This is a genomic window from Morganella sp. GD04133 (assembly GCF_029835375.1).
GTDB lineage: Bacteria > Pseudomonadota > Gammaproteobacteria > Enterobacterales > Enterobacteriaceae > Morganella > Morganella morganii_B.
The window spans coordinates 57672-157782 of the sequence record NZ_JAODZS010000004.1; the positions used below are offsets into that span (position 1 = coordinate 57672).

At 52.0% G+C, this 100111-nt stretch carries 86 protein-coding genes and 1 other RNA gene (1 of these 87 running past the window's edge); 32 read left to right on the forward strand and 55 right to left on the reverse strand.

Annotated elements, in window-relative coordinates:
- Window positions 1-539, forward strand: partial view of a tRNA-modifying protein YgfZ gene (gene ygfZ, locus N7387_RS02705; protein WP_279796650.1) — the 3' portion only. It extends 445 nt beyond the left edge of the window; only the last 539 of its 984 coding nucleotides appear in the window; its start codon lies beyond the left edge, outside the window; the stop codon is at window positions 537-539.
- Between the two features lie 78 nt (window positions 540-617).
- Window positions 618-1223 carry an HD domain-containing protein gene (locus N7387_RS02710; RefSeq protein ID WP_279796652.1) on the forward strand — a complete coding sequence of 202 codons (606 nt, stop codon included), beginning with the start codon at window positions 618-620 and terminating at the stop codon, window positions 1221-1223.
- Between the two features lie 53 nt (window positions 1224-1276).
- On the opposite strand, the gene gcvP is transcribed toward N7387_RS02710, so the two are convergent.
- The 7 genes from gcvP to N7387_RS02745 all read right to left on the reverse strand — a co-directional run bounded on the left by gcvP (window position 1277) and on the right by N7387_RS02745 (window position 10521).
- Complete coding sequence (gene gcvP, locus N7387_RS02715) at window positions 1277-4153, reverse strand: aminomethyl-transferring glycine dehydrogenase (RefSeq protein WP_279796654.1); 2877 nt, start codon at window positions 4151-4153, stop codon at window positions 1277-1279.
- A gap of 84 nt (window positions 4154-4237) precedes the next feature.
- Window positions 4238-4633 (reverse strand): glycine cleavage system protein GcvH, encoded by a 396-nt coding sequence (gene gcvH / locus N7387_RS02720; RefSeq protein WP_025152813.1) that lies wholly within the window; start codon window positions 4631-4633, stop codon window positions 4238-4240.
- 55 nt (window positions 4634-4688) lie between these two features.
- The gene (gcvT, locus tag N7387_RS02725) at window positions 4689-5783 is read right to left on the reverse strand and encodes a glycine cleavage system aminomethyltransferase GcvT (protein WP_262883359.1); all 1095 of its coding nucleotides are present in this window, start codon (window positions 5781-5783) and stop codon (window positions 4689-4691) included.
- 305 nt (window positions 5784-6088) lie between these two features.
- A complete protein-coding gene (gene ubiI / locus N7387_RS02730) occupies window positions 6089-7324 on the reverse strand; it encodes an FAD-dependent 2-octaprenylphenol hydroxylase (RefSeq protein WP_279796659.1) in 1236 nt (411 codons plus the stop codon).
- Window positions 7325-7327: 3 nt separating this feature from the next.
- Window positions 7328-8530 carry a 2-octaprenyl-6-methoxyphenyl hydroxylase gene (ubiH, locus tag N7387_RS02735; RefSeq protein WP_279796661.1) on the reverse strand — a complete coding sequence of 401 codons (1203 nt, stop codon included), beginning with the start codon at window positions 8528-8530 and terminating at the stop codon, window positions 7328-7330.
- Between the two features lie 3 nt (window positions 8531-8533).
- On the reverse strand, window positions 8534-9853 hold the full coding sequence (gene pepP, locus N7387_RS02740) for a Xaa-Pro aminopeptidase (protein ID WP_279796664.1): 1320 nt from the start codon (window positions 9851-9853) through the stop codon (window positions 8534-8536).
- A gap of 86 nt (window positions 9854-9939) precedes the next feature.
- A complete protein-coding gene (locus N7387_RS02745) occupies window positions 9940-10521 on the reverse strand; it encodes a YecA family protein (protein WP_025152808.1) in 582 nt (193 codons plus the stop codon).
- Window positions 10522-10670: 149 nt separating this feature from the next.
- Here N7387_RS02745 and zapA point away from each other — a divergent pair, with 149 nt between their 5' ends.
- The 3 genes from zapA to N7387_RS02760 all read left to right on the forward strand — a co-directional run bounded on the left by zapA (window position 10671) and on the right by N7387_RS02760 (window position 11933).
- On the forward strand, window positions 10671-11000 hold the full coding sequence (gene zapA, locus N7387_RS02750) for a cell division protein ZapA (protein WP_262860717.1): 330 nt from the start codon (window positions 10671-10673) through the stop codon (window positions 10998-11000).
- Between the two features lie 107 nt (window positions 11001-11107).
- Window positions 11108-11290, forward strand: a non-coding RNA gene (gene ssrS, locus N7387_RS02755) — 6S RNA.
- A gap of 37 nt (window positions 11291-11327) precedes the next feature.
- Window positions 11328-11933: a 5-formyltetrahydrofolate cyclo-ligase gene (locus N7387_RS02760; RefSeq protein ID WP_279796668.1), complete on the forward strand. Its 606-nt coding sequence runs from the start codon at window positions 11328-11330 to the stop codon at window positions 11931-11933.
- 174 nt (window positions 11934-12107) lie between these two features.
- Here the strand turns inward: N7387_RS02760 and serA are convergent, their stop codons facing one another.
- Together serA and rpiA are read right to left on the reverse strand one after the other, a co-directional pair.
- The gene (gene serA, locus N7387_RS02765; protein WP_025152806.1) at window positions 12108-13358 is read right to left on the reverse strand and encodes a phosphoglycerate dehydrogenase; all 1251 of its coding nucleotides are present in this window, start codon (window positions 13356-13358) and stop codon (window positions 12108-12110) included.
- Window positions 13359-13644: 286 nt separating this feature from the next.
- Window positions 13645-14301, reverse strand: a complete 657-nt coding sequence (gene rpiA / locus N7387_RS02770; protein WP_004238350.1) for a ribose-5-phosphate isomerase RpiA — start codon at window positions 14299-14301, stop codon at window positions 13645-13647.
- A gap of 128 nt (window positions 14302-14429) precedes the next feature.
- On the opposite strand from rpiA, the gene N7387_RS02775 reads away from it, so the two are divergent.
- Window positions 14430-15338 (forward strand): LysR family transcriptional regulator ArgP, encoded by a 909-nt coding sequence (locus N7387_RS02775; protein ID WP_072870594.1) that lies wholly within the window; start codon window positions 14430-14432, stop codon window positions 15336-15338.
- Here N7387_RS02775 and N7387_RS02780 read toward each other — a convergent pair.
- The 6 genes from N7387_RS02780 to N7387_RS02805 form a co-directional block, all read right to left on the reverse strand.
- Window positions 15335-16060: an oxidative stress defense protein gene (locus N7387_RS02780; RefSeq protein WP_279796674.1), complete on the reverse strand. Its 726-nt coding sequence runs from the start codon at window positions 16058-16060 to the stop codon at window positions 15335-15337. The genes N7387_RS02775 and N7387_RS02780 overlap by 4 nt on opposite strands.
- A 91-nt stretch (window positions 16061-16151) precedes the next feature.
- Complete coding sequence (argO, locus tag N7387_RS02785; protein ID WP_279796675.1) at window positions 16152-16775, reverse strand: arginine exporter ArgO; 624 nt, start codon at window positions 16773-16775, stop codon at window positions 16152-16154.
- A 126-nt stretch (window positions 16776-16901) separates the two neighbouring features.
- Window positions 16902-17387, reverse strand: coding sequence for a hypothetical protein (locus N7387_RS02790; protein ID WP_262860723.1), 486 nt, complete (start codon window positions 17385-17387; stop codon window positions 16902-16904).
- 64 nt (window positions 17388-17451) lie between these two features.
- Window positions 17452-18312, reverse strand: a complete 861-nt coding sequence (mscS, locus tag N7387_RS02795; RefSeq protein WP_279796678.1) for a small-conductance mechanosensitive channel MscS — start codon at window positions 18310-18312, stop codon at window positions 17452-17454.
- A 129-nt stretch (window positions 18313-18441) separates the two neighbouring features.
- Window positions 18442-18813: a YacL family protein gene (locus tag N7387_RS02800; RefSeq protein WP_262860725.1), complete on the reverse strand. Its 372-nt coding sequence runs from the start codon at window positions 18811-18813 to the stop codon at window positions 18442-18444.
- A 248-nt stretch (window positions 18814-19061) separates the two neighbouring features.
- Window positions 19062-19838, reverse strand: a complete 777-nt coding sequence (locus N7387_RS02805) for a putative adhesin (RefSeq protein ID WP_279796681.1) — start codon at window positions 19836-19838, stop codon at window positions 19062-19064.
- A gap of 97 nt (window positions 19839-19935) precedes the next feature.
- Between N7387_RS02805 and N7387_RS02810 the strand changes: the two genes are divergently transcribed.
- Window positions 19936-20226, forward strand: a complete 291-nt coding sequence (locus N7387_RS02810; protein WP_279796683.1) for a hypothetical protein — start codon at window positions 19936-19938, stop codon at window positions 20224-20226.
- Window positions 20227-20331: 105 nt separating this feature from the next.
- On the opposite strand, the gene acnB is transcribed toward N7387_RS02810, so the two are convergent.
- The 6 genes from acnB to ampD form a co-directional block, all read right to left on the reverse strand.
- Window positions 20332-22929: a bifunctional aconitate hydratase 2/2-methylisocitrate dehydratase gene (gene acnB, locus N7387_RS02815; protein ID WP_279796685.1), complete on the reverse strand. Its 2598-nt coding sequence runs from the start codon at window positions 22927-22929 to the stop codon at window positions 20332-20334.
- Window positions 22930-23342: 413 nt separating this feature from the next.
- Window positions 23343-24770: a dihydrolipoyl dehydrogenase gene (gene lpdA / locus N7387_RS02820; protein ID WP_279796687.1), complete on the reverse strand. Its 1428-nt coding sequence runs from the start codon at window positions 24768-24770 to the stop codon at window positions 23343-23345.
- Window positions 24771-24964: 194 nt separating this feature from the next.
- A complete protein-coding gene (gene aceF, locus N7387_RS02825) occupies window positions 24965-26851 on the reverse strand; it encodes a pyruvate dehydrogenase complex dihydrolipoyllysine-residue acetyltransferase (protein ID WP_004238361.1) in 1887 nt (628 codons plus the stop codon).
- Between the two features lie 13 nt (window positions 26852-26864).
- Window positions 26865-29528: a pyruvate dehydrogenase (acetyl-transferring), homodimeric type gene (gene aceE / locus N7387_RS02830; protein WP_025152796.1), complete on the reverse strand. Its 2664-nt coding sequence runs from the start codon at window positions 29526-29528 to the stop codon at window positions 26865-26867.
- 177 nt (window positions 29529-29705) lie between these two features.
- The gene (pdhR, locus tag N7387_RS02835) at window positions 29706-30470 is read right to left on the reverse strand and encodes a pyruvate dehydrogenase complex transcriptional repressor PdhR (RefSeq protein WP_279796693.1); all 765 of its coding nucleotides are present in this window, start codon (window positions 30468-30470) and stop codon (window positions 29706-29708) included.
- Window positions 30471-30957: 487 nt separating this feature from the next.
- Complete coding sequence (gene ampD, locus N7387_RS02840) at window positions 30958-31518, reverse strand: 1,6-anhydro-N-acetylmuramyl-L-alanine amidase AmpD (protein WP_262862259.1); 561 nt, start codon at window positions 31516-31518, stop codon at window positions 30958-30960.
- Between the two features lie 280 nt (window positions 31519-31798).
- Here ampD and ppdD point away from each other — a divergent pair, with 280 nt between their 5' ends.
- The 6 genes from ppdD to yacG all read left to right on the forward strand — a co-directional run bounded on the left by ppdD (window position 31799) and on the right by yacG (window position 36717).
- A complete protein-coding gene (gene ppdD / locus N7387_RS02845) occupies window positions 31799-32218 on the forward strand; it encodes a prepilin peptidase-dependent pilin (protein WP_274370591.1) in 420 nt (139 codons plus the stop codon).
- 25 nt (window positions 32219-32243) lie between these two features.
- The gene (locus tag N7387_RS02850) at window positions 32244-33764 is read left to right on the forward strand and encodes an ATPase, T2SS/T4P/T4SS family (protein ID WP_279796696.1); all 1521 of its coding nucleotides are present in this window, start codon (window positions 32244-32246) and stop codon (window positions 33762-33764) included.
- A 26-nt stretch (window positions 33765-33790) separates the two neighbouring features.
- Window positions 33791-34990: a type II secretion system F family protein gene (locus tag N7387_RS02855; protein WP_279796698.1), complete on the forward strand. Its 1200-nt coding sequence runs from the start codon at window positions 33791-33793 to the stop codon at window positions 34988-34990.
- 139 nt (window positions 34991-35129) lie between these two features.
- Window positions 35130-35747: a dephospho-CoA kinase gene (coaE, locus tag N7387_RS02860; protein WP_279796700.1), complete on the forward strand. Its 618-nt coding sequence runs from the start codon at window positions 35130-35132 to the stop codon at window positions 35745-35747.
- Window positions 35744-36496 (forward strand): cell division protein ZapD, encoded by a 753-nt coding sequence (gene zapD, locus N7387_RS02865; protein WP_279796703.1) that lies wholly within the window; start codon window positions 35744-35746, stop codon window positions 36494-36496. Before coaE ends, zapD begins: the two co-directional genes overlap by 4 nt.
- Before the next feature lie 14 nt (window positions 36497-36510).
- Window positions 36511-36717 (forward strand): DNA gyrase inhibitor YacG, encoded by a 207-nt coding sequence (gene yacG, locus N7387_RS02870; protein ID WP_025152788.1) that lies wholly within the window; start codon window positions 36511-36513, stop codon window positions 36715-36717.
- A 50-nt stretch (window positions 36718-36767) separates the two neighbouring features.
- Here the strand turns inward: yacG and mutT are convergent, their stop codons facing one another.
- The 3 genes from mutT to secM all read right to left on the reverse strand — a co-directional run bounded on the left by mutT (window position 36768) and on the right by secM (window position 40580).
- Window positions 36768-37160: an 8-oxo-dGTP diphosphatase MutT gene (mutT, locus tag N7387_RS02875; protein WP_046894615.1), complete on the reverse strand. Its 393-nt coding sequence runs from the start codon at window positions 37158-37160 to the stop codon at window positions 36768-36770.
- A gap of 76 nt (window positions 37161-37236) precedes the next feature.
- Window positions 37237-39948, reverse strand: coding sequence for a preprotein translocase subunit SecA (gene secA, locus N7387_RS02880; protein ID WP_279796706.1), 2712 nt, complete (start codon window positions 39946-39948; stop codon window positions 37237-37239).
- Between the two features lie 71 nt (window positions 39949-40019).
- On the reverse strand, window positions 40020-40580 hold the full coding sequence (gene secM / locus N7387_RS02885; protein WP_347815225.1) for a secA translation cis-regulator SecM: 561 nt from the start codon (window positions 40578-40580) through the stop codon (window positions 40020-40022).
- On the opposite strand from secM, the gene N7387_RS02890 reads away from it, so the two are divergent.
- On the forward strand, window positions 40566-41090 hold the full coding sequence (locus tag N7387_RS02890; RefSeq protein WP_279796708.1) for a DciA family protein: 525 nt from the start codon (window positions 40566-40568) through the stop codon (window positions 41088-41090). The genes secM and N7387_RS02890 overlap by 15 nt on opposite strands.
- Window positions 41091-41168: 78 nt before the next feature.
- On the opposite strand, the gene lpxC is transcribed toward N7387_RS02890, so the two are convergent.
- The 21 genes from lpxC to leuO all read right to left on the reverse strand — a co-directional run bounded on the left by lpxC (window position 41169) and on the right by leuO (window position 66161).
- Entirely contained in the window at window positions 41169-42086 is a 918-nt protein-coding gene (lpxC, locus tag N7387_RS02895; protein ID WP_025152783.1) for a UDP-3-O-acyl-N-acetylglucosamine deacetylase, read from the reverse strand.
- Window positions 42087-42184: 98 nt separating this feature from the next.
- Window positions 42185-43342 carry a cell division protein FtsZ gene (gene ftsZ, locus N7387_RS02900; RefSeq protein ID WP_025152782.1) on the reverse strand — a complete coding sequence of 386 codons (1158 nt, stop codon included), beginning with the start codon at window positions 43340-43342 and terminating at the stop codon, window positions 42185-42187.
- A 67-nt stretch (window positions 43343-43409) separates the two neighbouring features.
- Window positions 43410-44666 carry a cell division protein FtsA gene (ftsA, locus tag N7387_RS02905; protein WP_025152781.1) on the reverse strand — a complete coding sequence of 419 codons (1257 nt, stop codon included), beginning with the start codon at window positions 44664-44666 and terminating at the stop codon, window positions 43410-43412.
- A 34-nt stretch (window positions 44667-44700) separates the two neighbouring features.
- A complete protein-coding gene (ftsQ, locus tag N7387_RS02910) occupies window positions 44701-45504 on the reverse strand; it encodes a cell division protein FtsQ (RefSeq protein WP_262882190.1) in 804 nt (267 codons plus the stop codon).
- A 1-nt stretch (window position 45505) separates the two neighbouring features.
- Window positions 45506-46423, reverse strand: coding sequence for a D-alanine--D-alanine ligase (locus N7387_RS02915; RefSeq protein WP_279796713.1), 918 nt, complete (start codon window positions 46421-46423; stop codon window positions 45506-45508).
- 2 nt (window positions 46424-46425) lie between these two features.
- Window positions 46426-47892 carry a UDP-N-acetylmuramate--L-alanine ligase gene (murC, locus tag N7387_RS02920; RefSeq protein WP_262863995.1) on the reverse strand — a complete coding sequence of 489 codons (1467 nt, stop codon included), beginning with the start codon at window positions 47890-47892 and terminating at the stop codon, window positions 46426-46428.
- A gap of 25 nt (window positions 47893-47917) precedes the next feature.
- Window positions 47918-48991, reverse strand: coding sequence for an undecaprenyldiphospho-muramoylpentapeptide beta-N-acetylglucosaminyltransferase (gene murG / locus N7387_RS02925; RefSeq protein ID WP_279796716.1), 1074 nt, complete (start codon window positions 48989-48991; stop codon window positions 47918-47920).
- A complete protein-coding gene (gene ftsW, locus N7387_RS02930) occupies window positions 48988-50181 on the reverse strand; it encodes a cell division protein FtsW (protein WP_262861438.1) in 1194 nt (397 codons plus the stop codon). Before ftsW ends, murG begins: the two co-directional genes overlap by 4 nt.
- Window positions 50178-51494 (reverse strand): UDP-N-acetylmuramoyl-L-alanine--D-glutamate ligase, encoded by a 1317-nt coding sequence (murD, locus tag N7387_RS02935; RefSeq protein ID WP_279796719.1) that lies wholly within the window; start codon window positions 51492-51494, stop codon window positions 50178-50180. Before murD ends, ftsW begins: the two co-directional genes overlap by 4 nt.
- A gap of 2 nt (window positions 51495-51496) precedes the next feature.
- On the reverse strand, window positions 51497-52579 hold the full coding sequence (mraY, locus tag N7387_RS02940; protein WP_262861440.1) for a phospho-N-acetylmuramoyl-pentapeptide-transferase: 1083 nt from the start codon (window positions 52577-52579) through the stop codon (window positions 51497-51499).
- Entirely contained in the window at window positions 52573-53946 is a 1374-nt protein-coding gene (murF, locus tag N7387_RS02945) for a UDP-N-acetylmuramoyl-tripeptide--D-alanyl-D-alanine ligase (protein ID WP_279796722.1), read from the reverse strand. Before murF ends, mraY begins: the two co-directional genes overlap by 7 nt.
- Window positions 53943-55430: a UDP-N-acetylmuramoyl-L-alanyl-D-glutamate--2,6-diaminopimelate ligase gene (murE, locus tag N7387_RS02950; RefSeq protein WP_279796724.1), complete on the reverse strand. Its 1488-nt coding sequence runs from the start codon at window positions 55428-55430 to the stop codon at window positions 53943-53945. Before murE ends, murF begins: the two co-directional genes overlap by 4 nt.
- Window positions 55417-57210: a peptidoglycan glycosyltransferase FtsI gene (gene ftsI, locus N7387_RS02955; protein ID WP_262859484.1), complete on the reverse strand. Its 1794-nt coding sequence runs from the start codon at window positions 57208-57210 to the stop codon at window positions 55417-55419. The genes murE and ftsI overlap by 14 nt, the downstream gene beginning before the upstream one ends.
- A 7-nt stretch (window positions 57211-57217) precedes the next feature.
- Window positions 57218-57535 (reverse strand): cell division protein FtsL, encoded by a 318-nt coding sequence (gene ftsL, locus N7387_RS02960; protein WP_004238454.1) that lies wholly within the window; start codon window positions 57533-57535, stop codon window positions 57218-57220.
- Window positions 57532-58473 carry a 16S rRNA (cytosine(1402)-N(4))-methyltransferase RsmH gene (gene rsmH / locus N7387_RS02965; protein ID WP_279796729.1) on the reverse strand — a complete coding sequence of 314 codons (942 nt, stop codon included), beginning with the start codon at window positions 58471-58473 and terminating at the stop codon, window positions 57532-57534. Before rsmH ends, ftsL begins: the two co-directional genes overlap by 4 nt.
- Complete coding sequence (gene mraZ, locus N7387_RS02970; RefSeq protein ID WP_004238452.1) at window positions 58474-58932, reverse strand: division/cell wall cluster transcriptional repressor MraZ; 459 nt, start codon at window positions 58930-58932, stop codon at window positions 58474-58476.
- 671 nt (window positions 58933-59603) lie between these two features.
- Window positions 59604-60608: a catabolite repressor/activator gene (gene cra, locus N7387_RS02975; protein WP_262859486.1), complete on the reverse strand. Its 1005-nt coding sequence runs from the start codon at window positions 60606-60608 to the stop codon at window positions 59604-59606.
- A gap of 83 nt (window positions 60609-60691) precedes the next feature.
- Window positions 60692-61183 (reverse strand): acetolactate synthase small subunit, encoded by a 492-nt coding sequence (ilvN, locus tag N7387_RS02980; protein ID WP_262859487.1) that lies wholly within the window; start codon window positions 61181-61183, stop codon window positions 60692-60694.
- 2 nt (window positions 61184-61185) lie between these two features.
- On the reverse strand, window positions 61186-62907 hold the full coding sequence (gene ilvI, locus N7387_RS02985) for an acetolactate synthase 3 large subunit (protein WP_279796733.1): 1722 nt from the start codon (window positions 62905-62907) through the stop codon (window positions 61186-61188).
- Window positions 62908-63193: 286 nt separating this feature from the next.
- On the reverse strand, window positions 63194-65002 hold the full coding sequence (locus N7387_RS02990; protein ID WP_279796736.1) for a long-chain fatty acid--CoA ligase: 1809 nt from the start codon (window positions 65000-65002) through the stop codon (window positions 63194-63196).
- A 211-nt stretch (window positions 65003-65213) separates the two neighbouring features.
- On the reverse strand, window positions 65214-66161 hold the full coding sequence (gene leuO, locus N7387_RS02995) for a transcriptional regulator LeuO (protein WP_279796738.1): 948 nt from the start codon (window positions 66159-66161) through the stop codon (window positions 65214-65216).
- 864 nt (window positions 66162-67025) lie between these two features.
- On the opposite strand from leuO, the gene leuA reads away from it, so the two are divergent.
- The 8 genes from leuA to N7387_RS03035 all read left to right on the forward strand — a co-directional run bounded on the left by leuA (window position 67026) and on the right by N7387_RS03035 (window position 77426).
- Window positions 67026-68639: a 2-isopropylmalate synthase gene (gene leuA / locus N7387_RS03000; RefSeq protein WP_182105174.1), complete on the forward strand. Its 1614-nt coding sequence runs from the start codon at window positions 67026-67028 to the stop codon at window positions 68637-68639.
- Window positions 68640-68641: 2 nt separating this feature from the next.
- On the forward strand, window positions 68642-69733 hold the full coding sequence (leuB, locus tag N7387_RS03005; protein ID WP_262859491.1) for a 3-isopropylmalate dehydrogenase: 1092 nt from the start codon (window positions 68642-68644) through the stop codon (window positions 69731-69733).
- 1 nt (window position 69734) lies between these two features.
- The gene (gene leuC, locus N7387_RS03010) at window positions 69735-71147 is read left to right on the forward strand and encodes a 3-isopropylmalate dehydratase large subunit (protein ID WP_262859492.1); all 1413 of its coding nucleotides are present in this window, start codon (window positions 69735-69737) and stop codon (window positions 71145-71147) included.
- An 11-nt stretch (window positions 71148-71158) separates the two neighbouring features.
- Window positions 71159-71761: a 3-isopropylmalate dehydratase small subunit gene (leuD, locus tag N7387_RS03015; RefSeq protein WP_279796742.1), complete on the forward strand. Its 603-nt coding sequence runs from the start codon at window positions 71159-71161 to the stop codon at window positions 71759-71761.
- Window positions 71762-72025: 264 nt separating this feature from the next.
- Window positions 72026-73690, forward strand: coding sequence for an HTH-type transcriptional regulator SgrR (gene sgrR, locus N7387_RS03020; protein ID WP_279796744.1), 1665 nt, complete (start codon window positions 72026-72028; stop codon window positions 73688-73690).
- 560 nt (window positions 73691-74250) lie between these two features.
- The gene (mutH, locus tag N7387_RS03025; protein ID WP_279796746.1) at window positions 74251-74937 is read left to right on the forward strand and encodes a DNA mismatch repair endonuclease MutH; all 687 of its coding nucleotides are present in this window, start codon (window positions 74251-74253) and stop codon (window positions 74935-74937) included.
- 89 nt (window positions 74938-75026) lie between these two features.
- Window positions 75027-76277: a bifunctional glucose-1-phosphatase/inositol phosphatase gene (gene agp, locus N7387_RS03030; RefSeq protein WP_279796748.1), complete on the forward strand. Its 1251-nt coding sequence runs from the start codon at window positions 75027-75029 to the stop codon at window positions 76275-76277.
- A gap of 222 nt (window positions 76278-76499) precedes the next feature.
- Complete coding sequence (locus tag N7387_RS03035; RefSeq protein ID WP_279796750.1) at window positions 76500-77426, forward strand: hypothetical protein; 927 nt, start codon at window positions 76500-76502, stop codon at window positions 77424-77426.
- On the opposite strand, the gene N7387_RS03040 is transcribed toward N7387_RS03035, so the two are convergent.
- Window positions 77374-77832 (reverse strand): DUF6122 family protein, encoded by a 459-nt coding sequence (locus N7387_RS03040; RefSeq protein ID WP_274370573.1) that lies wholly within the window; start codon window positions 77830-77832, stop codon window positions 77374-77376. The two genes, N7387_RS03035 and N7387_RS03040, sit on opposite strands and share 53 nt — an antisense overlap.
- A gap of 234 nt (window positions 77833-78066) precedes the next feature.
- Here N7387_RS03040 and fabV point away from each other — a divergent pair, with 234 nt between their 5' ends.
- Complete coding sequence (gene fabV, locus N7387_RS03045; protein ID WP_279796752.1) at window positions 78067-79266, forward strand: enoyl-ACP reductase FabV; 1200 nt, start codon at window positions 78067-78069, stop codon at window positions 79264-79266.
- A 70-nt stretch (window positions 79267-79336) separates the two neighbouring features.
- Here fabV and N7387_RS03050 read toward each other — a convergent pair whose 3' ends face one another.
- Both N7387_RS03050 and N7387_RS03055 read right to left on the reverse strand, forming a co-directional pair.
- Window positions 79337-79885: a GNAT family N-acetyltransferase gene (locus N7387_RS03050; RefSeq protein WP_262882207.1), complete on the reverse strand. Its 549-nt coding sequence runs from the start codon at window positions 79883-79885 to the stop codon at window positions 79337-79339.
- 21 nt (window positions 79886-79906) lie between these two features.
- Window positions 79907-80401, reverse strand: a complete 495-nt coding sequence (locus tag N7387_RS03055; RefSeq protein WP_279796779.1) for a YbaK/EbsC family protein — start codon at window positions 80399-80401, stop codon at window positions 79907-79909.
- Between the two features lie 99 nt (window positions 80402-80500).
- Between N7387_RS03055 and N7387_RS03060 the strand changes: the two genes are divergently transcribed.
- From N7387_RS03060 to N7387_RS03070, 3 genes are all read left to right on the forward strand, one after another.
- Window positions 80501-81919, forward strand: coding sequence for a PLP-dependent aminotransferase family protein (locus N7387_RS03060; protein WP_279796781.1), 1419 nt, complete (start codon window positions 80501-80503; stop codon window positions 81917-81919).
- Between the two features lie 284 nt (window positions 81920-82203).
- Window positions 82204-82884, forward strand: coding sequence for a hypothetical protein (locus tag N7387_RS03065; protein ID WP_279796783.1), 681 nt, complete (start codon window positions 82204-82206; stop codon window positions 82882-82884).
- A 44-nt stretch (window positions 82885-82928) separates the two neighbouring features.
- Complete coding sequence (locus tag N7387_RS03070; protein WP_279796784.1) at window positions 82929-84860, forward strand: M66 family metalloprotease; 1932 nt, start codon at window positions 82929-82931, stop codon at window positions 84858-84860.
- A 17-nt stretch (window positions 84861-84877) separates the two neighbouring features.
- Here N7387_RS03070 and N7387_RS03075 read toward each other — a convergent pair whose 3' ends face one another.
- The 3 genes from N7387_RS03075 to N7387_RS03085 all read right to left on the reverse strand — a co-directional run bounded on the left by N7387_RS03075 (window position 84878) and on the right by N7387_RS03085 (window position 86940).
- A complete protein-coding gene (locus N7387_RS03075; RefSeq protein WP_274370656.1) occupies window positions 84878-85021 on the reverse strand; it encodes a hypothetical protein in 144 nt (47 codons plus the stop codon).
- A gap of 122 nt (window positions 85022-85143) precedes the next feature.
- Entirely contained in the window at window positions 85144-86346 is a 1203-nt protein-coding gene (locus N7387_RS03080; protein ID WP_279796786.1) for a lactate oxidase, read from the reverse strand.
- A 27-nt stretch (window positions 86347-86373) separates the two neighbouring features.
- Entirely contained in the window at window positions 86374-86940 is a 567-nt protein-coding gene (locus N7387_RS03085) for a YceI family protein (protein WP_262882211.1), read from the reverse strand.
- 247 nt (window positions 86941-87187) lie between these two features.
- Between N7387_RS03085 and N7387_RS03090 the strand changes: the two genes are divergently transcribed.
- Window positions 87188-88060 carry a pirin family protein gene (locus N7387_RS03090; RefSeq protein ID WP_262882212.1) on the forward strand — a complete coding sequence of 291 codons (873 nt, stop codon included), beginning with the start codon at window positions 87188-87190 and terminating at the stop codon, window positions 88058-88060.
- A 133-nt stretch (window positions 88061-88193) separates the two neighbouring features.
- Here the strand turns inward: N7387_RS03090 and N7387_RS03095 are convergent, their stop codons facing one another.
- A complete protein-coding gene (locus N7387_RS03095) occupies window positions 88194-89132 on the reverse strand; it encodes a LysR substrate-binding domain-containing protein (protein WP_279796790.1) in 939 nt (312 codons plus the stop codon).
- 97 nt (window positions 89133-89229) lie between these two features.
- Complete coding sequence (locus tag N7387_RS03100) at window positions 89230-90009, reverse strand: acetoin reductase (RefSeq protein WP_262859505.1); 780 nt, start codon at window positions 90007-90009, stop codon at window positions 89230-89232.
- Between the two features lie 431 nt (window positions 90010-90440).
- On the opposite strand from N7387_RS03100, the gene galS reads away from it, so the two are divergent.
- The 4 genes from galS (at window position 90441) to mglC (ending at window position 95315) form a co-directional block, all read left to right on the forward strand.
- Complete coding sequence (galS, locus tag N7387_RS03105; protein WP_279796793.1) at window positions 90441-91454, forward strand: HTH-type transcriptional regulator GalS; 1014 nt, start codon at window positions 90441-90443, stop codon at window positions 91452-91454.
- Between the two features lie 258 nt (window positions 91455-91712).
- Window positions 91713-92708 carry a galactose/glucose ABC transporter substrate-binding protein MglB gene (mglB, locus tag N7387_RS03110; protein ID WP_279796795.1) on the forward strand — a complete coding sequence of 332 codons (996 nt, stop codon included), beginning with the start codon at window positions 91713-91715 and terminating at the stop codon, window positions 92706-92708.
- Between the two features lie 73 nt (window positions 92709-92781).
- On the forward strand, window positions 92782-94290 hold the full coding sequence (mglA, locus tag N7387_RS03115) for a galactose/methyl galactoside ABC transporter ATP-binding protein MglA (protein WP_279796797.1): 1509 nt from the start codon (window positions 92782-92784) through the stop codon (window positions 94288-94290).
- Window positions 94291-94301: 11 nt separating this feature from the next.
- Window positions 94302-95315 carry a galactose/methyl galactoside ABC transporter permease MglC gene (mglC, locus tag N7387_RS03120; protein ID WP_004237773.1) on the forward strand — a complete coding sequence of 338 codons (1014 nt, stop codon included), beginning with the start codon at window positions 94302-94304 and terminating at the stop codon, window positions 95313-95315.
- A gap of 63 nt (window positions 95316-95378) precedes the next feature.
- Here the strand turns inward: mglC and speB are convergent, their stop codons facing one another.
- Entirely contained in the window at window positions 95379-96302 is a 924-nt protein-coding gene (speB, locus tag N7387_RS03125; RefSeq protein WP_274370983.1) for an agmatinase, read from the reverse strand.
- 59 nt (window positions 96303-96361) lie between these two features.
- Window positions 96362-98266, reverse strand: a complete 1905-nt coding sequence (speA, locus tag N7387_RS03130; protein WP_025152746.1) for a biosynthetic arginine decarboxylase — start codon at window positions 98264-98266, stop codon at window positions 96362-96364.
- A gap of 669 nt (window positions 98267-98935) precedes the next feature.
- Here speA and metK point away from each other — a divergent pair.
- Entirely contained in the window at window positions 98936-100090 is a 1155-nt protein-coding gene (gene metK, locus N7387_RS03135; protein ID WP_262882221.1) for a methionine adenosyltransferase, read from the forward strand.
- Window positions 100091-100111: the final 21 nt, after the last annotated feature.

Below are 100111 nucleotides of genomic sequence, written 5' to 3' on the forward strand. Positions count from 1 at the left end.
CGCTGCTGTATCTGCCGCTGCCGCAGGGGCGCTTTATTCTGATCCAAACCGCTGAGCAGGCCGGTGCGTTATCTGATGCCCTGTCTCTGCCGGATGCGTGTGACACCCAGTGGACGGCGCTGGATATTGAAGCCGGTTACGCCGTGATTGATGCGGCAACCGTCAGTGAATTTCTGCCGCAGGCAACAAACCTGCAATCCCTTCCCCGCGGTATCTGCTTTAAGAAAGGCTGTTATACCGGGCAGGAAATGGTGGCCCGCGCCAAATTTCGCGGTGCCAACAAACGCGCTATGTTCACACTTATCGGCCACAGCCGCCATGTGCCGGTCGCTGGTGATGCCGCTGAGCGTCAGTTGGGTGAAAACTGGCGCCGCACCGGGACTATCCTCGCGGCAGTCCGCCTGAGTGATGATCGCGTGCTGGTGCAGATTGTGATGAATAATGATACGGAAGAAGAGGCTGTCTTCCGTATCCGTGAAGATGAAGAAAGCCGCCTGAGTCTTTTCCCGCTGCCGTACTCCTTTACTGAAGAAGCCTGATTTCCCGTCATACCCGGACGCAGAGATACCTTGTCTCTGCGCCTGGGGTATTCTGTATAAATCCGTATTGAGGTTGTTATGTCATCAGCTGTTCCCGCACAGGAAGTCATTCCTTTTTCTCAGTTAATCACCTTTGTGATGGAGCTGGATAAGCTCAAAAGCGTTTACCGCAGAACCCGCCTGCTGAACAATGAACGTCAGGAAAACTCCGCTGAACACAGCTGGCATTTTGCTATGACGGCAATGGCGTTTGCGCCGTATGTTGAAGATGCGGACATGCTGCGCATCCTGAAAATGGCACTGCTGCATGATGTGGTGGAAATTGATGCCGGAGACGTGCTGGTCTTTGATCTGGCTGCCCGCGAAGCGATTGCGGAAAAAGAAGTGGCTGCCGCAAAACGGATTTTCGGTCTGCTGCCGCAGCCGCAGGCGGATGAGTTTCAGGCGCTGTGGAATGAGTATGACGCCGCAGAAACCCGCGAGGCCCGTATTGCCAATATGATCGACCGCGTGATGCCGGTGCTGATGAATCTGCACAACAAGGGTCAGAGCTGGGTGGAAAACAATATTTCACTGGAACAGGTGATTGACCGCACAAAATTTATCGCCGATGTGCATCCGGCATTCTGGGCGTGGTTACGCGCCGAACTGGATACCGCGAAGCAAAAAGGCTGGCTGCACTGATAAAAAAGGCCGGTTGTGTTACCACAACCGGCCTTTTCTTTATCGTTTACCGGTCACTCGTAATCACTCATCGGTGCGCAGGAGCACTGAAGGTGACGGTCACCGTAAACATCATCCAGCCGTTTAACCGTCGGCCAGTATTTGTTATCACGCGTTGCCTGTGTCGGGAATACCGCCACTTCACGGCTGTACGGGTGTGACCACTCCGCTGCCAGTTCAGTCTGGATATGCGGGGCATTCACCAGCGGGTTATCTTCCGCTGTCCACTCGCCGCTGCCGACCCGCTCCATCTCCGCACGAATGCCCAGCATGGCATCAATAAAGCGATCCAGCTCCGTCTGACTTTCGGATTCTGTCGGCTCAACCATCAGTGTGCCGGCGACCGGGAACGACATGGTCGGTGCATGGAAACCGTAATCAATCAGACGCTTGGCAATATCCATCTCCGTAATACCAAACTTCGCTTTCAGCGGACGGATATCCAGAATACATTCATGCGCCACATAGCCGTTACGACCGGTATAAAGTACATCGTAAGCCGATTTCAGCCGTGCTGCGATATAGTTGGCATTCAGGATCGCCACCTGACTGGCCTGACGCAGCCCCTGAGCCCCCATCATGCGGATATACATCCAGCTGATCGGCAAAATGGAGGCACTGCCGAACGGAGCGGCAGAGACCGCGCCCTGAGAGGTCAGCAGCTCAGAAGTGACAATGGTGTGTCCCGGCACAAACGGTGCCAGGTGTTTTTTCACACCAATCGGCCCCATGCCCGGTCCGCCGCCGCCGTGCGGAATACTGAAGGTTTTGTGCAGGTTAAGGTGAGAAACATCCGCGCCGATAAAGCCCGGTGTGGTCACGCCGACCTGTGCGTTCATGTTCGCGCCGTCCAGATAGACCTGGCCGCCGAATTCATGAATAATATCACAGACTTCCCGCACACCTTCTTCATACACCCCGTGGGTGGACGGATAGGTGATCATCACACAGGACAGGTTTTCGCTGTGCTGTTCTGCTTTCGCCCGTAAATCCGCCAGGTCAATATTACCGTCTTCATCACAGGCCACCACCACGACTTCCATCCCCGCCATATTGGCCGAGGCCGGGTTAGTACCGTGCGCGGACTGCGGGATCAGACAAATAGTGCGGTGTCCTTCACCTTTACTTTCCTGATAGCGGCGGATAGTCACCAGCCCGGCATATTCCCCCTGTGCGCCGGAGTTCGGCTGCATACACATGGCGTCATAACCGGTCAGCAGCACCAGCCAGCGGGAAAGCTGTTCTATCATCACATGATAGCCCTGCGCCTGCTCCGGCGGGCAGAACGGGTGCATATTACCGAATTCCGGCCAGGTGATCGGGATCATCTCCGCAGCCGCATTCAGTTTCATGGTGCAGGAGCCGAGCGGGATCATCGCCTGATCCAGCGCCAGGTCTTTGCGGGCCAGGCTGTGCAGGTAGCGCATCATATCCGTTTCGCTGTGATAGCTGCGGAAGTTCGGATGCTTCAGAATTTCCCCTTCGCGGCGCAGCGCGGCAGGAATAGATTCAGAAGATGCGGCAACCTGTACATCCAGCGCATCGATATCCCACTGTGCTTCCTGTCCGGTCAGTACCGTGTACAGATTTTCCAGACACTCACGCTGTGTGGTTTCGCTCAGGGTGACCGCAACGGCACCCGGCAGATCGGTACGCAGGTTGATGCGCGCGGCTTTGGCACGGGCCAGAACGGCTGCTTTGTCCTGCACTTCAATCGTCAGGGTATCAAACCAGGTGGTATTACGCAGACGCAAACCCGCATCTGTCAGCGCTTTCGCCAGTATATCGGTCAGGCGGTGAATACGACCGGCAATCCGTTTCAGACCTTCCGGCCCGTGGTAGACCGCATACATCCCGGCGATATTCGCCAGCAGAACCTGAGAGGTACAGATATTGGAGTTCGCTTTTTCACGGCGGATATGCTGTTCGCGGGTTTGCAGTGCCAGGCGCAGTGCGCGGTTACCGGCGGCATCAATGGATACCCCGATAAGACGGCCCGGCATCGCACGTTTGTAAGCATCACGACAGGCAAAGAAGGCAGCATGCGGGCCGCCGTAACCCATCGGCACACCAAAACGCTGGGCAGAGCCGAAGACAATATCCGCGCCCTGTTTACCCGGTGCTTCCAGCAGGACCAGCGCCATAATATCGGCTGCCACACTGGTGATCACCTGACGCTGATGTAACTGTGCCAGTAAGTCACGGTAATCATGGATCTGCCCGCCGGTGCCGGTCTGCTGCAACAACACACCAAACACATCATCGTAATCAAGGGCTTTTTCCGCGCTATCGATGGTCAGTTCAAAACCGAAGTATTCAGCGCGGGTGCGGATCACATCCAGGGTTTGCGGATGTACATCATCTGCAATAAAAAAGCGGTTGGCATTTTTTTTCTTGCTGACGCGCTTCGCCATCGCCATCGCTTCCGCTGCTGCGGTCGCTTCATCCAGCAGTGAGGCGGATGCCAGCTCCAGACCGGTCAGGTCGATAGTCACCTGCTGGAAATTCAGCAGTGCTTCCAGGCGGCCCTGGGAGATTTCCGGCTGATACGGTGTATACGCGGTATACCAGCCCGGATTTTCCAGCAGATTACGTAAAATTACCGGCGGCAGAATGGTCGGTGTATAGCCCTGGCCGATGTAAGACGTAAACTGCTGATTCAGCCCGGCAATGGTTTTCAGTTCTGCCAGCGCATCCTGTTCGGTTGCCCCTTCACCCACGGCAGGCGGGATATCCAGCTGAATATCATCCGGGACAATATGGCGGGTAAGATCTTCAAGTGACGCCGCACCGACTGTTTTCAGCATATGCAGCTGCTGTTCAGGGGATGCGCCGATATGACGGCGGATAAATTCGCCGCGATTTTCAAGCTGAGTTAACGTTTGAGTCATCGTTCTCCGGTTCCTGACATTGTCTGATTCAATAAAAACCCGAAAAAAAACCCTGTTTGCTCACAAACAGGGTTCCGCAATCCGTCAGTCTTGTTCTTCAGCCTGCAGTTCTGCGTATTTGGCTGCGTCCATCAGACCGGCAAACTCATCCGGATCCGCGATTTTAATGCGGATCATCCAGCCGCCTTCATACGGCTCGCTGTTGACCAGTTCCGGGCTGTCTTCCAGTGCTTCGTTCACGGCGATAACGGTACCGGTCACCGGCGCATACAGATCTGATGCCGCTTTTACCGACTCAACAGTACCGAATGCTTCACCAAATGTGATTTCATCACCGACTTCCGGTAATTCAACAAACACCACATCGCCCAGCAGTTCCTGCGCGTAATCGGTGATCCCTGCCACATACTCATCACCACTCTCATGGCGAACCCACTCGTGATCTTCTGTGTATTTCAGATTCTCAGGTATATTACTCATCGCCAACGGCTCCTGTTATCGGGTTTCTCAAAATTTAACAATAAAAAATAGTTATTCAGACCAGGGCTTTGCCGTTACGGACAAACCCCGGTTTCACGACCTCAACAGGCACTTCACGGTTGCGTACCTGCACAATAGCGGTATTGCCGATCCCCTGCGGGACACGGGCCAGCGCGATACTGAACCCCAGTGACGGCGAGAAGGTTCCGCTGGTGATAACGCCGGTCTGTAATTTGCCGAGCTCATCAGTAAAGCGGACTTCCATACCGGCACGCAGCACACCTTTTTCGCGCATCACCAGTCCGACCTGTTTTTCAGTGCCGTCACGGCGGAATTTTTCCAGTGCCTCACGGCCGATAAATTTCCGGTCTTCCGGCTGCCAGGCAATCGTCCAGCCCATATTCGCCGCCAGCGGATTGATGGTTTCATCCATCTCCTGGCTGTAAAGATTCATACCTGCTTCAAGACGTAAGGTATCCCGCGCCCCTAACCCTGCCGGTTTCACTCCGGCTGCCAGCAGTTTTTTCCACAGGTCAGCGGCCTGCTCTGCGGGCAGCGCGATTTCATAACCTTCCTCGCCGGTGTACCCGGTGGTGGCAATGAAATAATCCCCGCTCTGCACGCCGTAAAACGGTTTCATCCCCGCGACGGCGGCTTTTTGTTCCGCAGTCAGCAGTGTCGCGACTTTTTCTTTGGCATGCGGCCCCTGAACAGCAATCATCGCCAAATCATCACGGACTGTCATCTCAGCCGCAAAGTTTTTGCGATGTTCGTCAATCCACGCCAGATCTTTTTCACGGGTGGCGGAGTTCACCACCAGCCGGTAAAAGTCATCCGCAAAGTAATAGACGATAAGATCGTCGATCACACCGCCGGACGCATTGAGCATCCCGGTGTACAGTGCTTTGCCTTTTTCGGTGAGTTTTGCCACATCATTGGCGAGAAGATAACGGAGGAACTGCTGACATTGCGGACCATGAAAGTCCACGATTGTCATATGGGAAACATCGAACATACCGGCGTCATTGCGGACATTGTGGTGCTCTTCGATCTGGGAGCCGTAGTGCAGCGGCATCATCCAGCCGTGGAAATCCACCATTTTTGCCCCGCAGGCAACGTGCTCACCGGACAGTGGTGTGTGTTGTGCCATTCTATCCCCTTTCAGTCAGACATAGTGCGCAGCGTGTACCGCGCAAACGATACCCTTTTCCTGACGTTATCACCGAATCACAAACGTAACCATAAGAAAAAATTGTGACCGTGTACGCGGACGGAAAAATACGAGCCGTCAGTATGCAGATTTTTCATCTGTCATTCTGAGCCCTGAGGCGCAAAAAAGGATTAACAGGTGATAGTTTTGAATTAAGCGGCGGGAATGCACTAAAACACCGGTCTGATCGACCGGTTAATTTTTAGTGCATTATGAATAAAACTAATGTGAAAAAAGCCCTTAAATTAGATTTTTTCAGCTGATGCCGGTTTCGGTTCACGCAGCCAGTCCGGTATATCACTCAGTCCGCGGGCATGGCGCAGCAGAGCCGGTTTTACGCCCGGCAGTGTGTCCGCCAGCACCAGACCGACATCACGGACCAGCTTTTTCACCGGATTGTTGCCGTCGAACAGCTCACGGAAACCCTGCATCCCGGCCAGCATCATTGCGGCACTCTGCTTGCGGCGGCGCTCAAAACGGCGCAGCCAGAAATAGTTGCCGATATCTTTGCCTTCCGCGGTCAGACGGCGGATTTCGCCAATCAGTTCCGCCACATCCATAAAACCGAGGTTAACCCCCTGTCCGGCCAGCGGATGAATGGTATGAGCGGCATCGCCCAGCAGCGCCAGACGCGGTGCGGCAAACTGACGGGCATAGCGCCCGGTCAGCGGGATCGCCCGCCGCTCACTGACCACTTCACACAGCCCGAGACGCAGATCAAACGCCGCTGCCAGTTTATGGTTAAACGCAGCCTCATCCAGATCCAGACAGTGTTGTGCTGTCAGTCCGGGCAGAGACCAGACAATTGAGCAGTGATGTGCATCCGGCAGCGGCAGAAATGCCAGAATGCCGTCGCCGTGGAAAACCTGACGCGCCACATTCTCATGCGGCAACGCTGTGCGGATGGTGGCGACCAGCGCGTGATGCTCATAATCCCAAAACGAAACCGGGATATCCGCATGCTGGCGCAGCCAGGAATTTGCCCCGTCTGCCCCCGCCACTAAGCGGGTAGTGAGCATGTCGTCATTTTCCAGGGTGATAAAGGCATCGTTTTCACCCCACACCACCTGACGGATTTGTGTTCCGGTGAGCAGCATCACATCAGACAGTGTCTGCACCCGCTCCCAGAGCGCATTGCGGATCACATCGTTCTCAATGATATGACCGAGGTGTTCACAATGGGCTTCCGCCGCGCTGAACGCGATACGACCAAAGCTGTCGTTATCCCACACTTCCATGCCCTGATACGGTGCTGCGCGTTTTGCCAGAATATCCTGCCAGACACCCAACCGCCCCAGTAAGCGCTCACTGGCACTGTTGATGGCGGAGACCCGGACAGCAAACGGTGCCTGCGGATCAAAACGGGTATCCGGTGCCTGCTTTTCAATCACGGCAATGCGCAGCCCGCAGCCGTGCAGACCACAGGCCAGTGCCAGCCCGACCATGCCGCCACCGGCAATTACCACATCATATGACTGCATTGTTTATCCTCTTTCCGTGGCGGTATTACGCGGCTGCGCGACCCAGCCGAGTGTCTGTTTTGCCAGCCGGTTGCGCAGAAACGGCAGCATTTCCATTGCCATCAGACCGGCATTCCGTCCGGCGGCCAGCGGGAAGCAGCGATTGGAGAAAAGGCGCACCAGGCTGTCGGTCAGGGTCATTGTCGCCTGCCGGTCAGCCTCGCGGGCGGCCTGATAGTGCATCAGCACACGGTACTGACCAATATCTTCCTGTGATAAAAACGCCTGACTGATAACCTCCGCCAGTGCCATCACATCACGCATGCCCAGGTTAAACCCCTGGCCGGCGATTGGATGGAGTGTCTGCGAAGCGTTACCCACCAGCGCCAGGCGGTGGGAAATCTGAGCGTGCGCGGCACTCAGGGTCAGCGGATAACAGTGACGGGCACCGGCAGTGACGATTTTACCCAGCTGCCAGCCAAAGGCTTTCTGCAATTCGCGGCAGAAGGTCTCATCATCCCATTCATGCACGGCTTCCGCATGCTCTGCACGGTGACACCAGACCAGCGAACTGCGCCCTTCTGTCATCGGCAGCATAGCCAGCGGCCCCTGTGGCGTAAAACGCTCAAACGCCCGCCCCTGCGGATCCAATTCCGTCATCACATTGGCGATCACCGCCACCTGCTCATACGGGGTATCCGTCCACTGCATACCGCATTGTTGTGCAACCGCAGAGTGACTGCCATCCGCCGCGATAAGAATCTGCCCGTTCAGTGTTTTGCCGCTGTCCAAATGAACACTGACCGAGTCCATCGTGCGGGTAATATTTTTTACGCTGTCAGGACAATACAATGTGACATTTTCTGCTTTTGCCAGTTCGGCAAACAAGGTTTGCCCGGCATCATACAGCTCAATCACCTGTCCGAGCGCATCAATATCATAATCACCGGCGGTAATATTCACACAGCCGGTATGCCCCTGATCAGACACATGCACCCGGGTAATCGGCGCCGCATGCGCTTTCAGTGCGGACCACAGCCCGATTTTTTCCAGCCGCTGACAGGTACCGTACGCCAGGGCAATCGCCCGCGCATCAAACCCCGGATGATGGTCATCCGGTAATCTGGCTTCCGCCAGTGCAACGGGAAGCCTGCCGTGACTGAGGCGGGAAAGCGCCAGCGCCAGTGTTGCGCCGGTCATTCCGCCCCCGGTGATTATCACACTCATTAATTATTCAGCCTGTTTTGCCTGCGCCATCAGCGCTTCAATATCATCTGCGGTTTTGACCACTGATGCGGTCAGGTTTTCGTTTCCGTCCGCCGTGATGACAATATCATCCTCAATACGGACACCAATGCCGCGATATGCCTCCGGCACATCCGCATCCGGCGCGATATACAGCCCCGGTTCGATGGTCAGCACCATGCCCGGCTCCAGGATACGGTCGCGGTCTGTACCGTAATGACCGACATCATGCACATCCAATCCTAACCAGTGGCTGAGACTATGCATGAAAAAGGCGCGGTATGCTTTGGTCTCGATCAAATGCGGGACATCCCCGGTCAGTAAGCCGAGTTTTACCAGCCCTTCCGTCATGATTTCCACCACGCGATCTGTCACCTCTGCAATGGAAGTACCGGGGCGGTAGAGTTCAAGAGAGACATTCAGGGTTTCCAGCACCAGATCATAGATTTCACGCTGTTCTTTGCTGAATTTACCGTTCACCGGGAAGGTGCGGGTGATATCCCCGGCATAGCCTTCAATTTCACATCCCGCGTCGATCAGCACCAAATCGCCGTCTTTCATCCGGCATTCGTTTTCGGTGTAATGCAGAATGCAGCCGTTCTCGCCGCTGCCGACAATGGTGTTATAGGACGGGAAGCGCGCGCCGTTACTGACAAACTCGTGTTCAATTTCGCCCTGTAACTGGTATTCGTACATACCCGGACGGCATTTTTCCATCGCGCGGGTGTGTGCCAGTGCGCTGACTTTCCCGGCCCGGCGCATGATGTCCAGCTCCGCCGGGGATTTAAACAGACGCATTTCATGGACAATCGGCCGCCAGTCAATAATGGTGCCCGGCGCAGAAAGGTTACGGCGGCTGCCGCGGCGCAGTGTGTCAAGGGCATTAAAGACGATAGTATCGGCATACGCCATTTCGCCCTGCGCAAAATAGAGGGTATCGAGGCCGTTCAGCAGCTGACAGAGCTGTTCATTAATCTCATCAAACGGCAGAGCGCGATCCACACCCAGTTTTTCCGGTGCCGCGTCCTGGCCGAGACGGCGTCCGAACCAGATTTCTGCGGTCAGATCACGCACACGGTTAAACAATACACTGTGGTTATGGGTTTCATCACTTTTAATCAGTACCAGTACCGCCTCCGGCTCACTGAAGCCGGTCAGGTAGAGAAAATCACTGTGCTGACGGTAGGGATACTCACTGTCCGCATTACGCTGTGCCGGGGGTGCCGCAAAGAAAACCGCCGCACTGGCAGGTGCCATTTTTTCCAGCAATGCCTGACGGCGTGAGATAAATTCGTGTTTATTCATACCCTCTTTCCTTGTACGTGTGATGATTCAGAAATCTGATAGTTCAGTGTGCCGCAGATTGTCCGCTGCGGACAGATTCAGATATATCAGTGTAATGTCGGTTTCTGTTCCGGCGCATCAGCCTTTTGTGCGCTGCGCGGTTTCGCCAGCGAGATATAGCACAGTTGTACCGCAACGCGGACATACTCGATCACTTCTTCCAGCGCGTCATCCAGCTCTTCGGCATCTTCTGCCTCATCATAGCCCAGCATGCCGATTTCCCGCAGATCAGTCACAATTTCTTTGACTTCCTTGCGATCACTGAATTTCGGATCCGCCACACCCAGACCTAATAAGAAGTGATTGACCCAGCCTGCCAGCTCATCGGCCCGGGCAAACACACCCGCCTCATCATCAGGCAGCAGTAAATTAAACTGACATTCGGTATCATCAAGCAATTCAAATGTGGTATTAAAGAGAGCGCGCAGCGGCTGTGCCAGAACCTGTGAAAACGCCATGCCTTCGTTGGTCAGGTCATGAATCAGCGCCATCCAGCTCTCATCTGTGTTACCGCCGCAGAGCAGACCCGTGATCAGGCCGTGCATCTCTGACGCGCTCATGGCGACGGCCTGCTGACGCAAAAGTTCATCAAGTGTTTTAAAATCGGGCAGTGTTTTATCCGGAGTCATTATTTTGCTCACCAGTCGGGTTTCAGTTCATGATATGCTACCATCAAGAGGCGCCGCTGTACCAGATAAGGGCTGCGGCCTGCTGCTATAACGTACACAATTCACGTCACACAGGATAATATCCTGTTGCAGAACCAAAGGAAGATTTCATGTCTGCACAACCCGTTGATATCCAGATATTCGGGCGTTCCATGCGCGTTAATTGTCCACCGGAACAAAGAGAAGCTCTGCTCGCTTCTGCTGCGGAGCTTGAACAACGGTTACAGGACCTGAAAGAACGCAGCCGGGTGTCCAACACAGAACAGCTCGTTTTTATCGTCGCGCTAAACATCTGTCACGAACTGACACAAGAAAAATTGAAAACGCGCGATTATGCCTATAACATGGAACAAAAGATAAAACTGTTACAGCAGACTATCGAGCAGGCGCTGCATGACCAAACCCGTATCACGGAGCGCCAGGTAACACCTATTGAATAAAATTGTTTAGAAATCAGTCACTAGACAAAAAAATTTCGAAATTAGGTTGCAATCTCCGCCTGATTTCATACAATGAGTTTAAGAACAGCGTTACACAACGTTCACAAAATTCTCTGAGATGTTTGTCTGCGGGTCAGTCCCCTGAGCCGATATTGATACAGACAGAATGTGGTGATTTGTCACCGGTGAGCATACCTGATTCGTTCAGGCAGCCTAATGGAAGCAACACCGCGTTCACCTTGAACCAAGGGTTCAAGGGTTACAGCCTGCGACGGCATCTTGGAGACCTCCCTCTTCTTTATCGCCTGATATTTCGCTGATTTCACTATGACTCATGACCCGTTGTTACAAGCGCGGCATCATCTGCGTCAGTTAATCCGCAACAAACGCCGTGCGCTGACACTTCAGCAGCAAAGCACTGCAGCGCAAAACCTTGTTCAGCAAATCATTCATCACCCCGATATACACCGCGCCAATAATATTGCCCTGTTTCTCTCTTTTGATGGTGAGATTGATACCGGTCCGCTGACAGAGTGGCTGTGGTCACAGGGAAAACAGGTATTTTTGCCTGTTCTTCACCCGTTCAGCCGCCATCATCTGTTATTCCTCGCTTATCGCCCTGATACCCCGCTGATTAAAAACAAGTTTTCAATTTCAGAACCGGCATTGGATGTCACACAGGTATTGCCGCCGCAGGAACTGGATATGATGTTTATTCCGCTGGTTGCGTTTGATGAAAAAGGAGAGCGTCTCGGGATGGGCGGCGGTTTTTATGACCGAACCCTGGCGGGCTGGCAGAAGAAAGGATTTTACCCGGTGGGGCTGGCGCATGATTGTCAGCTGGTTGATGAACTTCCCGCCGCACAGTGGGATGTCCCGCTGCCGGAAGTGATCACACCATCACGCCGCTGGTTGTGGCCGGAACATAAATAAATCAGTATAAACAATCAGATAAATAAATAATTCATCTGAAGCTGACAGCGATAGCGGTTAACGGGCAAAAACGAAAAGTCGCGGTAAACACATCCGTGTGCGCTCAGGCGCGTCATCCATGACGCGCATGCTTTTCGTTTCATTTGCCCGTTAACCGCAGAGCAATCACCGCTCTCAGAACAACAGACGCGCTCTGATAGTTCCCGGCAGCGCTTTCAGCTGCAGCAGAACATCATCCGCTTCGTCTTTGTTATTCGCCACAATATCGATCACCACATAGCCCAGATCACCCGCCGTCCGCAGATACTGCGCCGCGATATTAATACCGCGATCAGTAAAGACCTGGTTGATGCTGGTCAGCAGTCCCGGGCGGTTTTCGTGGATGTGCAGCAGACGGTTGGCATTCTGGCCGTGCACCGGCAGAGATACTTCCGGGAAGTTGACCGCCGAGAGCGTCGAGCCGTTATCAGAGTATTTCGCCAGCTTACCGCCGACCTCAAACCCGATATTTTCCTGTGCTTCCTGGGTGGAGCCGCCGATATGCGGGGTAAGAATGACATTATCAAACCCAATCAGCTCAGAAATAAACGGATCCGCCGGGTCATTGTTCGCTGCCGGTTCAGACGGGAACACATCCACCGCCGCACCGGACAGATGTTTTGATGCCAGCGCCTGACTCAGTGCCGGGATATCGACCACCGTACCGCGTGAGGCGTTGATAAAAATCGCCCCCGGTTTCATCAGTTCAAACTCCTGTTTACCAATCATATTTTTGGTGGATTCCGTTTCCGGCACATGCAGCGTGACCACGTCACTCATATTCAGCAGTTCAGACAGATGACGTACCTGAGTGGCATTACCAAGCGGCAGTTTGTTTTCGATATCGTAAAAATAGACATCCATCCCGATGGATTCCGCCAGGATCCCCAGCTGTGTCCCGATATGACCGTAACCGATAATCCCCAGTTTTTTTCCGCGCGCCTCGTAGCAGCCTTTCGCCTGTTTGTCCCAGATACCACGATGGGCTTTGGCATTGGCTTCCGGAATACGGCGCAGCAGCAGTAATAACTGGCCCAGCACCATCTCAGCCACGGAACGGGTGTTTGAGAATGGCGCGTTAAAGACCGGGATACCGCGTTTTGCCGCAGCATCGAGATCAACCTGGTTCGTTCCGATACAGAAACAACCGACAGCGACCAGTTTTTCCGCGCAGGCAAAAATCTCTTCCGTCAGTTGGGTACGGGATCGGATACCGATAAAGCGTGCATCACGGATCGCTTCTTTTAATTCTTCCGTGGATAATGCACCTTTATGATATTCAATATTTGAATAACCCGCTGCTTTCAGACTGTCTACCGCACTCTGGTGTACGCCTTCCAATAGCAGAAATTTAATTTTATCTTTTTCCAGTGATACTTTTACCATGACCCTGCCTTTTGTTAAGTTCCCGAAATGTCCTGTCCTCACATCAAAATAACAAAAAATAACGTCTCCGCAATACACGCTCCTGTATAAGTCACAGAACAAGTCACAGGGAAAAAGCCGGTTTACAGAAGAAAATGAAAAAATGCCGCTGAGCGCTGATATTTTGGCCATATCAAAGACAAAATTGTGATATATATCACCGAAATTTATGATTTAAAAAAAATAAAAAAAGGAACCGTTTCCGGTTCCTTATTCAGCATCTGAATATGACAGATATCGTACTGATTTATTTAATGGTTTTTACGCCATCCTGAGTTCCCATCAGCACCACGTCGGCACCACGGTTAGCAAATAAACCGACAGTCACCACACCGGCGATCCCGTTGATTTTATTTTCCAGCTCAACCGGGTTCAGGATTTCCAGATTGTAGACATCCAGAATCACGTTGCCGTTATCCGTCACCACATTCTGACGGTATTCCGGCTGACCGCCGAGTTTGACCAGTTCACGTGCCACATAAGAACGCGCCATCGGGATCACTTCCACCGGCAGCGGGAATTTACCCAGAATATCAACACGCTTGCTTTCATCCACGATACAAATGAATTTCTTCGCGATAGCCGCCACAATTTTCTCGCGGGTCAGTGCCGCACCGCCGCCTTTGATCATATTCATGTGGTGGTCGATTTCATCCGCACCATCGACATACACATCCAGGCTGTCCACATCATTGCAGTCCAGCACCGGAATGCCGTAGCTTTTCAGTTTTTCGGTTGAGACCACTGAGCTGGATACCGCGCCGTCAATCTGGCCTTTCATGGTTGCCAGTGCATCAATAAAGTGAGATGCGGTGGACCCGGTGCCCACACCGACAATGGTGCCCGGCTTCACGAATTCTAATGCCGCCCAGCCAACCGCTTTTTTTAATTCATCCTGAGTCATGTTATTGCCTTTTCATCGTCATCCTATGCCACCGGCATAGCCCGTGATAATTATAGCAATTATTTCTCCCCCGGAATGCGAATTATGGCATATTGTGAATGACTTATAAAAAAGAGGAGAAAACCGCCATGAGACGACCGGATTATCGTGCCCTGCAGGCGCTGGACGCTGTTATCCGTGAGCGTGGTTTTGAGCGGGCTGCGCAGAAACTTTGTATTACCCAGTCTGCCGTTTCGCAGCGTATCAAACAGCTGGAAAATCTGTTCGGGCAGCCGCTGCTGGTGCGTACCGTGCCGCCGCGTCCGACCGAAGAAGGCCAGAAGCTGCTCGGCCTGCTGCATCAGGTGGAATTACTGGAAGCGGAATGGCTGGGGGATGATGCGGGGAATATTGAGCCGCCGCTGATCTCTCTGGCGGTCAACGCCGACAGCCTCGCGACCTGGCTGCTCCCGGCACTGCGCCATGTTCTGGCGGATCTGTCTATCCGGCTGAATATTCAGGTGGAAGATGAATCGCGGACACATGAACGCCTGCGGCGCGGGGAAGTGGTCGGTGCGGTCAGTATTCAGCCGCGTCCGCTGCCCGGCTGTCTGGCGGATCAGCTTGGTGCGCTGGATTACCTCTTTGTCGCCTCACCGGAATTTGCCGCCCGTTATTTTCCTGACGGTGTCAGCCGCAGTGCCCTGCTGAAAGCACCGGCTGTGGCGTTTGATTATCTCGATGATATGCACATGGCCTTTTTGCAGACCAATTTTGACCTCGCTCCCGGCAGTGTGCCGAGCCACGTGCTCAATTCCTCGGAAGCGTTTGTACAGCTGGCAAAACAGAGTTCGGCCTGTTGTATGATCCCGCATTTGCAGATTGCGGATGAGCTGGAACGGGGAGAGTTGCTGGATCTGACACCGGGGCTGTTTCAGCGCCGGATGCTGTACTGGCACCGGTTTGCGCCGGAAAGTGCCACCATGCGCCGGGTGACTGACGCCCTGCTGAAACACGGGCGTCAGACCTTACGGCAGGAACCGCCTGAAACGGATTAACGTTTCAGTTCAAACACAACATCCACCTGATCGCGGAAATCAATAGTCTGCTGTTCATAGGTTTCATCCGCTGATACTGCTGCCGGTGCATTGGCAGCCAGCATCATTTTACCACGCGCCATCACCGGAACCGGCTGTGGTGCGTTATAACCGATGCTGTAAACGGCACCCAGCTCAGTACCAAAGCCTTTTGCCACGGATTTAGCCTGTGAAATCGCATCTGAAATCGCTTTCTGGCGTGCTTCTTCGCGGTATTTCTCCGGATTATTCACCCCGAACTCCACGGCACTGATATCATTCAGGCCGCTTTTCAGCGCACCGTCGAGCAATGTATTCAGCTTGTTCAGGTCATGCACTTTTACCGTGACAGAGCGGGAGGCGTTATAGCCACGGATAACGGACTCTTCTTTCTCTTTGTCATAGACATAATCCGGACTGGTACTGATATTAGCCGCATTAATGTCTTTCTTTTCAATTCCCTGCGCTTTCAGGAAATCAAAATACTGCGCCACACGTTTATCTGCCTGTGCTTTGGCGGCTGACGCCTCTTTTTCCTTTACGGTCACATTGATAGTCAATGTCGCCATATCAGGCTCAGCCTGGATCACCGCGCTGCCGGAGGTTGAAATATGCGGGCCTGCCGGGGTTTCCGCTGCCTGAACCACAGCCGTGTAACTTCCCAGGGCAACCATCGCGGCAAGAGCAAGAGATTTCAGTTTCATATTTCCTCCTTCTGTTTTAAACCGGTCACATAACAGGATGTTATGCCGGAATTCATAACACTATCACACTCCGGCAAAACAATATTTCGGATTAATAAGAAATATTCAATCCTTTTAAGGCTAATTGTATCGCGATATACCACATCACCGAACCGACAAACAGATTGATAATCCGCTGTGATACCGGCTTTTGCAGCACCGGAGAGAACCAGGCCGCCAACAGCGCCAGGCCGAAGAACCACAATACGGAGGCACAGACCGCCCCGGCAGTGAACCAGATCCGCATATCGGAACCGAGCTGCCCGCCGATGCTGCCCAGCACCACAAAGGTGTCCAGATAAACATGCGGATTCAGCCAGGTAACATCCACCAGCGTCATAATCACCCGCCAGCGGCTGCGGACCACCTGCTCCTGCATGGTCAGCGCGGTATCAGCGGTAAAGACTGCCCGCAGGGCGCCCCAGCCGTACCACAGCAAAAACGCCACGCCGCCCCAGGTGACCAGTGCCATCAGCCACACTGACCGGCTCAGCAGCGCACTGCCGCCGAAGACCCCGGCCGTGATCAGTAAAACATCACTCAGCGTGCATAAAAATGCACTCATCAGATGATACTGTTTGCGACTCCCCTGCTGTAATACAAATACGTTTTGCGGTCCGAGCGGCAATATCATTGCCGCACCGAGTAATAACCCCTGAAAATATGTCGATAACATGCAAAAAATCCCGATAATTATTCAATCCACGCCGGATGGAATGAATATTACCGGGATTTCAGTATTAGTGAAATTAATACCATTAATGGACCATTACTGCGGCTAATAACATACAGAGCAATGTGGTCAGATCCACTCCCAGACCAGACGCACCGGTGTGCCGAGACATTCACTCACACGACGGATAATTTCGTCACGCCCGTTATCCATGCAGACAATAAAACTGTTGTTATAACGGACGGTCAGCCCGTAACACGCGAAACCGCCGGTTTCATCGTAATCCATATCCGGAATAACAACCGGCGCACCGCAGCAGGGCGTATTGCGTGGTGTCAGCGCCGCAGAAATACGCGCCTGTCCGGTGACCGCAAAAATGGCATTCATTTGTGCGCCCCACCAGACGCCGGAAACCTGTTTACGGCAGACCGGACACAGCGGATAACGGAAATTTTCACTGCCGGACCAGAACATCACGTCCGGATCCGCCTGATGCATAATATCGTCAGCCGCCATCCATTCACTCAGATACTGCTCCGCAGCCTGTTGCTGCTCAGCATCCGGGATATAACTCAGTGTCTCAGGAATAAAATGAAGTAAATGCTCGCTCATCATAATCTCTCACAGTACGGCAAAAAAAAGCGGCACCCGAAGAGGCACCGCTGATAATATACACCTGTTACGCCTGTGTTTGCTGACTATTCTGATGCATATGCACATCAAGCTGCGGGAACGGAATGCCGATATTATGTTTATCCAGCGCGCGCTTGAAGTTTTCCAGCAGATCCCAGTTTACATCCATGAAATCACCGTTCTTCGTCCAGTAACGGACGATAAAATTCAGAGAAGACGGTGCCATTTCATTGAGGCGCACCACGATACCTTTCTCTTTCTGCACACGCGGATCAGCCGCGACGATCTCTGTCAGAATCTCTTTGACCTGATCAATATCCGCGTTGTACGCCACACCGACAATAATGTCACGGCGGCGATTCGGTTCACGGGTCACGTTAATAATATCGCCGGCAATGACTTTACCGTTCGGAATGACAATGATTTTATCATCGGCACTGCGCAGTGTGGTGGAGAAAATCTGTACATTCTGAACCGTTCCTTCTGACGCCCCGATAACCACATATTCCCCGGCACGGATAGGGCGGAAAATGACCAGCAGTACCCCTGCCGCGAGATTAGAAAGTGAACCCTGCAATGCCAGACCAACGGCCAGACCTGCCGCACCGAGTACCGCGATAACGGATGCTGTCTGTACGCCGAGACGCCCCAGTACCGCAATCAGTGTAAAGGCAATAACCGCATAGCGAACCATGGCGGACAGAAAATCAGAGACGGTGACATCCACACCGCGCATCGACAGCAGGCGGGAAACCGCTTTAGCGGCCATTTTCGCCACAAACAGACCGACAATCAGGGTCAGCACAGCAGCCACAATATTTACCGCATATTCCAGCAGTAATGCCTGATTGTTTGCCAGCCAGCCGGTCGCCTGATTCAGGCCGTCCGTCAGAATTTGTTCATTCATTCATCCACCTCATAAGTTATCGGAAATAAAGAAAACAATATTGTTGCAATAACCGACCGATTATCGCCTCAGGTAAAGAACTACTGGTTTATATTACCGTAACAAATAAAAATTTCAGAATAAAAATTCTCAGCCCTGCCCGCCGGTCACAATAAATTTACGATAATTTTCCAGTAAAATCATAAAGTCAGCTGTTCCGCAGAACGCAATACTTTCATTATCGTAATAACTCATGCCTTCATCCGGTTCATCCGTTTCAAAGGTAATCTGATTCGCGTTAATCATGATTTCCTCATCATCCATCAGCAAAGTGTATTCATGGCCCACCCGCTGCCATTGCTGTTCCCGCCCTTTAATACTGTCAAATGCCACGGTTACCTCATCAATTACCGAGAGATCCCCTTTCACTTCTTCATTCAGCCAGTGACCGATCGCTTCGTGATCCATTGACAGCTTAACTATCACGTTCCCGTCGATCCCGAGGGAAAATTCATAATCCATCGCTGTATACCTCTTGTTAATGCTTTACCGCTGTCACGTATGCAACACCTGCTCTTATTTTAGCGGGTTATCCGTGATTGAGATATATCCCGTCGCCCGGTACGGGTTACCCGGCGGAAAATATCAGTCAACCGTCAGGAATACAGTACCGGATCAGTCTGAAAACATCTCTGCCCGTTATATCGTAATGATAAAAAAACGAACGCTCCCGGGAACGTCCGCTCTGATATCAATCAGTCATGCTACGGTTATATACGGGTACGGCACATATAGAGATTCAGATTGATTTGTTTACCATAAAAAATATCTGAAACTGATTTCATCACATGACTCATTGAGTCCGACTCCCCCTTGTTCATGCTAATCAGTGTATTGCCGCTTTCTTTTGCCAGCCCGGCGTAATCGGTATTCTCTTCATTACCCTGAGTGATGACGTATCCCTCGATACGTTCACCATGATGATGACGCTCTGTGACAGGAAACTGCCCTTTTGCCAGCAGGAGGATATCATCCATATGCCCATTCAGTGCCTTTCCTTTATCAGTATAGAAACCAAGCGATATACCGTCAGGAATGGTATTTTTTTCGAATAACGCCTGTTCACCATGCGCGGCCAGATAAACCTCTGCTGACGCATTTTCAGGCACAAAGAGGTTAAAATGCCTGAACGCTATTTTTGTAACCTGATTATTCAGCTCTGTGATATCTGTAATGTCTGTTCTGATCAATTGATTTGTTGCCGTATCGAAGCGTAAATAAATACTGTTTTTACCGTCCGGCAACGTTTGTTTATAAAGATTTACTGAATGAATGAACGACAGTGATGTATTACTGATACCCTTTCCGGCAGGCATTAATGTTCCATCATCCGGATTAAAAAGGCAGGTAATACGGTTTTCGGCAGAGGTGCCGATATGAATAATGCGCCGTTCGGTACCGGTAAAAATGACCGGATGATATTGATTATTCTCTTTATAATAAAGATTAAAATCATAGTCAGAATAAATATTTTTCTGCCCGTTCACCTGAAATATTTCAGACTCACTCTTTGGTTCCGGTGTTAAGCGGCTTAAATCGACGTACCCCATTTTCTGTTCCGGAGCTGACCCGGTCTGTTGTTTCATGCTGCTGAGCGCATCACTCTTTCCCCAGATAAGTGATGTGATCTTTTCAAACAGCATAGTCATGTTTTCCAACAGAGTACTGCGCCATGATTTAAATGATGACAACACTTCAGATGTATTTTTCACGCTGTCAATTTTTGATGCAAAATCATGCATGCTACCGATAGCATCAGCTGCCGGCACAGTATTAACGTGTATTGTTTTTGTTGCGGCGGATATTACGGATACTGTCATCGTGCATTTCTCCCTCAAAAATAAAGGAGCTATTAATACACATCATTATCATTAACCACTACAATAAAACAAACATCAACTATTTGAATGGCAAAGAAATTCGGATGTAAAAAAAACGGATGCACATCTGAATGTGCACCCGTTTTATAAGGTCAGCAAATCACACCTGAGTCTGGAAAATCACACCATCCGCAACTTTGGTGTACTGATTCAGCTGGTCAAAGTTGAGGTAACGGTAGGTATCTTCTGCCGTCTCATCCACTTTATCCATAAAGGTCTGATACTCCGCCGGTGTCGGTAAACGCCCCAGCAGGGAAGCCACCGCCGCCAGTTCCGCAGAGGCCAGGTACACATCGGCACCGGTACCCAGACGGTTCGGGAAGTTACGGGTGGAGGTGGACACAACGGTTGAGTTATCCGCCACACGCGCCTGGTTACCCATGCACAGTGAACAGCCCGGGATCTCAACACGGGCACCGCTCTTACCGAAGATGCTGTAATAGCCCTCTTCTGTCAGCTGAGCAGCATCCATCTTGGTCGGCGGAGCCACCCACAGACGGGTCGGCAGCTGGCCTTTATGACTGTCGAGCAGTTTACCCGCCGCGCGGAAGTGCCCGATGTTAGTCATGCAGGAGCCGATAAAGACTTCATCAATTTTACTGCCTGCCACGTCAGACAGGAGGCGTGCATCATCCGGGTCATTCGGCGCACAGAGAATCGGCTCTTTGATCTCATTGAGGTCGATTTCGATCACCGCCGCATAGTCTGCATCCGCATCACCTTCCAGCAATTGCGGATCCGCCAGCCATTTTTCCATGCTCTGAATACGGCGCTCAATGGTACGGCGATCACCGTAGCCTTCCGCAATCATCCACTTCAGCAGAACGATGTTGGAATTGAGGTATTCTGTGATCGGTTCTTTATCCAGTTTGATGGTACAACCCGCCGCAGAGCGTTCGGCAGAGGCATCCGCCAGCTCAAACGCCTGTTCCACCTTCAGTGTCGGCAGCCCTTCAATTTCCAGGATGCGACCGGAGAAAATGTTTTTCTTCCCTTTTTTCTCCACTGTCAGCAGGCCCTGCTGAATAGCGTAATACGGAATCGCATGCACCAGGTCACGCAGTGTGATCCCCGGCTGCATTTTCCCTTTAAAGCGTACCAGTACCGATTCCGGCATATCCAGCGGCATCACGCCGGTCGCTGCCGCAAAGGCAACCAGACCGGAACCGGCCGGGAAGGAAATCCCGATAGGGAAACGGGTGTGAGAGTCACCACCGGTACCGACAGTATCCGGCAGCAGCATGCGGTTCAGCCAGGAGTGGATGATACCGTCTCCCGGACGCAGCGACACACCACCACGGTTCATAATGAAATCAGGCAGGGTGTGATGCGTGTTTACATCCACCGGCTTCGGATAAGCGGCTGTGTGGCAGAAGGACTGCATCACCAGATCCGCAGAGAAACCAAGACAGGCCAGATCTTTCAGTTCATCACGGGTCATCGGCCCGGTGGTATCCTGAGAGCCGACAGAGGTCATCTTCGGCTCGCAGTATTCGCCCGGACGGATACCCGCCACGCCGCAGGCACGACCGACCATCTTCTGAGCCAGCGAGAAACCGCGGCTGCTTTTCTCAACCGGTTTCGCCTGGCGGAAAATATCCGTATGCGGCAGACCAAGAGACTCGCGAGCTTTTGCAGTCAGGCCGCGACCGATAATCAGCGGGATACGGCCACCGGCGCGGACTTCATCCAGCAGCACATCGGTTTTCAGTTCAAATGTTGCCAGCAGTTCATTGGTGTCATGGTTGCGGATCTCACCTTTATACGGGTAAACATCAATCACATCCCCCATATTCAGATTACTGACATCCACTTCCACCGGCAGCGCACCCGCGTCTTCCATCGTGTTGAAAAAAATCGGGGCAATTTTGCCGCCCAGCACGATACCGCCGCCGCGCTTGTTCGGCACATACGGGATATCGTCCCCCATAAACCACAGCACAGAGTTGGTCGCGGATTTACGGGAAGAGCCGGTACCGACCACATCACCGACGTAGGCCAGCGGGAACCCTTTTTTGCTGAGCAGATCAATCTGATTAACCGGACCGATATTGCCCGGCTCATCCGGATCAATACCGTCACGCGGGTTTTTCAGCATCGCGAGAGCATGCAGCGGAATGTCAGGACGCGACCAGGCATCCGGTGCCGGTGACAGATCATCGGTATTCGTTTCACCGGAGACTTTAAAGACGGTGACGGTCAGTTTTTCCGCCAGTTGCGGGCGTTCCAGGAACCAGTCTGCATCAGCCCAGGACTGAATAATTTTCTGTGCATAGACATTACCGGCTTTCGCCTTTTCTTCCACATCATAGAAATTATCAAACATCAGTAAGGTATGAGAGAGGGCTTTGGCGGCGACCGGAGCCAGTTTTTCGTTATCGAGGGATTCAATCAGGGCATGAATATTATAACCACCCTGCATGGTGCCGAGTAATTCAACGGCTTTTTCAGCGGTGATCAGCGGTGAATGCGCTTCACCTTTTGCCAGCGCGGCCAGAAAACCGGCTTTCACATACGCGGCTTCATCAACACCCGGCGGTACACGGTTGGTAATCAGATCAACAAGAAACGCTTCTTCGCCTGCCGGCGGAGATTTCAGTAATTCGACTAACTCAGCAACCTGAGCGGCTTCCAATGGCTTAGGGGCGATCCCTTGTGCTGCACGTTCGGCAACGTGCCTGCGGTAATTTTCCAGCACGACGTACTCCTTGCTTTGTGTTTTTTATGAGTGCCCGGCAACGGGGTTTCAGCATATCAAAATTTAAACACATTGTTAATTCATTCACATTAAAGCAACATAAACAATTTGTGAGCTGAATAACATTAGTGAATTAAACTTGCTGCTTACCCGTTTCACCAGTGTTATGCCGTTTTAAACAGGAATCTGCACGATTATTGATTACGCCGGACATGCAAAAAACGGTCGTTTACATCGTTCAGCTGTACCGGGAACGGCGGTCAGCACGCTGAAATTATTAATATCTGAATAATACCGGTTTGTCTATGAATACACAGACGGGTACTGATGGCAGGGAATAAAAAAATCCGGCGCCAGAGGCAGCCGGATTTTTATTTTCAGCCGGGTAACAGCGCGGTTACCGGGTCAGCTGATTACTTTTTCTTTTTCGCTTTCGGATTCGGAAGGTCAGTGATGCTGCCTTCGTAAATCTCAGCCGCCATACCGATTGATTCGTACAGCGTCGGGTGAGCGTGAATGGTCAGAGCCAGATCTTCCGCATCACAACCCATTTCGATAGCCAGACCGATTTCACCTAACAGCTCGCCGCCGTTAGTACCGACAATCGCACCACCGATAACACGGTGAGATTCTTTGTCGAAAATCAGTTTAGTCATACCTTCGGCGCAGTCAGACGCGATTGCACGACCGGAAGCCGCCCACGGGAAGGTAGCTGTTTCGTAGCTGATACCCTTCTCTTTCGCTTCTTTCTCGGTCAGACCAACCCATGCCACTTCCGGTTCGGTGTAGGCAATAGATGGGATCACTTTCGGATCGAAGTAGTGTTTCAGACCGGAGATAACTTCAGCTGCCACGTGACCTTCGTGAACACCTTTGTGCGCCAGCATCGGCTGACCGACGATATCGCCGATAGCAAAGATGTGCGGCACGTTGGTGCGCATTTGTTTGTCAACGTGGATGAAACCGCGATCATCAACTTCAACACCGGCTTTATCAGCCGCCAGCAGTTTACCGTTAGGCGTACGACCGATAGCCACCAGAACCGCGTCATAACGCTGTGGTTCTGCAGGGCCTTTCTTGCCTTCCATTGTGACATAGATACCGTCTTCTTTGGCTTCAACGGCGGCCACTTTGGTTTCCAGCATCAGGTTAAACTTAGTGCTGATACGTTTGGTGAACAGTTTAACGATGTCTTTGTCTGCCGCAGGAATGACCTGGTCAAACATTTCAACAACATCAATCTCTGAACCCAGCGCATGGTATACGGTACCCATTTCCAGACCGATAATACCACCACCCATGACCAGCAGACGGCCCGGGACGGTTTTCAGCTGCAGTGCATCGGTTGAATCCCAGACTCGCGGATCTTCGTGCGGAATAAACGGCAGCTGGATCGGGCGTGAGCCCGCAGCAATAATCGCGTTGTCAAACGTGATGGTGGTTTTACCCTTCTCACCGTTGACTTCGATAGTATTCGCGCCGGTGAACTGACCGAGGCCATTCACAACAGTCACTTTACGGCCTTTCGCCATACCGGCCAGACCGCCGGTTAACTGAGAAATGACTTTCTCTTTCCACAGACGGACTTTATCGATATCAGTCTGCGGTTCGCCGAACACGATGCCGTGAGAAGCCAGCGCTTTCGCTTCTTCGATCACTTTAGCAACATGCAGTAATGCTTTTGACGGGATACAACCCACGTTCAGGCAGACACCGCCTAAGGTTGAATAGCGTTCAATCAGGACAGTTTCCAGACCTAAGTCAGCACAGCGGAAAGCCGCTGAATACCCTGCCGGGCCCGCACCAAGTACAACGACCTGGGCTTTAATTTCAGTACTCATCGTGACCTCTTAATTGTTTGTCCGGCGGGTCAGACGACATATATTCCACCGGGACGTACACACTGAGAGCAGTTTACAAAATTGTTAACAACCTGGAAAGGCGCAGTTCTGTGACCTGACTCCCGTTATCCGGGATGAGCACGTTTCAGCCTGCGCCGCTGAGACCGGCTTTATACCGGTCTCAGTGTAATTGCTTACATCGCCAGGCGGCGTAAATCGCTCATGTACTGATTAATCAGCGTGATGAAGCGGGCGCCGTCAGCACCATCGATCACACGGTGGTCGAAGGAGAGTGACATTGGCAGAATGAGACGCGGAACAAACTGTTTGCCGTCCCATACCGGTTTCATGGATGAACGTGACAGACCCATGATAGCCACTTCCGGTGCGTTAACAATCGGTGCGAAACCGGTTGTCCCGATACCGCCGAGGCTGGAGATGGTGAAACATCCGCCCTGCATATCAGAAGACGTCAGCTTACCGTTACGGGCTTTCTTGGAGATTTCAGCCAGTTCGTAAGACAGTTCCAGAATACCTTTTTTGTTCACATCTTTAATGACAGGAACAACCAGGCCGTTCGGGGTGTCTACCGCGATACCGATATTGACATATTTTTTCAGAATCAGACGCTGTGCATCTTCAGTGATAGAGCTGTTGAAACGCGGCATTTCGACCAGCGCTTTGGCAGCGGCTTTCATCACGAAGACCAGCGGAGTGATTTTCACGCCCAGCTGTTTCTTCTCAGCTTCTTTGTTCTGCTGTTTACGGAATTCTTCAACATCAGTGATATCCGCTTCATCCATCAGCGTAACGTGCGGGATCATCACCCAGTTACGGCTCAGGTTAGCACCGGACAGCTTCTGAATACGGCTCAGTTCAACTTCTTCCACTTCACCGAACTTGCTGAAGTCCACTTTCGGCCATGGCAGCATGCCAGGTAAACCACCGCCTGCTGCAGCCGGCGCCGCTTCAGCGCGTTTCACCGCATCTTTCACATAAGCCTGAACGTCTTCGCGCAGGATACGGCCTTTACGGCCTGTACCTTTGACTTTCGCCAGGTTCACACCGAATTCACGGGCCAGACGGCGGATAACCGGACTTGCGTGAACGTAGGCATCGTTCTCAACGAAGTCATTACCCGCAGCCGGTGCTGCTGCCGGAGCGGCTTTCGCTGCCGGTGCAGACGCCGGAGCTGCTGCCGCTGGTGCGGCGGCGGCTGGCTGTGCTGCCGGAGCAGGTGCTGCGCCCGCCACTTCGAATACCATGATCAGAGAGCCGGTTTTGACTTTATCGCCAACGGCTACTTTGATTTCTTTAACTTTACCGGCCATCGGAGACGGCACTTCCATTGAGGCTTTATCGCCTTCAACGGTGATCAGAGACTGTTCTTCAGTCACGGTATCGCCGACGCTGACCATGATTTCAGTCACGTCAACTTCATCACCGCCGATATCCGGTACATGGATTTCTTTGTCTGCTGCCACGGCAGGTGCCGCTGCTGCAGGAGCCGGAGCGGCTGCGGCAGGCTGTGCCGCCGGTGCTGCGCCCGCAACTTCAAAGACCATGATCAGGGAACCGGTGCTGACTTTATCGCCGACAGCCACTTTGATCTCTTTAACCACGCCCGCCATCGGAGACGGAACTTCCATTGACGCTTTGTCGCCTTCAACGGTGATCAGAGACTGTTCTTCAGTCACGGTATCGCCGACGCTGACCATAATTTCAGTCACGTCAACTTCGTCACCGCCGATATCCGGTACATGAACTTCTTTCAGTGCGGATGCGGCAGCCGCCGCCGGAGCAGCAGGTGCGGCAGCCTGAGCTGCCGGAGCAGGAGCCGCTGCTGCGGCCTCTGCTTCAAATACCATGATGAAAGAGCCGGTGCTGACTTTGTCGCCCACAGCCACTTTAATTTCTTTAACAACCCCTGCCTGCGGAGACGGAACTTCCATCGACGCCTTGTCACCTTCAACGGTGATGAGTGATTGTTCTGCTTCTACTTTATCGCCGACACTGACCAGGATTTCAGTTACATCAACTTCATCTGAACCGATATCGGGCACATGGATTTCAATAGACATTAATTTTTACCTCTTATGCCACACGCGGGTTAACTTTTTCAGGGTTGATGCTGAATTTCTTAATGGCTTCTTCAACCACTTTCACGTCAACCTCACCACGTTTAGCCAGCTCACCCAGAGCAGCAACAACAACATAACCGGCATCGATTTCGAAATGATGACGCAGGTTATCACGGCTGTCTGAACGGCCGTAACCGTCGGTACCCAGTACGCGGTACTGGTCAGCAGGAACATAACCGCGAACCTGTTCTGCGAACAGTTTCATCCAGTCAGTGGACGCCACAGCAGGTGCATCGTTCATCACCTGAGTGATGTAAGGCACACGCGGGGTTTCTGACGGATGCAGCATGTTCCAGCGGTCACAATCCTGACCTTCACGGGCCAGTTCGGTGAACGAGGTTACGCTGTAGATATCAGAGCTGATACCGTACTCAGAAGACAGAATCTGACCCGCTTCACGCACGTGACGCAGAATCGCACCTGAACCCAGTAACTGTACCTTGCCTTTATCACCGGTCAGGGTTTCGAGCTTGTAGATACCTTTACGGATACCTTCCTCAACACCTTCCGGCATTGCAGGCATGTGGTAGTTTTCGTTCAGTGTGGTGATGTAGTAGTAAATGTTTTCCTGTGCTTCACCATACATACGCTCCAGACCATCCTGCATGATGACCGCAACTTCGTACGCGAATGACGGGTCATAAGACAGGCAGTTAGGGATAGTCAGAGACTGAATGTGGCTGTGGCCGTCTTCGTGCTGCAGACCTTCACCGTTCAGGGTGGTACGGCCGGAAGTACCGCCGATCAGGAAGCCGCGTGCCTGCTGGTCGCCTGCCATCCACATCAGGTCACCGATACGCTGGAAACCGAACATAGAGTAGTAGATGTAGAACGGAATCATCGGAACGTTGTTGGTGCTGTAAGAGGTCGCAGCAGCCAGCCAGGATGCGCCGGCACCCAGTTCGTTGATACCTTCCTGCAGGATCTGACCTTTCACATCTTCACGGTAGTAAGCAACCTGCTCACGGTCCTGCGGCGTATACTGCTGACCTTTGGAGTTGTAGATACCGATCTGACGGAACAGACCTTCCATACCGAACGTACGCGCTTCATCCGCAATGATTGGCACGATGCGTTCTTTGATGGATTTGTTTTTCAGCATCACGTTCAGGGCACGCACAAACGCGATAGTGGTGGAAATTTCTTTGTTCTGCTCTTCCAGTAACTGGCTGAAATCGCTCAGAGCAGGAATATCGAGTTTCTCATCGAAATGAGAACGGCGTGAAGGAACCGGACCATGCAGTGCCGCACGGCGTTCCATCATGTATTTCTGCTCTTCTGAATTTTCGTCAAACTTGATGTACGGCAGTTTTTCCAGCTGATCATCAGGCACATCGATGTTGAAACGATCACGGAGATGGCGCACGCCTTCCATGTTCATTTTCTTAACCTGGTGAGCGATGTTTTTACCTTCAGCGGTATCACCCATACCATAACCTTTAACGGTCTGGGCCAGGATCAGTGTTGGTTTGCCTTTGGTGTCATGCGCTTTTTTCAGTGCAGCGAACATTTTCTTCGGATCGTGACCACCGCGGTTCAGTGCGAAGATCTGCTCATCAGTCCAGTCTTTGACTAATGCAGCGGTTTCCGGATAGCGGTTGAAGAAGTGTTCACGGACGTAAGCACCGTCTTTGGATTTGAATGTCTGATAGTCGCCGTCAACGGTTTCGTTCATCAGCTGGATCAGTTTACCGCTGGTATCTTTCTTCAGCAGTTCATCCCAGCGGCCGCCCCACATGACTTTGATTACCTGCCAGCCCGCACCGGCGAACATACCTTCCATTTCGTTAACGATTTTACCGTTACCGTTGACAGGGCCGTCAAGGCGCTGCAGGTTACAGTTGATAACGAAGATCAGGTTGTCCAGGCTTTCGCGGACAGCGATATTGATTGCACCTTTAGATTCCGGCTCATCCATCTCGCCATCACCCAGGAAGGCATAAACGGTTTGCTCAGAAGTGTCTTTCAGACCACGGTGTTCCAGATATTTCAGGAATTTAGCCTGATAGATAGCCGCCAGCGGCCCCAGACCCATCGAAACGGTCGGGAACTGCCAGAAGTTTGGCATCAGTTTAGGGTGCGGATAAGAAGGCAGACCTTTGCCGCCGATTTCCTGACGGAAATTGTTCAGCTGCTCTTCAGTCAGACGACCTTCCATAAATGCGCGTGCGTAGTAGCCCGGGCTTAAGTGGCCCTGGAAATAAATAACGTCGCCGCCGTCTTTTTCGTTCTGCGCACGGAAGAAGTGGTTGAAGCACACTTCATACATGGTAGCCGCAGACTGGTAAGACGCCATGTGACCGCCCAGATCCAGATCTTTCTTGGATGCGCGCAGAACCATCATGACGGCGTTCCAGCGGATAGCAGAACGGATACGACGTTCCAGCTCCAGGTTGCCCGGGTAGGCCGGTTCATCCTCAACAGGAATGGTGTTGATGTAGTTACGGGCCGCAGCACCTGCTGCAACATTCACACCACCCTGACGGGCAGTATTCAGAACCTGATCAATCAGGAACTGTGCACGCTCAACACCTTCTTCACGGATGACCGATTCGATCGCCTGTAGCCAGTCGCGGGTTTCGATCGGATCCACGTCATTGTTCAAAATGTCTGACATGGTGTATTCCTTATAGTTTATCTGTTTCTAATGATATTCGGAGCCTATCTTCACGTATCCCGCCTTAACGGTGGCGGGCGACGTGAAGATAGGCCCGGCTATATATTGCCGCTGATGCATAGGTCAGCTTACAGACGCAGCATTCAGGGATCTGTAAGCCCCAAAACCATTACTGATTTATTCGGTATACTGCTGGAGACGGCGCAGTGAACGTTCCCGGCGGGTGTGTTCACGGCTCATATCCAGCAATACGTCTTCCAGGAATGCCAGGTGGCGGTGGGATGCTTCCCTCGCCACCTCCGGCGACCGGCTCATAATGGCCCGGAATACCTGTTCCCGGTGCTCGCTGACCATCGCCAGCATCTCTTTCCGGGTATATAAGAATTCAAAGTTCTGCCGGATATTTTTTTCCAGCATCGGCACCATACAGCGCAGCAAATGCAACAGCACCACATTATGTGCGGCTTCTGTGACAATCAGCTGATATTGCAGCACAGCCTGAGATTCGGCTTCCACATCCCCGGCGTCGCGGGCATCGGCAATGGCCTGATGGCTGTTGGTGATACGGACAAAATCCGCTTCGGTTCCCCGCAGTGCGGCATAATAGGCAGCGATACCCTCAAGGGCATGACGGGTTTCCAGCAGATCAAACTGAGATTCGGGGTGCCCTTCCAGCAGCTGGGCAAGCGGGTCACTGAAGCTTTGCCAGAGATTGCTCTGTACAAATGTGCCGCCACCTTGTCTGCGCAGCAGAAAGCCTTTCGCTTCAAGTTTTTGAATTGCTTCGCGCAGTGAGGGACGTGAGACGTCGAACTGTTTGGCCAGCTCGCGTTCAGGCGGCAGCTTCTCCCCCGGGCCCAGAGTGCCGTCGAGGATTAAGTGCTCCAGCCGCTGCTCGATCACGTCGGCTAATTTTGGTTGGCGGATTTTGCTGTAAGCCATATTTGTATCAGAACCATCAACATGGATAAATATTGCTTCATGGGTTTTGTAGTCAATTGGTAATACCAATTTCTTTTACAGGGTCTTAAAGTAACAAAGTATTCACCAACTGTCTATAAAGACCTTGAGCTAAATCATAAAAACCCGCAAGTTTTAACAATTTTTTTTAAATTTTAGCATAAATTGATAACTGATACGTTTAAATGCTGCATCGTGAATGTTACAGAATTTAACGTTTAAAATTCAGATAAATACGCAAACTGAACCGTTACAGTGACCAATTTGCTGAATATAAAGTCTTATTTTGTGCATTTTTACCGCGCATACATGCCGGTTTTTTAGGTTATGACGGCAAACAAGACCGTCTCTGCTATGACTATTGTTATCAAACTTATTCAATTCGCAACAATTACCGGAATACTGATTCTAGCAGGGAACGGTTAAACAGGAAAATTTCATCTCAGTCATATCTGCGTAATTTTGCCGGTTATCCAGCCGGAACGTCTGCCGGATTCAGTGAATCCCTGTATCGCTTCCAGTCGAAACAGGGGCCGGGATCCGTTTTACGTCCCGGCGCAATATCGCTGTGCCCGGTGATATGCCCGTTCATGTGCGGATAATGCGCCAAAAGCACCTGTGTCACCGCCGCCAGGGCCCGGTACTGTTCATCGGTGAAAGGTTGGGTATCGGTGCCTTCCAGCTCAATACCGACAGAAAAATCATTGCACTTTTCCGTGCCCTGATAGCAGGAAACCCCCGCATGCCAGGCCCGCGCATCAAAAGGCACATACTGCACAATTTCCCCGGTCCGGCGGATCAGACAATGTGCGGAAACCCGCAGCGCCTGTATTTCTGCAAAAAACGGATGCGCATCCGGGTTCAGCGTACCCTGAAAAAGCTGATCGATATACGGGCCGCCGAACTGTCCCGGCGGCAGACTGATATTGTGGATCACCAGTAAACGGGGAGTCACCTGTTCCGGCCGGGTATCGTGATGCGGTGAGATAACCCGGCGCGCTGTGGTCAGCCAGCCATCCTGAATATCCATTCGTTCTCCTGAGCAAAAAACCGTTATTGAATCACATAACAAATATCATGGTGTGCCGCACAGTATACGTGTCTTCCCCCCTCTCCGGGGAGTGCTGATTTTTTACGGCTGATTTCTGCGTGTCAGACCGAAAAAAAATCTGCCGTTTTCAGTTGTTACACCGTAGTTTTCCATCTGTGCCGAGAAATCCGGAGACCTCTCTTTTTTGCCGATCCGTCATTGAATAGAGTGCATCACGCTAAATAAGTACCCCGTTTACTGACACAAAAGGAGCATCAGTATGAACCAGCACGGTTTCACATTAATCGAGGTGATGGTGGTGGTTGCCATTGTGGCGATCCTCAGTGCCATTGCGGTTCCCGGCTATCAGAACTATATCCGGAAGGCGGCACTGATTGATGTGCTGCGCACGGTGACCGCCTTTAAAACCGGTGTGGAGCTGTGCAGTTTTGACAGCCCCGCTTTTGCCGGATGCAGCAGCGGACAAGGCACTATCCCGGCTGATTCGCCGGGCCGCTATATCAAATCCGCCAAAGCGGAAAACGGTGTTGTGACTGTGCTCGGGAACAGCTCACTGGCTGCGCTGACTGTCAGCACAACACCGGCAAAAAATCCGCATAACGGTATCACTGTCTGGACTACCGTCTGTGAGACCAAAGAAGAGGCACTGAAAAAAATCTGTCTTGACGTCATCAAGTAACTACTGACATGAAAAGGAATTCATTATGCAAACAGGCACACTGTCTCCTGTTACCCGCTCCGGCGGGGAAGAACAACTTCTGCTGGCTGAAGTTCATGCACTGTGTGAACGCAATGAACTGATGCTGATTGACTATAATCCGGATGCCGTCAGAGTTGCTGCCGCACAACAGCCGCGCAGGGATGTTGTGTCCGCTATCCGGTTTCTGGCCGGTAAACGGGTTGATATTGAATTGTGGCACCGCGAAAAACTGGCCTACTGCCGCCGCAATACCGCGCTGCCCGAGCCGGTACTGTTCCCCGGTATCACTGCCGGAGCACAGACACCGGTCTCTGCCGGGGCCGGTAACAGCGTCGCAGCCGCAGATTCACCATTGCCGCCTGCCCCGCCTCCGGTACAGGATTCCCGGCAACCGCCGGACACGGATACCTGGCCGGCAGAACAGCAATCAGCGGCAGTCCGGTTTGTTAACCAGCTGATTGCCGGGGCTATCATTAAACGGGCATCCGACCTTCACATCGAACCGGCACAGCAGGGCTACCGGATCCGTGCCAGAATCGACGGACAACTGCATACGCTGAACTCCCCGCCGCCGGAAATCAGCGGGGAGATCATTATCCGTATCAAAATTATTGCCGGTCTCGATATTGCCGAAAAACGGTTACCCCAGGATGGGCAGTTTGAATGGCTGGAAAATAACACCCGCTATGCTGTCCGCGTTGCCACATTGCCGACCATTTACGGTGAAAAAGTGGTACTGCGCCTGCTGAGCACCACACAGAACCTGGCGCTGGAAAAATCAGGACTGACAACCCCGCAACTGGAAACACTGCATACCGGGCTCAGCAGTGCCACCGGTATCATTTTACTGACCGGCCCCACCGGCAGCGGCAAAACCGCCACACTCTACGGTTGCCTGCAGTATCTGAATCAGAATAACCAGAATATCTGCAGTGTTGAGGACCCGGTCGAAATTCCGCTGCGGGGGATCACTCAGACTCAGATAAACCCGAAGATTGAACTGGGCTTTGCCGCCATCCTCCGTGCCCTGCTTCGCCAGGATCCGGATGTCATTATGGTGGGAGAGATCCGGGATAAAGCCACGGCGGAAATGGCTGTCAAAGCGGCGCATACCGGGCATCTGGTGCTGTCCACCCTGCATACCAATTCTGCGGAAGATACGTTCTCACGGCTGCGGCAGCTGGGTATTGATGAGTATTTCATGAAAACCTGTATCAAACTGATTATTGCACAACGTCTGGTCCGCATGCTGTGCCCGCATTGTAAAACACAAAAACAGGAAACGGAGACCGTCATACTGAGCGGCGGAAAAACACATCACTTCACCCCGTGGCAGGCAAACGGCTGTGATCACTGTTTTTCCGGCTATTACGGCCGTACAGCCTGTTTTGCATTTCTGACACCGCAGCATGCGCCGTCATCCGCTGCCGGTGAGTTACCCGGCTCACTGTTTGACGCCGGCGTCAGACTGGCAGAAACCGGCGTAACCACCCTCAGTGAGATTTACCATATGCAGGATATTTAATATCCGCCGACAACAGGAGTGATGCCATGCAATTTTACCGGCTGTATGACTGGTCCGGCCTGACATCTGCCGGCAGCGTGGTGACCGGAACGGTTATTTCGTCATCAGAGAATAATGCTGTCAATCAGCTGATTTCGCAGAGCATCACACCTGTTTCCCTCTGCTGCCGCAAACGGCTGACCTGTTCGCGGAAAGAAAAGCAGTATCTGCTGCATTTTACCCGGCAACTGACAACCTTACTGACATCAGGATTACCGTTACTGAAAGCCCTCTCGCTGCTGGCCGGCGAATGCCGTCATCTGCTCTGGGAAGAAGTGATCCGCGCGCTTATCAGGCAACTGCAACAAGGGAAAACCCTCACACAGGGAATAACGGCGTATCCCGGCTTATTTGATTCCTTTTACTGTCAGATGATTACCGTCGGGGAGGAAACCGGTAAATTACCGGAGTGTCTGCACACTATTTCACAGCATATCCAGAGCAACCGTGATCACCGGGCCACATTAATCAAATCCGTGCGTTATCCCGCCGCACTATTCATTGTCAGCTCACTGATGGTCACATTAATGTTTCTGTTTGTAATTCCTGAATTCGCAAAAATATATGCATCATTTGATGCAGAACTCCCGGTACTGACCCGGCAATTGATCCGAATTTCCGGCATTATTGCCGGTGACACAATGCCGGCATTGAGTCTGATGACAATAATTATATTTATTTATCATATATTTCGCCGGAAATACCCCAATGTTAAAAAAACAGAATCAGCCTGTATTCTGCGTATTCCGTTTATCGGTAATATTATTATCTGTCATCATGTCTCTCATATTTTTCAGATGCTGGCAATGACACAGCAATCGGGTATTACACTCATTTCAGGTATTAATACACTTATTATGACAACCACGCATCCATTATATAAAGCATCACTCATCGCAATACGTGAAGAGTTGCTTAACGGAAAATCATTCAGTCAGTCAATTAAAAAATCCGGGATATTCCCTGCGCTTTGCCATGAACTGGTTGCCACCGGTGAAGCCAGCGGACAATTCGGGTATATTTTTCCTTATATTGCAGAATGGTTTAAATCTCTCGCCTTAAACCAAATTCAGGCATTTTTTAAAATACTGCAACCACTGCTGTTTATTCTTCCGGCAATTCTCATTGCTGTTTTATTAATTGCAATGTATTTACCTTTATTCCGGCTCGGTGAAGTTTTAGTCTGATAAACTATTCATAATTTAAAAAACAGGATTAAAAAATTCAAACCTGTGAAATATCTCTGTATTAATCGCTTATTTGTCATAGGCGAAATTAATTTCATCAGGTACAATTTACCCGTTGTTTCAATCAGGACAAGATACAATGGCTTATATTGTTGCGTTAACCGGCGGGATCGGCAGCGGAAAAAGCACTGTTGCGGATATGTTTGCCCGTCTCGGGGTTCCTGTGACAGATGCGGATATTATTGCCCGTCAGGTGGTGGAACCGGGAACACCGGCGTTGCAGACTATTACTGATCATTTTGGCCAGCAGATTCTGTCTGCAGACGGCACCCTGAACAGAGCAGCACTGCGCCGGAAAATCTTTGCAGACCCGGCAGAAAAAACATGGCTCAATCAGTTACTGCATCCGCTTATCCATCAGGAAACCCAACGTCAGCTGAATAATGTCACCGCCCCTTATGCCCTCTGGGTGGTTCCTCTGCTGGTTGAAAATAACCTTGCTTCCCTTGCGGATCGCGTGCTGGTTGTGGATATCCATCCGCATGAGCAGATAGCCCGGACCATGCGCCGTGACGGTGTTTCCGCAGAGCATGCCGAAAATATTCTGCGGGCGCAGGCATCCCGTGAACAACGCATGGCCGTTGCCGATGATATCCTGACAAATCATGATAACGATGAGCCGCTGATGCCCCGCGTCCTTGCACTGCACGAACTTTATACAGCACTGGCCCGTCAGCCAGAACAGGAACACCCATGAGCGAAATCCGTCAGTCAGTTATTTTTGAACACCCTTTAAACGAACGAACCCGTTCATGGCTGCGTATTGAAACATCACTTCAGCAAATGAGCACGCTGTCACCACTGGATTCTCTGCCGTCAAGCCTGGCGTTTTTCCGGGCTGTCGCAGAGTTTATTGAAGTGACTGATCGCGGTGAAGTCCGTTCGGAAATTTTAAAAGAGCTGGAAAAACAGCAAAAGAAACTGGCCATGTGGGCAGAAGCGCCTAATGCTGACCAGGCGCTGATCCGTGGTTTTTCTGACGAACTGAAACAAAAATCGGCGGCACTGAGCAAAGCCCCCCGTATCGCCCAGCACCTGAAAGAAGATAAAATTATCAGCATTGTCCGCCAGCGGCTGAGTATTCCGGGCGGCTGCTGCGGCTTTGACCTGCCCTACCTTCATCTGTGGCTGAACCTGCCGCAAAGTGTCCGTGATACCACGCAGGCTGCCTGGATTGACGGTTTACAACCACTGCATAATGCGCTGAGCAGCCTGCTGACGCTGCTGCGTCAGTCCGCACCGTTTGTTGCCGCTGAAAGCCACAACGGTTTTTATCAGGATAACGCAGAAGGTGCCGACTTACTGCGTCTGCGCCTGCCGGTTAATTTTCAGATTTACCCGCAGGTCTCCGGTCATAAAACACGTTTTGCCATACGCTTCCTGCATACTGACAGCGAACACGGTATAATACCGGCTACTTTACCGTTTGAAATTGCCTGTTGCTGACAGGGGAGGATGTTATGTCAGAAGCTATTATCGTTAACTGTCCGAATTGCAAAAAAGAGGTTATCTGGGGACCGGAAAGCCCGTACCGCCCGTTTTGCAGCAAACGTTGTCAGTTGATTGATCTCGGGGAATGGGCGGCGGAAGAAAAACGGATTGCCAGCCAGAGTGACCTTTCTGACAGTGAAGCCTGGAGTGAACCGGAAGACAGTTCACCGTACTGATTAACCCGGCGGCGGCTGAACAAAACAGCCGCCGTCCGTATATCTGAACCTTATTCCGTCAGCAGTGCCACAATCCCCCGGTTGACCGGCGGGAACTCCTCAGCAATCAGGGCGGTTTGTTTTACCCAGCGGGATGGCTGACCTTCGCGGCCATACGGCGCATTCTGCCACTCTTCCACCAGGAAGAAATAGATGGTGATCAGGCGATCCGGAAATTCATGTTCTGCCGTCTGCAACAGTTCGCCGGGAACCGCCACAATACCCAGTTCTTCTTCCAGCTCCCGTACCAGCGCCTGTTCCGGTGACTCTCCGGCTTCCAGCTTTCCGCCGGGAAACTCCCAGTAACCACCCATATGGGATTCAGCCGGACGCTGAGCAATAAAAATATCGCCTTCTGCATTACGGATAACGCCGGCGGCAATACGTAAGTGTTTTTTTTCCATCATCTTGTGTCCGTTTTATTTACAGAAGAAAGGCGGGTTTCCCCGCCTTTTTATGCTAATCGTCTGTCAGGACTGATTATTTCAGTGCACCGTGGCACTGCTTGTATTTCTTACCGGAACCGCAAGGGCACGGATCGTTACGGCCGACTTTGCGGACACCGGATGCCATTTCAGCTTCTGTTTTGGTCATCAGCGCGGTATTGTCATTTTCATGGCTGAGCTGCTGGCGCTGCGCCAGACGTTCAGCTTCCTCACGACGGCGCTGTTCCAGCGCTTCCACTTCTTCCGGCATGCGAACCTGAACTTTGGAAATGGTGCTGACCACTTCATATTTCAGACCTTCCAGCATGTTAGCAAACATGGAGAAAGATTCACGCTTGTATTCCTGCTTCGGATCTTTCTGTGCATAACCGCGCAGATGGATCCCCTGGCGCAGGTAATCCATTGCCGCCAGATGCTCTTTCCACAGCGTATCAAGCGTCTGCAGCATCACGCCTTTCTCGAAGTGACGCATCATTTCAGCGCCGACAACCTCTTCTTTGGCTTTGTACACCTCGACCGCTTTCTCCAGGATGCGCTCACGCAGGGTTTCTTCGTGCAGCTCAGGCTCTTTATCCAGCCACTCTTTGATTGGCAGATGTAAGTCGAAATCCTGTTCCAGACGTTTTTCCAGCCCCGGGATATCCCACATTTCTTCCAGAGACTGCGGCGGAATGTATGCATCGATAACCGTTGTGAAGACATCACCACGGATACTGTCGATGGTTTCGCTGATATCGCCGTTATCCAGCAGATCATTACGCTGGGTATAGATAGCACGGCGCTGGTCGTTTGCCACATCATCATATTCCAGCAGCTGTTTACGGATATCAAAGTTGCGGCTTTCCACTTTGCGCTGTGCGTTGGCAATCGCTTTGGTTACCCACGGATGCTCAATCGCCTCACCTTCTTTCATACCCAGTTTACGCATCATGCCGGTAACACGGTCAGAGGCAAAAATACGCATCAGCGCATCTTCCATAGACAGGTAGAAGCGGGAAGAACCGGCATCCCCCTGACGGCCTGAACGACCACGTAACTGGTTATCGATACGGCGGGATTCATGACGCTCAGTACCGATGATATGCAGGCCGCCTGCTGCCAGAACGGCATCGTGACGCTCCTGCCATGCCGCTTTCGCTGCGGCGATATTCTCTTCTGTCGGCTCATCCAGCGCAGCCAGATCAGCCTGTAAGCTGCCGCCCAGCACGATATCCGTACCACGACCTGCCATGTTGGTAGCGATAGTCACATGACCGGAACGACCCGCCTGTTCAACGATATCCGCTTCCATGGCGTGGAATTTGGCGTTCAGTACGCTGTGTTCAATTTTGGCTTTTTTCAGTGCGTTGGAGATAAGCTCTGATTTCTCAATAGAAATAGTCCCCACCAGCACCGGTTGCCCGGCAGCAGTACGCTCACGGATATCTTCAATGATGGCATTGAATTTATCCGCTTCGGTCATATAAACCAGATCCGGTAAATCTTTACGGATCATCGGGCGGTTAGTCGGGATAACAATAGTATCGAGTTTATAAATTGAACTGAATTCAAACGCTTCCGTATCCGCTGTACCGGTCATCCCGGCCAGTTTGGTGTATAAACGGAAGTAGTTCTGGAAGGTGATAGAAGCCAGTGTCTGGTTTTCATTCTGGATTTCCACACCTTCTTTAGCTTCCACCGCCTGATGCAGACCATCAGACCAGCGGCGGCCCTGCATGGTACGACCGGTGTGTTCATCGACGATGATAACCTCACCTTCGCTGACGATATAATCCACATCACGGACAAACAGGGAGTGAGCACGCAGACCCGCCATAACGTGGTGCATCAGCATGATATTGGATGGTGAGTACAGGGATTCACCCTCATTCATCAGACCCGCTTCAGACAGCAGCTCTTCCACCAGCACCAGGCCGCGCTCAGTCAGTGTGACCTGACGGGTTTTCTCATCCACCGAGAAGTGACCTTCGCCTTTGAAGGTGTCGGAATCTTCTTTTTCCTGACGAACCAGGCGCGGGATCAGTTTATCCACTTTCATGTACAGCTCAGAGCTGTCTTCTGCCGGACCGGAGATAATCAGCGGGGTACGGGCTTCATCGATTAAGATGGAGTCAACCTCATCCACCAGCGCGTAGTGCAGTTTACGCTGAACACGCTCTTCCGGGCTGAACGCCATGTTGTCACGCAGATAGTCAAAACCGTATTCGTTGTTAGTACCGTAAGTGATATCCGCGGCATACGCTTCGCGTTTGGCCGGTGCAGGCATACCCGGCAGGTTGATACCGACGGTCAGTCCGAGGAATTCAAACAGCGGGCGGTTGTTTTCGGCGTCACGCTGGGCGAGGTAGTCGTTCACTGTTACCACGTGAACCCCTTTACCGGACAAGGCGTTGAGGTAAGCAGGCAGTGTCGCGGTCAGCGTTTTACCTTCACCGGTACGCATTTCAGCGATGCAGCGTTCGTTCAGCACCATGCCGCCGATCAGCTGGACATCAAAGTGACGCATACCAAATACACGCTTACTCGCCTCACGTACCGTGGCAAATGCTTCCGGCAGGATATCCTGCTCGGATTCACCTTTGGCCAGGCGATCACGGAATTCCTGTGTTTTGGCTTTTAATTCATCATCACTGAGTTTTTCGAACTCAGGTTCCATCCGGTTGATAGCTTCCACGGATTTGCGCAGGCGGCGTAAAGTACGGTCATTCCGGCTGCCGAAGATTTTGGTCAGTAATTTTACCAGCATAATAGACGTCTCTGTTCAGGCACAATCAGGCCTTGTTAATAATCGAATGTGTTAATAATGTCGTTGAGGGACTACGCTGATTGTACGGGACCGGCACGGATGCCGCCGGTGCGGGCAATCCACTGAACCGAAAAAGACGGGGACGGGTTATCTGCGGCAATGCGCTGCGGCATGACAGCCGGATGATAAACAGGCAGTGCCGGGGAGTCGGTCAGAATGGCATACAGTGCCGCCAGCATATTTTGCGCGGCGCCATCATGCCGGTCTTCTGCCGGGGTATTATCTTTTGAGGCATCTTCCGGACAGGAAAACGCAAAGGAAATCTGGCGGATAACATTACGGACAGCGTGCTGCTGCCAGTAATTGATGCTCTGTGAGGTTCTCGCCGGCTGGCTGCTTTGCAGGAACAGGCTGTCAAAGGCGGATAATGCCTGACTCTGGCGGTTTTGTGTTGTCCCGGCACCGGCTGTGGTAACATCACCATTACTCAGGACTGCAGGCAGGCCAAAACCGGTCGCCACAATCCCGATAAAGAGATGGCACCAGAAATAACGCCTGCCAAATTGCCGCCAAAGATTTAAAATAGTGTTTCCCTCACGAGATCCGGAGTATATGTGATGCGCGACAGTCAGCCAGTTTCCCTTGAAAGCCTGCTGGAAAGCGGGACTAAGGATAATAATACCCTTAAAAGTATTCAGCAGCGTGCTGTCGTGTTACTTAAACTCAACCGCGCCGTTCTGGCGCTGCTGCCCGCGATGCTCAAACCACATTGCCGCGTGGCTAATTATCGCAAACAACTGTTAATTCTGGAAGTCTCTAACGCCGCGCAGATGACCCGGCTGCGTTACGAACTTCCAGCGCTGCGTTCTGCACTGCGCCGGGAGATTTTACCATCATTATCGGCTATCGACATCAAAATCAATCCGTCATTGATGAAATCATCGTCAACCGGGTTACCGGGTGATGATAAAAGCAGCAATTCAGTGTTCAAAGGGCAAAAGACAACGGGGCTGGGACGGAAACTGAGTGCGGAAAGTGCCGGTTCACTGAGGGCGCTGGCGCAGAGAAGCCCGGAGAAACTGAGGAAGAAACTGGAGAAATTGGCTGCACTGGCCGGAGAGAGTACCAGTGCAGCAGATTAAGCAGACGGTTATTTGGCAAATAACGTCAGTGACAGGAGTGTCAGGGTCAGGGCAACAAGCTGTGGTGCCATGACCTGATTACGCCAGTACGGTTGACGGTGCACGGAATGCAACCGGCATCTGTGCTTCGTTCTCGAATGTCACGAGTTCCCAGGCGCTCTCTTTAGCCAGAACAGCCTGAAGTAACTTGTTATTCAGTGCATGACCGGATTTAAATGCGGTAAAGGCACCAATGATGTTGTGCCCGCACATAAACAGGTCACCGATAGCATCCAGCATTTTGTGACGGACAAATTCGTCTTCAAAACGCAGGCCGTCTTCATTCAGCACGCGGTAATCATCCACCACGATGGCGCAGTCAAAACTTCCGCCTAAACATAAACCTTTGGACTGGAGATATTCAATATCACGCATGAACCCGAAGGTACGTGCGCGGCTGATATCCCGGACAAAGTTTTCCGCAGAGAAGTTCATCGCGTAGCGCTGAGTGCTGGAATCGATCGCCGGATGGTTGAAATCGATAGTGAAATCCAGGCTGAAACCGTTAAACGGAGAGAGTTCAGCCCACTTATCACCATCTTCAACACGGACGGTCTCTTTCAGACGCAGGAATTTCTTCGCGCTGTTCAGTTCTTCAATACCGGCATCCAGTAACAGGAAGACGAACGGGCTTGCGCTGCCATCCATAATCGGAATTTCAGCGGCATCGACTTCGATAACCAGGTTATCAATGCCGAGTCCGGCCAGTGCGGCGTTTAAATGCTCAACCGTGGAAATACGTACGTTGTCTTCATTTACCAGACAAGTACATAACATCGTATCACGCACGGATTTCGCATCTGCCGGAAAATCGACAGGCGGATTAAGATCAGTACGGCGATAGATGATCCCGGTATTGGCCGGTGCCGGACGCATTGTCAGCGTAACTTTTTTACCGGTGTGTAAACCTACACCCGTAGCCTGAACAATACGCTTTAATGTTCTTTGTTTGATCATCGTGTCTGTCTCGTTTGATTAACTGTCTCCCTGCCATTATAAACTAATGACAAGGGAGATAGTTTAGCACAAAAAGCGGAGATGCAAATCTTTTCGGTTTAGTCAGCCTGTTTGCGTAAGAAAGCCGGGATATCTAAATAGTCCGGTTCTTTATTGCTCTGCGCTGACGAATCGTTGACAACCTGTGCCACTGATTTGCTGTCATCCATACTGGTCATGCTGTTTTGCATTTGTGCATAACGATGTTCCATGTTGTTGGTCTGCACCGCTTTATTGGTTACCAGCGTGATTTCAGGACGTTTGTCCATGCCGATACCGGTCGCGACCACAGTCACACGCAGTTCATCGTTCATTTCAGGGTCTAAAGACGTACCGATAACCACGGTCGCATTATCCGATGCAAATGCACGGATAGTGTTACCCACGGTTTCGAACTCATCCAGACGCAGGTCAAAGCCCGCCGTGATGTTAACCAGCACACCACGGGCACCGGACAGGTCGATATCTTCCAGCAGCGGGCTGGAAATCGCCATTTCGGCGGCTTCTTCCGCACGGTCTTCGCCGCGTGCGGCGCCGGAACCCATCATGGCGTAACCCATTTCTGACATCACGGTACGGACGTCCGCGAAGTCAACGTTCATCAGGCCCGGACGGGTGATCAGTTCTGCGATACCCTGAACCGCGCCGCGTAACACATCGTTAGCCGCACCGAAGGCATCCAGCAGTGAGATCCCGCGGCCTAATACTTTCAGCAGCTTGTCATTCGGGATGGTGATCAGTGAGTCAACATGCTTGGATAACTCCGTAATCCCCTGCTCGGCGAATGCCATGCGTTTTTTGCCTTCAAAGTTGAACGGCTTGGTCACCACAGCAACGGTCAGAATGCCCAGCTCTTTGGCAACTTCAGCAACAACAGGTGCCGCACCGGTCCCGGTACCGCCGCCCATACCGGCTGCGATAAAGACCATGTCCGCACCGTCGAGTGCATTGCGCAGCGCTTCGCGATCTTCTTCCGCCGCGTTACGGCCCACTTCCGGGTTTGCACCCGCACCCAGGCCTTTGGTGATCCCGTTACCAATCTGAATAGTCTGGCCGACGGCGGTTTTACGAAGCGCCTGAGCGTCCGTATTCACAGCGAAGAATTCAACGCCTTCGATGCGTTCACGGACCATATGCTCAACAGCGTTACCGCCGCCCCCGCCGACGCCGATGACTTTAATCACCGCGTCGTTGGTCAATTCCATCGGTTCAAACATAATCTCTCTCCGTTTTGTGCCTTTCTTATTATGGCCCGGCGCTTATTATCGCCAGCCTTAGTACAAATTAAAATTCTTTTCTGAGCCAGCCAGTTAATTTTTTAAACCAACTGCTCACCGAGGCACGTTTTTCTGTCTCGGTATCGCCGACCAGGTGAGATTCTTTTCCGTAATGCAGCAACCCTACCGCTGTAGAGTAATACGGTTCCTGCGCATAGTCCGTTAAGCCGGTTATATTAAGCGGTTGTCCGATACGAACCTGTGTATGGAAAACACGCTGGGCGCACTCAACCAGTCCGTTAATCTGAGCCGCACCACCTGTCAGCACGATACCAGCGGCCAAATGGTGTTTGACACCCTGCTGACGTAATTGTTCCTGTACTTTCAAAATTTCGTCATTAACCAGATTGAGTAATTCGGTGTAACGCGGCTCAATCACTTCGGCTAATGTCTGGCGCTGTAAGCTGCGCGGCGGACGCCCTCCGACACTCGGCACTTCCAGGGTTTCGTCTTTGCTGACCAGAGACCCCAGCGCACAACCGTGACGGACTTTAATCGCTTCCGCATCATTCGGCGGTGTACCGAAAGCATATGCGATATCGCCGGTCACCACATTCCCGGCATACGGGATAACACGGGTGTGACGCAGTGCGCCGCCGGTGTAAATCGCCATATCCATTGTGCCGCCGCCGATATCCACCACACAGACACCCAGCTCACGCTCATCTTCTGTCAGAACCGCGAAGCTTGATGCCAGACCGGCGAAAATCAGCTGATCCACTTTCAGCCCGCAACGCTCAACGGCTTTGACAATATTCTTGGCCATGTCGTTATGACAGGTGATCAGATGCACTTTTGCCTGCATCCGCACACCGGATAATCCCACCGGGTTTTTAATGCCTTCCTGGTAATCAATGGCATATTCCTGCGGGATCACATGCAGAACACGGTGCTCGTCGCGGACACGGACAGATTTCGCCGTGTGAACCACATTCTCCACATCTTCCTGGGTCACTTCCTCTTCTGAAATCGGTACCATACCGATCTCATTCTGGCAGCTGATGTGTTTACCGGATAACGCCAGATAGACTGATGAAATCTGGCAGTCCGCCATCAGTTCCGCCTGGTCGATAGCACGCTGAACGCATTTCACCACCGACTCCAGATCATTGACGCCGCCTTTGTCCATTCCGCGTGACGGGCAGTTGCCCGCACCGATAATGTTCACCACACCGTCCGGCAGAATTTCACCAACAAGCGCAGATACTTTGGCGGTGCCTATTTCGAGGCCGACGACTAATTTTCTATCCGTTGCTTTGATCATTGTTATTCTGCCCGCCTTCTTTACCTGTTATGTCTTAATGTCCGTTTGCGAAAGGATCGATCTGCAATGGCGCCCAGCCGACCGCAGCACCACTGTCATAGCGGAGATCGACATAATCAACCCGTTTGTTCTGTTCCTGTGCCAGGGTCGGATACAGTTCGGTAAAACGCTGTAACCGCCCCCGGGTATCCAGCCGTCCGAGTTCAACCCGGATGTCATTATCCAGCACCAGCTGCCAGGCATGACGCGGTGACATGGAAGCTGATTTGATTTTCAGTCCCGCCCCGCTGAGTTGCTGCGCCATTTCACGATACCCGCTCAGAACATCCTGTTCACTGCCCTGCGCCCCGTAGAGCATCGGGAAAGAATCTTTTTCTGTCAGCTCCGCCGGCAGGCTGAAGACCCGCCCGGCGTCATCTATCATCTGTGAGTCATTCCAGCGTGCATACGGCACATACTCGACCAGATGAATTTTTAATTCGTCCGGCCACTGTTTGCGCACAGTGACCTGACGTAACCACGGGATCCGTTCCAGCTGCTGCTGCACGTCATTGACATCCAGTGTCATAAACGTGCCGGGTGTCCCGAGGGATAATACCGCTTTGCGCACATCGTCATTGGTCGTGTAATGGCGCTCACCGGTTAATACCAGTTTTGACATCGGCAGACGGTCTGCATCTTTCATCCAGTTCAGCACCATCAGACCACCCCAGACCAGCGTTCCCAGCACCATCAGGAAAAACAGCAGCCCGGCAAGGTATGTGCCGTTACTGGGACGTGAACCCTCATACTCCGGATCCGGTTCCGGTTCACGCATATTCAGTGCAGCCTGTGACATATCAGTCCGCCAGTGCCAGAACGTTCGCCACAAAAGCGGAGAAGCTCATACCAGCCTGGCGTGCCGCCTGCGGCACCAGACTGTGGTTGGTCATCCCCGGGGAGGTGTTCACTTCCAGCAGGTAGAACTGCCCGTCACTGTCAAGCATCACATCCACACGGCCCCAGCCTTCACAGCCCACGGCTTTGTAAGCGGCTTTTGCCAGCTCACGGATTTCTGTTTCGCGTGCCCCTTCGAGGCCCGGGCAGAAATATTGTGTGTCATCAGAAATATATTTGGCTTCGTAGTCGTAGAACACTGCCGCCGGCTGAATGCGGATAGACGGCAGCATCTGCTCTCCGAGGAAACCCACGGTGAATTCCGGGCCGCTCAGCCATTTTTCCACCAGCACGTCTTTGTCGTGTCTGAACGCTTCTTCCAGCGCCGGACGCAGCGCCTGCGCATTATCCACTTTGGACATCCCGACACTCGAGCCTTCCAGGCTTGGTTTGACAATCAGCGGATAACCCAGCGGTGCCACCCCCTGCTGTAATTCTTCATCACTGATGTGCGCGAAACGGGCCGCACTGATGGCAAAATACGGGGCAATCGGCAGTCCTGCGCCTGCCCACAGCTGTTTGGTACGCAGCTTATCCATAGAGAGGGCGCAGGCCATCACACCACTTCCGGTGTACGGCAGCCCCATCTGCTCCAGGCAGCCCTGCAATGTACCGTCTTCTCCGCCGCGGCCGTGCAGCGCGATAAAGACTTTGGTAAAACCGTCTTCCTTCAGACGGGTCACCGGATATTCTTTGGTATCCACCCCGAATGCATTAATACCGGCTTCTTTTAAACCGGCAAGCACCGCCGCACCTGAAGCCAGAGAGACTTCACGTTCTGCGGATGTTCCGCCCATCAGTACCGCGACTTTTTCAGTCATTCTTAATTATCCTCACTCAAAACCGGCCGTAATTTTGTGTCAGCCAATGTACGCGCTATTTTACCGATATTTCCGGCACCTTGAACCAGTATTAAATCATTATCTTCAAGAACCTGTGCCAGTACCGCTGCAATTTTGCCCGGTTCGGTGACCAGAATCGGATCCAGTTTGCCGCGCTGGCGGATTGTGCGGCACAGTGAACGGCTGTCCGCCCCCGGAATAGCCGGTTCACCGGCGGCATACACATCCAGCATCAGCAGGATATCGACCTGATCCAGCGTGTTGGCAAAATCCTCATACAGGTCGCGGGTACGGGTATAACGGTGCGGCTGAAAAACCATCACAATCCGCTTATCCGGCCAGCCTGCTCTTGCCGCCTTGATGGTCGCATCCACTTCGGTCGGATGATGGCCGTAATCGTCCACCAGCATCACACTGCCTTCTTTCTGGTTGACGTGCTCCAGCGGGAAGTTACCGAGGAAGTCAAAACGGCGTCCGGTCCCCTGGAATTCACGCAGAGAGGCCAGAATGTCTTCATCCGGAATTCCCTCTTCTGTCGCGACCGCAATCGCTGCCGTGGCATTCAGCACGTTGTGACGGCCCGGGGCATTCAGTTCCACCGTCAGATCAGGCAGATTCTCACGCTGAACCGTGAAGAAGCACTGCGAACCACGCTGTTCAAAATCTGTGATGCGGACATCCGCATCCTCATGAAAACCATACGTAATCACATAACGACCGATGCGCGGCACGATGTCACGGATCACCGCATCATCCATACATACCACCGCCAGGCCATAGAACGGCAGGTTATGCAGGAAGTTCACAAAGGTGTCTTTCAGGGTTTCAAAATCACCGTGATAAGTATCCATGTGATCCGGCTCGATATTCGTGACCACGGCGACCATCGGCTGCAGGTGCAGGAAAGAGGCATCACTTTCATCCGCTTCCGCAATCAGATAACGGCTTGAGCCGAGACGTGCATGCACACCGGCGGCTTTGACCAGCCCGCCGTTGACGAAGGTCGGATCCAGGCCGCCGCGACCGTAAATACCGGAAATCATCGCCGTGGTGGTGGTTTTGCCGTGCGTGCCGGCAATCGCCACACCGTGACGGAAGCGCATCAGTTCCGCGAGCATTTCCGCGCGGCGGATCACCGGAATACGGGCTTCACGTGCCGCCACGATTTCCGGGTTATCCGCTGAAATGGCGGTGGATACCACCACCACACTGGCGTCTGCCACGTTTTCCGGACGGTGATTGAAATAAATCGTCGCGCCCAGATTAGTCAGCTGTTTTGTTACCGCATTCGGCGCCAGATCAGACCCGCTGATCTCATAACCTTCGTTCGCCAGCACTTCCGCTATGCCGCCCATACCGGCACCGCCGATGCCGACAAAGTGGATGTGCCGGACACGTTTCATTTCCGGAATGAAGGATCGTAATTTCGCCAATTGCTGTGTATTCACTTTATTTCTTCGCTATATCAATTCGTTAGTGTTTTTTTGCTGCCGCAATAATTGCATCCGCCACCCGTTTGGTGGCATCGGTAATCGCGACACTCCGTGCTTTTTCCGCCATGGTCAGCAGGCGTGGTCTGTCCCACTCACGCAGCTGCTCTGCCACCGCCTGTGCGTTAAAGGACGGCTGTTCCATGATAACCGCCGCGCCCGCCTGTTCCAGCGGCAGCGCATTCCAGTATTGCTGGCGGTCTTTATGCTGAAACGGCACAAAAATCGCGCCCAGCCCGACCACCGCGATCTCACTGACGGTCAGCGCCCCGGAGCGGCAGATAACCACATCCGCCCAGGTATAAGCTTCAACCATGTCATCAATAAATTCTGTGACAGTCACACTGTCTGACGCATTCTGCGTGTTATACAACGCCTGTGTGCTTTCCGCACTGCCTTTTCCGGCCTGATGACGGATACAGACAGCATCCCCCATAATCCCGGCCACTTCCGGCAGGGTTTGGTTCAGGATACGCGCGCCCTGACTGCCGCCGATCACCAGAATGCGGATCGGCCCTTCACGCCCGGCAAACCGTTCTGCCGGCGACGGCAGAGTGAGGATATCCTCACGCACCGGGTTACCGACCACCGGAGCCTGCGGGAACGCGCCCGGGAATCCCTGTAATACCGTGGTGGCGATTTTCGACAGCCAGCCGTTGGTCAGCCCGGCAACACCGTTCTGCTCATGCAGGATCACCGGAATACCACAACGCCACGCCGCCACGCCGCCGGGGCCGGAGACAAATCCGCCCATACCGAGTACCGCATCCGGCTGGTAATCACGCATGATTTTTTTCGCCTGTTTTATCGCTTTCGCGATACGGAACGGCGCGGTGAGCAACGCTTTTACGCCTTTGCCGCGCAGACCGGTAATCTCAATAAAATCGATATCAATGCCGTGTTTCGGCACGAGCTGAGCTTCCATCCGGTCGCGGGTACCCAGCCAGCGGATTTCCCAGCCCTGACTCTGTAAATAGTGCGCAACCGCAAGCCCCGGAAAGACATGTCCGCCACTACCACCGGCCATCACCATCAGACGGGGGGCTTTATTACTCATCGCGCTCTCCTTGAGAATGCCTGGGCTTTCGCCAGGCGTGTTTCAAAATCAATCCGCAGCAGCAAGGCAATGGCTACGGTCATAATCACTAAACTCGAACCGCCGTAACTGATCAGCGGCAGTGTCAGCCCTTTGGTCGGCAGCATACCGGAGGCGGCACCGACGTTAACCAGGGCCTGGAAGCTGAACCAGATGCCGATGGCACAGGCCAGAAAACCGGCAAAACGCTGGTCGATCATCAGCGCACGGCGACCGATAACCATGGCACGGAAGGCGACAAAAAAGACCATCAGCAGCACCAGGATCACGCCGAAATACCCCAGTTCCTCACCGAGGATGGCAAAAATAAAGTCAGTGTGGGCTTCCGGCAGGTATTCCATTTTCTGGATGGAATTGCCCAGCCCCTGACCGAAATAATCACCGCGCCCGAAGGCCATCAGTGATTGTGTTAACTGGTAACCGCTGCCGAACGGATCTTCCCACGGATCAAGGAACGAGGTCACACGGCGCATACGGTAAGGTTCGGCGATAATCAGCAGTACCACGGCCGCGACACCGCCGCCGATAATCGCGATAAACTGCCACATTTTGGCACCGGCGAGAAAAAGCAGTGCCAGTGTGGTGACAAACAGCACCACCACGGTACCGAGGTCCGGCTGTAACAGCAGTAACACCGCCAGCACAAACATTACACCCATCGGCTTGCAGAATCCCCAGAAGTTATTTCTGACTTCATCCACCTTGCGCACCAGATAACTCGCGAGATAAACAAACAGTGCCAGTTTCGAGACTTCCGCAGGCTGAATACGCATCGGCCCGATCGCTATCCAGCGTGATGCCCCGTTGACGGAACTGCCCACGCCGAGTACCACAATCAGCCCGCCGATCGTACCAATCAGCAGTAATGTGCTGTAGCGCTGCCACATTTCCAGCGGGAAACGCATAATCACCGCAGCGATAATAAAAGCAAAAATTAAGAAGCCGCCGTCACGCTTGGCAAAATAGAATGGATCATCCGCCAGACGCTGCCCCACCGGCATGGAGGCGGAAGTCACCATCACAAAGCCAATCGCGGCCAGTCCCAGTGCAAACCACAGCAGTGTCCGGTCATACATCACGACCGTACTGAACTCGCCGTTACGCTCGCCGATCATCCAGTTTTTAAAACGCTGTGATCCGGGGAATTTCATGCCGCTAACTCCCGTGCCAGACGGGCAAACTCACGCCCGCGCTCTTCAAAATTACGGAACTGATCCAGGCTCGCACAGGCCGGTGATAACAGCACCATATCCCCCGCAGCCAGTGACGGTGCCAGCGCCCGCATGGCCTGCTCCATGGTGTCTGTCAGCAGAGAGACATCCGGACGCAGCTGCGCCAGCTGTGCGCCGTCACGCCCGAAGCAGTAAAGACGGATTTTTTCACCGCTCAGGTACGGCAGCAGCGGTGAGAAATCCGCTGATTTACCGTCACCGCCGAGCAGCAGATGCAGAAAGCCGTCCACCTGCAGGCCGTTCAGCGCCGCTTCGGTACTGCCGACGTTGGTTGCTTTGGAATCATCAATCCAGCGGATCCCGGCTGATTCGTGCACCAGCTGAAAACGGTGCGGCAGGCCGCTGTATGTGCGCAGTGCTTTCAGAGCACCTTCACGCGGGATATTGACCGCATCTGCCAGTGCCAGGGCTGCCAGGGCATTACAGTAGTTGTGCTGACCGTGCAGGATCATCTCATTGCAGCTGATAATTTTCCCGCCGCAGAAACAGAGTGACTGCTCATCGGTATCCAGCCAGTAATCCCCGGTTTCGACGCCGAAGCTGACATATTCAGACCGGTCACAATCACAGCCCGGCTGAGTCAGTGCATCTTCCGCGTTATACACACAAACGGCTGCGTCGTGATAAACACGCAGTTTTGCCGCACGGTACTGTTCCAGACCCTGCGGATAGCGATCCATATGATCTTCCGTGACATTCAGAACCGTGGCGGCTGCCGCTTTCAGGCTGAACGTGGTTTCCAGCTGAAAACTGGATAACTCAAGCACACAGAGATCGTAATCGTCTTTCAGCAGTTCCAGTGCCGGCAGGCCGATATTACCGCCGACACCGGTACGCAGACCGGCACAGCGTCCCATTTCCCCCACCAGGGAGGTTACGGTGCTTTTGCCGTTTGAGCCGGTGATCGCCACCACAGGCACTGTCACTTCGCGGGCAAATAATTCGATATCGCCGATAATTTCCGCACCGGCCTGTGCCGCTGCCTGCAGTTGCGGGGTACTGACCGCCACTCCCGGACTGGCGATAATCAGGTCGGCATCCAGCAGCCACTGCGCTTCAAAACCACCGCAATGATACTGAACGCTGTCCGGCAGCTTATCGATGCCGGGCGGGGAGGTGCGGGTATCCATCACTTTCGGCGTGACGCCGCGCGACAGAAAAAAGTCCACACAGGAAAGCCCGGTTAAACCGAGCCCGACAATCACAATGTCTTTCCCCTGATAATTCGTCATGATTAACGTACCTTGAGTGTCGCCAGACCGATCAGCACTAACATCAGGGAGATAATCCAGAAGCGGACAATAACCCTTGGTTCAGGCCAGCCTTTTAATTCATAATGGTGATGAATAGGTGCCATCCGGAAAATACGCTGACCGCGTAATTTGAAGGAGCCGACCTGTAAAATCACCGACAGCGTTTCCACCACGAACACACCGCCCATGATCAGCAACAGGAATTCCTGGCGCAGCAGAACAGCAATGGTACCCAGCGCACCGCCGAGTGCCAGTGAACCGACATCCCCCATAAAGACCTGGGCCGGATAGGTGTTAAACCACAGGAAGCCCAGCCCTGCCCCGACAATCGCGGTGCAGACAATGACCAGTTCCCCGGCATGCGGCAGATACGGGATATGCAGATAATGGGCGAAATTCACGTTACCGGTCGCCCACGCCACCAGCGCAAAACCGGCAGCCACAAAGACGGTCGGCATAATCGCGAGGCCATCGAGACCGTCCGTCAGGTTGACCGCATTACTGGTGCCGACAATCACAAAATACGCCAGCAGGATATACAGCACACCCAGCTGCGGCATCACATCTTTAAAGAACGGTACCACCAGCTCGGTCGCCGGCGTGTCTTTGCCGATGGCATACATGCTGAATGCCACGATCAGTGCCAGCACGGACTGCCAGAAATATTTCCAGCGGGCAATCAGCCCTTTGGTGTCTTTGCGCACTACTTTACGGTAGTCATCGATAAACCCGACAATCCCGTAACCAATCAGCACCAGCAGCACACACCAGACATACGGGTTGTCCAGACGCGCCCACAGCAGAACAGAAATGGCAATGGAGAACAGGATCATCACGCCGCCCATGGTCGGGGTACCGCGCTTGCTGAAGTGTGATTCCGGTCCTTCGCTGCGGACAACCTGACCAATCTGCATTTTCTGGAGATAGGCAATCACATGCGGCCCCATCCATAATGCGATAATCAGCGAGGTCAGCAGGCCGACGATGGCGCGGAACGTCAGGTAAGAGAAGACGTTAAACGCAGTGTGAAACTGCACCAGATACTCAGCCAGCCAAATCAGCATGGGACATTCTCCTGCAAGGCGTGCACAACTTCTTCCATTGCGGAGCTGCGTGAACCTTTAACTAATATTGAAATTGATGAATGCTGTGCCACCAGCGGTGCCAGCGCAGCAATGAGGGTTGTTTTGTCAGCGAAATGGCGTCCCTGGCACTCATCACTGATAAAATGACTGAACTGACCTGCGGTGAACACCGCATCCAGCCCGGCATCACGGGCAGCCTGCCCGACTCTGCGGTGACTCTCTTCGGCGTAACCGCCCTGTTCGCCGATATCCCCGGCAACCAGCACACGATAACCCGGCAGTTGTGCCAGCACACGGATTGCGGCAATCATTGAGCCGTCATTGGCATTGTAGGTGTCGTCAATCACCAATTTACCCGGTGCCAGCTCAACCGGGTATAACCGCCCCGGAACAGCACGGGTCTGCGCCAGGCCACTGCGGATATCCGCCAGTGTCGCCCCGGCAGAGAGTGCCAGTGCCGCTGCCGCGAGAGCATTAGCAATATTATGACGGCCCGGCAGCGGCAGTGTGACAGCAGTGCTGCCTGCCGGTGTGTGCAGGGTAAAATCGGTGGTCAGCGGATTTATCACCACATCAGCCGCGTAAAAATCGGCCTGCGGATGCGGATCAACGGAGAAACACCAGCGGGTCTGACGCGGCGTCAGGTGGGCCTGCCAGTGAGTGACATCATTGCTTTCCAGATTGATGATCGCGGTGCCTTCATCAGTCAGGCCGGTGAAGATTTCCCCTTTTGCCTGCGCGATGGCGTCTGCGGAACCGAACTCGCCGATATGGGCGGCAAACAGGTTATTCACCAGCGCGGTCTGCGGGTGCGTCATGGCGGCAGTATAGGCGATTTCACCGGTGTGGTTGGCACCCAGCTCAATCACCGCAAACTGATGTTTTTCTGTCAGGCGCAGCAATGTCAGCGGCACGCCGATATCATTATTAAAATTACCGGCGGTAAACAGGGTTTCACCTGCCTGCTGTAAAATCGCAGCGGTCATCTCTTTAACAGACGTTTTGCCGGAAGACCCGGTCAGTGCGACCACTTTTGCCTGACTGCGGTCACGGTTGCCTTTCGCCACCGCGCCCAGCGCAAGACGGGTATCGTTAACAATAATCTGCGGACAGTTCACGTCCATACGGCGGTTCACCAGGACAGCGGCGGCACCTTTCGCTGCCACATCCGCAATAAAATCATGCGCATCAAAACGTTCACCGGCCAGAGCGATAAACAGCGCACGTTCACCGACAGTGCGGCTGTCCGTGGTGATACTCTCAATCCGTTCTGATGCCGCGTGACCGCTGAGGATAAGCTCCCCGGCGGTCAGTTGTGCGATATCAGCGAGGGAGAACGGGATCATGCGATGACTCCCAGCAGGCGGGCGACGGTCAGGCGGTCGGAGTAGTCCAGACGGCGGTTGCCGACCAGCTGATAATCCTCATGCCCTTTTCCGGCCACCAGCACCACATCATCCGGTTTTGCCTGCATCACCGCAAAGGTGACCGCTTCCGCACGGCCCGGGATCGGCAGAGCACGGGAGGTATCAACCAGCCCGGCCATAATGTCATTGATAATCGCCTGCGGCTCTTCGCTGCGCGGGTTATCATCGGTGATCACCACCACATCGGATTCCTGCTCGGCAATGGCCCCCATCAGCGGGCGTTTACCTTTGTCGCGATCACCGCCGCAGCCGAAGACACACCACAGTTTGCCTTTGGTATGCAGACGCGCCGCACTCAGTGCTTTTTCCAGCGCATCCGGGGTGTGAGCATAATCGACAACAACCGTTGGCCGGTTATCCGCCGTGAAAACTTCCATCCGGCCGCAGACTGGCGTTAACGCCGCTGCGCTGCTCAGAAGCGCGTTCAGGTCATAACCCAGTGCCAGCAGTGTTGCTGCTGCCACCAGCAGGTTGCTGACGTTAAAGGCGCCCATCAGCGGACTATCCAGTTCACCGTCACCCCAGCTTGAGGTAAAGGTGATGTGCGCCCCGCTGTCATGGTAATCCACCGAAACGGCTTTCAGGAAACGCCCCTGCCAGTCAGCCGGCAGATTGTCATCCATTGTGACGGCGACCGCTTCCGGCAGTTTTGCCAGCCATTTCAGCCCTGTCTCATCATCCGCATTTATAATTTTTTGTTCGCTGTGATGGGTTGAGAACAGCAGCCATTTGGCAGCTTCATAATTCGCCATATCACCGTGGTAATCGAGATGATCACGGCTTAAGTTAGTAAAGACAGCCGCCCGGAACGGCAGTGCAGCCACACGGCTCTGAACCAGCCCGTGAGAGGAGACTTCCATTGCCGCCACCGTGGCACCTTTCTTCGCCAGTTTGTCCAGTTCGAGCTGGATATCGACGGCTGAGCCGGTGGTGTTTTCCGTCGGGATCACATGACCAAGCAACCCGTTCCCGACCGTCCCCATCACGGCACTGGTTTCGCCCATCGCCTGAGTCCACTGCGCCAGCAGCTGGGTGGTGGTGGTTTTACCGTTAGTCCCGGTGACGCCGATCAGTTTCAGACGCTCCGCCGGATGGTGATAGAACTCACCGGCCAGACGGGATAATTTTTCATTCAGGTGGCTGAGATAAACCACCGGTACGCCATGCAGAACCTGCACACTGCCGTCTTCTGCTGCGCCATCCGCTTCCGCGACCACGGCAGCCACACCCTGGGCAATGGCCTGAGGAATGTAGTGACGTCCGTCAGACTGGTGGCCTTTAACCGCCAGGAACAGATCACCGGCAGCCGCTTTGCGGCTGTCCAGGGTCATATCACGTAACGCCTTAGCCGGTGCATCAACACCGAGCGGCGCGAGTAAATCGCGCAAATTACGATCTGCCACTTGTACCCTCTTTTGGTTTAGTAATAACCACTTCATTAGATTGTTCTTCCGGTGTCAGCGCATCGGGTTCCACATTCATTGTCCGCAGAACACCGCCCATGATGGCACCGAATACCGGTGCGGAGATCGCACCCCCGTAATACTTGCCGCCCTGCGGGTCGTTGATAATCACAACCAGTGCAAAACGCGGACGGCTTGCCGGTGCAACCCCGGCGGTGTAAGCGATATAACGGTTCACGTATTTGCCGTCATCGCCCACTTTTTTTGCGGTCCCGGTTTTAATCGCCACGCGGTACCCTTTGATCGCAGCGCGCGTTCCGCCGCCGCCCGGTAACGCAACACTTTCCATCATCTGAACCACGGTTTTCATCACCGGCTCAGGGAAGACACGGGTGCCCGGCACCGGCGGATCCACTTTTGTGATGGACAGCGGGCGGTAAATCCCGAAACTGCCGATTGTTGCATAGGCACGCGCTAACTGTAACGGTGTTACCATCAGCCCGTAACCGAAAGAAAAGGTGGCCCTTTCAAGCTCAGACCACCGTGTTTTTTTACTTGGATATATGCCACTGCTTTCTCCGACCAGCCCCAGATTGGTCGGTTTTCCCAGCCCGAAACGCGAATAGACGTCCACGAGTTCCTGAGCGGGCATCGCTAACGCAAGTCTTGAGACACCTACGTTACTCGACTTCTGTAAAATACCGGTGATGGTCAGTTCGGCATAACGCGCCACGTCTTTGATTTCATGACCACTGATCCGGTACGGATAGGTATTCACCACGCTGTTCGGTTTGATGATGTTGTTGTGCAGTGCGGTCATCACCACCAACGGTTTTACCGTCGAGCCCGGTTCAAAAATATCGGTGATAGCGCGGTTACGCATGGCATCTTTCGGCGTGCCCTGGAGGTTGTTCGGGTTATAGGACGGGCTGTTCGCCATCGCCAGAATCTCCCCGGTATTCACATCCACCAGAATCGCCGTGCCGGATTCCGCTTTGTTCAGTGCCACTGCACTGCTGATTTCGCGGTATACCAGCGCCTGTAAACGCTCATCAATACTGAGTGTCAGATTATGTCCGGCCTGACTTTCACGGGCGATGGTGTCTTCGATAACACGGCCGCCGCGATCTTTGCGGACTGTCCGCTGTCCCGGAACCCCGGTCAGCCAGCGGTCAAAGCTTTTCTCAACCCCTTCAATCCCTTCATCATCAATATTGGTGACACCAATGATGTGAGCAGTGACGGAGCCGGACGGGTAATACCGTTTTGATTCTGCCTGTAAATAAATTCCCGGCAGATTCAGTTTTTTCACATAATCGCCGATAGTCGGGTTCACCTGACGCGCCAGATAGACAAAACGGCCTTTCGGGTTCGCCGTGACTTTGCTTTTCACCTGGTCGAGCGGAATATTCAGCGCTTCGGACAGTGCGCGCCAGCGGGTGTCATCCCCTACCCCGCCTTTGTCGGCTAACTCTTTCGGATCAGCCCAGACCGCATTCACCGGTACACTGACCGCCAGCGGACGCCCCATACGGTCGCTGATCATGCCGCGTGCGGTCGGGATCTCCTGGACGCGCAGCGAGCGCATGTCGCCCTCTTTGACCAGCATGTCCGGGTTGATAATCTGTAAATACGCGACCCGGATCAGCAGTGCGGCCAGGGCAAGCCCGATACCGCCGCATAACAACGCAAAACGCCAGCTGATAAAACTGGCTTTTTCTTCCGGACGTTTGATACGGGCACCGCCCTGCGTTTTGGCTGCTGCTTTTCTGCTTTTCATGCCTTCGTCATTTTGTTACGACAATTTTTTCGTTTGCCGGATCCACATGCTGCATACTGAGACGCTCAACGGACAGGCGCTCGACACGGCTGTGATCCCCCAGGGCGTTCTCTTCCAGAATCAGGTTACGCCATTCGATATCCAGCGAGTTACGCTCCAGCACAAGATGTTCCCGCTCTGCGGTCAGCAGACGTGTTTTATGTGCCGTGATGACCACAAAAATCGCGCTGACGATCACTGCAATAAATAAAATCGCAGGGATAAATCCGTGGCGCAGCAGGTCACGACAAATAACACGGGCTAAATTGTGCCGTTCTGTGGTCATGCTTTCTCCGCAAAGCGCAGCACTGAACTGCGGGCACGCGGGTTAACACTGATTTCCTGCTCTGACGGTTTCATTTTCCCGGCCAGTTTCAGCGCCGGTGTACCGTGTGCTTTCAGTTGTTCTTCCGTCAGCGGTAATCCGTGCGGCACCTGTGGTCCGCGGCTTTCGTTGCGCATAAACTGTTTCACAATCCGGTCTTCCAGCGAGTGGAAGCTGATGACCGATAAACGACCGCCCTGAGCCAGAATACTCAGTGCGCCGGTCAGCGCCTGGCGGATTTCATCCAGCTCGCTGTTGACATAGATGCGGATCGCCTGGAAGCTGCGGGTCGCCGGATGCTTATGTTTTTCTTTCACCGGCGACACGGCGGCGATCAGTTCCGCCAGCTGTTTTGTCCGCGTCAGCGGCTCTTCGGTCTTGTTCCGTTCAACAATCGCGCGGGCAATCCGTTTTGAAAAACGCTCTTCGCCGAAATTCTTCAGCACCCACGCAATATCGTCTTCTTTGGCTTCAGTCAGCCACTGTGCGGCGGAAATCCCCCGCGTCGGGTCCATGCGCATATCCAGCGGCCCGTCACGCATAAAGGAGAACCCGCGCTCCGCATCGTCCAGCTGCGGGGAAGACACCCCGAGATCGAGCAGAACGCCGTTAATCTGTCCGCCCAGTTCCAGCTCATTCACATAACCGGCGATACCGGAAAACGGGCCGTGAATAATGGAAAAACGCGGGTCGTCAATCTGTGCCGCCGCGGCAATCGCCTGCGGATCCCGGTCAATGGCGATCAGACGCCCCTGCGGACCGAGTTTTGATAAAATCAGGCGGGAGTGCCCGCCCCGGCCGAATGTGCCGTCGATATAAATGCCGTCTTCACGGATCTGTAATCCGTTAACGGCTTCATCCAGTAAAACACTGGTATGCTGAAACTGACTCTCTGCCATTTAAAGTGATAAATCCTGTAACCGGGCGGATAAAGGTCCGGATGCCGTCTGCCCGGCAGCAATATCATCCTGTACCTGCTGATACCACGTCTGCTCATCCCACAGCTCAAACTTATTGAACTGCCCGACCAGCATGACTTCTTTGGTTAACCGCGCATGTGTGCGCAGTGTACCGGCTAACAAAAGACGTCCCGCACTGTCCATCTGGCATTCCGTGGCATGGCCCAGTAACAGGCGCTGAACACGGCGCTCTGTGGGATCCATGGTGGACAATTGAGCCAGCTTCAGTTCGATCAGTTCCCATTCCGGTAAAGTGTAAAGCAGCAGGCACGGCTGGTGGAGATCGATAGTGCAGACCATCTGACCTTCCGACTTTTCAGCAAGCAGCGACCGGTACCGTGCCGGTACGGTTATGCGCCCTTTGCTGTCAAGATTAACCAGTGTTGCCCCGCGAAACATTCGTTTCTCCGCTCAGTTTTGCCCTGAATTACCACTTTCACCCACAATTTCCCACCAACAGAGTTTACGAATGGTACGAAAAGCTTGTCAAGCCAGCGCTGACAAGGTTTCGTTTCCGTTCTCGGGGAATAAAGGGGTGAGAAAATATGGGATTTTTTACTTCAGGGAACAGAAGTGAGATAACACACTGATTCAAATCAGAAAAAAATTCACATAATACACACTCGGCTAACCGGGGCAAATTATACCGAATCTGACGAAAGAAAGATGCATTTTTGCGAGGTATCGCTCACTTTCAGGATAAAAAATCACCACCATCCACCGCATTTCCGTCTTTTTGTGCCGGTCATCTGTGCTGTTACTTTCTGTTACAGCTCGTGATTATTTACTATTTGAAAATTTAATATTCAGTTTATCAATAGCATAACGGTCACAAAACTGAACGGAGGATATTCTGTGGTGTAAATCCTTAATCAAAATAAGTGTATTTACGGAGGAAAAACAGGCGTTCTGTGAAAATTGTCAATTTCTGTCAATCGGCAGAATTGAAAAAAAAATCTTAGGATTCCTCTCAAAAAGAGTTTTTCATCTGTTTTCGTACAAACTAAACAAAAATACCTATACGTTTCCGTACAGGTATCAGGAAAAATAATTATTTTATGGTCTGAATCTTACCGGCGGCTCAGACTGCCGCGGCGGCACAGATCACGGCGGATCCGGGTGATACCCGCTGCCGGTTTCTGTTTTTCATCCAGGCTCGCCAGCACCAGCTCCAGCACGCGCTCAGCAATATCACGATGACGCTGCGCCACAGACAGTACCGGACACTCAAGGAAATCCAGCAGTTCATGATCACCGAAGGTTGCGATCACCAGTTGCCCCGGCAGACGGCCGCTGCGGGCCAGCGTGGCATCCATCACACCCTGTAACAGAGCAAATGACGTGGTAAACAGCGCATCCGGCATCGGGTTGCTTTCCAGCCAGCTATCGAACGCTTTGGCGGCAGCATCACGCTCATAACTGTCGGCATACAGGAAATTCACCTTGCGGGCATCGCCTTCCCAGGCTTCACGGAACCCCTGCTCACGCAGGAAACTGACGGAAAGTTCCGGTAACGCGCCGAGATAAACTACCGATTCTGCCGGGAACTGACGCAGTTCAGCGGCCAGCATTTTGGCATCCTCAAAGTCATCCCCGACCACACTGATAAAGTGCTCATTTTCCAGTGCGCGGTCAAGCGCGACAATCGGCAGCGAGCGGTTTGCCCAGCGCTGATAGAACGGATGTTCCGGCGGCAGTGCGGTGGAAACGATAATCGCATCCACCTGACGCTGTAACAGGTGTTCCACACAACGGATTTCATTGTCAGGCTGGTCTTCGGAGCAGGCAATCAGCAGCTGATAACCCCGGCTGCGCGCCTGGCGCTCCAGATAATTTGCGATGCGGGTGTAGCTGGTGTTCTCCAAATCCGGGATCACCAGTCCGATTGAGCGGGTACGGCCTGCACGCAGACCGGCAGCCACCGCATTCGGATGGTAATTATGTTCACGAACCACCGCCATCACTTTTTCGACAGTTTTGTCACTCACACGATATTGTTTTGCTTTTCCGTTGATGACATAACTGGCCGTCGTGCGCGACACACCGGCAAGGCGGGCGATTTCATCCAGTTTCACGTTAACCCCTTACAAATCAGGAAACGGCCCGAACAACGGGCCAATAAGAAGAGCAATCAGTTTACCCTTTCACCACGAATATTTCACCGCATTATTTTGTCACCGCGCGACATCCCGACGATACCAGAACGGGCAATCTCCACAATTTCGGCAAAGCCGCGCACCGCATCCAGGAAGGCATCCAGCTTTTCACTGGTGCCGGTCAGCTGCACGGTATAGAGCGTCGCAGTCACATCCACAATCTGTCCGCGGAAGATATCGGTACTGCGTTTGACCTCATCCCGCCCGTAGCCGCTGGCCTGCAGTTTCACCAGCATCACCTCACGTTCAATGTGAGAGGCAGAAGTCAGTTCTGTGACACGGAACACATCCACCAGCTTATTGAGCTGTTTTTCAATCTGCTCCAGCACCCGCGCATCCCCTTTGGTCTGGATGGTCAGGCGGAACAGTGACGGGTCATCCGTCGGGGCTGCGGTGATACTTTCGATATTATACCCGCGCTGGGAAAAAAGCCCTGCCACACGGGATAATGCCCCTGTTTCGTTTTCTAATAAGATTGACAGAATCCGGCGCATGATCAGGTCCTCTCCGTTTTGCTTAACCACATTTCATCCATCCCGCCGTTGCGGATCTGCATCGGATAAACATGCTCTTTCTCATCCACCATCACATCGGCGAACACCAGCCGCTTCTCTTCGCGGACAATGCGCAGTGCCTCCGCGAGCTGTTCGCGCAGCGTGGTTTTATCACTGATACTGATACCGACATGCCCGTACGCCTCTGCCAGACGGACAAAATCAGGCAGTGAGTCCATATAAGAGTGCGAATGACGGCCGTGATAAACCATATCCTGCCACTGCTTCACCATACCGAGGAACCGGTTGTTCAGATTAAGCACCAGCACCGGCAGCCCGAACTGTAATGCCGTGGAAAGCTCCTGAATATTCATCTGAATGCTGCCGTCCCCGGTGACACACACCACCATATCATCCGGTTTCGCCAGCCGGACACCCAGTGCCGCCGGTAACCCGAAGCCCATCGTGCCCAGCCCGCCGGAGTTGATCCAGCGGCGCGGTTCATCAAACGGATAATAGAGCGCGGCAAACATCTGGTGCTGACCGACATCCGAGGTGATATAGGCCTTCCCGCCGGTCAGTTCCCACAGGGTGCGGATCACGGTCTGTGGCTTGATTTTCTCCCCGCTCTCATCAATGGTCAGACACTGTTTCGCTTTCCACTGATCAATACGCCGCCACCAGTCGCACAACGCATCCGGATCCTGCTCATCGGTCAGCGATTCCAGCTGTAACAGCATCTGCGCGAGACACAGTTTTGCATCACCGACAATCGGAATATCTGCTGCCACGGTTTTGGAGATAGACGCCGGATCGACATCGATATGAATGACCGTTGCCTGCGGGCAGTATTTCGCCAGGTTATTGGTGGTCCGGTCATCGAAACGGACACCGACGGCAAAAATCACATCACTGTGATGCATGGTATTGTTTGCTTCATATGTCCCGTGCATACCCAGCATACCGACACACTGCGGATGAGTGCCCGGAAACGCGCCCAGCCCCATCAGGGAAAGCGCCACCGGCAGACGCAGTTTATCCGCAAGGGTGAAAATCTCCGGGCTGCATCCGGCACTGATGGCTCCGCCGCCGATATACATGACCGGGCGTTTTGCCTGCATCAGTGTGATCAGGGCGCGTTTGATCTGCCCTTTGTGACCGGCGCCGGTCGGGTTATACGAGCGCAGACTGATCCGTGACGGGTAGCTGTATTCATGCTGCTGCTGGACAATATCTTTCGGAAAATCAATCACCACCGGCCCGGGACGTCCGGTTTGTGCCAGATAAAACGCTTTTTTGATGGTGGCGGGAATATCCGCGACATCGTGTACCAGGTAACTGTGCTTCACGACCGGGCGGGAGATCCCCACCATATCCACTTCCTGGAAGGCGTCGTTGCCGATCAGGGCACTCGCCACCTGACCGGACAACACCACCAGCGGCACCGAATCCATATACGCGGTGGCAATACCGGTAATGGCATTAGTCGCCCCCGGGCCGGAAGTGACCAGCACCACGCCGGTTTTGCCGGTCGCACGGGCATAGCCGTCCGCCATATGCACAGCGGCCTGCTCGTGGCGCACCAGAATATGCCCGACACCGCCCACGGTATGCAGTGCATCGTAAATATCCAGAACAGCACCGCCCGGATAGCCGAATACGTGTGATACGCCCTCATCAATTAAGGAGCGCACGATCATTTCTGCCCCTGTCAACCTCTCCATAAATGCTCTCCTGCCCGTGATTGCGGGTTGTAACTGCAAGTGATGTGTTTGTCTGTTTTTAGTTATCTGAGGATTAACATAACGATAAAATGACAGTGCTGGCAAATGCGTTTTTCGGGAAGCAAAAAGCGGAAAACCACAGGAATAAAGGAAATGTCATGATCCGCAGATGATCATACCTGCAGCAGCAGATCACAAAGCAGAGTTCACTGAGAGTGAGGGAAAAACCGGCGGGATATAAAAACGGCACTGCACAGGAAACCGGCAGTGCCGTCAGGGACATCAATCAGTCCGTATACATGGACTCAATTTCGCGCTGATAGCGCTGAGCGATCACTTTACGGCGCAGTTTCAGGGTCGGTGTCAGCTCACCGAGCTCCATGGAGAAATTCTGCGGCAGCAGTGTGAAACGTTTGACCTGATGAAAGGCAGCGATATTTTTCTGCAACTCTTTCAGACGGCTTTCAAACAGCGCCACAATCTGACTGTTTTTCAGCAGTTCCATCCGGTCATAGTATTTCAGATTCAGCGCCCGGGCATGCTCTTCCAGAGTGTCAAAGCACGGCACAATCAGTGCAGAGACAAACTTACGCGCATCGGCGACCACGGCGATATGCTCAATAAAGCGATCCTGTCCCAGTGTGCCTTCCAGCATCTGCGGCGCAATATATTTGCCGTTGGAGGTTTTCATCAGATCTTTCAGACGTTCGGTGATAAACAGATTGCCCTGCTCATCCAGCGCACCGGCATCACCGGTCCGCAGCCAGCCGTCATCAGTAAAGGCCTGACGGGTCTCTTCCGGCTTATTGTAATAGCCGCGCATCACGACCGGCCCGCGCACCTGAATCTCGTTTTCCTCACCGATACGCACTTCCACGTCCGGCAGCGGCACACCGATAGAGCCGAGCTGATAACCGCTGTTTTCCCAGCAGGATACCGTGGCACAGGTTTCCGTCATGCCGTAGCCGTATTTGATGTTAATACCGACAGCGAGGAAAAAGCGGATAATCTCATCATCCAGCCGCGCACCCGCTGCCGGTAAGAAACGGACGTTGCCGCCGAGCACATCACGCAGTTTGCCGAGCACTTTTTTCTGTGCGAACTGATCACACCGCGCGGCCAGCCATGACGGTTTATCACCACGCTGCTGTGCATCAAGGGTCTTTTTACCGGTGCGCACCGCCCAGTGGAATAACGCCCGTTTATACCACGGCGCCTGTGCCACTTTTTCGTAAATACCACTGAACACTTTCTCATAGAAACGCGGCACCGCACACATCACGGTCGGTTTCACCGACACCATGGCTTTGCGCACCAGATTGGTATCACTGAGATAGACATTCAGTGCGCCGGTGTGCATCACATAGAAACTCCAGGCGCGCTCAAAAACATGCGTCAGCGGCAGGAAGCAGAGTGAAATATCATTTTCAGTCAGCGTCAGCCGTTCATCATGCAGATAAAGCTGAGCCGCCATATTGCGGTAATCCAGCATCACGCCTTTCGGCTCACCGGTGGTTCCGGAGGTATAAATCAGGGTAAAAAGATCATCAAGAGAGCAATCCGCAATGCGCTGACGCAGCGCTGAGGCATAACTGCCGTTATGCCCGTTCATAAACTGACGCAGTGTGCAGACTGCCGGATGCGACGGGATCGCCGTATTTTCCGGGTTCATAATGATGATTTTCTGCAGGGACGGGCAGAGGGCGAGCAGCGACAGTGCAATTTCCGCCTGTTTCTGACCGTCCACGAACAGGATGCGCACCTGCGCATCATTGAGAATATAGGCCGCCTGGTCATCACTGCTGGTGGCATAGAGCGGCACCACAATGGCGCGGCACTGGAGAATCGCCAGGTCGGTTAATGTCCACAGGGCGCTGTTGTGCGAGAAAATGGCGACATTTTCCTGAACCTCAACCCCTTCAGCCAGCAGGGCTTCCGCCAGATTTTCACTGAACGTCCCGGCCTGCTGCCAGGTAAAATCGATATGCTGACCCTGTTCACACCACTGTCGCAGTGCGATTTGGTCACCCCGGCGCTGTTTCTGCTGTTGCAGCCGCGTCACTAAATGATAGTGATGCAAATTTGTTGTTGTCACACGCGTTTCCTTTACTGAGCCGTCAGACTGCACGGTTTCATGTTATGGAATAATTTTCAGCTTACAGGTGTAAGCTTAATTTTTTTCGCAAGTGTAGCCTGTTGTCCCTGGGAACAAAAGAAAATTTAGTTATCTTTGCATATGCCGGATCACAAAAAAGCACCGGCAGGCGAATCTGCCTGCCGGTACGGGAAATCAAATAAATGATCGATTACATATGATGCGTGAACTGGGTAAGCAGTGCCTTCATCCACTGGTGTCCTTTATCGCGGGTGCAGGCCTCATGCCAGATCAGAAACGCCGGACGGCTGACTTTATCCCACGGCAGCTGTACTTCCTGAATCGGCAGTACATGAGAATAGAGCTGAATCAGCCATTTCGGTGCAATCGCCACTAATTCTGTTTTCGAGACGATATTCAGCACACTGACTAAATTTGTTCCCTGATAAACAATAGCCCGCAGTAATTCATTATTCTCGTAATACGGTGAACTGAATGAATCAATTAAATCAAGCGATACCACTGCATGCTGCTCAGTAAAAATCTGTTTCTCCGTGACTGCATATTGTATACGCGGATGATTACGGGCAGCGACCAGTGATAATTGATCATTAAATAATAAGTGATGACTGTAATCCGGTTTATCGAAACGGTTATAACTGATAGCAAAATCCGTTTCCTGATATTTCAGGTTATGTTCAATATGCGAATTCATATAAGACTGAATATTGACATCGATATTTTCACTGTGAAGTTTAACCTGTTCAATTATTTTGTCTGTCAGACGGATATCCAGCGGACTGGAAACCGCCAGATTAAATACCCGTTCACTGCTGCCCGGCTCAAAACCTGCACCCGGCAGTTCATTGTGCACCAGCTGCAATGCCTGCCTGACCGGACCAAACAACTGTTTTGCACGGGCAGTCGGCTGAATCCCCCGGCCGAAACGGACGAATAATTCATCATTAAACATAACCTTAAGTCTTGACACCGCATTACTGACAGCCGGTTGTGACATACCTAAAAGTTCAGCGGCCCGGGTGACATTCTGCATCTGCATAACTGCATCAAAAACCGTCAGCAGATTAAGATCCACATTGCGCAGCTGTGTTTCACCGGATTCTTTTTTCACTTCTGCCACTGAGGTGTATTCAGTCATCTTAAACTCCAATAAATGATTATAATGACTTCAATAAGCCACCTGCCGCCACGATGAAACGGCAGATCAATACAAAATTGAAATCTATTATCTCAATTGATTATCTAATTAATAATTGAGTCTCTTCCTTGTATGGTTCTGAATACGCAGATGCGTATCATCATCACAATGCATACTATTTGAATATTTAAAGCAAGCAACTTATTCATGAAATCAATACATCTGTATTGCTTTATTCATTTAGTTTCCATGCAATGAGATAATAAAACAAAGATTGTGTTTATTCATAATAAAATTGTCATCTGTCAGCATAAAAAATCTGATTTTTTTTACTGACATAACAGAATAAATAAACGGTTCAATGAATATCTCACCGGTTACCGGTGGCAACCTGACCGCCGGTAACCGTATTCCCTGCCGACTCAACCGGTTCGGATTCTCTGCAAAAAAAATTCTGTAAAAATATTAGTCCAATCATTGAGCTGACTTATAGATGAAAACGCTGATTAATTTTTATAAATTAGTCAATTTATCTGCTTTCTGCCCTTTTTTTCGCCTTCGCCCGGTATCTCCGGTGAGAAGGCATGGTTGACAGACCATTTTATATTCAGTATCAATAATACATCGCCACGGATACGCTCTGCGTTTCGTGCCACTGAATTGACTGAGAAGGTTATCACTATGTCTTTCACTTTCCGCCTAAACAGCCTGCTAATTATCGCCTTAACTGCGCGTGGCGGGTTCGTGGCCGGAAGTTCCTCATAACTTTCTCCCTGAGACCTGAAAAACCCGCGCAATGTCGCGGGTTTTTTTTATACCTGCAAACCGGAAAACAGAACAAGAAATAACCGAGAGGATCACAACATGAGCGATAACGTCATCATTTTTGATACCACACTGCGTGACGGGGAGCAGGCATTACAGGCCAGTCTCAGTGTCAAAGAGAAGTTACAGATTGCTTTCCAGCTCGAACGCATGGGGGTCGATATTATTGAGGCCGGTTTCCCTGTCTCCTCGCCCGGTGATTTTCAGTCGGTGCAGACCATCGCCCGCGAAATCAAAAACAGCCGTATCGCAGCCTTGTCCCGTTGTGTGATCGGTGACATTGACGCGGCGGCGGAATCCCTGAAAGTCGCGGAAGCCTTCCGGTTACATATGGTGCTCGCCACCTCCGGTATTCACGTCAAAACCAAGTTGCGCAAGACCTTTGCTGACATCATCGATATGGCGGTCGGCTCGATTAAACATGCCCGCCGCTTTACCGATGACGTCGAGTTCTCCTGCGAAGACGCCGGGCGCACCGATATCGATGATTTATGCCGTATTGTGGAAGCGGCAATTAACGCCGGTGCCACCACGGTCAACATTCCGGACACCGTTGGCTATACCACGCCGTACCAGTTCGGCGGCATTATCAGTGAATTATTCAACCGTGTACCGAACATCGACAAAACCATCATTTCTGTCCACTGTCATGACGACCTGGGGATGTCCGTTGCCAACTCGATCACCGCCGTGCAGGCCGGTGCCCGCCAGATTGAAGGTACGATCAACGGATTAGGCGAACGCGCCGGGAACTGCGCCCTGGAAGAAGTGATTATGGCGATTAAAGTGCGGGAAAAAATGCTGGGCGTGCGCACCGGGATCAACCACAAAGAGATTTACCGCACCAGCCAGCTGGTCAGCCAGTTATGCAACACCCCGGTACCGCCGAACAAGGCCGTGGTCGGCAGTAATGCCTTTTCCCACTCCTCCGGTATTCACCAGGACGGTGTGATCAAAAACCGCGAAACTTACGAAATCATGACGCCGGACAGCATCGGCCTGAAAGATAACTTAATCAACCTGACCTCCCGTTCCGGTCGCGCAGCAGTGAAACACCGGATGGCGGAAATGGGCTATCAGGAAGATGATTATAACCTGGATGAATTATACGCCGACTTCCTGCAACTGGCGGACAAGAAAGGTCAGGTCTTTGATTACGACCTGGAAGCGCTGGTGTTTATGAAACAGCAGCATCAGGAACCGGAACACTTCTCGCTGGCGTTCCTCAACACCCAGTCCGGTACCGGTGTCAAAGCGTCAGCAACCGTCAGAATGCAGGCCGGGGATGAAATCATCTCCGAATCCGCCCAGGGGAACGGCCCGGTCGATGCGGCTTATGAGGCTATCCGCCGTATCGCAGGTTACCCGCTGACCCTCGCCGCCTATCAGCTGACCGCCAAAGGTCAGGGAACAGACGCGCTGGGTCAGGTGAATATCGTGGTGGAGTATGAAGGCCGTAAATTCCACGGCATGGGGCTGGCGACCGATATTGTTGAATCCTCCGCCCAGGCCATGATCCACGCCGTCAACAGCATCTGGCGCGCCGGACAGGTAAAAGAAGAAAAACGGCGTATACAGTCAGATAACAACATGCACAACGATACTCATAACGATACTCATAACAACAATACAGAGACAAAGGAAGCGGTGTAATTATGTCGGAACAATTTCATATTGCAGTTTTACCGGGCGACGGAATCGGCCCTGAAATTATGGCCCAGGCCATTAAAGTGCTGGATGCGGTGCGCACCCGCTTTAACCTGACCATCACCACCAGTGAATATGATGTCGGCGGCATTGCCATCGACAACCACGGGCACCCGCTGCCGCCGGCCACGCTGAAAGGCTGCGAACAGGCCGATGCAGTGCTGTTCGGCTCGGTCGGCGGCCCGAAATGGGAAAAACTGCCGCCGGACTCCCAGCCGGAGCGCGGCGCGCTGCTCCCGCTGCGGGCACATTTCAAATTATTCAGTAACCTGCGCCCGGCACGGCTCTATCCGGCACTGGAAGCGTTCTGCCCGTTGCGCAGTGATATCGCCGCGCGCGGATTCGACATCCTGTGTGTCCGCGAACTGACCGGCGGGATCTATTTCGGGCAGCCGAAAGGCCGTGAAGGCGAAGGTAAATATGAGCGTGCTTATGATACCGAGGTGTATCACCGTTTTGAAATCGAACGCATTGCCCGTATCGCCTTTGCTTCAGCCCAAAAACGCCGTGGGCAGGTGACCTCGATTGATAAGGCCAATGTGCTGCAAAGCTCCGTATTATGGCGTGAAGTGGTAACAGAAATCGCCAAAGAATATCCGGATGTCGCACTGTCACACATGTATATCGATAACGCCGCTATGCAGATGGTGAAAGATCCGTCGCAGTTTGATGTGATCCTCTGCTCCAACCTGTTCGGCGACATTATCTCCGACGAGTGCGCCATGATCACCGGCTCCATGGGAATGCTGCCGTCCGCCAGCCTGAATGAGAAGAAATTCGGTCTGTATGAACCGGCAGGCGGCTCCGCGCCGGATATCGCCGGACAAAACATTGCCAACCCGGTGGCACAGATTTTATCCGCCGCCATGATGCTGCGCTTCAGTTGCGGACAGGATGCGGCGGCAGACAGTATAGAAAACGCGGTGAATCAGGCACTGAATGCCGGATACCGCACCCGCGACGTGGCCGGCAGCGGCAAGAGCGTGACCACTGACGAAATGGGCGACATTATCGCGCGTTTGATTACAGAAGGGGCTTAAGATGAGCACAGGAAAAACCTTATATCAAAAATTATATGATGCCCATGTGGTTCGTGAAGAAGCAAACGAAACGCCGATCCTGTATATCGACCGCCACCTGGTGCATGAAGTGACCTCACCACAGGCATTTGACGGATTACGGGCGAAAAACCGCCCGGTGCGCCGCCCGGAAAAAACCTTCGCCACCATGGATCACAACGTCTCCACACAGACCAAAGATATCAATGCCTGTGGTGAGATGGCCCGTAACCAGATGCAGGAACTGATCAAAAACTGTGAGGCCTTTGGTGTCCGTCTCTATGATCTGAACCATCCGTATCAGGGTATCGTGCATGTGATGGGGCCGGAACAGGGCATCACCCTGCCGGGTATGACCATTGTCTGCGGGGACTCTCACACCGCCACCCACGGTGCGTTCGGCTCACTGGCTTTTGGTATCGGCACTTCCGAAGTGGAACATGTGTTAGCCACTCAGACACTGAAACAGGCGCGAGCCAAAACCCTGAAAATTGAAGTGCGCGGCAAAGTGGCTCCCGGTATCACCGCCAAAGATATTGTGCTGGCGATCATCGGTCACACCGGCAGCGCGGGCGGTACCGGTTATATCGCGGAATTCTGCGGGGATGCCATTGAGGCGCTCTCCATGGAAGGCCGGATGACGGTCTGTAATATGGCGATCGAAATGGGCGCCAAAGGCGGAATGATTGCCCCGGATCAGACCACCTTTGATTATCTGAAAGGCCGTCAGTTCTCCCCGCAGGGCGCGGACTGGGATGCCGCCGTGGCTTACTGGCAGACCCTGAAAAGTGATCCGGATGCAAAATATGACGCGGAAATTATTATCAATGCCGCCGATATAGCCCCGCAGGTCACCTGGGGCACCAATCCGGGTCAGGTGATTGATATCAGCCATACCATTCCCGCACCGGAAAGCTTTACCGACCCGGTGGAAAGAGCCTCGGCGGAAAAAGCCCTCGCGTATATGGATTTAACCCCGGGCAAAAAATTAACCGATGTGAAAATCGACAAGGTGTTTATCGGCTCCTGCACCAACTCGCGGATTGAAGATTTACGCGCTGCCGCCGCCGTTGCCAAAGGGCGCAAAGTCGCGCCGGGAGTGCAGGCGATAGTGGTTCCGGGCTCCGGGCCGGTGAAATCACAGGCAGAAGCGGAAGGTCTGGATAAAATCTTCACCGATGCCGGGTTTGAGTGGCGTTTGCCGGGCTGCTCGATGTGTCTGGCGATGAACAATGACCGCCTGGCACCGGGAGAGCGCTGCGCCTCCACCAGCAACCGTAACTTTGAAGGGCGTCAGGGGCGCGGCGGACGTACTCACCTGGTCAGTCCGGCCATGGCTGCTGCAGCCGCTGTCACCGGCAGTTTCGCCGATATCCGTACCATTGAGATGCGCTGAGGGAGAGAGTCATGGAAAAATTTATTGTACATCAGGGCATTGCCGTACCGCTGGATGCCGCCAATGTGGATACCGATGCCATTATTCCGAAACAGTTTTTGCAGAAAGTAACCCGCACCGGCTTCGGGCAGCATTTATTCAATGACTGGCGTTTTCTCGATGATGACGGACAGGTACCGAACCCGGATTTTGTTCTCAATGTCCCGCGTTATCAGGGTGCATCGATTCTGCTGGCCCGTGAAAACTTCGGCTGCGGCTCCTCCCGTGAGCACGCACCGTGGGCCTTAACAGATTACGGCTTCAGAGTGGTGATTGCGCCAAGCTTTGCGGATATCTTTTACGGCAACGCATTCAATAACCAGTTATTACCGGTGAAATTACCCGAAGACGCGATTGATGCGCTCTTTGACCAGGTACAGAAAACAGAAGGTGCGCAGATTATTGTTGATCTGGAAAACCAGAAAGTGATCGCCGGTGAGCTGGAATACCCGTTCAGTGTTGATACTTTCCGCCGCCACTGCATGATGAACGGCCTCGACAGTATCGGCCTCACCTTACAACACGACGATATGATTTCCCGTTTTGAGGAAAAACTGCCTGCATTTATGAACTGATAACCGGATACATTTCCACCATTGAACCCCTGCCATCACCCCTTTTGTGATGGCAGCTTTTTCCCCGTTTTTCCCTGCCTCTTTTTCCGGATCACCGGACAGAAAAAAACCAGCCTTGCGGCTGGCGGTAAAAGTCACCATTACTCAAGAATCGGGAGTGAGTCAGGTATCACACTGACGTCATGAGCTGCTTTAATGACATTGAGTATGGACGTAATATACGGAAATAAAAATGGACAGAAAACCGACCGGAGTTCCTCTTTTATGAGCACACCACGCCTCCAGCACCAGTTTATCCGCCTGTGGCAGCATCATCAGGGACAGGAGACCGAAACCACCCTTCAGGAGATCGCCGATATCCTGCACTGCTCGCGCCGCCATGTCCGCTCTCTGCTCAGCAGTATGCAGACGGCAGGCTGGCTCAGCTGGCAGGCGGAAACCGGCCGTGGTAAGCGTTCACGTCTCTGTTTTCTGCAAAGCGGACGGGACTTGCAGCACGCCCGTGCCGAACTGCTGATTGAACAGGACAATATCGAAAAACTGGTGGCGATGGTCAATGATAAGGACGCGATGCGCCAGATGGTATTATCTCAGCTGGAACGCAGCTTCCGGCAGGGAAAAAGTCTGCTGCGCATTGTCTATTACCGTCCTTTTTATAATTTACTGCCCGGCTCGCCGCTTCGCCGCTCGGAAGTTCATCTGCTGAGCCAGATTTTTAACGGACTGACCGCCATAAATGAGGAAAACGGGGAAGCCATCCCGGCGCTGGCACATCACTGGCAGCAGACCGGCGACAAACAGTGGCGTTTCTGGCTGCGCCCGGCGATATTTTTCCACCACGGTCGTGAATTGCAGATGGTGGATATCATTTCCTCTTTTGAACGCCTGCGCGACACACACCCGCTGTTCAGCCATATCCGCACTGTCCGTTCCGATATGCCTTACATTATTGATATCACGCTGAATGAAGCCGACAGCTGGTTCCCGGTGCTGACCGGCAGCCCGCATGCCGCCATTCTGCCCCATGAGTGGCAGGAACTGCCTGACTTTGCCCGCCGCCCTGTCGGCACCGGCCCGTATCAGGTGGTCTGCAATAATGACCGCAAACTGACGATCCGCGCCTTTGACCATTATTACGGCTTCCGTGCTCTGCTGGATGAAGTTGCTGTACTGGTGGTGCCGGAGCTGGAAGAAAAAATGGTCTGCACGACGCTGCATATCGGCGCGGACGGCCCGGAACGGGATTCTCTCGACAGCCGGATGGAAGAAGGCTGTTATTTTCTGCTGCACGACGTACGCTCGGCAAAAGGAGAGCGGGACGATATCCGCCGCTGGCTCAACAGCCTGATGACCCCGGTCAGTCTGCTGTATCACTGCGAACCTCTGTATCAGCGTCACTGGTGGCCCGCTTACGGGCTGCTGCTGCGCTGGCATCACAGCAAGCTTATCCCGCCCTGTGAAAAACCGGCTGATCTGACAGAACTGACGCTGACCTATTATCAGGATCATCACGAATACCATGCTATCGGCAAATTATTGCAGCAGCTGCTGGCGGAACAGGGCGTGAAACTGACGATTAACATCACGGATTACGAGACCTGGTTTAACGGCGATTGTGACAGTGATTTCTGGCTGGCGACCGCCAACTTTTATAAGCCGCTGGATTTTTCGGTTTTCGCCACCCTGTACGAGCTGCCGCTGCTGCGCCGCTGCCTGGGAGATGATTTGCGTGCGCCGCTGAAACAATGGCGGCAGCGCACCCTGTCCCTGGCGGCATGGTGTGAGCAGATCATTGACAGGCAAATGCTGTTCCCGCTGTTCCATCACTGGCTTGAATTACAGGGGCAGCGCAGTATGCGGGGCGTCAAAATGAATACCTTCGGCTGGTTTGATTTTAAATCTGCCTGGTTTATCCCGCCGGACAGTTAATTCACAGAAAACGGTAAAGTTATAAACACCCTCTGATAAAAAACCGGCTTTTATTCACGTTTTCTGTGGATATAGTTGTGAAAAACGCAAGGGTAATGGGGGTATAGTTTTTAACAGCCCCTTGTTGATAAAATCACGACTGTTAAATAAACCCTGATAAATCATATCAGTGAGGAAATAATAAAAGAGAATTATCCGAAAAAATCACCGGCATTTTTTTTAACAGACTTACACAGCACAAAAAATAACCACACCCGGTGTTATCCACAGATTGTGACTTATCCGTGAGCAAAACCCCTGCTGAAACGCGAAAACAGGCGGAAGTCAAGCCTGTAAATCAAACCAGTAGTGGGGTGGTTTTCCACTTATCCCATAAAGCTGTGGATAACTCAGTGTAAGATCCTGTTTATTGTCTGAGGATGCTGGTGCACAACCTTCTGCACTTATTGCGGCGACGAAAATTAATAGCTATATATCAATAAATTAGATAATATTTATTTTTCATTCATGCCTATGTATTATTTTACCGGATAACACTGTTCAACTTTTAAGCATATAACATGACACAACTTTTTCAGCCGCCATTACCCCCGGCCAGCGAATCTGAGCTGCTCAGCCGCGCCCAATCCCTTGCCGGTGCCACGTTCGGTGAGCTGGCGGGCTGTGCCGGTATTCCGGTGCCGCCGGATCTGCGCCGTGATAAAGGCTGGGTCGGGATGCTGCTGGAATACTGGCTGGGCGCGGATGCGGGCAGCAAAGCAGAACAGGATTTTGCTCACCTCGGCGTGGAGCTGAAAACCATCCCGGTGGATGAATCCGGCGTGCCGCTGGAAACCACGTTTGTCTGTGTCGCCCCGCTGACCGGCAACAGCGGCGTCACCTGGGCGGAGTGTCATGTACGCCATAAACTCTCCCGTGTACTGTGGGTACCGGTGGAAGGCGCGCGCCATATCCCGCTGGCAGAGCGCCGTATCGGCACTCCGCTGCTATGGTCACCGTCGGAGGAGGAGGAACGCCTGCTGCGCGCCGACTGGGAAGAGCTGATGGATATGATTGTGCTGGGAAAAGTGGAGCAGATCACCGCCCGTCATGGTCAGGTGATGCAGATCCGCCCGAAAGCCGCCAACAGCCGCGCACTCACAGACGCTATCGGTCCGCACGGACAACCGATACAAACACTGCCCAGAGGCTTTTATCTGAAGAAAAATTTCACTGCCCCCTTACTTAAGCGCTATTTCCGGTGCTGATCACTGTTTTGGGAGTTCGCTCCCGGTAAATATGAATCGCTTCAGTCATTAATATCGGTTCGAAAATAATGACAACAGGAGTGTTCCGGATGAAAAAAACCTTACTGACGCTTTCACTTGCAGCTGCATTACTGACGCCCGCCCTGCCCGCTTTTGCTGATACCTCCGCCGCTGATATGACACTGGAACAGGTGCTGGTGATGAGCCGCCACAACCTGCGCACCCCGATTGTGAATACCGGTATTCTGACCGAAATTACCGATAAAACCTGGCCTGCGTGGGATGCGCAGAGCGGTTATCTGACCACCAAAGGCGGTGCGCTGGAAGTCTATATGGGGCACTATTTCCGCGAGTGGCTGGATGAGAATAAACTGCTGCCGGACACCCTGTGCCCGACCGGTGAAAAAGAGCTGAATGTGTACGCCAACAGCCTTCAGCGCACTATCGCCACCGCGCAGTTCTTTACTGCCGGGGCTTTCCCGGGTTGTACCGTCACCGTGAACCACCAGCCGGAAATTGGTACCATGGATCCGGTGTTCAATCCGATCATCACCAATGACAGCGCAGAATTTAAACAGGCCGCTCTCGCGGCAATGGAGAGCCATTATAAAGGGCTGGATCTGGTACCGGGTTATCAGGCACTGAATAAGGTGCTGAATATCAAAGACTCGGAACAGTGCAAAACCCATAAACTCTGCTCACTGGCTGACGGTAAAAACAGTTTTATTATTAAGGCCGGTAAAGAGCCGGGCGTGAAAGGGCCGCTGAAAATGGCCAACTCTGCGGTGGATGCCATCGATCTGCAATATTATGAAGGTTTCCCGGCAGACCAGGTCGCCTGGGGCGAAGTCACCACACCGGAGCAGTGGACTGCGCTGAATACCCTGAAAAACGGCTATCAGGAATCCCTGTTTACCCCGCGCATTATCGCGAAAAACGTGGCACATCCGCTGCTGAACTACATTAATCAGCACTTTGCCGCCGCCGCACCGGGCAGTGAAGCGAAATTTACCTTCCTGGCCGGACATGATTCCAATATCGCCTCCCTGCTCTCCGCCCTGGAATTTAAACCGTATCAGTTGCCGCAACAGTATGAACATACGCCAATCGGCGGCAAATTAGTGTTCCAGCGCTGGACAGATAAAACGGATAATAAATCTTATGTGAAGATTGACTATATTTATCAGTCCGCTGATCAACTACGGAATAACAGTTATCTGTCCTTAAAAACACCGCCGCAAAAAGTCACCCTGGAACTGAAAAATTGTCCGGTTGATAAAAACGGCTATTGCGGCTGGGAAACCTTCCAAAAGGTAATGAAAGAAAGCTTATCAGAATAAACATTATATATTCATATTACCGCCCGGCTTACCTTCGCCGGGCTTTTTATGTCTATCTCTGTCACGCTTCGGATAACACTGATAGATAAAGGCTCTGTAAGCCGCTACTATCTGACAATCTGAAAATCATCACAGTATTTTATTACTCATTTATCAGTATCGGCACCCGTCCGGGAATTAACGGTCATATACCGGGCTGAATACACGGATATCATTAATACGATGAAATATTTAAAATCATTACCGGTTCCTTTATTTATTATTACAACTGTCTTAATAAGTTCAGGCTGCAGTCAGAAAAACTACGATGTTGATACCGGTGAAAAAATAATTTATCCCTCCTCTGACGGTGTATTACTGGGCGCCTGTGATAAATGGACGCTGAAAGATGAACAGGTGCGGCAGTTAATTGCCATGAGCAAACCCTATATTGCCCTGCCATACGGTGAATACAGCCAGACACCGTGCAACATGAGCGGCACGGTGACCATTGACGGTAAAACCTGGGATTATCTGCTCAACGGCGGCGGCATTATCACGCTGAGTATTGACGGTATGGTGCGCTATCGCGGCTGTAATACCGATGCCTGCAAGCCGTATCTGCTGCTCCCTTACCGGGGAAAATCCTTCGCGGTCAAAGACGGTGACACCCTGGTGACAGAAGACGACGGCACCGAAAACCGGGGTCGCCTGCTGAGCCGCGAAAGTGTCGCGCAACGGCAGCCGCACAGTGACCCGGGTATGGTTTCCGGCGCGCCGTCTGACGGCACGATGGTCAATAAAGAGACCGGAACAGAGCCGTTCCGGCCGGATAACGGGCAGATGCGCAGACCGGATGCACAACCGGTCGCCGGGGGACAAAGCGGACAAACCGCACCGCAGGGACAACACAGCACACCGGTTTCCGCTGATCGTAACGGAAAGGTGCCGCAGGCAGAAAACAGCCGGATGTCATCCGTGACAAAAGAGATAACATCAGCGGCAGAATCCGCCATGCCGTCTGTCAATATTAACGCACCGTCAACCACGGCTCCGGCTGTCGGTGTTTCCGTTCCGGGAATCTCTGCGCCAACGCTTGATATCAAAGCCCCGTCTGTCAGTTTACCGGGAGCGGAAGTCTCGGTCCCGGCACTGAAAAATCCGTTCTGATGATCTCAGCCGCACAAAAACCCGCCCCCGGCGGGTTTTTTAATACCTGAACCGCGGCATATTCCGTGCCCTGTTTCAGGCTGCCCATATAACAATCCATCCCGTCGGTAAACAGATGGAACAGGCAACCTACCGCTACCGCCCGCACTTTCCATGACGGGATCAGCAGCAGAATAAGATACACAATTGCCGCCCATACGGTATGCAGCGGATGAAAACCGACACTGCATCTGTCCGGGTCAAAGATCGGATCTGCCAGCAGGTGATCCGCATCCATCACCATCGTGGCAATCATAATCATCGCCGCCGCTTTCCAGTGCTGCCGCCAGAACAGCCGCGCAAACAGAACCGGTACCAGAAAATGGCAGCCGTAATGCAGGATATTCCGGAAAATGTCAAATGCCACAGTAACTCCGCTGACAGGTTGTCCGTTATGATGATGGCTATCATAACGGAAATACCGGCGGCTATCCGGCAGAAAATAGATCAGCCCGTCACAATAATAAACTACACCGCATTCCGGATAACAAGGCGGGAATTAACTGGTCTGCTTTGCCGGTTTATCGCTGCATTGTCTTAAGTAAATGAAGAAGATCAGGTATATTAGCCCCTGATTGTTGGCTACCAAGAAAAAATAACTATGATTATCAAACCTAAAATTCGTGGTTTTATCTGCACTACCGCTCATCCGGCGGGCTGTGAAGCCCATGTTCGTGAGCAAATCGCCCGTGTGAAATCCTGCGGCGAACTGAAAAACGGCCCTAAAAAGGTTCTGGTGATTGGTGCATCCACCGGTTACGGTCTGGCTTCCCGTATTAATGCCGCATTCGGCAGCGGTGCGGCAACCATTGGTGTATTTTTTGAAAAGCCGGGCAGTGAAAACAAAACCGGTTCTGCCGGCTGGTACAACGCAGCCGCTTTTGATAAAGCCGCCAAAGAAGAAGGCCTGTATGCAAAAAGCATTAACGGTGATGCCTTCTCTGATGAATGCCGTCAGGACGTTATTGATTTAATTAAACAGGATCTGGGCCAGATCGATCTGGTTGTTTACTCTCTGGCATCGCCGGTCCGTAAAATGCCGGAAACCGGCGAAATTGTCCGCTCCGCCCTGAAACCTATCGGCGAACCGTACAAATCTGTCGCTCTGGATACCAACAAAGACGTGCTGATCGAAGCCGTTGTTGAACCGGCCAATGAGCAGGAAATTGCCGATACCGTCAAAGTGATGGGCGGCCAGGACTGGGAGCTGTGGATGAATGCATTAGCCGAAGCCGGTGTTCTGGCGGATAATGCACAGTCTGTTGCCTACTCCTATATCGGTACCGATTTAACCTGGCCGATTTACTGGCACGGTACCTTAGGTAAAGCCAAAGAAGATCTGGATCGCGCAGCGGCGGCGATTAATCAGAAACTGCAGGCCAAAGGCGGTGCAGCGTATGTTGCCGTTCTGAAATCCGTTGTTACTCAGGCCTCTTCCGCCATTCCGGTAATGCCGTTATATATCTCTATCGTGTTTAAGATCATGAAAGAGAAAGGCATTCACGAAGGCTGTATCGAACAGACTCAGCGCTTATTTGCCACCAAACTGTTTAACGGCTCTGCGCCGGAAACCGATGAAAAACAGCGTCTGCGTCTGGATGACTGGGAATTACGCGATGATGTGCAGAACACCTGCCGTGAAATCTGGCAGCAGCTGACCGATGATAACATCAACGATTTAACCGACTATCAGGGCTATAAAGCGGAGTTCCTCCGTTTATTCGGCTTTGGTCTCGATGGCGTTGATTATGATGCTGATTTAAGCGGTGAAGTTAACTTTGACGTGAAAGAATTAGTCTAATCATCACTGAAAAACCCGCCGCAGCCCTGATTATTCAGCGGCTGCGGCGGGTTTTCTTTTATCCGACGATTCAGCGGGTTTCGCAGACCAGCCAGTAATAATGGTTATTATTGAATCCGAACTCATCCAGCACCGTCAGCCCGAGCTTACGGGTGTGCGCGGCATAAGAGCGTGGATTAACCTTGTTGATAAAGGTCACCAGGATATCAAACCGCTGCGACATTTTTTCCAGCGCAAACGCAAACAGCCCTTCCAGCACGCCCTGCCCGCGCAGAGATGCATCAATACAGACCGGGCCGTACTGATACGAGTTCTCTGTGGTCAGTGTCTGACCGGCAAACTCATAATCGCCCAGTTTATCAATCATATGGGCAAATAGCGGCCACGGTGACCAATACTGCCAGGATGCCGCCATCACAAACGCCACGACCTTACCATCCTGTTTGGCGACAAATAATCCCTGCTCATTTTCAATCAAATCAACCATCTGCTCATCACTCATCTGTGTGGTGACAAAGCCGTCCGGTTTGTCTTCATCACTGATGGTGGTCAGATGATAACGTTTTAATAAGGCTTTTATCTGATCCATGTCCGACAGTTCAGCAACACAATATTCCATCGTTATTCTCCGTTATCATTGTTATTCTGCGGCGGGAGGTACCGCAATATCCGCAATGCGATCATGACCGATCACACTAAAATAGTCATCCGCTGCCAGAGACACCGATCTCACCAGTTCCCCTGCATTAAAAAATACCCGCCCGGCACCGGTCAGGCGCTTATCAACATACAGTGTCAGTTCGTCATTAAAGCTGAACGGCGGAACCGCCCCCATCGGGCAGCCGGTCAGCGCCTGTGCCGTTTCCGGCGCGGCAAATGAGGCTTTCTTCCCGCCCTCCAGCTTCGCAATATTTTTAAAATTGACTTTGCAGTCGCCCGGCACAATCGCCAGCACATAGCGGATATCCGGTGTGCTGCCGGTGACCTGTAACACCATGGCTTTTGCCGCCTGGCTCAGTTTATTCCCCCGTATTTTACTTATCGCATCAGAACGGCCTTCCGCCGGATGGTCGATCACCTCAAAGGAAACCGCCTGTGAATCCAGTAAACGGGTGATTTTGTCAAATGTTGTCATATAAACCTCACAGTCAGCCGGAGAAACCCTTGCGTCATAATTTACTCTCAACGTACTCTTACAGAAACACACAGAACCCGTAAGAATGAGGCAGAACAGATGGTACAGCTTCCGCGCTACCGGCAGATGGCCGATCAGATAAAACAGGCTGTCCGTGAGGGTGTTTTACCGCCGGACAGCCGTCTGCCGTCCGTCCGGGTTCTGGCCGCACAGTACAATGTCAGCCTGACCACCGCCCTGAAAGTGCTGCGCACGCTGGAAGATGAGCATGTTGCCGTGGCGCGGCCGAAATCCGGCTTTTTTGTCGCCCCGGTTCAGCCCGCAACAGAAAACGGCACGACAGAAACACACACCGCTGATTTTGCCCCGCTGGATGAACAGACAGAACTGCATATGTCGATGGTCGGTGAGGAGTGCCGTGTCCGGCTCGATCTGGCTAACGGCCGCCGGGAGCTTTATCCGGTCAGAAAGCTGAGTCTCATCATGCGTCAGCTCAGTTACAGCAAGCCGTTCCTGCTGGGGGATTCAGTCAAAGGCACCGGCTATGCCCCGCTGAAGGAGGAAATCGCCCGCCGGGCGGTCAGTTATGGCTGTCATATCTCTCCGGAAACCCTGCTGATCACCAACGGCTGCATAGAAGCCTTATCACTGGCGCTGCGCGCCACACTCAGCCCCGGGGATGCGGTGGCCGTGGAATCTCCCTGTTATTTTGTGCTGTTACAGATGCTGCGTAATCTCAATCTGCGGCTGACCGAAGTGGATGCCTGTGAAGACGGATATGTGGATTGCGATAAACTCACTGCCCTGTTCCGCCACAAAGCGGTAAAAGCGTTTGTGACACTCGCTAACGTCAATAACCCGCTGGGCAAAACGATTCCGGATGACGTCAAAGCGGAAATCACCCGTCAGGCGGATGAAAACGGTGTGATCATTATTGAGGATGATACTTTCGGTGACGCGGCATTCGGCGGGCAGCGCCCGTTCCCGATGCGGGCATTCAGCCATAATGTGATTCTGTGCAGCGGGTTTTCCAAAACCATCGCGCCCGGTGTGCGTATCGGCTGGGTTCACAGTCAGCATTACATGCGCAAAATCACGTCTCTCAAATACACCTCATCGATGGGCTCTCAGGTACTGCCGCAGGCCGCCATCAGCGAACTGCTGAGTAACGGCGGCTATGATGCGCATCTGCGCCGCCTGCGCCGTGAACTGGCGGCACAGGTGCAGAACATTCGCCGTGTTGTGCTGCGGGAATTCCCGCCGGGCACCACCGTAACCGAACCGGAAGGCGGCTATGTTCTGTGGGTCACCATGCCGGAAGGCAGCCTGAATGTGCGGGAGCTGTTTCTCAATGCCCGCGCAGAGGGGATTGGCATTGCGCCGGGACATATTTTTGCCACCGACAGCCGCTATGACCGCTGTTTCCGGCTCAATGCCGGGTTTGGCTGTGATAAGGATGTGGAGGATGCGATCGCCCGGCTGGCGCAATGGTGCAGGGAATCACTGCAAAGCGGATAACGCCGGCCTGACTGTTTTGCTTCTGCAACAGTGAAACCCGTTTTCATGACGACTCCCCGATATTTCTCATCCTGATTATCTGTTTATTCATAATGATCAGGAGAAATATCATGAGAAACATTAATGGTACATAATATTTGTTGCTTTAATATATTTTAATCAATCTAAAGCAGCGAAGTCATGAAATATAAAATAGCATTTGTTTTATTTGTGTTTTTAGTGACCAACTGCCAGGATGTTTTTTTCTTTAATTTTGTTAATTTATTAAAAATAAGGGAAATAAAATGAATATTAAAAAATGCGCTGTGGAGACAGAAAAAAAAGCATTGAATCATTCAGGATTGAAATCACGTAAAAACATCACTTACTTCAATAATGTGACCTTTCCCAGTGACACTCAGGGGGAACTTGAAGGAACTGTCTACTATGTCCAGAATAGTATTATCCCGGCGGGAGAACATATTTATGGTGATATTCAGCCGGATATTATATCTAACAGAAAAACAATGATGATGTTTAAGCCACATACTGATTCGTTAAGTTTATCACCCATTTTTTTCACTATTTATCATAATAATGAAGTTTTATTTCATGAAGAAATGCTACCGCCTGATCACTTAACAAAGATATGTACAAGAGTATATACGCAAATAGATGCAGATTTTTCATTACCTTCACATTTTGATTTCATATTAGATGATAGTGAAGAACTACAAAATTCTAAAGACGCCATTTATTTTAACAACTTTATTAAAGAATATGATTCCATCAACGTAGTTACTTATGATGGTGGGCATTCTCCCTCTTTTGAGCTTTTTTATAATACCAGCTATACAGGTAAAAAAGTTTTTTTGAATGCACATCAACATATGGAATTACTATTTCATTTAATGCATCAAAAAGAAATCTTGAGAAGGGAGAATCTATATTTCTTGTCAATAATAAAGGGACATGGTACGAGGTAAACGATGACAATAGTAGCGGGAAATTTTCATCTGAAATTCAATATATGGGAAACACATGGTCTGTGATTGTACCTTATCATGTGATGTACCCGGGGATAAAATTTAAATTTTCGAGAGAGGGAAAATCTGGTTTTATTTATAACCCGGTTATTAAAGCACCGAATGAATTGATTTTAAACACAATAACAATTGGTATGCTAACCCCTCATCGTGAAATTTTTAAATTTCAGGAAAACCCTGAGTATCATCGCCAATATTTTCAGCAAATTCCTGTATCCCGATTAACCGTCAATACATATGACCCCATTGATTTAGACGAAGTAATGTTACCTGATGGCCGGCTGCTTACGGGACATGCCCCCGGAAATGGCGGTTGGCATGATGGAATTATGAGGGAACAAATTGCCAAGTCTCTTATTGCATCCGGAATTAATAATGCTAATTATGGTATTAATGTAACAGGCAGAGATCTTAGCCCTGCAGGAAAGGTATCTCAATTTACTGCACATACGACTATTGGAATGTATGAAAACGGTTTAATAGTCCATGGCGGAAGTGGCATGGTGACGTTAGATGATACGATACGAAATGAATTTAGCCATGAAGTCGGACATAACTTTGGCTTAGGGCACTATCCTGGTGGATTTAATGGTTCAGTAAATCAAATACCAACTCACCGAAACTCAACATGGGGATGGGATTGTGATAAAAATTTCTTTCTGCCTAATTTCAGACAAAAAATTACCCATCAACCTACTTATTTAGAATATGAAGGCGTTGGGGAGTACGCTCTTCCCTTTGAAGGGCACTCACTGGGTAAAGATGCTATGGCTGGTGGTGCGCCTATGTATGAAAAATATAATGCTTTTACTTTACATACGCCATATTCATTATATTACATTCAAAAAAACCTGGAAAGCAAAGCAGTATTTAATCCTGATTCAAAAACCGGATTTAGCATTTGGGACAGCAAAAAAAATAAAATAGTGGATTATAACCATATCATTGAAAGTTTTTATTTCAAATATATTAACATTAAGAACAAAATAGATGTATTTGCTAGTGACATAAGTAAATGCCTTGATGAGTATGATTATATTTACATTTATCTTTATAATGGACGATGGGCCCAAAATATATTTTTTCCAGTGTCTGACTCTGAAAACAATGGTAAAATAATTAAAATTAACACATCAGCAGCATATCGTGTTTATTTACATATGAATGGAAGCAGTTTTGCAGCAATGAAAAATGTAGATTTGTATTTTTTATCCCATAATGGCTCTTGGTTGGAAATGAAATATCCGGATTTAGAACAATATAAAGACGTTGATGTTTCTAATGACACATCAATTACCAGTACGGAAATAAATGATTATTTCAACATGTCTCCTTATTTATTTATACATTGTCAAGACTACCGCTGGACACCCGATATTCATTTCCCGCCTGCTAACTCGAACAACAAAGGTAATGTAATAAAAATTCATGTAGAATCCGTATATGATGTCAGAATTCATATGAATGGAATAAGTTTCTTAGCTGAAAAATACATTGATTTACACTATATTTCTGATGGTTATACTTGGTTTATCGATAGTATGCTATATATTGAGCGCATTCCTTTTGAGCAAGGTATTAAAGTCATTACAATACTTGGGTACTATGATCCTAAAAATCAATTGCCGAGTTATATCTACCCAACCCTAAATGCTGCTTTTGGTATGGTATATAAATCAGATGAAATTAAAGATAACAGTTGCTATCTGGAAGTCGAATATGAAAATGGAACAAAAAGCATTCATATATTAGCTCATTTCAGATTGACAGATAATGAAATGAACCAGTTTCATGTTAATGTTAGCCGGGAACGATTACCGAGAATAGCTCGCATTATTATTCGGGGCGTAGTTGCAGCGGAAAAATCAATAAATCTTGGCAGTGACAATCTAACCTATACTATTAATGGTTATTAACTCATCAATTCATAATGTTACGCTTGTCGATTATTTTTATGTTGAGGAAATTCAAAATCAATGGCGGCATCCACTTTGCGGACGCGGTGATCGTCAGGAACCAGTTCGTCGGGAGTAACCACTTCAAACTGATATTGCTGCGGGGCAGGTTCTTTAAGCATGGTGGTCAGTCCGTTTTTTACACTGACCTTATCAGATCAAAGCCCCGGCATTTCTGCCGGGACTTTGTCAGCAATCTGAGCACTGCCGCTGAGCGGCAGTGCTCTTATCTGTCAGACAGGAATTACTGAAAATCCCGGTCGCTGTACAATCTGGTCTGTTTGACGGCATTAATATCTTTTGTACCGCCCAGCATCATATTGATACGTAATTCTTTATTCAGTTGCTGAATAACAGAATTTACCCCTTCCGCCCCGCCCAGATTCAGGCCATACAGAACCGGACGACCGACTGCAACCACATCCGCACCGCTTGCCAGCGCTTTAAAGACGTGTGAGCCACGGCGCACACCACTGTCAAATACGATTGGCACACGTTTGTTCACCACTTTTGCAATGGAAGGCAGCACATCAAAAGAGGCCGGTCCGCTGTCCAGCTGACGACCGCCGTGGTTGGATACCCAAATGGCATCCGCACCCGCCTCAATGACTCGGTCAGCATCTTCCGGTGACTGAATACCTTTAACAATGACCGGCAGACCGGACAATTTTTTCACATACTGAATATCATCTGGGGTAAATGCCTGTTTGGCCTGAGCGTAGATCTCGCTGATCCCTGCACCTTTCCCGGTTTTAGAGCCGTCATTGTTCTGTGCAGCAAACAATTCAAGGTTGGCAAATCCTAACGGGAACTGGAAATTGTTGCGTAAATCATCCTCACGCCAGCCGCCGACCGGAGAATCCACGGTCAGAATAATCGCTTTGGCACCACTTTCTTTCGCCCGTTTCAGGGTGAATTCATTAAACGCATTATTTTTGCTCATATAGAGCTGGAAGAAGAACGGATGTCCGTCAGATACCGCCGCCACTTCCTCAATGGTTTTATTTCCGTAGGTGCTGAGAGAAAAAACAGAACCTGCTTTTGCCATACCTTTTGCCGTGGCAATTTCCCCGTCACGGTGCGCCAGTCCCTGTGCTGCCATCGGTGCCTGAATGACAGGCGTTGCCAGCGATATGCCCAGGAATGATGTTGAGAGATCGATATCTTTTAATTCAATTCCCTGCATCACGCGCGGCATAATATATTTGCGATCAAAACTGGCGGTATTATCACGCATATTTTTTTCATCTTCCGCTCCACCGCGGATATAACCGAATGCCCCTTTATCCATATTGGCTTTTACCTGTGATTCCAGGTCATTCAGGTTAACAATTTTTACCGGCCCTTCTTTGGTACTGGCTTTATATTCTGCTGCGTACGCAGTACTCAGTGTCATTGCCAGCCCCAGGGCTGCAACGGCAAATATACCTGATTTTGATTTTTGCATAATATGATTCCTGTTCCCGGTATACATTTACTGTTTAATTGCTTCAGCCTGAATTTTCAGTGACATATTCGCCGGAATACCGGCATCGGCGAGAAAATCAACGCCCCACTGAGTACGGTCAATCGTGGTTTCAAAATCACCGCCGCAGACATCCGCTTTAAATACCGGACTGAAATAACAGCCAAATTTCGTTACCTGTAACTGTACCGGATGCGTTTTTCCTTTGATCGTTAAATTACCGTCCACCGACATCAGTTTATTTCCGGAAAAATGCCATTTTGATGAATCAAATTTAATCTCCGGATATTTTTCCGCATCAAGAATATCGGCACTCAGCATATGCTGATTAAATCCGTCAATCCCGGTATTCAGTGTTTTCACCGGAATAGTAACCTGAACATGCCCTGTTTGCTTCTCAGGTGAATACGCCATATCACCGGTAATATTATAAAAACCGCCGCTGTTGGTAGAGGTATTAAAATGATCAATATAGAACACCGCTTTGGTATGACCCGGATCTAACTTATAGTCAGCAGCCTGTACGGTATTCCATAAAAACAGTGAAGCAAACAGCGTTAAGCCGATCTTTTTCATTCTTTCTTTCCTGATTAATGTATGACAGTCGCCGCCACTCTTTCTGCCGGCCCCGATGCCGCTAACAATACGGTGTTCCTTTCTTCGCCGGTAGAGCGGATATCGATAAACACTGTTCTGAAAACAGGATAATCCGGGTATCACAAAACTGTTCTGTTTCTGCAACAGTGAAACCCGTTTTCATGACTACTCCCTGATGTTTCGCACCCTTATTATCAATTCATACATAATTATCAGGAGAAATATCATGAGAAACATTATCGGCACCTACCGTGCACCGAAAGGCCATTGGGTCGGCGACGGCTTCCCGGTCAGCCAGATGTTTTCCTACAGCAATCACGGCAAACATCTGAATCCGTTTATCCTGCTCGACCGCGCCGGTCCGGCGGATTTCCCGCCATCAGAGGGAGCCAACCGGGGAGTTGGTGAGCACCCGCACCGTGGTTTTGAAACTGTGACTATCGTCTATGACGGTGAGGTGGCGCACCATGATTCCACCGGTCAGGGCGGTGTGATCGGCAAAGGGGATGTGCAGTGGATGACCGCCGCATCCGGTATTCTGCATCAGGAATACCATTCTGACCGCTTTATGCGGGAAGGCGGCACACTGGATATGGTGCAGTTGTGGGTGAATCTGCCTGCTTCCGCAAAATCCGCCGCACCGGGTTATCAGTTACTGGAAAACAACGCCATTCCGGCGGTGGCACTGCCGAATGACGCGGGAACATTACGGGTGATCGCCGGGGAATATGCCGGGGCACGCGGCCCGGCCAGAACGTTCACAGAAATGGATGTGTGGGATCTTCGGCTGAAAGCCGGGAAAGTCACTGGTCTGGCGGCAAAAGCCAACCGCAATGCCGGGCTGATCGTTCTGCACGGCAGCATTTATGTTGACAGCCGCGCACCGCTGCACACCGGCGAACTGATGATTCTGGACGACGCTGACAGCACCATTCTGCTGGAAGCCACCGAAGATGCCGTTGTTCTGTTCCTCAGCGGCGAGCCTATCGATGAGCCGGTTGTCGGTTACGGCCCGTTTGTGATGAACAGCGAGCAGGAAATCCGTGAAGCCATTGAGGATTTCAACAGCGGTCGTTTCGGGCATATCCCCGCTGAATAATACCGATGAGGCAAATACGACCATTATTTGCCTCACAAAATGAGGCGAATAGCGTGACTATTTGCCTCATTGTTTTCAGTTCCGCTCAATATGATTCAGAAAGCCACATTTTTATGTGGCTTTTTTATTGTTGTTAATCAGCAGGATAGCTTACTCCCGCCCCCGAAAACGCCGCCGTCTGCGGCACATGTTCCGCCAGATAATTCAGCAGTGCCTGCACGGAGGGTAACAGCCCTTTGCGGGACGGAAAAACCGCGTGGATCACATCTTCCGGGAACTGCCAGCCCGGCAGAACACGAACAAGCCGCCCGGCAGTCAAATCATTGAGAACCACACCTTCCGGCAGGCGGGCGATGCCCAGCCCTTTGCATGCCGCGCGGTGCAATGTCATGACATCAGTGGTTGCGAGGCGTGCCGTGAGGTGTTTGGTGATGCTGCCGCCGTCTTCGCCGGTCAGTGTCAGTGTGTAGTTTTGTTTTTGTTCGCTGTTGGCGAGGATCGGGAATTCTGTCAGATCATCCGGATGCTGCGGTGCCGCTTTCCCGGTAAATAACCGCGGCGAGGCGACCAGGATGCGCCGCGAATACCCCAGCACTTTCATGGTCAGCCCGGAGTCATCCAGCGGGAGGGAGCGAACCCGCAGAGCGAGATCAAACCCTTCACTGATCACATCCACCGGACGGTTAACCGCCAGGATCTGCACATCAATATCGGGGTATTTCACCATAAAATCTGTCAGCAGATCCTGAAGATAGGCCTGTAACAACGCGACCGGACAGGAAAACTTCACACTGCCGCGCGGATGTCCCTGCACAGAACAGATGATTTCTTCGGCAATTTCCGCCTCATCAATCACGTTTTTGCACTGCTGGTAAAAGGCCTGCCCGATCTCAGTAACATGAAACTGCCGGGTAGAGCGGTAGATCAGCGAAATATTCAGTTTCTGTTCCAGATCAGCAATACGGCGGCTGAGCCGGGATTTCGGAATACCCAGCGCTTCTCCCGCCGGGGAGAATCCGCCGTATTCCACCACTTTCACAAAATAATAAAGGTCATTCAGATCGTATTTCATGCCTGTCACCCGCAGCGTTATCCTGCGGATCAGTATACATAAAAAAATCCGCCGCATTCAGCATGCGGCGGATGTCTGTGAATATAAACGCAATAATTTAGCGGTAAACAATACCACCGTCGGTCAGAATCGCCTGGCCGGTGATGTAATCCGAGTCGTCGCTTGCCAGGAAGGCAACCAGTGCCGCCACATCATCCGGAGTCTGGGCACGGCCCAGCGCAATACCATCGACATATTTTTTGTAGGTTTCCCCTTTCGGCGCGCCGGTGATTTCAGAGAAGCGCTCATCAATTTCCACCCACATATCCGTGCCGACAATCCCCGGACAGTAAGCGTTCACGGTGATCCCGCTGCTGGCGAACTCTTTGGCTGCCGCCTGGGTCAGTGCGCGGACTGCAAATTTCGTGGCGGAATAAACGCCGAGTAAGGCAAAACCATCATGTCCGGCAATGGATGAGGCGTTAATGATTTTCCCTTTCTGTCCGCGTGCTTTGAATTTAGCCGCTGCGGCCTGGATTCCCCACATCGTACCATCGACGTTAATGCGGAAAATACGATCCATATCCTCCGGACGGACATCTTCAATCGCCTTAACCTGGGCAATACCGGCGTTATTGACGATCACATCAAAACCGCCCAGCGCTTGTTCTGCTTTATCGACAACCGCAAAAACCTGATCGCGCTGACTGATATCTGCGGTGAATGTTGCCGCTTTGCGGCCCAGGGCTTCCACTTCTTTTTTGACTTTCGCCAGCCCTTCTTCTTTCAGATCCACCAGCGCAATATCCGCCCCTTCTTTGGCTAAGCGCAGTGCAATACCACGACCAATCCCCTGTGCAGCGCCGGTAACCAGAACCACTTTACCCGTTAGTGCCATGATGTGCTCCTTATGAGTGAGGTATTTCGTTATGATATTAATACTCATTTAAAAACATACGCGTTTTTATCCGGGTTGCAAGCCGGTAAGCACATAATGAGCAATAGTCCTGCCCAGTGACAACACTTCACTGTAACAAAATTCGTCAGTATCTCATTCCATAACATTCCCGGCGGGTTTTGCCCTGTCCGGCATAACCCGCCTGCCGGAAAAAAAACAATCAGTATCATTTATATATTAATAATTTTAGTGAATGTATCCCCAATGTTGTTACAGACCCTGGTGAAGGGATTCAGCTTCCCGTTACAGGCGGATAATCCGAAAAAATCAATGTAAACGCTTTCTTTATGCTGTGAGATGAATCACACGGTCATCACTCGCTCCGGGTTAAGATGACAACATGTTTCATTACCTCTGACCTGTAATTTCCGATGACATCTATACACCCCGTAACTATCCGTGATGTTGCAAAACGCGCCGGTGTCTCCGTCGCCACCGTATCCCGTGTATTAAATAATACGGCGGCCACCCGCTCAGAGACCCGGGAACTGGTGATGAACGCCGTGGCTGAGCTGGATTACCGGCCAAACGCCAATGCGCAGGCACTGGCCAGCCAGAGCAGTGATATTCTCGGCGTGGTGGTGATGGATGTATCAGACCCGTTTTTCGGTGCGCTGGTCAAAGCCGTGGATACGGTCGCCCAGCAGCACGGCAAACATGTGCTGATCGGAAACGGCTATCATCAGGCAGAACAGGAGCATCATGCTATTGAAGTGCTGATCCGTCAGCGCTGCAACGCCCTGGTGGTGCATTCCAAAGCGCTCAGTGACGCGGAACTGAGTGATTTTCTCCGTCAGGTGCCCGGTATGACGGTGATTAACCGCGTTATTCCCGGTTTTGAGCACCGCTGTGTCGGGCTGGATAACCTGTCCGGCGGGGAAATGGCGACCCGCCTGCTGATCTCTCAGGGGCATCAGCGCATCGGTTATCTCGGTTCCACCCACGAGATAGAAGATAATACCCTGCGCTATCAGGGCTACTGCAAAGCCATGAGCACCGCCGGGCTGACAGCCGGTACTGCCTGGTATGCGACCGGGTCACCGGACTCTGACGGCGGCGAAGCCGCGATGATTGAGCTGCTGGGGCGCAATCAGGCACTCTCCGCCGTGTTTACCTATAACGATGCCATGGCTGCCGGGGCTATGTCGGTGCTGAATGAAAACGGTATCCGCGTACCGCAGCAGTTTTCCCTGATCGGGTTTGATGATATTCCCGCCGCCCGTTTCACCACACCGAAGCTGACCACAGTACGTTACCCGGTGGTCTCCATGGCCATGCTGGCGACAGAACTTGCCTTAGCGGGTGCCGCCGGAACGTTACCGCCGCCGGAGCCGCATGTGTTTATGCCAACCCTGGTTATCCGTCACTCTTCCGCCTGCCGGTGATCTTTCTTCATGTAAACGTTTTCAATCTGTGAGTCTATTCACAGACGGATAACAACTCTCATTTTATGATCCGGGCGTTTCCTGACGTTATCGTCATGTCCCAGGTTCTGCCATCTTCTTACCAGCATGCCGTTTTATTTATAAATTATTATTATCATTTGCCGGAAGAGTGATAAATACCGCCCCTGCATTTCCTCTGAATAACAGGTGGCGTCATAAATAAAAACTGTACCCTATCCCCCGACCCGGAGGCAGAGAATGAAGAAGCATTTTGTCCTAGCAGGCGTTGCCGCCGCTATGCTGCTTGGTGCTGCGGCACAAGCACAGGCTGATACCCGTATTGGTGTGACCATCTACAAATACGATGACAACTTTATGTCTATCGTTCGTAAAGCCCTTGAGAAAGATGCAAAAAATTCACCGGAAATCACCCTTCTGATGAATGATTCACAAAACGACCAGTCCAAACAGAATGATCAGATTGATGTCCTGCTGGCGAAAGGTGTCAAAGCACTGGCGATCAACCTGGTTGACCCTGCCGCCGCCCCGGTAATCATCGACAAAGCAAAATCCAATGATATTCCGGTGGTGTTCTTCAACAAAGAACCTTCCCGCAAAGCCCTCGACAGCTACGATAAGGCCTGGTTTGTCGGTACTGACTCCAAAGAATCCGGGGTTATCCAGGGTGAACTGATTGCCAAACACTGGGCAGCCAACCCGGCGTGGGATCTGAACAAAGACGGTAAAATTCAGTATGTGCTGATCAAAGGTGAGCCGGGTCACCCGGATGCGGAAGCCCGCACCACCTATTCGGTCAAAACCCTGAATGAGAAAGGCATCCCGACAGAGCAGCTTCAGCTCGATACCGCGATGTGGGATACCGCACAGGCCAAAGATAAAATGGATGCATGGCTCTCCGGCCCGAATGCAGACAAAATCGAAGTGGTCATTGCCAACAATGACGCGATGGCCATGGGTGCCGTTGAAGCCCTGAAAGCACACAACAAGACCCATATCCCGGTCTTTGGTGTGGATGCCCTGCCGGAAGCCCTCTCCATGGTGAAATCCGGGGCAATGGCCGGTACGGTGCTGAATGACGCGGAAAACCAGGCGAAAGCCACCATGGCTATCACCAAAAACCTGGCGGAAGGCAAACCGGCAGCGGAAGGCACCAGCTACAACATTGAGAACAATGTTATCCGTGTGCCGTATGTCGGCGTGGATAAAGAGAACCTGTCACAGTTTATAAAATAAGCGGTGATTCTTTCCGCCCGCAGCATCCGTGCTGCGGGCGTGTCCGGAACGATAACATTAGCCAGGTGTATGTATGGCCGACAGCTCAGGCGAATATCTGCTGGAAATGATGCATATCAATAAGTCATTTCCCGGCGTTAAGGCACTCGATAATGTCAATTTACGGGTACGACCGTATTCCGTTCATGCCCTGATGGGCGAAAACGGTGCCGGTAAATCCACATTATTAAAATGCCTTTTCGGGATTTATAAAAAAGACAGCGGCAGCATCCTGTTTCAGGGACAGGAAATCGATTTTAAAGGCTCAAAAGAGGCGCTGGAACACGGCGTGTCTATGGTGCATCAGGAGCTGAACCTGGTGCTGCAGCGCTCGGTGATGGATAACATGTGGCTGGGACGCTATCCCGCCAAAGGGTTTTTTGTCGATCAGAACAAGATGCTGAAAGACACACAAGCCATCTTTGATGAGCTGGATATCGATATCGATCCGCGGGAAAAAGTCCGCAATCTGTCCGTCTCGCAAATGCAGATGATCGAAATCGCCAAGGCGTTTTCCTATAACGCCAAAATTGTGATCATGGATGAGCCGACCTCCTCCCTGACCGAAAAAGAAGTTAATCATCTGTTTACCATTATCCGCAAGCTGAAAGATCGCGGCTGCGGTATCGTCTATATCTCCCACAAAATGGAAGAAATTTTCCGCCTCTGTGATGAGATCACTATTCTGCGTGACGGTCAGTGGATCTCCACACAGCCCCTTGAAGGGCTGACGATGGATAACATTATTGCCGCCATGGTCGGACGCACACTCAGCCAGCGTTTCCCGGAAAAACAGAGCACGCCGGGGGATGTCATGCTGGAAGTCAGAAACCTCACATCTCTGCGCCAGCCGTCTATCCGCGATATCAGTTTCGACCTGCATCAGGGAGAAATCCTCGGTATCGCCGGTCTGGTTGGTGCCAAACGGACAGATATTCTCGAAACCCTGTTCGGGATCCGCGAGAAATCCGCCGGCACCATCATGCTGAGAGGAAAAACCATTAAGAACAACAGCGCCAACGAAGCCATTAATCACGGCTTCGCGCTGGTCACCGAAGAGCGCCGCGCCACGGGAATCTATGCCTGGCTGAATATCAGTTTTAACTCGCTGATTTCAAACATGGGCAAATATAAAAATAAACTGGGTCTGCTGGATAACAGCAAAATGAAAAGTGATACCCAGTGGGTGATTGATGCCATGCGGGTGAAAACCCCCGGCCATCACACCCAAATAGGCTCGCTGTCCGGCGGGAATCAGCAGAAGGTGATTATCGGCCGCTGGCTGCTGACACAACCGGAAGTGTTAATGCTGGATGAACCGACGCGCGGGATTGATGTCGGAGCAAAATTTGAAATTTACCAACTGATTACTGAACTGGCCAAAAAAGGAAAAGGGATCATTATCGTTTCCTCCGAAATGCCGGAACTGCTGGGGATCACAGACCGGATTCTGGTGATGAGCAACGGTGAGGTCGCCGGTATCGTCAACACCCGTGACACCTCGCAGAGTGAGATTTTACGTCTCGCCTCCCTTCACCTTTAAGGATATTAACAATGAGCGCAGCATTAAATAAAAAAAGCTTCCTGTCCTATCTGAAGGACGGGGGGATTTATGTGGTTCTGCTGGTCTTACTGGCGATCATTATCATTCAGGATCCGACATTCCTCAGCCTGATGAACCTGAGTAATATCCTCACCCAATCCTCGGTGCGGATTATTATCGCGCTGGGTGTCGCGGGGCTGATTGTCACCCAGGGCACGGATTTATCCGCCGGGCGTCAGGTCGGGCTGGCGGCGGTAATTGCGGCGACATTGCTGCAATCCATGGAAAACGTGAACAAAGTTTTCCCGCAAATGGAAACCTGGTCTATCCCGATGGTGATCCTGCTGGTGTGTGCGGTCGGTGCGGTGATCGGTCTGGTTAACGGCCTGATTATTGCCTATCTCAACGTCACGCCGTTTATTACCACTCTCGGTACTATGATTATCGTTTACGGTATCAACTCCCTGTATTACGATTCTGTCGGTGCCTCACCGGTGGCGGGGTTTGATCCGAAATTCTCTGAATTTGCCCAGGGATTTATCCGTTTCGGTGATTTTAAGCTGTCATATATTACGTTTTATGCCGCGATAGCCGTTTTCTTTGTCTGGATACTGTGGAATAAAACCCGCTTCGGCAAAAACATTTTTGCCATCGGCGGTAACCCGGAAGCGGCTAAAGTGTCCGGTGTGAATGTCGGCCTGAACCTGATTATGATTTACGCCTTATCCGGCGTGTTCTATGCCTTCGGCGGCCTGCTTGAAGCCGGACGTATCGGCAGTGCGACCAACAACCTCGGCTTTATGTATGAGCTGGATGCTATCGCGGCCTGTGTGGTGGGGGGCGTGTCCTTCTCCGGCGGGGTCGGTACCGTGCTGGGCGTGGTGACCGGGGTGCTGATTTTTACCCTGATAAACTACGGCCTGACCTATATCGGCATCAACCCGTACTGGCAGTACATTATCAAGGGCAGCATCATTATTTTTGCCGTTGCGCTGGATTCACTGAAATACGCGAAGAAAAAATAATTCCGCTGAAATGCAAAAGACCCGCACTGCGGGTCTTTTGTTTTAACGGTGGTGAAGCCGGTTTCAGCCTTTTTTCGCAGCCTGAAGATAGAGCATTTCCAGTGCGATAGTTGCGCCGGCCAGTGCCGTGATATCGGACTGATCATACGCCGGAGCCACTTCCACCAGATCCATCCCGACGATATTGAGCGGCTGAAGGCCGCGCAGCAGTTTCAGGGCTCGGTCAGTTGTCAGCCCGCCGATAACCGGTGTGCCGGTGCCCGGGGCAAATGCCGGGTCCAGACAGTCGATATCGAAGGTCAGATAAACCGGCATATCGCCGACAATCGCTTTCACCTGAGCAATCACATCATCCACCGTGCGGTCATTGACCTGCGCGGCATCAATCACAGTGAAACCGTTGTCTGTTTCATGTTCGGTACGGATACCAATCTGCACGGAATGCGCCGGGTCAATCAGTCCCTCATTCGGGGCGTGATAGAACATGGTGCCGTGGTCAAACTTGCTGCCGTTGCCGTAAGTGTCGGTATGGGCATCGAAATGCACCAGCGCCATCTTACCGAAATGTTTGGCGTGCGCGCGCAGCAGCGGCAGCGTCACAAAGTGATCGCCCCCGAAAGAGAGACATTTTTTACCGGACGCCAGCACTTTCTCTGTGTGCGCCTGTAACTTATCACTCATGTCCTGTGCATCACCGAACGCGAACACCAGATCACCGCAATCCACCACATTCAGGCGCTCGCGCATGTCAAATGTCCACGGCCAGCGATGACCTTCCCAGGCCAGATTGGTTGAAATCTGGCGGATTGCTGCCGGTCCGTGACGGGAGCCTGCGCGGCCGGAGGTCGCCATATCAAACGGAACACCGGTGATCACCCAGTCAGCGTCACTGGTGTACGGCTGGAAATTCAGCGGCAGGCGGAGAAAACCAAACGCATTAGAGACCAGTGAGTTATCGGTCTGATTGCCTAATGTGCTGTTAATCATAATGATTCCTTTATCAATGTCTTACTGACACAAAGCCGGACGTAATATCCCGCCGGGTATTATTCATCTTCTAAATAGGTATAGCCGTACAGGCCGCTTTCGAACTCTTCGGTAAAGGCCTTTTGCTCCTCTTCATCCAGATCAGAAACTTTCACCTGATCACGGAAGCGTTCGAGCAGAATTTTCGGATCCAGCTTCACATACTGAAGCATATCCGCCACGGAATCGCCCTCTTCGCTTTCCAGATAGCGCACCTGGCCGTTTTCACCGACATACACATCGAGTGCGGCGGTATCGCCGAACAGGTTATGCATATTACCGAGAATTTCCTGATAAGCACCAATCATGAAAAAGCCCATCATCGGCGGATTTTCCGGGTCATAAGACGGCATCGGCATGGTGGTTGCCACCCCGTCACCGTCCACATAATGGTCGATAATACCGTCGGAGTCACAGGTGATATCCAGCAGCACCGCGCGGCGATCCAGCGGCTTATCCAGCCCCTCAATCGGCAGTACCGGGAACAGCTGATCGATCCCCCACGCATCCGGCAGCGACTGGAACAGCGAGAAATTCACATAGAATTTATCCGCCATACGTTCCTGGAGTTCATCGATAATCGGGCGGTGTGCGCGGTTACCCGGATCCAGATCCTGCTGGATACGGCGGCAGATATTCAGATACAGCCCTTCCGCCCAGGCACGTTCGGTCAGGGACAGCATGCCCTGCGCGTACTGGGTGTGGATATCATGCAGGTCGAGCTGGCTGTCGTGCAGCCATTCGCGCAGAGAGCGGGCATTGCCTTTGGTCTGCATCTCTTCCCAGGTTTCCCACAGGCTGGCAACCGGACGCGGTGCATCTTCAGCAGGTGCTTCCACCGGGGAGAACTCGTTGCGCTCCACACCGATCACATTGGAAACCAGCACGGTATGGTGCGCCGTCAGGGCGCGACCGGATTCGGTAATCACGGTCGGGTGCGGCAGGCCGTGCTCTTCACAGGCATCACCAATAGCCCAGATCACATTATTGGCATACTCATTCAGCCCGTAGTTCACAGAGCAGTCAGACTGCGAACGGGTGCCTTCATAATCCACCCCGAGGCCGCCGCCGACATCAAAGCACTGAATATTGACACCCAGCTGATGCAGCTCGACATAGAAACGGGCGGATTCACGGACACCGGTGGCGATATCGCGGATATTCGCCATCTGCGAGCCGAGATGGAAGTGCAGCAGTTGCAGACTCTCCAGGCTGTCTGCCTGGCGCAGCATATCAATCAGTTGCAGTACCTGGGTGGCCGCCAGACCGAACTTGGATTTCTCGCCGCCGCTGGCCTGCCATTTACCGGAACCCTGAGACGCCAGACGCGCCCGCACGCCGAGGCGCGGTACCACATCCAGATTTTTCGCTTCCTCAAGCACCACCGCGATTTCCGACATTTTTTCAATCACAAGATAGACTTTGTGACCCAGTTTCTCGCCCATCAGGGCAAGACGGATATACTCGCGGTCTTTATAGCCGTTGCAGACGATCACACTGCGGGTCATACCGGCGTGCGCCAGTACCGCCATCAGCTCGGCTTTGGAACCGGCTTCCAGTCCCAGCGGCTCCCCGGCATTGACCAGGGTTTCAATCACGCGCCGCTGCTGGTTGACCTTAATCGGGTAAACCAGAAAATAATCACCTTTGTAACCATAGGATTCGCGGGCACGGCGGAACGCGGCATTAATCGAGCGCAGACGATGCTGCAAAATCTGCGGAAAGCAGAATAATGCAGGCAGACGGATGTGTTCCCGCTCTTTCTGCACACGGTTGACCAGTTCAGCCAGGTCAACGGCGGCCTGCGGCATCTCCGGATTCGGGCAGACGGTGACATGACCGAGGTCATTCACACCGTAATAGCTGCCGCCCCAGTATGCAATGTTATAGGTTTGCTGCATCTTCAGCGCGATATTATCATTCATTAGTCATCTCCTGATTCTGGAGTGAAACTTACCTGTATGGCTGACATACGCCTATCCCCCTTCACCGTGGGATAAATCTGTCCTGTTGACAAGTAAAAATTCAAAATGGATTACATCATCCGGCAAAAAACCGGACACAGATTTACGGGCTTACCGCAGAATGACCCGCCTGCTTGCGTTATCCGGTCTGTTTGAGTGTAACGGATACGGAAAACACCGTGCAGAGCACGTGTCAGTCAGAGAGGAAGAGAGAACAGAAAAGGACGCGGACACATGCTGTAAAGCACGTGGCTGTTGAACGTCAACAAGCAGCAGATAATGGTTCATTAACCCATTTACCCCCACACAGGATTACACACCGTAACCCCCGCCTGAATCATACAGAAAACCTGAGTTTCTGCCGTTTATAACTGACGAAAAATTCACAGCTACTGGCCGCAGTTTATACCGGTTATGACACAAAAATGCAAAATCAAAATGACTAATGCGTGTAAAAAATAAAAACAGTCCCGTAACACATTATTAAAAGTGAAAAAAACCACATGAAAAACCATTCGCACTATAAAATTTCTGGAACCGCTGCTAATTTTACACTAGAATAGCCGTCTAGAAGTTAATACATCCATCAATGTACCGAAAGTTCACTTCACTTAAGGTAGAGAAAAAATAATGACTACACATCTTTTCACTTCTGAGTCCGTATCTGAAGGACACCCGGATAAAATTGCCGACCAAATTTCGGATGCAGTCCTTGATGCGATTTTAAAACAAGATCCCAAAGCGCGTGTTGCCTGTGAAACCTATGTCAAAACCGGTATGGTTCTGGTCGGTGGTGAAATCACCACCAAGGCCTGGGTTGATATTGAGGAAATCACGCGCCGTACTGTCCGTGAGATTGGCTATACCAGCTCATCCATGGGCTTCGATGCTGATTCCTGTGCGGTAATCAGTGCTATCGGTAAACAATCCGCTGACATCAACCAGGGCGTTGACCGTGCTGACCCGCTTGAGCAGGGCGCCGGTGACCAGGGTCTGATGTTTGGTTATGCCTCAAACGAAACTGACGTGCTGATGCCGGCACCGATCACCTATGCTCACCGTCTGGTGGAGCGTCAGGCTCAGGTGCGTAAAAGTGGCACGCTGCCGTGGCTGCGCCCGGATGCGAAAAGCCAGATCACCTTCCGTTACGATGACAACAAAATCGCCGGGATTGATGCGGTTGTGCTGTCAACCCAGCACTCTGAAGACATCTCACAGAAAGATCTGCATGAAGCGGTGATGGAAGAGATCATCAAACCGGTTCTGCCGGAAGAATGGCTGGATCCGACCACCAAATATTTCATCAACCCGACCGGCCGTTTTGTTATCGGCGGACCAATGGGTGACTGCGGTCTAACCGGCCGTAAAATTATCGTCGATACCTACGGCGGCATGGCTCGTCACGGCGGTGGCGCATTCTCCGGTAAGGATCCGTCAAAAGTTGACCGTTCCGCAGCCTACGCAGCCCGTTATGTGGCAAAAAATATTGTCGCTGCCGGTCTGGCTGACCGCTGTGAAATCCAGGTCTCCTACGCGATTGGTGTGGCAGAGCCGACGTCCATCATGGTAGAAACCTTCGGTACCGGTAAAGTCTCCAACCAGCAACTGACGCTGCTGGTGCGCGAGTTCTTCGACCTGCGTCCGTATGGTCTGATTCAGATGCTGGATCTGCTGCACCCGATTTATCAGGAAACCGCAGCATACGGTCACTTCGGGCGTCCTCAATTCCCGTGGGAAAAAACCGACAAAGCAGAACAGCTGCGTGAAGCCGCTGGTCTGAAATAATTCCCTGTTATTAACAGGCAC

Bases quoted from the DNA above. Each gene is read 5' to 3' on its own strand.
- speA (WP_025152746.1), bottom strand. From the start codon at position 98,266: ATGAATGATAATATCGCGCTGAAGATGCAGCAAACCTATAACATTGCA.
- ampD (WP_262862259.1), bottom strand. From the start codon at position 31,518: ATGGATATTCAGGATGGCTGGCTGACCACAGCGCGCCGGGTTATCTCA.
- aceF (WP_004238361.1), bottom strand. From the start codon at position 26,851: ATGTCTATTGAAATCCATGTGCCCGATATCGGTTCAGATGAAGTTGAT.
- fabV (WP_279796752.1), top strand. From the start codon at position 78,067: ATGATTATCAAACCTAAAATTCGTGGTTTTATCTGCACTACCGCTCAT.
- rpiA (WP_004238350.1), bottom strand. From the start codon at position 14,301: ATGACTCAGGATGAATTAAAAAAAGCGGTTGGCTGGGCGGCATTAGAA.
- ubiH (WP_279796661.1), bottom strand. From the start codon at position 8,530: ATGAGTGTGATAATCACCGGGGGCGGAATGACCGGCGCAACACTGGCG.
- N7387_RS03090 (WP_262882212.1), top strand. From the start codon at position 87,188: ATGAGAAACATTATCGGCACCTACCGTGCACCGAAAGGCCATTGGGTC.
- N7387_RS03060 (WP_279796781.1), top strand. From the start codon at position 80,501: ATGGTACAGCTTCCGCGCTACCGGCAGATGGCCGATCAGATAAAACAG.
- coaE (WP_279796700.1), top strand. From the start codon at position 35,130: ATGGCTTATATTGTTGCGTTAACCGGCGGGATCGGCAGCGGAAAAAGC.
- aceE (WP_025152796.1), bottom strand. From the start codon at position 29,528: ATGTCAGACATTTTGAACAATGACGTGGATCCGATCGAAACCCGCGAC.
- ftsI (WP_262859484.1), bottom strand. From the start codon at position 57,210: ATGAAAAGCAGAAAAGCAGCAGCCAAAACGCAGGGCGGTGCCCGTATC.
- gcvH (WP_025152813.1), bottom strand. From the start codon at position 4,633: ATGAGTAATATACCTGAGAATCTGAAATACACAGAAGATCACGAGTGG.
- ppdD (WP_274370591.1), top strand. From the start codon at position 31,799: ATGAACCAGCACGGTTTCACATTAATCGAGGTGATGGTGGTGGTTGCC.
- rsmH (WP_279796729.1), bottom strand. From the start codon at position 58,473: ATGGCAGAGAGTCAGTTTCAGCATACCAGTGTTTTACTGGATGAAGCC.
- N7387_RS03080 (WP_279796786.1), bottom strand. From the start codon at position 86,346: ATGCAAAAATCAAAATCAGGTATATTTGCCGTTGCAGCCCTGGGGCTG.
- ilvI (WP_279796733.1), bottom strand. From the start codon at position 62,907: ATGGAGAGGTTGACAGGGGCAGAAATGATCGTGCGCTCCTTAATTGAT.
- ilvN (WP_262859487.1), bottom strand. From the start codon at position 61,183: ATGCGCCGGATTCTGTCAATCTTATTAGAAAACGAAACAGGGGCATTA.
- argO (WP_279796675.1), bottom strand. From the start codon at position 16,775: ATGTTATCGACATATTTTCAGGGGTTATTACTCGGTGCGGCAATGATA.
- metK (WP_262882221.1), top strand. From the start codon at position 98,936: ATGACTACACATCTTTTCACTTCTGAGTCCGTATCTGAAGGACACCCG.
- sgrR (WP_279796744.1), top strand. From the start codon at position 72,026: ATGAGCACACCACGCCTCCAGCACCAGTTTATCCGCCTGTGGCAGCAT.
- zapD (WP_279796703.1), top strand. From the start codon at position 35,744: ATGAGCGAAATCCGTCAGTCAGTTATTTTTGAACACCCTTTAAACGAA.
- mraZ (WP_004238452.1), bottom strand. From the start codon at position 58,932: ATGTTTCGCGGGGCAACACTGGTTAATCTTGACAGCAAAGGGCGCATA.
- mscS (WP_279796678.1), bottom strand. From the start codon at position 18,312: ATGAATGAACAAATTCTGACGGACGGCCTGAATCAGGCGACCGGCTGG.
- zapA (WP_262860717.1), top strand. From the start codon at position 10,671: ATGTCTGCACAACCCGTTGATATCCAGATATTCGGGCGTTCCATGCGC.
- N7387_RS03050 (WP_262882207.1), bottom strand. From the start codon at position 79,885: ATGGAATATTGTGTTGCTGAACTGTCGGACATGGATCAGATAAAAGCC.
- pepP (WP_279796664.1), bottom strand. From the start codon at position 9,853: ATGAATAAACACGAATTTATCTCACGCCGTCAGGCATTGCTGGAAAAA.
- ubiI (WP_279796659.1), bottom strand. From the start codon at position 7,324: ATGCAGTCATATGATGTGGTAATTGCCGGTGGCGGCATGGTCGGGCTG.
- lpdA (WP_279796687.1), bottom strand. From the start codon at position 24,770: ATGAGTACTGAAATTAAAGCCCAGGTCGTTGTACTTGGTGCGGGCCCG.
- lpxC (WP_025152783.1), bottom strand. From the start codon at position 42,086: ATGATCAAACAAAGAACATTAAAGCGTATTGTTCAGGCTACGGGTGTA.
- murF (WP_279796722.1), bottom strand. From the start codon at position 53,946: ATGATCCCGTTCTCCCTCGCTGATATCGCACAACTGACCGCCGGGGAG.
- N7387_RS02745 (WP_025152808.1), bottom strand. From the start codon at position 10,521: ATGACTCCGGATAAAACACTGCCCGATTTTAAAACACTTGATGAACTT.
- leuO (WP_279796738.1), bottom strand. From the start codon at position 66,161: ATGACTGAATACACCTCAGTGGCAGAAGTGAAAAAAGAATCCGGTGAA.
- ftsA (WP_025152781.1), bottom strand. From the start codon at position 44,666: ATGATCAAAGCAACGGATAGAAAATTAGTCGTCGGCCTCGAAATAGGC.
- leuB (WP_262859491.1), top strand. From the start codon at position 68,642: ATGTCGGAACAATTTCATATTGCAGTTTTACCGGGCGACGGAATCGGC.
- N7387_RS02800 (WP_262860725.1), bottom strand. From the start codon at position 18,813: ATGGATTATGAATTTTCCCTCGGGATCGACGGGAACGTGATAGTTAAG.
- serA (WP_025152806.1), bottom strand. From the start codon at position 13,358: ATGGTAAAAGTATCACTGGAAAAAGATAAAATTAAATTTCTGCTATTG.
- mutH (WP_279796746.1), top strand. From the start codon at position 74,251: ATGACACAACTTTTTCAGCCGCCATTACCCCCGGCCAGCGAATCTGAG.
- speB (WP_274370983.1), bottom strand. From the start codon at position 96,302: ATGATTAACAGCACATTAGGCAATCAGACCGATAACTCACTGGTCTCT.
- ftsQ (WP_262882190.1), bottom strand. From the start codon at position 45,504: ATGTCACAGGCTGCACTGAATATGCGTGAACCGGAACCGGATCCGGAG.
- N7387_RS02775 (WP_072870594.1), top strand. From the start codon at position 14,430: ATGAGACGACCGGATTATCGTGCCCTGCAGGCGCTGGACGCTGTTATC.
- N7387_RS02780 (WP_279796674.1), bottom strand. From the start codon at position 16,060: ATGAAACTGAAATCTCTTGCTCTTGCCGCGATGGTTGCCCTGGGAAGT.
- N7387_RS03035 (WP_279796750.1), top strand. From the start codon at position 76,500: ATGAAATATTTAAAATCATTACCGGTTCCTTTATTTATTATTACAACT.
- gcvP (WP_279796654.1), bottom strand. From the start codon at position 4,153: ATGACTCAAACGTTAACTCAGCTTGAAAATCGCGGCGAATTTATCCGC.
- ftsW (WP_262861438.1), bottom strand. From the start codon at position 50,181: ATGAAATTCCCCGGATCACAGCGTTTTAAAAACTGGATGATCGGCGAG.
- N7387_RS02790 (WP_262860723.1), bottom strand. From the start codon at position 17,387: ATGATGAGCGAGCATTTACTTCATTTTATTCCTGAGACACTGAGTTAT.
- mutT (WP_046894615.1), bottom strand. From the start codon at position 37,160: ATGGAAAAAAAACACTTACGTATTGCCGCCGGCGTTATCCGTAATGCA.
- N7387_RS02710 (WP_279796652.1), top strand. From the start codon at position 618: ATGTCATCAGCTGTTCCCGCACAGGAAGTCATTCCTTTTTCTCAGTTA.
- mglA (WP_279796797.1), top strand. From the start codon at position 92,782: ATGGCCGACAGCTCAGGCGAATATCTGCTGGAAATGATGCATATCAAT.
- murD (WP_279796719.1), bottom strand. From the start codon at position 51,494: ATGACGAATTATCAGGGGAAAGACATTGTGATTGTCGGGCTCGGTTTA.
- N7387_RS03075 (WP_274370656.1), bottom strand. From the start codon at position 85,021: ATGCTTAAAGAACCTGCCCCGCAGCAATATCAGTTTGAAGTGGTTACT.
- leuA (WP_182105174.1), top strand. From the start codon at position 67,026: ATGAGCGATAACGTCATCATTTTTGATACCACACTGCGTGACGGGGAG.
- mraY (WP_262861440.1), bottom strand. From the start codon at position 52,579: ATGCTGATTTGGCTGGCTGAGTATCTGGTGCAGTTTCACACTGCGTTT.
- ftsL (WP_004238454.1), bottom strand. From the start codon at position 57,535: ATGACCACAGAACGGCACAATTTAGCCCGTGTTATTTGTCGTGACCTG.
- N7387_RS03070 (WP_279796784.1), top strand. From the start codon at position 82,929: ATGGGAAACACATGGTCTGTGATTGTACCTTATCATGTGATGTACCCG.
- N7387_RS03055 (WP_279796779.1), bottom strand. From the start codon at position 80,401: ATGACAACATTTGACAAAATCACCCGTTTACTGGATTCACAGGCGGTT.
- leuC (WP_262859492.1), top strand. From the start codon at position 69,735: ATGAGCACAGGAAAAACCTTATATCAAAAATTATATGATGCCCATGTG.
- N7387_RS02915 (WP_279796713.1), bottom strand. From the start codon at position 46,423: ATGACTGAAAAAGTCGCGGTACTGATGGGCGGAACATCCGCAGAACGT.
- agp (WP_279796748.1), top strand. From the start codon at position 75,027: ATGAAAAAAACCTTACTGACGCTTTCACTTGCAGCTGCATTACTGACG.
- murG (WP_279796716.1), bottom strand. From the start codon at position 48,991: ATGAGTAATAAAGCCCCCCGTCTGATGGTGATGGCCGGTGGTAGTGGC.
- ftsZ (WP_025152782.1), bottom strand. From the start codon at position 43,342: ATGTTTGAACCGATGGAATTGACCAACGACGCGGTGATTAAAGTCATC.
- secA (WP_279796706.1), bottom strand. From the start codon at position 39,948: ATGCTGGTAAAATTACTGACCAAAATCTTCGGCAGCCGGAATGACCGT.
- N7387_RS03095 (WP_279796790.1), bottom strand. From the start codon at position 89,132: ATGAAATACGATCTGAATGACCTTTATTATTTTGTGAAAGTGGTGGAA.
- yacG (WP_025152788.1), top strand. From the start codon at position 36,511: ATGTCAGAAGCTATTATCGTTAACTGTCCGAATTGCAAAAAAGAGGTT.
- gcvT (WP_262883359.1), bottom strand. From the start codon at position 5,783: ATGGCACAACACACACCACTGTCCGGTGAGCACGTTGCCTGCGGGGCA.
- N7387_RS02850 (WP_279796696.1), top strand. From the start codon at position 32,244: ATGCAAACAGGCACACTGTCTCCTGTTACCCGCTCCGGCGGGGAAGAA.
- galS (WP_279796793.1), top strand. From the start codon at position 90,441: ATGACATCTATACACCCCGTAACTATCCGTGATGTTGCAAAACGCGCC.
- pdhR (WP_279796693.1), bottom strand. From the start codon at position 30,470: ATGGCTTACAGCAAAATCCGCCAACCAAAATTAGCCGACGTGATCGAG.
- N7387_RS03065 (WP_279796783.1), top strand. From the start codon at position 82,204: ATGAATATTAAAAAATGCGCTGTGGAGACAGAAAAAAAAGCATTGAAT.
- N7387_RS02810 (WP_279796683.1), top strand. From the start codon at position 19,936: ATGCTGCTGAGCGCATCACTCTTTCCCCAGATAAGTGATGTGATCTTT.
- N7387_RS02855 (WP_279796698.1), top strand. From the start codon at position 33,791: ATGCAATTTTACCGGCTGTATGACTGGTCCGGCCTGACATCTGCCGGC.
- mglC (WP_004237773.1), top strand. From the start codon at position 94,302: ATGAGCGCAGCATTAAATAAAAAAAGCTTCCTGTCCTATCTGAAGGAC.
- N7387_RS03100 (WP_262859505.1), bottom strand. From the start codon at position 90,009: ATGGCACTAACGGGTAAAGTGGTTCTGGTTACCGGCGCTGCACAGGGG.
- N7387_RS03085 (WP_262882211.1), bottom strand. From the start codon at position 86,940: ATGAAAAAGATCGGCTTAACGCTGTTTGCTTCACTGTTTTTATGGAAT.
- leuD (WP_279796742.1), top strand. From the start codon at position 71,159: ATGGAAAAATTTATTGTACATCAGGGCATTGCCGTACCGCTGGATGCC.
- mglB (WP_279796795.1), top strand. From the start codon at position 91,713: ATGAAGAAGCATTTTGTCCTAGCAGGCGTTGCCGCCGCTATGCTGCTT.
- N7387_RS02760 (WP_279796668.1), top strand. From the start codon at position 11,328: ATGACTCATGACCCGTTGTTACAAGCGCGGCATCATCTGCGTCAGTTA.
- N7387_RS02890 (WP_279796708.1), top strand. From the start codon at position 40,566: ATGCGCGACAGTCAGCCAGTTTCCCTTGAAAGCCTGCTGGAAAGCGGG.